Source organism: Coprobacillus cateniformis (genome assembly GCF_009767585.1).
GTDB classification, from domain to species: Bacteria; Bacillota_I; Bacilli_A; order Erysipelotrichales; family Coprobacillaceae; genus Coprobacillus; species Coprobacillus cateniformis.
Genome location: NZ_WSNW01000001.1, coordinates 1,931,845 through 2,047,187, shown reverse-complemented (window position 1 = coordinate 2,047,187; position 115,343 = coordinate 1,931,845). Strand labels below are relative to the sequence as shown.

113 protein-coding genes, 1 pseudogene and 1 riboswitch (2 of these 115 only partly in view) are annotated in these 115,343 nt (G+C 30.6%); of the genes and pseudogenes, 36 read left to right on the top strand and 78 right to left on the bottom strand.

The features are described 5' to 3' along the window. Nucleotides 1–887, bottom strand: partial view of a helix-turn-helix domain-containing protein gene (locus tag GQF29_RS10215; RefSeq protein ID WP_008787216.1) — the 5' portion only. Its footprint begins 22 nt before the window's first position; 887 of the gene's 909 nt are visible here — the first part of the coding sequence; it begins with the start codon at nt 885–887; its stop codon lies off the left edge, out of view. Between the two features lie 175 nt (nt 888–1,062). Here GQF29_RS10215 and GQF29_RS10210 point away from each other — a divergent pair, with 175 nt between their 5' ends. The 4 genes from GQF29_RS10210 to GQF29_RS10195 all read left to right on the top strand — a co-directional run bounded on the left by GQF29_RS10210 (nt 1,063) and on the right by GQF29_RS10195 (nt 4,825). Further along, complete coding sequence (locus GQF29_RS10210) at nt 1,063–2,820, top strand: aminopeptidase P family protein (RefSeq protein ID WP_017143947.1); 1,758 nt, start codon at nt 1,063–1,065, stop codon at nt 2,818–2,820. A 115-nt stretch (nt 2,821–2,935) separates the two neighbouring features. Continuing rightward, nucleotides 2,936–3,394, top strand: coding sequence for a helix-turn-helix domain-containing protein (locus GQF29_RS10205; RefSeq protein ID WP_017143948.1), 459 nt, complete (start codon nt 2,936–2,938; stop codon nt 3,392–3,394). Further along, entirely contained in the window at nt 3,363–4,094 is a 732-nt protein-coding gene (locus GQF29_RS10200) for an ABC transporter ATP-binding protein (RefSeq protein ID WP_008787213.1), read from the top strand. Before GQF29_RS10205 ends, GQF29_RS10200 begins: the two co-directional genes overlap by 32 nt. Beyond that, entirely contained in the window at nt 4,091–4,825 is a 735-nt protein-coding gene (locus GQF29_RS10195) for an ABC transporter permease (protein WP_008787212.1), read from the top strand. The genes GQF29_RS10200 and GQF29_RS10195 overlap by 4 nt, the downstream gene beginning before the upstream one ends. Nucleotides 4,826–4,853: 28 nt before the next feature. On the opposite strand, the gene GQF29_RS10190 is transcribed toward GQF29_RS10195, so the two are convergent. Next, on the bottom strand, nt 4,854–5,906 hold the full coding sequence (locus tag GQF29_RS10190; protein ID WP_008787211.1) for an FUSC family protein: 1,053 nt from the start codon (nt 5,904–5,906) through the stop codon (nt 4,854–4,856). 147 nt (nt 5,907–6,053) lie between these two features. Here GQF29_RS10190 and GQF29_RS10185 point away from each other — a divergent pair, with 147 nt between their 5' ends. After that, nucleotides 6,054–6,488, top strand: coding sequence for a MarR family winged helix-turn-helix transcriptional regulator (locus GQF29_RS10185; protein WP_008787210.1), 435 nt, complete (start codon nt 6,054–6,056; stop codon nt 6,486–6,488). 40 nt (nt 6,489–6,528) lie between these two features. Here the strand turns inward: GQF29_RS10185 and GQF29_RS10180 are convergent, their stop codons facing one another. The 9 genes from GQF29_RS10180 to GQF29_RS10140 form a co-directional block, all read right to left on the bottom strand. Then, nucleotides 6,529–6,966, bottom strand: a complete 438-nt coding sequence (locus GQF29_RS10180; RefSeq protein ID WP_008787209.1) for a DUF3284 domain-containing protein — start codon at nt 6,964–6,966, stop codon at nt 6,529–6,531. A 185-nt stretch (nt 6,967–7,151) separates the two neighbouring features. Further along, a complete protein-coding gene (locus tag GQF29_RS10175; RefSeq protein ID WP_008787208.1) occupies nt 7,152–8,156 on the bottom strand; it encodes a LacI family DNA-binding transcriptional regulator in 1,005 nt (334 codons plus the stop codon). An 80-nt stretch (nt 8,157–8,236) separates the two neighbouring features. Beyond that, the gene (locus tag GQF29_RS10170; RefSeq protein ID WP_008787207.1) at nt 8,237–9,016 is read right to left on the bottom strand and encodes a hypothetical protein; all 780 of its coding nucleotides are present in this window, start codon (nt 9,014–9,016) and stop codon (nt 8,237–8,239) included. A 31-nt stretch (nt 9,017–9,047) separates the two neighbouring features. Continuing rightward, nucleotides 9,048–10,817 (bottom strand): glycoside hydrolase family 35 protein, encoded by a 1,770-nt coding sequence (locus tag GQF29_RS10165; RefSeq protein ID WP_008787206.1) that lies wholly within the window; start codon nt 10,815–10,817, stop codon nt 9,048–9,050. 8 nt (nt 10,818–10,825) lie between these two features. After that, on the bottom strand, nt 10,826–11,986 hold the full coding sequence (locus GQF29_RS10160; RefSeq protein ID WP_008787205.1) for a glycoside hydrolase family 88 protein: 1,161 nt from the start codon (nt 11,984–11,986) through the stop codon (nt 10,826–10,828). A gap of 50 nt (nt 11,987–12,036) precedes the next feature. Beyond that, complete coding sequence (locus GQF29_RS10155) at nt 12,037–12,513, bottom strand: PTS sugar transporter subunit IIB (RefSeq protein WP_008787204.1); 477 nt, start codon at nt 12,511–12,513, stop codon at nt 12,037–12,039. A gap of 16 nt (nt 12,514–12,529) precedes the next feature. Beyond that, a complete protein-coding gene (locus tag GQF29_RS10150) occupies nt 12,530–13,324 on the bottom strand; it encodes a PTS system mannose/fructose/sorbose family transporter subunit IID (RefSeq protein ID WP_017143949.1) in 795 nt (264 codons plus the stop codon). Continuing rightward, the gene (locus GQF29_RS10145) at nt 13,317–14,096 is read right to left on the bottom strand and encodes a PTS mannose/fructose/sorbose/N-acetylgalactosamine transporter subunit IIC (protein WP_008787202.1); all 780 of its coding nucleotides are present in this window, start codon (nt 14,094–14,096) and stop codon (nt 13,317–13,319) included. The genes GQF29_RS10150 and GQF29_RS10145 overlap by 8 nt, the downstream gene beginning before the upstream one ends. Nucleotides 14,097–14,110: 14 nt before the next feature. Continuing rightward, nucleotides 14,111–14,533, bottom strand: coding sequence for a PTS sugar transporter subunit IIA (locus GQF29_RS10140; RefSeq protein ID WP_008787201.1), 423 nt, complete (start codon nt 14,531–14,533; stop codon nt 14,111–14,113). Nucleotides 14,534–14,854: 321 nt separating this feature from the next. Between GQF29_RS10140 and GQF29_RS10135 the strand changes: the two genes are divergently transcribed. From GQF29_RS10135 to GQF29_RS10120, 4 genes are all read left to right on the top strand, one after another. Further along, nucleotides 14,855–15,664 (top strand): gluconate 5-dehydrogenase, encoded by an 810-nt coding sequence (locus tag GQF29_RS10135; protein WP_008787200.1) that lies wholly within the window; start codon nt 14,855–14,857, stop codon nt 15,662–15,664. Nucleotides 15,665–15,680: 16 nt separating this feature from the next. Continuing rightward, nucleotides 15,681–16,316, top strand: coding sequence for an RpiB/LacA/LacB family sugar-phosphate isomerase (locus tag GQF29_RS10130; RefSeq protein WP_008787199.1), 636 nt, complete (start codon nt 15,681–15,683; stop codon nt 16,314–16,316). Nucleotides 16,317–16,443: 127 nt separating this feature from the next. Next, nucleotides 16,444–17,445, top strand: coding sequence for a sugar kinase (locus tag GQF29_RS10125; protein ID WP_008787198.1), 1,002 nt, complete (start codon nt 16,444–16,446; stop codon nt 17,443–17,445). Nucleotides 17,446–17,458: 13 nt separating this feature from the next. Next, the gene (locus GQF29_RS10120; protein WP_008787197.1) at nt 17,459–18,100 is read left to right on the top strand and encodes a bifunctional 2-keto-4-hydroxyglutarate aldolase/2-keto-3-deoxy-6-phosphogluconate aldolase; all 642 of its coding nucleotides are present in this window, start codon (nt 17,459–17,461) and stop codon (nt 18,098–18,100) included. On the opposite strand, the gene GQF29_RS10115 is transcribed toward GQF29_RS10120, so the two are convergent. From GQF29_RS10115 to GQF29_RS10050, 14 genes are all read right to left on the bottom strand, one after another. Further along, nucleotides 18,094–19,239: an AI-2E family transporter gene (locus GQF29_RS10115; RefSeq protein ID WP_008787196.1), complete on the bottom strand. Its 1,146-nt coding sequence runs from the start codon at nt 19,237–19,239 to the stop codon at nt 18,094–18,096. The two genes, GQF29_RS10120 and GQF29_RS10115, sit on opposite strands and share 7 nt — an antisense overlap. 77 nt (nt 19,240–19,316) lie before the next feature. Further along, nucleotides 19,317–19,793, bottom strand: a complete 477-nt coding sequence (locus tag GQF29_RS10110; RefSeq protein ID WP_008787195.1) for a QueT transporter family protein — start codon at nt 19,791–19,793, stop codon at nt 19,317–19,319. Between the two features lie 72 nt (nt 19,794–19,865). Then, a riboswitch (PreQ1 riboswitch) is annotated at nt 19,866–19,912 on the bottom strand. Nucleotides 19,913–19,944: 32 nt separating this feature from the next. Next, nucleotides 19,945–20,691: an SDR family oxidoreductase gene (locus GQF29_RS10105; protein WP_008787194.1), complete on the bottom strand. Its 747-nt coding sequence runs from the start codon at nt 20,689–20,691 to the stop codon at nt 19,945–19,947. 619 nt (nt 20,692–21,310) lie between these two features. Beyond that, complete coding sequence (locus tag GQF29_RS10100) at nt 21,311–22,168, bottom strand: DUF2262 domain-containing protein (RefSeq protein ID WP_008787193.1); 858 nt, start codon at nt 22,166–22,168, stop codon at nt 21,311–21,313. 101 nt (nt 22,169–22,269) lie between these two features. Then, the gene (locus GQF29_RS10095) at nt 22,270–23,718 is read right to left on the bottom strand and encodes a glycoside hydrolase family 1 protein (protein WP_008787192.1); all 1,449 of its coding nucleotides are present in this window, start codon (nt 23,716–23,718) and stop codon (nt 22,270–22,272) included. Nucleotides 23,719–23,735: 17 nt separating this feature from the next. Further along, nucleotides 23,736–24,635 carry an alpha/beta hydrolase gene (locus GQF29_RS10090; protein ID WP_008787191.1) on the bottom strand — a complete coding sequence of 300 codons (900 nt, stop codon included), beginning with the start codon at nt 24,633–24,635 and terminating at the stop codon, nt 23,736–23,738. After that, nucleotides 24,632–25,849 (bottom strand): hypothetical protein, encoded by a 1,218-nt coding sequence (locus GQF29_RS10085; RefSeq protein ID WP_008787190.1) that lies wholly within the window; start codon nt 25,847–25,849, stop codon nt 24,632–24,634. Before GQF29_RS10085 ends, GQF29_RS10090 begins: the two co-directional genes overlap by 4 nt. An 11-nt stretch (nt 25,850–25,860) precedes the next feature. Then, nucleotides 25,861–26,106 (bottom strand): hypothetical protein, encoded by a 246-nt coding sequence (locus GQF29_RS10080; RefSeq protein WP_008787189.1) that lies wholly within the window; start codon nt 26,104–26,106, stop codon nt 25,861–25,863. A 290-nt stretch (nt 26,107–26,396) separates the two neighbouring features. Beyond that, nucleotides 26,397–26,762 carry an ACT domain-containing protein gene (locus GQF29_RS10075; RefSeq protein ID WP_008787188.1) on the bottom strand — a complete coding sequence of 122 codons (366 nt, stop codon included), beginning with the start codon at nt 26,760–26,762 and terminating at the stop codon, nt 26,397–26,399. Nucleotides 26,763–26,819: 57 nt separating this feature from the next. Next, on the bottom strand, nt 26,820–27,578 hold the full coding sequence (locus tag GQF29_RS10070; protein WP_008787187.1) for a histidinol-phosphatase: 759 nt from the start codon (nt 27,576–27,578) through the stop codon (nt 26,820–26,822). Between the two features lie 106 nt (nt 27,579–27,684). Further along, nucleotides 27,685–30,408: a mannosylglycerate hydrolase gene (gene mngB / locus GQF29_RS10065; RefSeq protein WP_008787186.1), complete on the bottom strand. Its 2,724-nt coding sequence runs from the start codon at nt 30,406–30,408 to the stop codon at nt 27,685–27,687. A 49-nt stretch (nt 30,409–30,457) separates the two neighbouring features. After that, nucleotides 30,458–31,558, bottom strand: coding sequence for a PTS fructose transporter subunit IIC (locus tag GQF29_RS10060; RefSeq protein WP_008787185.1), 1,101 nt, complete (start codon nt 31,556–31,558; stop codon nt 30,458–30,460). A 96-nt stretch (nt 31,559–31,654) separates the two neighbouring features. Then, nucleotides 31,655–31,972, bottom strand: coding sequence for a PTS fructose transporter subunit IIB (locus GQF29_RS10055; protein WP_008787184.1), 318 nt, complete (start codon nt 31,970–31,972; stop codon nt 31,655–31,657). Between the two features lie 2 nt (nt 31,973–31,974). Continuing rightward, the gene (locus tag GQF29_RS10050) at nt 31,975–32,421 is read right to left on the bottom strand and encodes a PTS sugar transporter subunit IIA (RefSeq protein WP_008787183.1); all 447 of its coding nucleotides are present in this window, start codon (nt 32,419–32,421) and stop codon (nt 31,975–31,977) included. A gap of 218 nt (nt 32,422–32,639) precedes the next feature. Here GQF29_RS10050 and GQF29_RS10045 point away from each other — a divergent pair, with 218 nt between their 5' ends. Next, nucleotides 32,640–34,571: a BglG family transcription antiterminator gene (locus tag GQF29_RS10045; protein ID WP_008787181.1), complete on the top strand. Its 1,932-nt coding sequence runs from the start codon at nt 32,640–32,642 to the stop codon at nt 34,569–34,571. A gap of 665 nt (nt 34,572–35,236) precedes the next feature. Here GQF29_RS10045 and GQF29_RS18850 read toward each other — a convergent pair. From GQF29_RS18850 to GQF29_RS10030, 4 genes are all read right to left on the bottom strand, one after another. Beyond that, a complete protein-coding gene (locus GQF29_RS18850; RefSeq protein ID WP_017143952.1) occupies nt 35,237–35,368 on the bottom strand; it encodes a hypothetical protein in 132 nt (43 codons plus the stop codon). Between the two features lie 181 nt (nt 35,369–35,549). Continuing rightward, nucleotides 35,550–36,440, bottom strand: a complete 891-nt coding sequence (thrB, locus tag GQF29_RS10040; RefSeq protein WP_008787180.1) for a homoserine kinase — start codon at nt 36,438–36,440, stop codon at nt 35,550–35,552. A gap of 2 nt (nt 36,441–36,442) precedes the next feature. Then, nucleotides 36,443–37,927 carry a threonine synthase gene (gene thrC / locus GQF29_RS10035; protein WP_008787179.1) on the bottom strand — a complete coding sequence of 495 codons (1,485 nt, stop codon included), beginning with the start codon at nt 37,925–37,927 and terminating at the stop codon, nt 36,443–36,445. 164 nt (nt 37,928–38,091) lie between these two features. After that, nucleotides 38,092–38,409, bottom strand: coding sequence for a hypothetical protein (locus tag GQF29_RS10030; protein ID WP_008787178.1), 318 nt, complete (start codon nt 38,407–38,409; stop codon nt 38,092–38,094). 134 nt (nt 38,410–38,543) lie between these two features. On the opposite strand from GQF29_RS10030, the gene asnA reads away from it, so the two are divergent. The 7 genes from asnA (at nt 38,544) to GQF29_RS10000 (ending at nt 43,190) form a co-directional block, all read left to right on the top strand. Continuing rightward, on the top strand, nt 38,544–39,560 hold the full coding sequence (gene asnA, locus GQF29_RS10025; protein WP_008787177.1) for an aspartate--ammonia ligase: 1,017 nt from the start codon (nt 38,544–38,546) through the stop codon (nt 39,558–39,560). Nucleotides 39,561–39,721: 161 nt separating this feature from the next. After that, nucleotides 39,722–39,943 (top strand): hypothetical protein, encoded by a 222-nt coding sequence (locus GQF29_RS18635; RefSeq protein ID WP_236916416.1) that lies wholly within the window; start codon nt 39,722–39,724, stop codon nt 39,941–39,943. Next, the gene (locus tag GQF29_RS10020; protein ID WP_236916415.1) at nt 39,930–40,343 is read left to right on the top strand and encodes a Crp/Fnr family transcriptional regulator; all 414 of its coding nucleotides are present in this window, start codon (nt 39,930–39,932) and stop codon (nt 40,341–40,343) included. The genes GQF29_RS18635 and GQF29_RS10020 overlap by 14 nt, the downstream gene beginning before the upstream one ends. Nucleotides 40,344–40,497: 154 nt before the next feature. Next, complete coding sequence (locus tag GQF29_RS10015; protein WP_008787175.1) at nt 40,498–41,319, top strand: aminoglycoside 6-adenylyltransferase; 822 nt, start codon at nt 40,498–40,500, stop codon at nt 41,317–41,319. After that, nucleotides 41,312–42,238: a hypothetical protein gene (locus tag GQF29_RS10010; RefSeq protein WP_008787174.1), complete on the top strand. Its 927-nt coding sequence runs from the start codon at nt 41,312–41,314 to the stop codon at nt 42,236–42,238. The genes GQF29_RS10015 and GQF29_RS10010 overlap by 8 nt, the downstream gene beginning before the upstream one ends. A 57-nt stretch (nt 42,239–42,295) precedes the next feature. Next, nucleotides 42,296–42,715, top strand: coding sequence for an ATP-binding protein (locus GQF29_RS10005; protein ID WP_017143954.1), 420 nt, complete (start codon nt 42,296–42,298; stop codon nt 42,713–42,715). A 91-nt stretch (nt 42,716–42,806) separates the two neighbouring features. Continuing rightward, nucleotides 42,807–43,190 (top strand): hypothetical protein, encoded by a 384-nt coding sequence (locus tag GQF29_RS10000; protein ID WP_008787172.1) that lies wholly within the window; start codon nt 42,807–42,809, stop codon nt 43,188–43,190. A 401-nt stretch (nt 43,191–43,591) separates the two neighbouring features. On the opposite strand, the gene GQF29_RS09995 is transcribed toward GQF29_RS10000, so the two are convergent. The 3 genes from GQF29_RS09995 to GQF29_RS09985 all read right to left on the bottom strand — a co-directional run bounded on the left by GQF29_RS09995 (nt 43,592) and on the right by GQF29_RS09985 (nt 51,929). Next, complete coding sequence (locus tag GQF29_RS09995; protein ID WP_008787171.1) at nt 43,592–47,203, bottom strand: UvrD-helicase domain-containing protein; 3,612 nt, start codon at nt 47,201–47,203, stop codon at nt 43,592–43,594. Then, nucleotides 47,193–49,880: a PD-(D/E)XK nuclease family protein gene (locus GQF29_RS09990; RefSeq protein WP_008787170.1), complete on the bottom strand. Its 2,688-nt coding sequence runs from the start codon at nt 49,878–49,880 to the stop codon at nt 47,193–47,195. Before GQF29_RS09990 ends, GQF29_RS09995 begins: the two co-directional genes overlap by 11 nt. A gap of 141 nt (nt 49,881–50,021) precedes the next feature. Further along, on the bottom strand, nt 50,022–51,929 hold the full coding sequence (locus GQF29_RS09985; protein ID WP_160340800.1) for an NAD(+) synthase: 1,908 nt from the start codon (nt 51,927–51,929) through the stop codon (nt 50,022–50,024). 158 nt (nt 51,930–52,087) lie between these two features. On the opposite strand from GQF29_RS09985, the gene GQF29_RS09980 reads away from it, so the two are divergent. The 3 genes from GQF29_RS09980 to GQF29_RS09970 are packed head-to-tail and all read left to right on the top strand — an operon-like array spanning nt 52,088 to nt 53,918. Continuing rightward, the gene (locus GQF29_RS09980) at nt 52,088–52,441 is read left to right on the top strand and encodes a GntR family transcriptional regulator (protein ID WP_017143955.1); all 354 of its coding nucleotides are present in this window, start codon (nt 52,088–52,090) and stop codon (nt 52,439–52,441) included. 2 nt (nt 52,442–52,443) lie between these two features. Beyond that, nucleotides 52,444–53,142 (top strand): ABC transporter ATP-binding protein, encoded by a 699-nt coding sequence (locus tag GQF29_RS09975; RefSeq protein ID WP_008787167.1) that lies wholly within the window; start codon nt 52,444–52,446, stop codon nt 53,140–53,142. Beyond that, nucleotides 53,136–53,918 (top strand): hypothetical protein, encoded by a 783-nt coding sequence (locus GQF29_RS09970; RefSeq protein ID WP_008787166.1) that lies wholly within the window; start codon nt 53,136–53,138, stop codon nt 53,916–53,918. Before GQF29_RS09975 ends, GQF29_RS09970 begins: the two co-directional genes overlap by 7 nt. A gap of 28 nt (nt 53,919–53,946) precedes the next feature. On the opposite strand, the gene GQF29_RS09965 is transcribed toward GQF29_RS09970, so the two are convergent. From GQF29_RS09965 to ybaK, 5 genes are all read right to left on the bottom strand, one after another. Then, nucleotides 53,947–54,279: a hypothetical protein gene (locus GQF29_RS09965; RefSeq protein ID WP_008787165.1), complete on the bottom strand. Its 333-nt coding sequence runs from the start codon at nt 54,277–54,279 to the stop codon at nt 53,947–53,949. Nucleotides 54,280–54,283: 4 nt separating this feature from the next. Continuing rightward, entirely contained in the window at nt 54,284–56,056 is a 1,773-nt protein-coding gene (locus GQF29_RS09960) for a sensor histidine kinase (protein WP_017143956.1), read from the bottom strand. Continuing rightward, nucleotides 56,046–56,723 (bottom strand): response regulator transcription factor, encoded by a 678-nt coding sequence (locus GQF29_RS09955; RefSeq protein ID WP_017143957.1) that lies wholly within the window; start codon nt 56,721–56,723, stop codon nt 56,046–56,048. Before GQF29_RS09955 ends, GQF29_RS09960 begins: the two co-directional genes overlap by 11 nt. Nucleotides 56,724–56,801: 78 nt before the next feature. Then, nucleotides 56,802–58,496, bottom strand: coding sequence for a phospho-sugar mutase (locus GQF29_RS09950; RefSeq protein WP_008787162.1), 1,695 nt, complete (start codon nt 58,494–58,496; stop codon nt 56,802–56,804). 173 nt (nt 58,497–58,669) lie between these two features. Then, a complete protein-coding gene (gene ybaK / locus GQF29_RS09945) occupies nt 58,670–59,152 on the bottom strand; it encodes a Cys-tRNA(Pro) deacylase (RefSeq protein WP_008787161.1) in 483 nt (160 codons plus the stop codon). Between the two features lie 85 nt (nt 59,153–59,237). Between ybaK and GQF29_RS09940 the strand changes: the two genes are divergently transcribed. The 6 genes from GQF29_RS09940 (at nt 59,238) to GQF29_RS09915 (ending at nt 65,456) form a co-directional block, all read left to right on the top strand. Further along, entirely contained in the window at nt 59,238–59,894 is a 657-nt protein-coding gene (locus GQF29_RS09940) for a YczE/YyaS/YitT family protein (RefSeq protein WP_008787160.1), read from the top strand. 49 nt (nt 59,895–59,943) lie between these two features. Continuing rightward, entirely contained in the window at nt 59,944–60,525 is a 582-nt protein-coding gene (locus GQF29_RS09935; RefSeq protein ID WP_008787159.1) for an HD domain-containing protein, read from the top strand. 212 nt (nt 60,526–60,737) lie between these two features. After that, on the top strand, nt 60,738–61,673 hold the full coding sequence (locus tag GQF29_RS09930) for an Rpn family recombination-promoting nuclease/putative transposase (protein WP_008787158.1): 936 nt from the start codon (nt 60,738–60,740) through the stop codon (nt 61,671–61,673). 178 nt (nt 61,674–61,851) lie between these two features. Further along, on the top strand, nt 61,852–62,541 hold the full coding sequence (locus GQF29_RS09925) for a TVP38/TMEM64 family protein (protein WP_008787157.1): 690 nt from the start codon (nt 61,852–61,854) through the stop codon (nt 62,539–62,541). A gap of 77 nt (nt 62,542–62,618) precedes the next feature. Beyond that, nucleotides 62,619–63,314 carry a response regulator transcription factor gene (locus tag GQF29_RS09920; protein WP_008787156.1) on the top strand — a complete coding sequence of 232 codons (696 nt, stop codon included), beginning with the start codon at nt 62,619–62,621 and terminating at the stop codon, nt 63,312–63,314. A 12-nt stretch (nt 63,315–63,326) separates the two neighbouring features. After that, nucleotides 63,327–65,456, top strand: a complete 2,130-nt coding sequence (locus GQF29_RS09915; RefSeq protein ID WP_008787155.1) for a sensor histidine kinase — start codon at nt 63,327–63,329, stop codon at nt 65,454–65,456. 36 nt (nt 65,457–65,492) lie between these two features. On the opposite strand, the gene GQF29_RS09910 is transcribed toward GQF29_RS09915, so the two are convergent. Both GQF29_RS09910 and GQF29_RS09905 read right to left on the bottom strand, forming a co-directional pair. Then, complete coding sequence (locus tag GQF29_RS09910; protein ID WP_373115780.1) at nt 65,493–66,911, bottom strand: winged helix-turn-helix domain-containing protein; 1,419 nt, start codon at nt 66,909–66,911, stop codon at nt 65,493–65,495. A 71-nt stretch (nt 66,912–66,982) separates the two neighbouring features. After that, on the bottom strand, nt 66,983–67,990 hold the full coding sequence (locus tag GQF29_RS09905; protein ID WP_008787153.1) for a YeiH family protein: 1,008 nt from the start codon (nt 67,988–67,990) through the stop codon (nt 66,983–66,985). A 124-nt stretch (nt 67,991–68,114) separates the two neighbouring features. On the opposite strand from GQF29_RS09905, the gene GQF29_RS09900 reads away from it, so the two are divergent. Then, nucleotides 68,115–68,990, top strand: coding sequence for a LysR family transcriptional regulator (locus tag GQF29_RS09900; protein WP_008787152.1), 876 nt, complete (start codon nt 68,115–68,117; stop codon nt 68,988–68,990). A gap of 11 nt (nt 68,991–69,001) precedes the next feature. On the opposite strand, the gene GQF29_RS09895 is transcribed toward GQF29_RS09900, so the two are convergent. From GQF29_RS09895 to GQF29_RS09860, 8 genes are all read right to left on the bottom strand, one after another. Next, entirely contained in the window at nt 69,002–69,661 is a 660-nt protein-coding gene (locus GQF29_RS09895; RefSeq protein WP_008787151.1) for an MBL fold metallo-hydrolase, read from the bottom strand. A gap of 184 nt (nt 69,662–69,845) precedes the next feature. Then, complete coding sequence (locus tag GQF29_RS09890) at nt 69,846–71,444, bottom strand: hypothetical protein (protein WP_008787150.1); 1,599 nt, start codon at nt 71,442–71,444, stop codon at nt 69,846–69,848. Continuing rightward, nucleotides 71,437–72,150, bottom strand: coding sequence for an ABC transporter ATP-binding protein (locus GQF29_RS09885; protein WP_008787149.1), 714 nt, complete (start codon nt 72,148–72,150; stop codon nt 71,437–71,439). Before GQF29_RS09885 ends, GQF29_RS09890 begins: the two co-directional genes overlap by 8 nt. A 73-nt stretch (nt 72,151–72,223) precedes the next feature. After that, a complete protein-coding gene (locus GQF29_RS09880; protein WP_008787148.1) occupies nt 72,224–72,859 on the bottom strand; it encodes an SdpI family protein in 636 nt (211 codons plus the stop codon). After that, on the bottom strand, nt 72,856–73,128 hold the full coding sequence (locus GQF29_RS09875; RefSeq protein ID WP_008787147.1) for an autorepressor SdpR family transcription factor: 273 nt from the start codon (nt 73,126–73,128) through the stop codon (nt 72,856–72,858). The genes GQF29_RS09880 and GQF29_RS09875 overlap by 4 nt, the downstream gene beginning before the upstream one ends. A gap of 155 nt (nt 73,129–73,283) precedes the next feature. Then, complete coding sequence (locus GQF29_RS09870) at nt 73,284–73,553, bottom strand: phosphocarrier protein HPr (protein WP_008787146.1); 270 nt, start codon at nt 73,551–73,553, stop codon at nt 73,284–73,286. Between the two features lie 191 nt (nt 73,554–73,744). Next, nucleotides 73,745–74,791, bottom strand: coding sequence for a class I SAM-dependent methyltransferase (locus GQF29_RS09865; RefSeq protein WP_044927313.1), 1,047 nt, complete (start codon nt 74,789–74,791; stop codon nt 73,745–73,747). Nucleotides 74,792–74,801: 10 nt separating this feature from the next. After that, entirely contained in the window at nt 74,802–76,319 is a 1,518-nt protein-coding gene (locus GQF29_RS09860; RefSeq protein WP_008787144.1) for a WG repeat-containing protein, read from the bottom strand. 104 nt (nt 76,320–76,423) lie between these two features. Between GQF29_RS09860 and GQF29_RS09855 the strand changes: the two genes are divergently transcribed. The 4 genes from GQF29_RS09855 to GQF29_RS18845 all read left to right on the top strand — a co-directional run bounded on the left by GQF29_RS09855 (nt 76,424) and on the right by GQF29_RS18845 (nt 78,153). After that, nucleotides 76,424–76,963 (top strand): nitroreductase family protein, encoded by a 540-nt coding sequence (locus GQF29_RS09855; protein ID WP_008787143.1) that lies wholly within the window; start codon nt 76,424–76,426, stop codon nt 76,961–76,963. A 93-nt stretch (nt 76,964–77,056) separates the two neighbouring features. Further along, nucleotides 77,057–77,479 carry a LytTR family DNA-binding domain-containing protein gene (locus GQF29_RS09850; RefSeq protein WP_008787142.1) on the top strand — a complete coding sequence of 141 codons (423 nt, stop codon included), beginning with the start codon at nt 77,057–77,059 and terminating at the stop codon, nt 77,477–77,479. A 1-nt stretch (nt 77,480) separates the two neighbouring features. Continuing rightward, nucleotides 77,481–77,963: a hypothetical protein gene (locus tag GQF29_RS09845; RefSeq protein WP_008787141.1), complete on the top strand. Its 483-nt coding sequence runs from the start codon at nt 77,481–77,483 to the stop codon at nt 77,961–77,963. 55 nt (nt 77,964–78,018) lie between these two features. Further along, the gene (locus tag GQF29_RS18845) at nt 78,019–78,153 is read left to right on the top strand and encodes a hypothetical protein (RefSeq protein WP_017143961.1); all 135 of its coding nucleotides are present in this window, start codon (nt 78,019–78,021) and stop codon (nt 78,151–78,153) included. Nucleotides 78,154–79,030: 877 nt separating this feature from the next. Here the strand turns inward: GQF29_RS18845 and bglX are convergent. The 14 genes and pseudogenes from bglX to bsh all read right to left on the bottom strand — a co-directional run bounded on the left by bglX (nt 79,031) and on the right by bsh (nt 95,089). After that, nucleotides 79,031–81,235 (bottom strand): beta-glucosidase BglX, encoded by a 2,205-nt coding sequence (gene bglX, locus GQF29_RS09835; protein ID WP_008787139.1) that lies wholly within the window; start codon nt 81,233–81,235, stop codon nt 79,031–79,033. Nucleotides 81,236–81,248: 13 nt separating this feature from the next. Further along, entirely contained in the window at nt 81,249–82,514 is a 1,266-nt protein-coding gene (locus GQF29_RS09830) for a PTS sugar transporter subunit IIC (RefSeq protein WP_008787138.1), read from the bottom strand. Between the two features lie 168 nt (nt 82,515–82,682). Continuing rightward, nucleotides 82,683–83,510 carry an alpha/beta hydrolase gene (locus GQF29_RS09825; RefSeq protein ID WP_008787137.1) on the bottom strand — a complete coding sequence of 276 codons (828 nt, stop codon included), beginning with the start codon at nt 83,508–83,510 and terminating at the stop codon, nt 82,683–82,685. Between the two features lie 17 nt (nt 83,511–83,527). Further along, a complete protein-coding gene (locus GQF29_RS09820) occupies nt 83,528–84,376 on the bottom strand; it encodes an AraC family transcriptional regulator (RefSeq protein ID WP_008787136.1) in 849 nt (282 codons plus the stop codon). Between the two features lie 19 nt (nt 84,377–84,395). Continuing rightward, nucleotides 84,396–84,770: a hypothetical protein gene (locus tag GQF29_RS09815; protein WP_008787135.1), complete on the bottom strand. Its 375-nt coding sequence runs from the start codon at nt 84,768–84,770 to the stop codon at nt 84,396–84,398. Between the two features lie 28 nt (nt 84,771–84,798). Beyond that, entirely contained in the window at nt 84,799–85,914 is a 1,116-nt protein-coding gene (locus tag GQF29_RS09810; RefSeq protein ID WP_008787134.1) for a C39 family peptidase, read from the bottom strand. 213 nt (nt 85,915–86,127) lie between these two features. Continuing rightward, nucleotides 86,128–87,759, bottom strand: coding sequence for a transposase (locus tag GQF29_RS09805; RefSeq protein WP_008787133.1), 1,632 nt, complete (start codon nt 87,757–87,759; stop codon nt 86,128–86,130). An 89-nt stretch (nt 87,760–87,848) separates the two neighbouring features. After that, nucleotides 87,849–88,607, bottom strand: a complete 759-nt coding sequence (locus GQF29_RS09800; protein WP_008787132.1) for a ChbG/HpnK family deacetylase — start codon at nt 88,605–88,607, stop codon at nt 87,849–87,851. Beyond that, nucleotides 88,604–89,512 (bottom strand): ROK family protein, encoded by a 909-nt coding sequence (locus GQF29_RS09795; RefSeq protein ID WP_008787131.1) that lies wholly within the window; start codon nt 89,510–89,512, stop codon nt 88,604–88,606. Before GQF29_RS09795 ends, GQF29_RS09800 begins: the two co-directional genes overlap by 4 nt. Before the next feature lie 52 nt (nt 89,513–89,564). Then, a complete protein-coding gene (locus GQF29_RS09790) occupies nt 89,565–90,407 on the bottom strand; it encodes a helix-turn-helix transcriptional regulator (RefSeq protein ID WP_236916414.1) in 843 nt (280 codons plus the stop codon). Nucleotides 90,408–90,449: 42 nt separating this feature from the next. After that, nucleotides 90,450–91,916, bottom strand: a complete 1,467-nt coding sequence (locus GQF29_RS09785; RefSeq protein WP_008790866.1) for a family 1 glycosylhydrolase — start codon at nt 91,914–91,916, stop codon at nt 90,450–90,452. A gap of 11 nt (nt 91,917–91,927) precedes the next feature. Next, nucleotides 91,928–92,662 carry an alpha/beta hydrolase gene (locus tag GQF29_RS09780; RefSeq protein ID WP_017143965.1) on the bottom strand — a complete coding sequence of 245 codons (735 nt, stop codon included), beginning with the start codon at nt 92,660–92,662 and terminating at the stop codon, nt 91,928–91,930. Between the two features lie 43 nt (nt 92,663–92,705). Further along, nucleotides 92,706–93,995 (bottom strand): PTS sugar transporter subunit IIC, encoded by a 1,290-nt coding sequence (locus GQF29_RS09775; protein ID WP_008790864.1) that lies wholly within the window; start codon nt 93,993–93,995, stop codon nt 92,706–92,708. Nucleotides 93,996–94,139: 144 nt separating this feature from the next. After that, nucleotides 94,140–95,089, bottom strand: a pseudogene (gene bsh / locus GQF29_RS09770) (choloylglycine hydrolase). A 153-nt stretch (nt 95,090–95,242) separates the two neighbouring features. Here bsh and GQF29_RS09760 point away from each other — a divergent pair. The 3 genes from GQF29_RS09760 (at nt 95,243) to GQF29_RS09750 (ending at nt 97,887) form a co-directional block, all read left to right on the top strand. Continuing rightward, entirely contained in the window at nt 95,243–95,782 is a 540-nt protein-coding gene (locus GQF29_RS09760; RefSeq protein WP_008790861.1) for a transposase, read from the top strand. Nucleotides 95,783–96,056: 274 nt separating this feature from the next. Next, the gene (locus tag GQF29_RS09755; protein WP_008790859.1) at nt 96,057–96,827 is read left to right on the top strand and encodes a transposase; all 771 of its coding nucleotides are present in this window, start codon (nt 96,057–96,059) and stop codon (nt 96,825–96,827) included. A 274-nt stretch (nt 96,828–97,101) separates the two neighbouring features. Next, the gene (locus tag GQF29_RS09750) at nt 97,102–97,887 is read left to right on the top strand and encodes a MurR/RpiR family transcriptional regulator (protein WP_008790858.1); all 786 of its coding nucleotides are present in this window, start codon (nt 97,102–97,104) and stop codon (nt 97,885–97,887) included. A gap of 10 nt (nt 97,888–97,897) precedes the next feature. Here the strand turns inward: GQF29_RS09750 and GQF29_RS09745 are convergent, their stop codons facing one another. Beyond that, on the bottom strand, nt 97,898–99,217 hold the full coding sequence (locus GQF29_RS09745; protein WP_008790857.1) for a PTS sugar transporter subunit IIC: 1,320 nt from the start codon (nt 99,215–99,217) through the stop codon (nt 97,898–97,900). A 224-nt stretch (nt 99,218–99,441) separates the two neighbouring features. Here GQF29_RS09745 and GQF29_RS09740 point away from each other — a divergent pair, with 224 nt between their 5' ends. Continuing rightward, the gene (locus GQF29_RS09740) at nt 99,442–100,254 is read left to right on the top strand and encodes an MBL fold metallo-hydrolase (RefSeq protein WP_008790856.1); all 813 of its coding nucleotides are present in this window, start codon (nt 99,442–99,444) and stop codon (nt 100,252–100,254) included. A 30-nt stretch (nt 100,255–100,284) separates the two neighbouring features. On the opposite strand, the gene GQF29_RS09735 is transcribed toward GQF29_RS09740, so the two are convergent. The 7 genes from GQF29_RS09735 to GQF29_RS09705 form a co-directional block, all read right to left on the bottom strand. After that, nucleotides 100,285–100,875 carry a uracil-DNA glycosylase family protein gene (locus GQF29_RS09735; RefSeq protein WP_008790855.1) on the bottom strand — a complete coding sequence of 197 codons (591 nt, stop codon included), beginning with the start codon at nt 100,873–100,875 and terminating at the stop codon, nt 100,285–100,287. Nucleotides 100,876–100,916: 41 nt separating this feature from the next. Beyond that, nucleotides 100,917–101,729, bottom strand: a complete 813-nt coding sequence (locus GQF29_RS09730; protein WP_008790854.1) for a Cof-type HAD-IIB family hydrolase — start codon at nt 101,727–101,729, stop codon at nt 100,917–100,919. Between the two features lie 3 nt (nt 101,730–101,732). After that, a complete protein-coding gene (locus GQF29_RS09725; protein ID WP_008790853.1) occupies nt 101,733–102,524 on the bottom strand; it encodes a Cof-type HAD-IIB family hydrolase in 792 nt (263 codons plus the stop codon). An 82-nt stretch (nt 102,525–102,606) separates the two neighbouring features. Next, nucleotides 102,607–103,059, bottom strand: coding sequence for a thioredoxin-dependent thiol peroxidase (bcp, locus tag GQF29_RS09720; protein ID WP_008790852.1), 453 nt, complete (start codon nt 103,057–103,059; stop codon nt 102,607–102,609). A 136-nt stretch (nt 103,060–103,195) separates the two neighbouring features. After that, the gene (locus GQF29_RS09715) at nt 103,196–104,179 is read right to left on the bottom strand and encodes a serine hydrolase domain-containing protein (RefSeq protein WP_008790851.1); all 984 of its coding nucleotides are present in this window, start codon (nt 104,177–104,179) and stop codon (nt 103,196–103,198) included. Nucleotides 104,180–104,229: 50 nt separating this feature from the next. Then, nucleotides 104,230–105,060 carry a MerR family transcriptional regulator gene (locus GQF29_RS09710; protein ID WP_008790850.1) on the bottom strand — a complete coding sequence of 277 codons (831 nt, stop codon included), beginning with the start codon at nt 105,058–105,060 and terminating at the stop codon, nt 104,230–104,232. 115 nt (nt 105,061–105,175) lie between these two features. Continuing rightward, the gene (locus GQF29_RS09705) at nt 105,176–106,153 is read right to left on the bottom strand and encodes an NADH:flavin oxidoreductase (RefSeq protein WP_017143967.1); all 978 of its coding nucleotides are present in this window, start codon (nt 106,151–106,153) and stop codon (nt 105,176–105,178) included. Between the two features lie 110 nt (nt 106,154–106,263). Between GQF29_RS09705 and GQF29_RS09700 the strand changes: the two genes are divergently transcribed. Then, nucleotides 106,264–106,584, top strand: a complete 321-nt coding sequence (locus GQF29_RS09700) for a winged helix-turn-helix transcriptional regulator (RefSeq protein ID WP_008790848.1) — start codon at nt 106,264–106,266, stop codon at nt 106,582–106,584. Nucleotides 106,585–106,640: 56 nt separating this feature from the next. Here the strand turns inward: GQF29_RS09700 and GQF29_RS09695 are convergent, their stop codons facing one another. The 9 genes from GQF29_RS09695 to GQF29_RS09655 all read right to left on the bottom strand — a co-directional run. After that, nucleotides 106,641–106,943: a hypothetical protein gene (locus tag GQF29_RS09695; protein WP_008790847.1), complete on the bottom strand. Its 303-nt coding sequence runs from the start codon at nt 106,941–106,943 to the stop codon at nt 106,641–106,643. 26 nt (nt 106,944–106,969) lie between these two features. Further along, complete coding sequence (locus tag GQF29_RS09690) at nt 106,970–107,545, bottom strand: SOS response-associated peptidase (protein WP_008790846.1); 576 nt, start codon at nt 107,543–107,545, stop codon at nt 106,970–106,972. A 47-nt stretch (nt 107,546–107,592) separates the two neighbouring features. Continuing rightward, nucleotides 107,593–108,006, bottom strand: a complete 414-nt coding sequence (locus GQF29_RS09685) for a peptide deformylase (RefSeq protein ID WP_008790845.1) — start codon at nt 108,004–108,006, stop codon at nt 107,593–107,595. Between the two features lie 101 nt (nt 108,007–108,107). Then, nucleotides 108,108–109,100, bottom strand: a complete 993-nt coding sequence (locus tag GQF29_RS09680; RefSeq protein WP_008790844.1) for a LacI family DNA-binding transcriptional regulator — start codon at nt 109,098–109,100, stop codon at nt 108,108–108,110. A 71-nt stretch (nt 109,101–109,171) separates the two neighbouring features. Continuing rightward, nucleotides 109,172–110,581, bottom strand: a complete 1,410-nt coding sequence (locus tag GQF29_RS09675) for a glycoside hydrolase family 32 protein (protein WP_008790843.1) — start codon at nt 110,579–110,581, stop codon at nt 109,172–109,174. Nucleotides 110,582–110,589: 8 nt separating this feature from the next. Then, the gene (locus GQF29_RS09670) at nt 110,590–112,029 is read right to left on the bottom strand and encodes a glycoside hydrolase family 32 protein (RefSeq protein WP_008790842.1); all 1,440 of its coding nucleotides are present in this window, start codon (nt 112,027–112,029) and stop codon (nt 110,590–110,592) included. 11 nt (nt 112,030–112,040) lie between these two features. After that, nucleotides 112,041–113,954 carry a PTS sucrose transporter subunit IIABC gene (locus tag GQF29_RS09665; RefSeq protein ID WP_008790841.1) on the bottom strand — a complete coding sequence of 638 codons (1,914 nt, stop codon included), beginning with the start codon at nt 113,952–113,954 and terminating at the stop codon, nt 112,041–112,043. Nucleotides 113,955–114,143: 189 nt separating this feature from the next. Next, nucleotides 114,144–114,362, bottom strand: coding sequence for a DUF6465 family protein (locus GQF29_RS09660; RefSeq protein WP_008790840.1), 219 nt, complete (start codon nt 114,360–114,362; stop codon nt 114,144–114,146). A 215-nt stretch (nt 114,363–114,577) separates the two neighbouring features. Next, on the bottom strand, nt 114,578–115,343 hold the 3' portion of the coding sequence (locus tag GQF29_RS09655) for a hypothetical protein (RefSeq protein ID WP_008790839.1). 140 nt of this gene lie beyond the right edge of the window; the window shows 766 of its 906 coding nt (coding positions 141–906); its start codon lies beyond the right edge, outside the window; its stop codon occupies nt 114,578–114,580.

The window sequence follows — 115,343 nt, the reverse complement described above, 5'->3', positions numbered from 1 at the left end:
TCTATTCCTGCAGTAATGATTGCTACAACTGGGAAGATAATCCACCCTGGATGCCACCATCCTTGAGTAAATCCCATGACCAAATAAATCATTGCTGCTAAAGGCATTGTCATAGCATATAGACTCTTTTCCTCTTTCTTTTGTTCTGTTATATATTTCCTGTTTTGAACAAGAAAACGATACATTCCATCTTTAATACCTTGATAGATAAATATAAAAACAGATATCGCAACACAAACAAATAAGATCATACCAGATAGATATTCATTCTTTACATATTCTTCAACAAACACTGTCATAGCAACTGCAAATATAATAAAGAAAACACCAAATGCTATAGACATCCCAAATTTTGATTTAAAATTCATGTACTGATTTTGTATATCCTGCAAATCATTAAAACTCATATTAATTTCTTTTTTCTCAAGCTCTGAATACCCTTCACATGACATACCCGTTATGATTAAAACCCCAACTGCCAATGCAACAATCAACAGCATAATCATTGTCCCTATCATTTCATACTGCTTATCACTCATAAGAATTGGAAAAATAACAGAAAGAATAATCGCTGATACTGCTCCCCCAATACGTAATCCAAAATGTCTCTTGAAATTCATATACTCTTTTATTTTTTGACTATTCATAAAATATTTTGATTCCGCTCTTTGATCATCTGGAACAGATTCATGACTATCTTTAATTAAATAATCAATAGTCACACCAAACAAGTCACTAATTAAAATGAGTTTATCCATTTCTGGATACCCTGCACCTGATTCCCACTTACTGACTGCCTGTCTAGAAACATGAAGTTTTTCTGCCAATGCTTCTTGTGACAATCCTTTTTCTTTTCTTAAACTTTGTAATTTCATTCCGAAATCCATATATCCTCACCTCACATATATCTTATAAAATATCGTTTGTATTCTCTACCAACATCAACTTGCTTTTTGTCAACGTTAGGTTGCAAATGCTATTTTTTAAGCTAGCAACCTTATTTTAACATATTTTATTATTAAAAATATGAAAAATGTGTTAAAGTATTAATTGGTGATAAAAATGATAAAGGAATTTCAAAAATTATTAAAAGAAAAGAATTTAAGCTATTATATTGTCCCTACTGATGATGATCATCAATCAGAAACAGTTGGAGACCATTTCCAATCACGTGCCTATTTAAGTGGCTTTACAGGGAGTGCTGGTATTTTGTTAGTGAAACAAGATGCTGCTTACTTATGGACAGATGGAAGATACTTCATTCAAGCTGCAAAACAACTTGAAGAGGGAATTACACTTATGAAGATGTCACAAAAAGGTGTCCCAACTCTGTTAGAGTTTTTAAGTCAGGATGTGCAACCTCATGACATCATTGCATTTGATGGTCAAACAATGAATGCACAATTTGTTTTAGATTTAGAAGAAGTGTTAGAAGATGTTGAACATGATATCGAATGTATAGATCTTTTAGATGAATTCTGGACTCAGCGTCCTGCTATGTCTTGTCAAAAAGCATACATCTATGATTTGAAGTACAATGGTTTATCTGCTCATGAGAAAATTGAAATTATTCAAGAGTACATGAAAGAAAACAATTGCACATCTCATATTGTCACTCCATTGGATGATATTGCTTGGATATTTAATCTTCGTGGTGGGGACATTCCTTGTTCTCCAACCGCCCTTGCTTTTGCATTAATTACACTTGATCAATCTTATCTTTATTTACAAAAAGAAGCATATGATCAATCTATGGTTGATGCTTACTTACAAGAACAGGTTATTATTAAGGATTATTATCAAATCTATCAAGATGTTATGAAATTAGAAGGTTCTGTATTATTAAATACTCAGCAGATCAATTACGAATTATTTAATTTGATTTCATGTGATATTGTTAATGGTATGAATCCTTCACAAGCTTTTAAAGCTATTAAAAATGATGTAGAGATTGAGAATACAAAAAATGCCCATATTAAAGATGGTGTTGCTATGACGAAATTCATGTATTGGTTAAAAAAGAATTATGGTAAAATTCCAATGGATGAAATCAGTATTTCAGATAAAGTGGCAGAATTGAGACAACAACAGGATTTATTTGTAGATTTGAGTTTTACAACAATTTGTGCATTTAATAAAAATGCAGCATTAATGCATTACCACGCTACACAAGAAGATCATTCAAAAGTTGAAGGTAATGGTTTCTTACTTATTGATAGTGGTGGGCAATATTTAGATGGGACAACTGATATTACAAGAACTTATGCATTAGGTCATATTTCTCCAATTCAAAAGAAACATTTTACAATGGTCTTGCAAGGCATGTTAGCATTACAGAATGCTCATTTCCTTTATGGAGCAACTGGCATTAGTTTAGATATTCTAGCAAGAACACCTATGTGGGAAGAAGATATTGATTATCAATGTGGTACTGGACATGGGGTTGGACATTTCTTAAATGTTCATGAAGGACCTCAGGGTATTCGTCCTCGCCCTCGCTTACAAGGCGAAGAATGTAAACTAGAAGCAGGTATGATTGTGACTGATGAACCTGGTATTTATTTAGAAGGACAATATGGTATCCGTATTGAAAATGAGTTGTTATGCGTTGATGGAGTAGAAAATGAATATGGTCAATTCATGCATTTTGATGTTTTGACTGTTGCTCCTATTGATTTAGATGCTATTGATGTTGAGATATTAACATATAAAGAAAAGAAATGGTTAAATGACTATCATCAACAAGTTTACAACAAAGTCTCTCCTTTCTTAAGTGAAGAAGAGAAAATATGGTTAAAAGAGTATACAAAAGAAATTTAGCAGATAAAAATCTGCTTTTTTCATGCAACCAAATATAACATAACTTGTTAATGGTGATTGGTGGATAAACATGAAAAGAAGAGTATACTTAAAACTATAGGGAGGTATGAAAAATATGATAAGTAAGAATTTAATGTTTCTAAGAAATGCACATCATTTTACACTAGAATATGTCGCAGAAAAAATAGGTGTTTCTAGACAAGCTGTTGCAAAGTGGGAAAATGGGGAGTCTATACCAGACTTAATGAATTCTATGGCACTTGCCAATCTTTATGGTGTCACTATTGATGATTTGGTACACCACGATCATGATAAAAAGGGATATGCTGTTCCACCTGTTGGCAAACATATCTTTGGAAATGTCACTGTTGGGGAACGTGGTCAAATTGTTATTCCTAAAAAAGCAAGAGATATCTTTGATTTTCAACCAGGTGAGAACTTAATTATTTTAGGTGATGAAGAACAAGGTGGTCTAGCTCTTGTGAAAAGTAGTACATTTATGAAGATGGCTGAAGATATTCTTGCTATGGGAGGTATCCAAAATGATAGCAATCAAGACAAATCATCTTTGTAAAAGTTATAAAAATTGTGATGCTGTTAAAAATTTGAATTTAGAAATTCAAGATGGTGAACTTTATTCCTTATTAGGTGTCAATGGTGCAGGAAAAACAACAACAATTAAAATGTTATCATGTTTGACTCAGCCAACGCAAGGATGTGCAACTATCTATGGATTTGACTTAATCAAAGATGCCCAAAATATTAAACAAATCATTAATGTTTCACCCCAAGAAACAGCTATTGCACCTATGTTAAGTGTTAAAGAAAATCTTGAGTTTATTTGTGAAATCTATGGTTTTTGTCAAAATCAAGCACAACAAAAAACTGTAGAAATTATGAAAGATTTACAATTATCACAAATAGCTAATCAAAGAGCTGGAACATTGTCAGGTGGATGGCAAAGACGCTTATCTATTGCAATGGCTTTGATTAGTGAACCTAAAATTCTCTTTTTAGATGAACCCACATTAGGTCTTGATGTGATTGCAAGAAGAGAGTTATGGGATTTTATCAAAAAACTAAAACAAAAGATGACGATTATTTTAACGACTCATTATTTAGAAGAAGCTGAAAACTTGAGTGATCATATTGGAATTATGAACCAAGGACAATTCATTATATCAGGAAGCGTAAAAGAATTATTGAAACAGGCAAATACTGATAATTTTGAGGATGCATTTATTCAATTGAGCCATCAGGAGGCACTATTATGAAAACTCTTATTTTTGCTAAACGTAATATGAAAGAAATTTCTCGGGATTTATTAAGTTTGTTTTTTGGAGTCGCTTTCCCAATTTTATTATTGTTATTATTAACACTTATTCAATCAAATATCCCTGGAGATGCTGGTCCATTTGCTATTGAGAAGTTAGCTCCTGGTATTGCTATCTTTAGTCTTTCCTTTGTATCACTTTTTTCTGGTTTATTAATTTCTAAAGATCGCTACAGTTCTTTTATGTTAAGATTAAAAAGTTCACCAATGAAAGCAAGTGATTTTATTTTTGGTTATATCTTGCCATTAATTCCTATGGCAATCATCCAAACAACTGTTTGCTTTCTATGTGCACTATGTTTAGGTTTAAAGGCTGATATATCAATTATTTATGCAATACTTGCATCACTTCCTGCTGCTCTTCTTTTTATAGGAATGGGGATTTTATGTGGCTCACTATTTAATGAAAAACAAGTTGGTGGTGCTTGTGGAGCTTTATTAACAAATATAAGTGCTTGGCTATCAGGAATATGGTTTGATGTTGCACTTGTTGGGGGATGGTTTGAAACAATAGCAAATGCTTTACCTTTTGTACATGCTGTCAATGTTGGAAGATTTATTATTGCTCATGATTATACACAGGTTTTCCCTGAACTCTTATGGGTAATAGGTTATACAATTGTTATTATTGGAGTATCAATATATATCTTTATGAAGAAAGTGAATCATTAAAGTAAAAAGTATGATCATGAGTTGTTTCTTAATGAAACATATTCATATCATACTTTTTTGTTTCTAACTGATTGAAAAAATCATCTGCCCATTTCTTCATCATTTCTGATGATTTCAAATGCAAGCTTCTTATGAACTTTGTTATAAAATAAATACCTAAAACAATCATTATTCCTGCGACTAAACATAACAGCCTATTTTCAATTGCTGTTAAAGTATCTAATATAACCAATGATGCATTTAAAGCACTGACTGCATTTATAATCTGTTTAAATTTATATTCTGGTAAAAAGAATCCCATGTACCCTAAAAACATAACGACAAAACCAGCATATTGCTGAGGAATTAAATATTGAAAGAAAATAAAAAAGATTATAATTCCAACTAAAGTTCCTACAAATCGATGTTTTATTCTTGTTAATGTTTCAGTAAATTCTAATTGCGTTAATGACATAACTACAATACTTATCCACAATGGCTTACTTATCTCAAATAAGCTTCCAATTAACATAGCTAGAGAGACTCCGAATGACATTCTTAAAAGATAACTTCGATTGACCTGACAGCGTAATATTTGCTGTCTCACCCTTATTTTACCACCATAACCATGACGATACCAATTCAAAACAACACAGCCACCAACAAATATTCCTCCAACAATACCAGCTGTAGCTCGCATTGGAAATTGACTCCAAGAAACAACAGTTGATTGACTAAAAACAAAACAAAGCAAAAAAGTAATATTGGTTTGATATTCAAGTGGTTCATTAGCCAAAAGTATAATTAAAGATAAAAAGATAAAATTACATCCAAAGGCTAACCACGGATTGACAGCACTTAACTGAGCTACAAACGTGCTTCCACCATACAATATGACAATAATCCAAAACATTGTCCATGGCTTTATATCAAGATTACACATTGGCAGCATCGTAAAACCAACACTAATAGCAACACCAAGCAGTGTATTTTCAACACCAAATAAAGTCTGAAATACGATAATAAAAGCTAAACTAATGAGAAAGCGAAAAGCATTATGAATAATCTTCCATAGAAGACTTTCTTTATTAATGAAACTCATTTTTATCATCCTTTCTATAATACTTGATTTTCAAAGTCTAATCTATTATGATAATAATATAGTAAATTATTATAGATAGTAAACTTTTATTTACTATTATATTCAAGTTATTCAGAATGTCAATAGGCATTCATATGGGAGGACACTATGAATAATACACTACATAAAAACATTATCCACATCTTACCACATTGGCATTATAAAGTAGAAAGAAGCATTAAACAAAATCAAAAACATAAAAATATGAGTTATGAAACTTATTTTTGTTTACTTATTTTAGAAAAAGATGGTCTTATGAAGATGAGTGAAATCGCTAAAAGATTACGCTTAAGCAAACAACATGCCACACAAATGATAGATAAACTTTATCAATATGAGCTCATTGAAAGACAAGATGATCCTAATGATCGTCGCAGTATTCTTATATGTATTAATAAAAATGGTCAACAATTTCTTAAAGAAAACCCTCTAGATACAACACCTTTACAAGAACAAATTCAACAACATCTTACCCCTCAAGAACAAGAAGAGTTTAATCAATCGATTGCAACCTTATTAAGATTACTTAAAAAATGGGATTAAAAAATTCAAGATTACTAATGTATTCTTGAATCAATCTTGTTTATTCTTCCTTATTTTTCTTTTCATTCATATATTTTTGAATATAGTCAAGAGTCCTATTTATTCTCTTCTTCACAGAACGTTCATGCATAAAATGAACTAATTTTCCTTTTGATGCACCTTTTGCAACATATTCTTCTTTATAAACAACTGTGAAATTTTCATCATCTTCTTGACGAATCTTATATGAAATAGTTGTTACACCATTATCACTTGTCACTTTCAGGCAATATTCATTTGGAACATCATATTTTACAATTTTAGCCTTAGCAATTGTTTCTTTTTTATTCATGATTTTCTTTTTATAAGAATATCCTTCTTTTAATTTTTCTTCTGCTATAGTTTTACCAGTTGAAGATAATATATCTTCTTTAATCCCCTCTATTAGAACATCAAAAAATTCTTTACATTTTCCATACATTTGTCTTTCTATTTGCATAATTTATACCTCATCTTTCCCTCATTAAATTCAAACTTTCTCATAAATTATTTCATTTTCCTTATTTATAATAATACGCTATTTTTATAAATAATCAATGTTAAGTACCCTAGCAAAATAGTTAACTGATTGAATAAAAGAAACCTCGATGACTTCCTTTTAAATTTGCAATATTCGAATTTTATCTAAAATGTCGATTCATTCCAATTTACATAACAATCCAACACTTGTTGCCCAATCACTTCATTTTTTCCTTCAATCTGATCAATTACAATCCTAGCAGCTTCAAGCCCTTCTTCAAAAGCTGGCTGAACAATAGTTGTAATACTAGGTGATGAGAAATTCACCCATTCCATATTATCAAAACCCATGAGTCCAAGTTGTGGCATATGTTTACGATGATATTTTAAAGCAATAAATACTGTTGGTAAAGCCCAGCAATTAGGCACAAACACTAATGTTTTTTTGTTTAAATCTAGCCGCTCATCAATAAAGTCAGCAATGACTTCTGGTTTCACCTGATCATTTTCAATAATCAATGTCTCATAATCTTTTTCATGGTCTGCTAAAGCATCTACAAAACCACTTGTTCTTTCTAATCTTGTACTAATTAATTGAGGATCAGCAGTAATCATATAGTATTTTTCATAACCTTTCTCAATACATCTGACTGTTGCATCATAAGTTGCTTCATAGTTATTTGTTTTGACCCACTTTGTTTTCATATCATACAATTTACTATCAAAGAAAACCATAGGTTTCCCTAAACTCTCTAATCTCTTTGATATCTTTCTAAATTGAGCAGTTGGTTGAATAATAAAGCCATCCACTCCCATTGATAACATTCTTTCTACATAGTTTTCTTCTCTTTGATGATTATAATCACTATTCCCTACAATAATCTGATATCCATTACGACTTGCTTCAGACTCTATACCTTTGACAATCTGATTAGAAAACGAATTTGTAATATCACCAATTAATATTCCTATTAATTTACTATTCTTAGAATTTAAACTTCTGGCGACAATACTTGGACAATAATTTGTTTCTCTTATTACCTGTTCAATTCTTTGTTTTGTTTCTTCAGACATTTTTTCTGTTTTTCCATTCAAATAGAAAGAAACAGTTGTTTTTGACGTTCCAGCCATTTCAGCAATATCTTTAATTGTGATTTTGCTTTTTTTCATCTCAATTACCTCTCTTTGAAGTTCATGTTATTATTTTAACACAACCAATCTATTTAGTAAACGTGTTTACTAAAGGGTTTTCATTGATTATAGCCATAAACTTCTATTTGTGTTATAGCAGCAAATACGGCCTTCTCATCAGCCTTTTTAAATTGATAAAATCTTATCCATTCGACATCTTCTTCATCAACAGAAAATGTTTGCACATGGGATACTTTTTGTAATGAAAAATGAGAACAATGATGATTTGAATATTCTAAACTGATATTTTGGAAATAACTATCATGAGGGAAATCCGCTCTTAAATAAATATGAATATCCTGAACATTCACCTTTCTTCCAAAATGAATTGTCAATGTTGCTTGAGGATTCTGCTGATAACTCCATGATGTAAAAGGCCAACGTCCATGTTCTGTATTAAAGGTTAGTCCATCAATAACATTTTTAGGCTGAAATACTGGTGATAATGAACAATCTTCTGAAGAAGTCGCATGTGGATAAACATTTAGTAAGTAAACTTGATCACTGGTATTTAGTGCTAAGTTCTGATAGGCATTGATTTGCTGATAACTTGCCTTTGATACTCTGATAAGATGTTTCTTGTTATAAAAAGCTTTGTAACTATAAGATTTTCTTTCATTTCCACAAGGAATAAAATATTGGAATATTCCTTCTTTGATATAAATCATAGATGATATTATTGCATCATCTACCTGTACATTTAAATAAACTGGGACTTGATCAGGATAAATACATATATGATCTCCTTCTACATATTCATTATTATAAAATAATATCAATTCATTTTCTCCATTTAATAACGCTTTCACTTGATCTTGATTTTTAATTTCTATCTTCATTCAATCTCTCCTTTATAGAAAAAGAAAGACATTAGTCTTTCTTATAAACTGGGTAATCAACAAAAGTTATATTATTCATTGCAACACCCTCTGTTTCAAATACAATAATTTGATTCATTCCTTTTTTTAATAATGGTCCTGGCAAGTATAGATATTCAATAGGTCCTCTTGACCAATATCTTCCTAAATGGAATCCATTGATAAAGATACATCCTTTACCTAATTGATGACAATCAATAAATGTATCTTGACATTCATCAACATTGAAAACAAATTCATAGAATGAAGGTGTATTTTCTTGCCAACCTTTATCAAAGTTAATATTTTCAATATTATTTAATGGTAAAGGATATTGTTGCCAATCTGTTTCAAAATGGATATCAACCATCACTCCAGAACGAATTCCTTTCTTTTGAGTTGGTGATAACAATTTATAACCATAGTTCACTCTACCCATATTCTCTACTAAAATAGAAAGTTCATTTGATTCAGCAAAATAGACTGGGAATTCTTTACCAATTTCTTCTTGATTTTGTGTGATAATATGTTCTCCATCCTTATAAACTTGAATACGATCACTTGCTTCTATGACTTTAACTTTTTCTTCTTGATGAAATCCTTTGACTTGTGTCTTATACAACACATATCCATATCCTTCCCCTAATTGTTCTAAAGTTTGAGGAAAAACACTTCTTTGACATTCTGATATATCTTCTAATGTTTCAAATAATGATACTTTTCTATTGAGTGGAATAGTTCCATAAGATTTTTTCTCTCGCATACGTGGTTCCATTTGCTGAATATCGGGAAACAATTCTTTCATTACTTTTTTAACACATTGATATTTTTCAGTTATGTCTCCTGCTTCAGTTAATAAAGCATCATAGTCATAAGATGTTACTTGTGGTAAATCTTTTTGTCCACGAGCTGAACATCCATTCATAAAACCAAAGTTTGTACCACCATGAAACATATAAAGATTGATACTCCCACGTGTTAGTAATTCCTTAACACAATTTGCCAAGTCTTGTGCATCTCTTGTGATAATTTCTTCACCCCAGCGATTGAACCAACCATCCCAAAATTCCATTGACATGAGTGGCCATTTCTTTTGATGATTTGCCATAAATTGTTCAAGGACATCTAGATTTTCATGAGAATGTGAACCAAAGTTTGCAGTGACAAGTACATCATCATCAATAAGACTTCCTGATTCTAATGCTTGTTGCCATGAGCCATCCGATGTAAACAATGGAACTTCTACACCTAAATCTAACATGATTTTCTTTAACTTTTTTAAATAAGTTTTATTATTAGAAAAAGATCCAAATTCATTTTCTACCTGCATCATAATAATAGGTCCACCCTGTGTTGATTGTAAAGATGTTAACATTGGTAAAAGAACTTCATAATAGTTTTTAACTTTTTCTAAATATCGAGGACAATCACTTCTTAAATGAAGATTATCATACGTTAATAACCAAGCAGGTAATCCCCCAAACTCCCACTCAGCACAAATATATGGAGATGGTCTCACAATCACCATCAATTCCATTTCTTGTGCTTTTTTAATAAATGAGACAACATCTTTAATACCCTGAAAATCAAATTCTCCCTCTTTAGGTTCATGTAAGTTCCAAGGTATATATGTTTCTACAGTATTAAAGCCTAGAGCTTTTAAATTATATAAACTATCTTCCCAATGTTTGGGAACAATTCTAAAATAATGAATCGCACCAGACAATATTTTTATGGGTTTCCCATCAACAATAAATTCATCCTTAATTTCAAATGTTTTCATATTCTCTCCTACCAGCATGTTTCCCACTCTGGATTTAATAAACGATAGATGGCTTCCATATAGAAGTAATCACCCCATAGGTTTTCTTCATCAACACCTTTATTTTCTGCATAAGCATAGACTCCATGTTTCAATAAACCTTCATAATCTTCATCACTTTGTGAAGTATAATTTGTTGACAAAGCATACAACATCCCTTCAGCAATCATTTTCGCATCACTACGATATCCTATTTTTTCTACTTCTAATAAACCACATGCTGCAATGGCAAGTGCTGAACTGTCTTTTGGTTCATGACTGGTATCATCAAAACATAAATCCCAATAAGGAACTAAGTCTTGAGGAATTTTATCAATAAAATATTCAAAAACAAATTCCCACTTCTTTTGATCATGGCTTCCCTGTATGATTCTTTCATGTAATGGGATTCCCAAAATAGCCCAAGCCTGTCCTCTTGCCCAACATGATTGATCGCTAAATCCCTGATGTGTTGCTCCATGATCAGGCTTTCCTGTTTCAGCATCAAAATAGAATGTATGATATGTTGATGCATCTTGACGAATAATATTGTTGATAACCTGCTGATAATGAGCATCAGCTTTTTGAGCATATTTCATATTTCCTGTAATTTTGCTAGCTTCATAAAGTAATGGTAAATTCATTAATGAATCTATAATCAAACGATATTCTTTGGGATCACCCAATTGTCCCCATGCTTGAATAAATTGTCCTTTTTCCTGAAATCTATCCAATAGTTTATTAGCAGCTATAATAATCGGTTTCTCAAGACTCTGATCATGAGTATCACGATAAATCATAACAAGTGATGGACTATAGAGAAAACCAATATCATGATGATCTAAGACAAAATGATTATTTAATCTTTGTTCAAAACTTTTGATATTTTCTTGAATAATGGCATAAAATTTCTCATTTTTTGTATATTGGTATGCCATCCATAACATACCTGTCCAAAAACCATTGGTCCAATCATCATTTGCCTTGAGACGATACTGATGATTGGTTGTACATGCTGATGGAAATTGATGTTGAAAACGTTCAATATTCTTTAATAGTTTCTCACAAATCCAATTCATTTCTTTTTGTAAAAATTTGCTATCTACATGCTGACTATATTGTTTATATTCCTGTATTATTTTCTCGTTCATTTGATCTCCTTTTGAAAAAGGCAATCATTTACATGTTTGCCTTTCATTGTTTAAAAGAAATTTTCAATACTGACATCTGGTTCATCTGGAACCATTTGAGCAGTCACTTTAATTCCTGATTGAAGTAATTTTTCAACAGCTGCTTTTTCATCTTCTGTCATACTAATTGACTTTTTATATTGAGTTGTTCCAGGGCGATTTGACATATTTCCAATATTCACTGGTAATAAATTAATCCCTGCTTCCATCATTTTCACTAAAATAACTGGTGATTTTACAACTAACATCACTCTTTGTCCAGCGTAATTCCCATTTTTAATGTTTGCAAGTGCTTTTTCAAATTGTAAAATTGAAGTATTTACTCCAGCAGGTGCAGCCATTCTTAATATTGATTTTTCTGTTTCATTCACAGCAACAGCGTCATCAATAATCATAATACGATTGACTTTTAATCCTGTTGCCCAACGTGTTGCCACTTGACCATGAATTAAGCGATCATCTACTCTAATGTGTACAAATCCTTCCATTTTCTCTTTCCTCCTGTTATGCAAAGATCATTAAGTTAAAGGCTAAGATTCCAAGAACAACCAGTAAAAGTGTCACTCTTGTTGAGTTCATTTTCTTTCTTCCTAATAACCAGTATGTTAATAATACCACCAAACATGGAGCAAGTGAAGGCATAATCTTATCAGCTAATTCCTGTACAGCAATAGATACTTCACCTTGTGTAAATGTATATGCAAATTTCGCATTGACAACCGAAGGAATTAAAGCCCCAATAACTGTTATACCTAAAACATTCGCTGCTTTTGTGATTTTCTTTAATTTGTTTCCTAATTCTCCAACAACTTTTGCACCTTCACGATATCTCATCTTAAAGAAAGATCTCATAAATCCCAAACGTAAGAATCCAAATGCAATCCATAAAATCAATGCCATTGGATTTCCTTCTAAAGCCATATAAGAAGCTAATGACCCAATGATAGTAGAAGGAATGACATGGAATAAAGTATCACCAATTCCTGCTAATGGACCCATCATACCTGTTTTTAATGAAGCTAAAGTTTCTACTGATTCAATACCTTTTTCTTCCTGTAATGCACAATCCAATCCTAAAACAATAGGAGCCATTGTATTGTTTGTATTAAAGAATTGCATTTCAACTTGTGCTGCTTTCTTTAAATCATCATCCTTTTTATATATTTTTTTAATCAATGGTAAAGTAGAGAAATAATATCCCAAACCTTGCATTTTTTCATAGTTCCATCCTGCGCCACCTAGAAAGTACCATCTCCAAAAGACTTTATTTGTTTCTTTGCTTAATTGCATTTTACTCATCACCCATACCTCCAGCATCTGTATTATTCACTGTAACTTGTTCACCATCTTCTGATTGGAAAATATATATAGCCATGGCTAAACCAACTAATGCCACACCAAATACTGGTACATTTAAATAAGCTGCTAATACAAATCCAATAATTAAGAATGTGATATTTTTTGCAACTGGTAAATATCTTAATAAAATCGCAATACCTAATGCTGGTAAAATACCACCTGCTGTTTTTAATCCACTCATTAACCATACAGGCATATAATCAACAACACCTTGTACGAATACTGATCCAAAGACAAGCGCTAAAAATACTGGCAACATTCTTGATAATGATTGCGGGATTAATCCAAGTAAGTTCATAAGTCCCGCCTTATCAAACTGTCCTTTTTCAACATAAGCTTCTGCCCTATGTTGAAAGTAAGTATTTGAGAATCTTGCCAAAACATCTAATTGAATCATTAATAATCCAATTGGGATCGCAAGTGTAACACCAAACTCTGCACCTTTTCCACTTTCAATTGCAAATGCAGTTCCTAATAATGCCCCTGTCATATAATCAGGAATAGAAGCCCCACCAAAGTTTCCTACCCCTAATACTAATAAGTTTAAAGTTCCTCCAACAATTAATCCTGTTTGAATATCTCCTAAAATTAAACCTGCAAAGAACCCAGCCATTGTTGGTTTCACAGTTCCAAACGTTGTATTGTTTCCATCATAAAATGAAAATCCAGCATAAATTGTTAATAAAGCAATTTGCCACCATTCTATTGTCATTTGTTAAATCCTCCCTATTCATCTTCATTTTCATTATTTTGGTTATATAAATCCATACAATCAATATTAAGTCTACTTGATTCCACAAAATCTTTTAATTCATTCTGATTGTTGATATCCAATTTCTTGAACAGTAGTTCTAAGACCAATGGAAGATTAACACCCACAATCACCTTTGCATGATCTTTTAATCCTAATCTTGATAAAATCAATTCTGCCTGATTAAAAGGTGTTCCTCCTTTTAAATCAGCTAAAACAATGCCTGTATCCTTTGATAACCATTCTTTTAAATAGTTTTCAAGTTCATCCGCAAAAACATCAACCCCTGCTTCAGTCAATTCAATCGTATGAATTTGACTGATATCTCCTACAATCATTTGAGCAGCGCTTGCTATTCCACTTGCAACACCCTGATGAGATACAATGAGTATATTCATAATTCCCTCCTTAGAATTTTTTGTTTACCGGTTTACTTACACATTCATTTTATAATCAAAAGAAAGCGTTGTCAATCATTTTTTAAAGAAATTAATTATCATGTTTTTGCAAAACAAAGACATATATAAGGATAGTATTTACGATTTTCACATTTGTTCATTCGTATTTTCTGTATTAATTCCATATTTCTTCTTGACAAAACCGGTTTACTAATTTATTATGGGATTGTACTGGTTTTGACTTACTGGTTCACCTCAATGAAGAAGTCCGGTTTACTTTTTATTCATTGAGGTATGACTTCAAAAAGAGGAGATGAAAATATGTCTAATTTTAATTTAAATCAATTTTCATTAACGGGTAAAGTGGCATTAGTCACTGGGGCGAGTTATGGGATTGGTTTTGCGATAGCTTCTGCTTATGCTAATGCAGGAGCAACCATTGTTTTTAATGATATCAATCATGAATTGGTTGATAAAGGATTAAAAGCTTATCAAGAAAATGGAATACAAGCACATGGATATGTGTGTGATGTCACTGATGAAGAAGCAGTGAATCATATGATTCATAAAATAGAAAATGACGTTGGTGTCATTGATATTCTTGTCAACAATGCAGGAATTATTAAGCGAATTCCAATGTGTGATATGAGTGCAGATGATTTTAGAAAGGTGATTGATGTTGATTTAAACGCTCCTTTTATTTTATCAAAAGCTGTCATTCCTTCGATGATTAAAAAAGGGCATGGAAAGATTATTAATATCTGTTCTATGATGAGTGAACTTGGTCGTGAGACAGTGAGTGCCTATGCGGCAGCTAAAGGTGGATTAAAGATGTTAACTCGTAATATTGCATCTGAATATGGAGAATTCAATATTCAATGTAATGGTATTGGTCCAGGTTATATTGCAACACCTCAAACAGCACCTTTAAGAGAATTACAGGAAGATGGCAGTAGACATCCATTTGATCAATTCATTATTTCTAAAACACCTGCTGCACGTTGGGGTAATCCAGAAGATTTAATGGGACCTGCAATTTTTTTAGCAAGTGATGCAAGTGATTTTGTAAATGGTCATGTTTTATATGTAGATGGTGGTATTTTGGCCTATATTGGTAAACAGCCACAATAAGAAAGGACAAGAGAATATGAGAATTGCTTTAATTAATGAAAATAGTCAAGCAGCAAAGAATGCTATTATTTATGAGAGTTTAAAGAGTGTAGCTGATGAAAAAGGATATGAGGTTTTTAATTATGGAATGTATGGAAAAGATGGAGAGAGTCAATTAACATATGTTCAAAATGGTTTACTAGCCGCTATTTTATTAAATGCTAAGGCTGTAGATTTTGTTGTAACTGGTTGTGGAACTGGTGAAGGGGCTATGGTTGCTTTAAATAGTTTTCCAGGTGTTGTTTGTGGTTTAGCAGTTGAACCTACAGATGCTTATTTATTTTCACAAATCAATGGTGGAAATGCCTTATCTATTCCTTATGCGAAAGGTTTTGGGTGGGGTGCTGAATTAAATTTAAGATTAATGTTTGAAAGACTATTTGCTGAAGAGATGGGTGGTGGATATCCGAAAGAAAGAGTTATCCCAGAACAAAGAAATGCTCGTATCTTAAATGATATTAAAAAAATTACACATACTGATATGTTAACAATCTTAAAAGAAATTGATCAGGATTTCTTAAAAGAAACGATTGCTGGAGAAAAATTTAAAGATTATTTCTTTGCCAATTGTCAAGATCAAGAGATTGCTGATTATATTCAATCAGTATTATAAGATGTTATTACGTGATTTAGGCGTCCGTCATCTTGATTTCCTCTCACTTTTAAAAAACAAAGCCGATCACTGTAATAGAAATAACTGTCATCAATTTGGTGGCAGTTTTTTGAAAGGAATATGAAATATGAAGAAAATATTATTTTTTGGTGAACCACTTATCAGAATTACACCTTCTTTCTATGAGAAGTTAAATGACAAAACGAATTGTACACTTTATTATGGCGGTTCTGAAATCAATATTGCTAGAAATATGAGTGCTTTTGGTATAGATACTGCAATATTCACTGGATTACCAGAGCATGAAGTTGGGAATTCATTTATTGATTTCTTAAAACAATCACAAATTGATTCAAATAATATTCAAAGATGTGGAGAGCGTATTGGTCTTTATTATTTAATCAATGGTTACGGTGTCAGAAATAGCGAAGTTTATTACGATCGACAACATACCAGTATTAATGATATTGATATACAAAATATTGATATGAATCAATTATTCAATGGCATTACGCATTTTCATTTTAGCGGCATAACGATTGCTATTTCTCAGCATGTTAGAGATATTTTACAAGTTTTATTAGAAGAAGCAAAGAAAAGAGAAATCATTATTTCAATCGATTTAAACTTACGTACAAAGATGATTTCTATTGAAGATGCAAAAAAAGAGTTTAGTCACTTTGCCAAATATGCAGATTATTGTTTTGGAATTGATCCATTAATGAAAGATGAAAACGATCTTACAATGTTTGATCGTCAACATGCTACAGAAAAAACAATTGAAAAACGTATGCAGGAATTACAAGCGGCATATCAGTTTAAGGCTATTTTTCATACCATTAGAAATGTTGATGAGAACATGATTAACTCGTATGAAGCATATGCTTATGACCATCACCTTTATCATTCAGTAATCTTAAAAACAGCATTATTGGAACGTGTGGGTAGTGGTGATGCTTTTGTAGCAGGACTTTTATACCAAATCATGAATCAAGAAAATTTACAAGAAACAATTGACTTTGCAGTCGCATCAGGAACTTACAAATGTGTAGTCATTGGTGATAACATGTATGAAAATAGTCAAACAATTTATCGTTTATTAGAAAATCATTCAGAAATTTCAAGATAAGGAGAAAAGAATTATGACAAAATCAGAAATTATTCTTGAATTAAAAAAGCAAGGTGTTGTCGCAGTGATAAGAGGATATAGCTTTGAAGAAGGATATCAGGCATCAAAAGCTTGCATTCAAGGAGAATTAAAAGCTATTGAAGTCGCTTATACAAATAATAGTGCCAATGAAATTATTAAACAATTAAATAAAGATTATATAAACAAGAACCATATTCTGATTGGTGCTGGTTCTGTACTAGATGCTGAAACAGCGAGACTTGCAATAATTTCAGGTGCTAAATACATTGTTTCCCCTTCCTTTAATAAGGAGACCGCAACAATGTGTAATCGTTATGGTGTTCCCTATATTCCAGGGTGTATGACAATTCGAGAAATTGTTGAAGCAATGGAAGCAGGTAGTGAGATTATTAAATTATTTCCAGGAAGTACTTTTGGTCCACAATATATCAAAGCGATTAAAAGTCCATTACCCCAAGTTTCATTAATGGTAACAGGTGGTGTCAATCTTAAAAATGCACATGAATGGTTTGAAGCTGGTGTTGATGCAATTGGTATTGGTGGAGAATTGAATCAGCTTGCCAGTCACAGTCAATATGAACAAATCACAAAGATTGCAAATGAATACACAAAAATAAAAGGAACCTCTTATTGAGATTCCAATGCAGCTTTTGATAGCTGCTTTTTTTGATTTAAACGATGATTTGTCCATCTTCTTAAGAGCTCATATATAACAGAGAATGTTGGTAATCCAAAGATCATCCCTGGTATTCCAAACAAACCGCCACCAGCACTTACTGCAAACAGAACCCATAAGGCAGATAGTCCAACAGAATTTCCCACAACATGTGGATAAATTAAATTAGATTCAAATTGTTGTAATAAAGTGCTAAATATTAAGAAAATAACTGCTTTCATTGGTGAAACAAAGACAATTAAAACTGATGAAATGAATGCTCCAATGATTGGACCAAAGTATGGAATAATATTGGTAAAACCAATAACAACAGCTGCGATTGATGCATATGGAATATCTAATAATATACAACCAATATAACATAAAACTCCAATAATCACTGACTCTGTTAATTGTCCAGCCAAGAAATTCTCAAATGTAGATGAAGTTAATTGAGCTACATCTGTTGCATGATAAAACTGTTTTTCTGTTAAAAATGCTTTTCCCACTCTTTTGACTTGTCGCATTAATTTATCTTTAGAAAAAAGCATGTATATTGCCATAACAAATCCCATAAAAATATTAATAACACCAGTTGTAAAATGTGATACGCCTAAAGCTATCCCTGGTACCCAAGTTGATAACTTAGATAAGATAGTTTGACCCAATGTTTGTTGGAACTCTTCAACTTTTGTCATAATATCAGGAGATATTTTGACTTCTTTTAAGAAATAATTTAACCATTCTTCAATTTGTTTAAAAATTTCTGGTAAATTATCAATAAGAGTTCTAACATTTTCTATAACTTGTGGTAAAACAACCATAATGACAATTGCAATAACCAACATAACTAATAATACTGACAATATTGCAGATATTAGTTTTCTTGTTTTATCATTCTCAATAGGCAATTTCTTAATAAAATATTTCATTGGAATATTAAAGATAAAAGCTAAAATAAAACCTATAATAAACGGCTTTATAATACTTATTAATGTTCCTATAAAACTCATAATTGTTCCAAAATTCATTAAACATAAGATTAATATAGCAATATAGGTAACAAGTATTATCATATTCTTTAATGTTAAATCTCGCATCTTGTCTGTTGTTCTCATTGTACCACCTCTTTTTATTAGTATAGTCAAATATTATGTCTTTTATATGAAGAAATGGCTATTATTAACAATAGCCATTATTCTAAAATAAACTTTTTCATGAAGACTTCTTTTTTCTCTAATGTTCGAAATAAATACGCTCCAATCATTAAGACTGCAAATTCTCCAATAAATACATAAAATGCATTGATGACAAATGGTAAATTAAGAACAAAGTACAATTCAGCACCAACAATCAATCCATTCACAATTGCACCAAATAATCCTGCAATGTAAATATTTTTAATTTTATATACACCTAAACATGTAATTGCAGTAGCTAATGTTCCAAAACACATATCTGCCAATCCTAATGGTGACGGTAAATTAGCTAAAAAACAACCAATAATTAAACCTGGTATATATTTCTTGTTATAGAATGCTAGAAATATTAATATTTCAGAAATTCTAAATTGAATTCCTCCATAAGCAATACTTGAACATGCAATTGTTAGTGCTGCATAAACACAAGCAATCATAGCATTGATTGCAACTTCTTTAACTCCATTATTCATTTAAGTTCCTCCTCTTCTAAAATACAGTTAGAAGTCAGACATGAAAAAAGATGGCAGAGCCACCATTCTTTCATGTCCTTAGTTTTTTATACTGGGTTTGGCTCTCGAACCAGTGCAATCATTCTAGCATATCAAAATGATGTTTGCAACCTTAGATATGATATTCCCATCCATGATCACCATGATAAATCATACGTTTGCTCATACCTCCATCTACAACAAATGTTTCACCTGTGATAAACCCTGCATCTTCACTACATAAAAACATTACCATTCTAGCAATATCTATTGGCTTTCCTACTCTTCCTACTGGAATTGCAGTTTCATCTTCTTTAGAAAAACTTTCTGTATCATTGACATCAATCCATCCTGGAGCAATACAGTTTACTCGTACTTGCCCTGACAAAGAAATCGCCAAAGCATGTGTTAATGCAACAATACCACCTTTGGCACTTGTATATGATTCTGTATTTGGTTCGGATTGAAAAGCACGTGATGAAGCAATATTAATAATAGAACCCTTGTTTTTCTTTAATTCATCTTGACATTGCAAACTCAAATAATAAGGTGCTGTTACTCCAATAGATAATGATTTTTGAAATTCCTGGTAATTACATTGATTTAATATTCCTTGGTGTGACACACAAGCATTATTCACAAGAACATCTATTCTTTCTAATTTCTCTTTACAAAAACAAATAAATTGATTTAAATCATCTTCTAAAGAAACATCACCATGAAAAAAGAAAACAGATTCACTTACCAATGACTTTCCATAATCTGCATTGATATCAATAAAACAGACCTTTGCTCCTTCTCTCACAAACTCTTCAATAATAGCTTTTCCAATACCATGACCTCCTCCAGTCACAACAACACCATAATTTTTATATTTCATTAAATCACCATCCTTTCCAATATTTTATCATAGATAAGGGATAAAACAATTAATAGCTTTTAGCAAATAATTATAGATGAAATATTTGCTTTATGCTATAATAGTCACATGGAATAATCATAACGGTAGGTGGTTATGCTTTGGTCAATAGATAGAGATTGGAAACTCTGTTGATATAGATATCTCATTAGAGAAATTTGAAACAACGGAGGTGGTAAAACATGAGCGATTATGAAATGTTATCTTTAATGATGGCTATTATCGCAGTCATTGTCAAACTACTCCTTGAAATTATAAAAGGAAACAAAAAATAACTACCATGGTCCTAGGAAAACTTTGGTAGTTATTTTAACCATCAAATCCAAGGCATAACCGTCTACTGATTATTCCTTTCATTTATATTATAACCAATTTTTAATAAATATCAACCATTTTATGCAATAAGCAAATATATAATTTACATATTGATTCTAATTTTCAAAAATTATACAAGATATAACACTCTAACAAAGTAAATAAAAAACGTTTTTGCAACAAGAATTTATTTTTTATGATATTGTCTATTAATAGGCAACATTATGAATATAATGAATGTTATAACATCCTTTTGCTCTGATATTTATCCTGCTATATAAGCATCTTTAAATCCTTCGTGAATATTTCCACTCACAATAATGACATGTCCATAAAACATATCATCATCGTTATAGAACAATTCAAAGTCACCTTCTAGTGATACACACACTTCACTAATGACCATCCGTTTTGCAAAATCTTCATGAGTGATTTCTAAATCATTTTCCTCTGCCCATTCATTCGCTAACTCAGTTAATTCATCAGCTGCATATTCTCTTGCCTTTTGATCCCATACTTCACCGTTCGCCATTAATTCTTGGAAAGTTTTTAAAGTCTCATCAGCTGTTTCAATTCCTTCACCATCAGTATCTAAATGAATATAACATTCTTCATGATTCCAATTTCCTTCACCACTAAATATTCCTAATGATTTATCTAATATTAATTTTTGACAACCTTGAGGATGAATAGAAACTTCTTTTTGATATTCCTTTAAAACATCTTCTAATTGTGCATTATGACAATTCCTTTTTTTCACATCAACAAGCATAAGCCAATGACCTTTTTCAAAAGTATCATGTGTATATTCATTTTCATAGGGTAAAGATTCTCGAACTATAAGTTGATAGATTTTTTGACCTTTAAGATTATAAATCTTTTTACTACTGCGACATTCTTTATCATTGACTAACCATTCTATACCTCTTTTCCCCTCAAACAATTCTCCACTTCTTACATCAATATACGCTAAAATAGTTATAGATGCAGTCCAATATTCATCTTGCCCTGATCTTCCTGCTGACATTTCTCCTTCTGTAACAACAATCATTTCTTTTATTTCTTTATCAAATCTCTCCTCAAATTTTTTAATTTCTGAAGATTGTTTCTTAAATAAACTCATTCTAACATTCTCCTTATGCCCCATTATTAGATATATTATAACATAGATTAATCTGTTGTTTATATAGAGAACAAAAGAAAAGGTATAGACTAGCTATACCTTTATAATTCTTCACCATTTGTTTCAATGACTTTTTGATACCAATAATAAGAATCTTTTGGAATTCTATTTAATGTTCCATAGTTTTCATCTTCTTCTCTATCAACATAAACAAATCCATATCTCTTTTGATATCCATTAAGCCAGCTTAATAAATCAGTATAAGACCAAGTACAATATGCTAAGACTTGACACCCATCATCACAAGCTTTCTTTAACTCTTCAATATGTGCTTTTAAATAAGCAATACGATAAGGATCATGAACTTGTCCATCTTCAACTTTATCAAATGCACCTAAACCATTTTCAGAAATGACTATTGGTAAATCATAACGTGATGTAATATCACGACAGCACATTCTTAGTCCCATTGGATCAATTGTCCAATCCCAATCTGTTGTTGGTAAGAAGTCATTGGCTGGATTTTTATATAATCCAGGAACACCTTGGACTTGAGCTGTTCCTTTCTTTCCAGTTGTATTCATAGCATTACTCATACCGACACCATCAATTGGATTGTATTCAGCTACACAAGTTTGATAATAATTCACACCCATAAAATTAACCAAAGCTGCTGCTTTACGCAATGTTTCCATATCACCATCTTGAATATCTGGTGTCACGCCCATAGTTTCTAAATATGCCCACGCACTTCTTGGATAACGTCCATAAGCATAAATATCCATCCACCAATAATTTTGTAAATCATCATAATCTGCTTTTGCCATTGCATTTTCAGGTTTTCTATCAAATGCATAACAAGGACTATACGCAAAACTTGCACCAACTTTTGCATCAGGATAAAGTTCTTTTAATGCAAGTACAGCACCTGCATGTGCCATATTGGCATGATGATTCACTTGATAGAATGTTTTCATATCATTTTCTTTTCCTGGTGGATGCATTCCTTTTAACCAACCAAATGATGTGAAAATATTTTGTTCATTCATTGTAATCCAATATTTAACACGATCTCCATATCTTTTAAATAATGTTGTTGCATAGTTCACATAATCATCAACAATACGACGATTTTCCCAACCATGATATTCTTCTTCTAATGCTTGTGGCATATCCCAATGATAAACAGTCACCATTGGTTCAATTCCATATTTAATTAATTCATTAATGAGATCATCATAGAATGACAAACCTGCTTCATTTATCTCACCATTACCATTTGGATAAATTCTCGCCCATGCAATTGAAAAACGATAAGTCTTAAGACCCATATCAGCCATTAACTTGACATCCTCTTTAAAACGATGATAATGATCAACGGCCTTATCTCCAGTTGTTGCCTTAAATGTCTTACCTGGAATTCTCACAAACTTATCCCAGTTAGTAACACCTTTACCATCTGCATCCCAACCACCTTCTACTTGATAAGCAGCAGATGCACTTCCCCATAGAAAGTCTTTAGGGAATCCTTTTGTTTCTTTAAAATACATAGATTTCCTCCTTTGCTTTATATATTTTCATTCATAAACTCAATGAGAGATAATGAATAAGAATCTTCTTTATCTTTTAAATCATATAAATGTTCTTCTTTAATTGGAAATAACAACTTGTTTGATGCATCATGGTTATATAATGGGAAAACCATTTGAAAAGGAACGTCCTTATCATTTTTAGAATGGACATAAACAGTTGGTATAACATTTTTCTTTACCATATCAACCGTATTCATCTTCTTAATATCACTCTTCAATTCATCTTTAATCACTTTACGAATAATTGGTCCAGCTACAAATTTAGTAACCTTCATTTCCTTTTGACAACGCATTGCTAAATAATTATAAACTGTATCATAAGCACCTTCACTGATAATTAAATCCACATTTTTTAACTTTCCTAAACCAGAAGTATTTAAAATTGTGTTGGCACCCATTCCCTGACCATACATAATGATACGATGATCTTGCCCATACTTTTGGAGAACATAAGTATTAAAATACATCAAATCAAAAACATCACGATATCCAAACCCTCGAATATACCCATCACTTAATCCATGAGCATTCGCATCTATCATCAAAATATTTTCATCTGGAAATACTGATTGAAAATAATCAACGACAGCCTGCAAAGAATGTGCAGAATTTAATAGAGCATGCAAACAAATAATTGTTCTTTTTGCTTGTGGTTTCTCAATTAAATAAGCTTGCAAGAACATTCCTTTATGATTCTTAATCTTAACTTTACTTGCACCAATATCTTCATACCAATTACCTTGATCATCTTTACTTAAATGTTCACGATAAAGCATCTTTTTAGCAAATTGATTTGCTAATGCCAGCCCAGCAGTAAGGGTTGATGCAGTAAGAGTTGATGCAACAGCACTTCCAACAACGAATTTCTTTTTCATTTATACCACTCCTTAAAATTATCCATCAGGATTCTATTTATATTCATAACTTGTTCAAAGGAACTTAAACGATAATTATCACTACCCATTCTTGCAGCAAAATATTGAATAGCTGTAACTAATTCCTCTCTTACCTTTGGTCTTATTTCCAAAGGAAAAGACTCAATTGGGAAACATGTAAAGATAAATGTATTATAATCTTCATGGAATAAATCAAGTAAAACTTGATACCCTTCAGATTGCACTAAGGAATTCCCTAAAGCTAAGTCAAGATCGTGATTTGCAAATGTTAACATATTATTAATCACATCTCTTAATACTTTTAAAACAACAGCATAATATTGTTCAAAATCATTATGAAAAATATAATAGATATAAGAGAAGACTAAATTAACATTTTCCCTTTCTTCATCCTTATCATTCAAGACTAACTCTTCTTTTAAAGCCTTTATCATTGCACTTGTTACTCTATATTGAGATAAAATCATTGATCCAAAATCTGTCATAATTGCAAATGAAAATCTTGAATTTAAACAAAGTGTATGAACTGCTTCAAATAATTCTTTAGGTACATTTTTATAGAATTTATCTAAATTTTCATAAACAATACGAACAATCTCTCGGATATAATATAAATGATACTGATATTCTGTATCTAAATATTTTGAATTTGTTCCATCCCATTCATATTGATAAAGAACACTCTTTAATAATAAGTTTACTGAATCAATAAATTGTTTATAATTCTTATTATCTAAATGAATCTTTAAACAGGGAATAAATATTTTATAATATTCATCCATTGTTTTTTGATTACTTCCTTGATGATATTTCATATAATTTAAAATATCACAAAAATCAATTGGTTCTAACACCGTTAACTGTGTAGATATTGTTTTGATATAATTTTCATACAAGGAATAATGCAAAGTACTTTTATAATCAAATTTTTTAATAATGCGATTAACAGCATCTTTTACAATATAAAGTTTTTCTTGTTCATGCAGATCTTCAGAAAAAGTATAAGTCAAATGATCTTTACATTGAATCTCTACATAAATATCAATTTGTCTAAAGTTTTGATCAAGCATATAATAATGATTCTTAAATTTATATTCTTCAGCTCGATACCCACTATGAAAACGATACTTTCCAACATAATGAGACTCATTTTCATCTAAAAAATCTTGCATTATTTTTGTATCAAAAACCATATGTCACTCTCCTATTCTCTATGAGCAGACTGGAAACGAGGCAGGAAATTATTCCTTACATATTGAACTGCAATCGCTCTAATATTCTCTTTTGAATAATCTCCACCCATCATTAATGATGTATCCATGATTTCCTCTGTTAAAGTTGTTAATTCGTGATCTGATAAAACTATATTTTCTAAAGCAATTGTTGTTTTTACTATTTCTTTACAATCATCTATGTATTCTTTTTTATTAATATCTGTTACATGTTCCATGATTATCACTCCTTGTTTATTATTATACCATGATTATATGTCTTTTTTGTAAATTTATAAAAAATTTTTAAATATTAAAAACGATGACTTTAGACAGTCAACATTCTTACAACAAAAAAGAATCTTTTCACTGTCATCAATAAATGCCATCGCTCACTACCATTTCATCATGTTTAATATTTATTATATTTCAATTAGTTATGAAAATCATATACACAAATAAAACTGACTTATCTTAATTCTTCATGAACTCAACACTTTTATACTTCCAATAAACATTAAAATAATAGTTATTCAACTATATAATCATTTTCCTTAAGTAAAGTTAATGCTTTCTCAAATTGACTTGTCTTCATAAACACATAATCTGTATTATAAGTTGATACTGCAAAAATACTAATATTATGTTCAGCTAATATAGTCGCTATTTTTGCAAGAACTCCTACTAAAGAAAAATCTAATATTCCTTGTAGTCTCAAAGCTTTCCATCCATCCTCTCTTTCTATCGTGAAAGATGGCACATTCTCTGTCATACAAACAAGAGAGCATTCTTCATCAGTCTTTCCAATAAAACAATATTTATCTGTTAAATTAATACCCTGATAATCATTAACTTTACATACTGAAAATTCTTCTTTAATAACTTCAATTTTCATAAGTTCCTCCATCCTAAATATTTATTCTCTATATAATCTTTCTTTAATCATTTATAGTTAAATAAGAAATTTGATATCCTCAGTTAATTCTAAACCTAATCGTTCTAACCACTGTTTTCCTAATTGATATGTATTCATATCCAATAGTGCTGAACTTTCATGTGCATCCGTTCCAATAATAACCTTGTTTCCTACCTTTTTTGCAATGTTAAAAAATGTTTCATTTGGATATTGACGATGCGTTGCATATCCTAATAAATTAAATTCTAAAGGCATTTGATATTCTTTAGCAGCTTGGCATAATCTTGTCATTTCTTGTGTATAGAAAGGATCATCTGTATCATAAAAAGCCAGGTCAGGATGAGCCACATAACTGTACAAACCTGTTTTTATTCCAGCAATACAACTCTCAACATATTTTGTTAATTGTTGTTTATTTAAAGGCCTACCAAAATAAATACCTGTTTCATCTGTTTCATCAAAATGATTTCCTAAAATAATATAATCAATTGGATAGTCCTTAAGAATTTGTTTTAACCAATTCATATATTTTGGAAAGTATTCACACTCTAATCCTATTTTTATAGAAATTTGATCTTGATATTTTTCTCTAAGATTCAATAATGTTTGAACATATCCCACTAATTTATCTTCTTCCATACGCATTGTTGAATGATAGGAAGTCTCATAATGCCAAGGTGTATGATCACTAAACCCTAATTCTGTATAACCTGATTGTATAGCTGCTTTGACATATTCTTCTTCATTATCTATCGCATGATAGCATCGTTTTGTATGTGTGTGATAATTCTTCATAATATCCCTCCATATCTCTATTGATATTCTATACCTATTTTATAGTTTTACACAATATTTTTATATTATGAAACAAGAAAAAGGAAGAAAATATTCTTCCCTCATTTTATCTCACATAAATTGTTATAAACTGACAATGATTTAATGGCTTTAAAGTTAATGTGTTATTTTTAATTTGAATCTCTTCATTTTTTTGTTCTTTTAAATCAGTATAGTAAGCTTCTTGGATATCAAAATGGAAAGTTAATGTTTCTTGTACACTTTGATGATATTTTCCATTATAAAGACGTATAATATATCCTTCTTGATCTTCAGCCTTTTTAATGGTACTGACTACCAATTGTTGATTGGTTTCAAACATTGAATAATGTTTTGGTAACTGCCCTTTCACTTCTTCTTGGGAGAAAATAAGACGTCCATTTAGAAAAGGTGCATAACCATAAACCTCTATATTTGTATTATATTGCTTTGCGAATAAATCAACTTGAGAGTGATTGATATCACCACAATATGTCATCATTCCAAAATCAAAATCCATTTCTTTTAAAAGTTGAGCATCTGGTGTTTCAATAATTCTTTCACCTGATGCACGACCAGGACGATAAACCAAGTTTTCTTTTCCCATAAATCCATAAGTTCTAAACAATGTTAAACAAATTTGATTTCCATGTTCACCAATAATTTCATATTCCCTTACACCTTGAGGGAGAACAGCCATTCCCTTTTTACCATCTGTTAATGTGACATAACTTTGTGTTGGCTCAATCGAAATTGGTGGCTCCTGCCAAGATGATTGATCATTTGCCCAATTGGCAAGTTCAATGACACCTTTTGTTTGGACTTCTTTTTGTTGACCTAAACCTTCTAAATAAAGTTCCATTTCTTTTTGATAAATATTGGGACGACGAATTGACCCAAATTGTTGATCAGCATAGTTAAATTGAGTTGCTATATGTGCATCAAAAAGAACACATAAACGATGTGATAAGCCATGATTATCAACATGAACTGTAAAATCAATAATCGGAGAACCTTTCTTTAACCTGACTTTCATATTGACAGGCATATGAGTGCTCACTTGCTGATTTGCTCTTTCTTCTAAATGAGCTGGCACAATCATATCAAAATGAATAGTCGCTTCTTGATATAATGATGAACCAGTGATTTCATATGTTGATTTTGATTGAGTTGAATAAACTTTTAAATCATGACGTGGTGGAGAGTAATTAAAACTATCACCATCATCGCCATTTTCAACAAGGATAGCCTGATTTTCATAAGTCAATTGGTTTTTCTTATCATAGATTGTAAGAGAGCCATCATCTTCAACTTGAATATGATAATATTCATTTCCTAAACAATCTTTTTGTTCTTTTGTCATATCTGAAGAGTGAGATGTGTCAACTCTATATTGAACATAACCTAATGCTGGTATATCTTTCACTTCAATCGCAATTGTTGCTTCATAAACAACTTGAGGAACTTCAAATTCATAACTTGGATTTAATCGTATTGTTTGACTTAAAACATACTCAGTAAGATCTCTTTTTTCAATCATTGTATAATAAACATCATTTCCAAACTCATCAATAATCGCAAAATGATTTCCTGGTACATATGTCTTCACAATCACAATATCACTTCTTTGTTGTGGTAGTGTATTCATTAAAGTCAATGTCATATGATTTCCAGTTTGTTGAATATGTGTAGAAATAAGACGGCAATGTAATTCCACCAAATTCACTGCAATATCACGAGCTTGTTTATATCTCATATAAACATCTTCATTGGCTGTATCGCTAATACATGAACCAATTGAATCATGAGCAGCATTCTCAAATAAAAGTTTCCATAACTCCTCTAATGCGCCATGAGGATAATCATTTCCTAAATGGTGTGATAATGTTAATAATGGTTCTAAAACATTTGTTACATAATTTTGAACCTGTGTATTCATGACTTTTAAATCCGAACGTGAAGAAAATATTGATTTATGAATACGCATGTGTTTCGCAATCACTAATTCACCATTCACTTCTGCAAGATTTGGCTTTTCACTTTTGACATCTTTGATATAATCTTCAATACAGCTTATCACATATTCATTTTCTGTATCGACTTGATTTCTTTGCTTGATTATTTCTGGTAAGTTTGTACGAATAGGAGCTTGATCAAAACCATTTGGAAAATAAATATGACGTGTTGCTGAACGTGCTCCGGCTTTTTCAAAACATTCCTTTTGCCAAAATTCTTCACTCTGAGCATTATCTTCAGGAATATTTCCGCCAATATAATAGCCAAATGGAATTTGAGTTGCAAAAACAACACTTCCATCATCACCTCGCCAATGATAGTCTGTATGTTTGACCATATCATCACTGACACCACGCCAGAAAAGAGTATCTTCAATGCCAAATTGACGATAAATCTGTGGCATATTCCCTGATTGTCCAAAAGAGTCAGGAACATAACCAATGTTCATATATCCACCATACTCTTCACAGCATTTCATTCCATAATACATATTTCTAACAATGCTTTCTCCTGATATAACCAACTGATCACTTTGCGTATACCAAGGTCCGATTATGAGTCTTTTCTCTTTGACTAGTTTTTTAATACGTTCTTTGTCTGCTGGCATCCATTTGATATAGTCATCTAATAAAGAGCCTTGTGCATCTAGCATAAAATAACGAAATTCTTTTTTTGTTTCTAATGTATCTAAAACATCTTTGAAATCTTTCATTAAATAAACTTTAGATCGAGATGTTGTAAAATACCATTCTCTATCCCAATGTGTATGTGGGACAACGTGTACTTTTCTTTTCATATACCCTCCAAAAATGATAGGAAGATATTTTTATCTTCCTATTTTTGTTTTATATTTGAATTTCTATTTCAATATCATCTTCACTAATTTCTTCACTGATTTGAGTATCCTCATTGAAATCAACAACCATTGGTGCAACAATTGCAATAAACAGTGCTCCAACAATGATTCCAATTAAATATGCCCAGCCATTGCCAACAGAAACAAAACCATACATTCCACCAACAGGAGGAATTGTTGCAGTTGCTCCTAAAAGACAACAAAGTCCTGCTCCAATCGCACCACCAATCATATTAATAGGAACCAGACGACTCGCTTTAACAAGAGTAAAAGGAATAGCCCCTTCAGTAATACCAATGAATCCCATAACCCAGTTCCCTTTTCCTGCTTCTTGGAAAGCAGGTGAGAAACGATGCTTTTTAATAATTGTTGCAATAGCATAAGCAAGTGGTGGTATACAAATTGCACAGTTAATATAAACATTAGGTTGATAGATTCCTTCTGTCATTAAAACATTTCCGGCCATCCAAGCTGATTTATTAATTGGTCCACCCATATCAGATGCAATCATTGCCCCCAATGTAATAGATAATAACAGCTGGCTTGTTCCATTATTACATAAATCTCTTAACCAAGATACCAAACCATCATTAATTGCTGCCAATGGCTGTGCCAAAACAACTCCCATTATAATCGCAACTGCTCCTGTTGCTAAGAAAGGTGTAATAACAAGTGGCATCATTTGTTGCATAGAATCTGGTAAATGAATATGTTCTTTACACCATTTGACAACATATCCAGCAATGAACGCTGCCACAACAGCACCTAAGAATCCAGCTTTTGTATTTGATGCTAAAGCACCACCAATTAAACCTGCCCCAATGGCTGGTTTATCAGCAATCGAATAGGCAATAAATCCACCCAATACTGTATTGACTAAACCAATTCCTGTCCATCCAACTTGTTCTAACAAGTAAAGAATGTGTAAGAATCCTTCTTTTTCTGCATAAATATCTAAACTATTAATCCCCATAGCAACACCAATTAATTTTGGAATCGCAACAACTAATGATGCTCCAATAATTAATGGAAGCATATAACCAATACCAGTCATCAAATGACCTTTTGCTTCTTTAAAAAACTTTTTCATCTTTTCCTATCCTCTCTTTATTTGATTTGTGTTATAATGAGAGTGCACATTTCTCATTATGTGTCTAAGCAATTTAACTCCGTACAGTTAGATTGCTTATTTTTTGCTTTCAACAGCTTTTACACACTTTTTAATCACTGCTTCTGGAGCCTTGATACAAGTTGTAATATCAACACGAATCACTGGCTTTCCATCAAATCTTTCCATACCCGATATTTTTTGATCTGATGCTATAATTACAAAATCAGCAGCTTTGGCTTCCTCCTCTGTAATTGTGTTGACTTGCCCCATGCTTCCCTGTTGTTCCATCTTAATATCATACCCAAGACTTGCCCCAGCTTTTTCTAAAGCTTTTGCTGCCATTGGTGTATGAGCTAAGCCTGCTGGACAAGCAGAAATACCAACAATTTTCATGACTATCCCTCCATTTTCTCTTGTATATATTTTTTTAACTCTGCCCTATCACATGATGATTTGACTTTCTCTTTAAAATCATCTTCTAATAGACAAGTAGCTAACGTTGAAATCATTTGTAAATGAATATTTCCTTCATAATTTGCTGGAACCAATAATGCAAACATATAATTGACTTTTTTGTCATCTAACGTTCCCCATTCAATTCCTTGCTTTGTTCTTAAATACATAATTGCAATTTTCTTGACACGCTCTGTTCTAGCATGTGGAATTGCAAAACCGTCCTGCAACCCAGTTGGAAATTCTGCCTCACGATTCATAAAATCAATATATAAATCTTCTTCTTGATCTGTAATATGAAATTGCTTAGCTTTTTCACAGATAAAGCGAAGAACATTTTCTTTTGTACTTTCTTCAACATCTAAGAAAATATAATCTTCATTCAACATTCATTACACCTCCCTTTCGACAATTTCAGTTTACGCCTTTTCATCAAGCATAACAACCAAACCAATTTCCACATGATTTGGAAATTGACAAATACTATCTTCCAGACATTTCCATTTAAAAGTGGAAATCAGATGTTTGTTATTTCGATTGCTTTTCAAAACAATTGTGTCTACAATAAAAAATGAATTTATCATCAATATAATTAAGGAGTGAGAAGATGTTCCCTTATAAACGGCTTCATGAGATTTTTGATTATATATCTAATCATCACTATATCTCTGCTACAAAATTATCAACATTACTACACATTACCGAAAGAACAATTAGAAGTGATATATTGGCTATCAATGATATATTAAAAAGTTACGGGGCTTCTATTCTTCTCAAAAGAAAAGCTGGATATTACTTAGCGATTCATAATCAACAGCTTTATCAAACTTTCTTAAATAATCTCAATCAATCACAAAAAGAGACTTTAGAACTTGATTCTAGTGAAGACCGAATGAAATATATTTTAAATACATTACTTTACAGTCATGACTATATCCTTCTTGATGATTTAGCAGATAGTGTTTTTATTAGTAAAAATACACTCCAAAATTATCTCAAAACAATCAAAGCAATCTTACCTCAATATGCCTTAGAATATATTACCAAAACAAATCATGGTGTTAAGATTATAGGAAATGAAGATAATAAAAGAAAATGTTTAATTAACAACGTCTTATCTCATGATTTCCAAAACTATATTACAGGTTTTACAAAAGAGGAATATACTCTTTTTGATGGTATTCAACTTGACTATATAAAAGGTATTGTCATGAAATATTTAAAGAAATATGAGATTAAAACAGATGATTTTAATTTAAAAAATTTGATTATTCATTTTGCATTAATGATTTCTCGTATCCAAAATGATGACTATATCAATATTGATAATTCTATTATCATTTCTGAAGATATGAATGATTTTATTTACTATTTGTGTTTAGAATTATCTGAACATTTTCATATCACTATAAGTGAGGGAGAGAAAAAATATATTTATTTACATTTGGTTGCTAATACACATATTCATTCTCATGATATAAATAATGAATATATCCAAGAGACAATTATTCATTTATTGGATATGATTTATTGTGATTATCATTTTGATTTAAGAAAAGATGAAATTCTACTCAAAGATTTATTCAATCATTTTAAATCTATTCTCACAACCAAAGCTTATAGCATTAACAAACGAAATCCTCTGTTAAATACAATTAAAACAAACTTCCCCTTAGCCTATGAAATCACCTATACCTCTGCTTCACAAATCTTTAATCAAGAACCCTATATTCTTACTGAAGATGAAATAGGCTATGTTTCTTTGCATATTGGTGCAGCTATTGAAAGATGTTTCTCTGGAATGATACAAAGGAAAAATGCAATTTTAATTTGTGGTTCTGGCCAAGCAACAACGCGAATGTTAGAAGCAAGATTAAATGGCTTCTTTCAAGATAAAATTAAAATTGTCAATAAGGTTTCATATAATGAATTTACTTCTTATACTCCCGCTCACTTAAAATATGTTGACTTCGCAATTTCTACAATTCCATTAAAAAGTGATATTATTCCAACCATTACTGTTGATTTTTCCTTAAATAATCAAGATATAGAAGCTATTACAAAATTTATCTCTCATATTTCTTCTGATAAGATGCAAAAGACAGAGAAATTCTTTGAAAATGATTTATTTTTAAGATTGGATCATATTAACAATAAAGAATCCTTACTACAACAGATGTGTCAATTATTAATGAATAAACAATTCGTTGATAAAGATTTTTATGAGGGTGTCATGAAAAGAGAAAGTCTTGCGAATACCAATATGAATGAAACATTTGCAATTCCACACCCAATTGAAAACTGGTCAACAGAAACTAAAGTCGTTGTTGCAATTATGGATAAACCACTTCTTTGGAATAAAAAAGATTCAGTTCAAATTGTTTTCTTGCTTGCTATTAAACAAGGTGACCAATTAGATATTGAACATTTATATGATTTATTTATTGAAATTGTTAATAATACGAAATTACAACAGAGCATTATACATTCATACTCATTTGATGATTTCATGAAGAATTTATATCAGTATTTCCAATAAATATTTGCTTTTAGTTATAATTGTTGTTTACTTTTCTTGAAAAGCAGCTATAATAAAGATGAAAGGAATAATCGATTAGCGGTTATGCCCTGGATTTGGTGTTATATTAACTACCCAAACTTTTCCTAGGAGCTGGGGTAGTTATTTTTTTGCGTTCTTTTCAATAATGACAAGAAGCAATTTCACAATCATTCCTATCATTGGTACAAACAATCCCAAAAGAGATATCATGACCATTAACATCTGATATTCATTCATGTGCATCACCTCCATTCTCATATTTCTTCTACAGAAGATATCTATGTTAACAAGGTGAACGACCCTCAATCCATCGACCAAGGCATAACTACCAACCGTTTGATTATTCCATGTGTAGATTATAGCACAGAGCAAATTTTATCACTATATAAATTTGCAAAAAGAAAATATATATTTTTTTCTTATTCCGAATTACATGTATATCTTATTCAAGTTTTTGAACTCATCAATCTTTTCATAAATCATTAAGTGCCTTCTAATATTTTTAAATTTATTATCAACAAATATTTGCTTTTAGTTATAATTGTTGTTTACTTTTCTTGAAAAATAGTTATAATAAAGATGAAAGGAATAATCGATTAGCGGTTATGCCCTGGATTTCTGAGTTTTAACTACCCATACTTTTCCTACGAGTCGGGGTAGTTATTTTTTGCGTTCTTTTCAATAATGACAAGAAGCAATTTCACAATCATTCCTACCATTGGTACAAACAATCCCAGAAGGGATATCATAACCATTAAAATCTGATATTCATTCATGTGCATCACCTCCATTCTCACATTTCTTCTACAGAAGATATCTATGTTAACAAGGTGAACGACCCTCGATCCATCGACCAGGGCATAACTACCAACCGTTTGATTATTCCATGTCCTCATTATAGCATAGAGCAAACTTTATCGATATAAAAATTTGCAAAAAGAAAACAGGGATTTCTCCCTATTCATAATCACATGTATATCCACGCATATCTAATTCAAGTTTTTCAACTTGCCAGTCTTTTAACAAATCACCAAGTTCTTCCTTGATTCTAACTACACCCTTTGTATCGGTTGCATCAATAACAGCCATAATTGTTGGTCCTGCACCAGATAAATAAGCACCTAGGACTCTCTCATCATTTTCTAAAATTGTCATAATTTCATCAAATCCTTCAATTAAAGGACCACGGTAAGGTTGATGAAGACGATCTTTAAATCCCAATTTTAATCCATCATCATATCCATTGATTAACGAAGCAACCATTAATGCCAAATGGGAAACATTTGCAATCGCATCAGATCTTGATAAAACTTGAGGTAAAACTGAACGAGATTTTTCTGTTGATAAAGTAAATGGTGGAATCATGGCAACAAAACGATAATCATGTTTTACGGGAATATTGAGTGTTGTCACACCATCGCTCATCACTGATACAGTTAAACCGCCAAAGATGGCTGGTGCCACATTGTCTGGATGACCTTCAATTTTGGTTGCCAATTCAAGAATTTCCTGACGTTCATCATAGCGATCAACAAAAGCATAGGCTCCAACAATACCAGCAACAATGCATGTTGAAGAACTACCTAAACCTCTTGTATAAGGAACATCACCACTACATTCAATACGCAAACCCTTAAACAACAAACCACAAGTTTTGGCTCCCTCTACAAATGCTTGATATGTCATATTCTCAGCATTGCAGAATTGTTCAGGGCAACCTGTAATTTCTAAACCATCATCTAAAAGTTCAAAAGTAAATGTATTATATAATGTGACTGCGAGTCCTGCCACATCAAATCCAGGACCTAAGTTTGCACTTGTCGCAGGAACTTTGACTTTCACTTTCATAATTATAACTCCTTAATTTGATCACCAATAAAGTCAATGATTGTTTCTTTATCAATAACCTTTTTGTGTAGTACTTCTCTATCTTTAATACCTTGTAAAGGTGTAGGAATAGCAACTTTTGTTTTTTCATTTAATGCATCAATAGCTTCATATTCATCCAAGATTCCTCCTGTAACCGCCTGGTATACAGAACTAGGGAACTTATATGGTGAAGCTGTAGATAAGAGAATTGTTTTTGTTTGATCATTTGTTTGTTTTTGATATTCTTTATATACACCATAACCCACTGCTGTATGTGTATCTAATAAATAACCTGTCTCTTTATAACAACTTCCAATCGTATCTAATACATTAGTTTCATTTAACCAACCAGCAGCAAAGTTTTCTTGAACCTTTGCAAAGATATCATTATCCACTTTATAAACACCTGTTTCATTTAATTGTTGCATATATGAATTTACCTTAGATGCATCTTGACATAAAAAGTAAACCAATCTTTCTAGATTGCTTGAAACTAAGATATCCATAGCAGGGGCATTTGTTTTATAGAATTCTCTATTGGCATCATATTGTCCAGTTTGAAAGAAATCAGTTAGAATATTATTTTTATTAGAAGCAATAATAAATTTTTGAATTGGCAATCCCATATTTTTAGCAATATAACCTGCTAAACAATTACCAAAGTTACCACTAGGAATCGTAAAATTAATTTCATCTCCTAATTTAATTTCTTTTTGATTAACTAAAGTTAAATATGAATAGAAATAATAAACAATTTGTGGAATTAATCTTCCAATATTAATTGAGTTTGCAGATGAAAGGAAAACATTATGCTGATGACATAAGTCTTTTAATTCTTGAGAGTTAAAAGCTTTTTTAACGGCAGTTTGGGCATCATCAAAATTCCCTCTAATTCCAATAACATCGACATTATCTCCAGTTTGTGTAATCATTTGTTGTTTTTGGATAGGTGAAACACCATCAATTGGATAAAAAACTTTGATACAAGTTCCTTTCACATCCTTAAACCCTTCTAAAGCAGCCTTCCCAGTATCACCAGAAGTTGCTGCTAAAATCATCACTTCCCTATTTTCACCTTTTTGTTTTAAAGAGAAAGTCATAAAATGTGGCAATAATGACAATGCCATATCTTTAAATGCCGCTGTTGGGCCTTGGAATAATTCAGCAACATAAACATCGCCTGCTTTTTCAACAGGAACAACATCTTTTGGAAACAATCCATCACCATAAGCCTTCTGACAAAGTTTACGAATATCTTCCTTCACATCATCTGGTGTAAAAGTTGAAATAATCTCAGTTGCCATATCTACATAGTTCATATGAAGCAATGCTTTTAAATCTTTTTGATCTACGTCAAATTCAGGAACAAGCAGTCCCCCATCACTTCCAATTCCTTGTAAAATAGCTTCATAAAAATTTAATGGCTTTTGATCTCCTCTTGTACTTAAATACATTTTCTCTTTCATTTTAACTCCCCCAATCAATTATTTGTCTAATTGTATACAATTTTATTTTGTAAGTCAATATTATTAGAAAAAATCTACATTATATCTTTATTATTTATGAATTATACCAATTTGATTCCTATCAAAGAATGTATATTCCTATATAGTTTATACGTTTTAACATATCAATCTTTCATATAATGTTTATTGTTTTTAATTCTCAAAAGCAATAAAATAAACATACCTAAAAAACTCAAAACAATTAAATAATTTTCAGGAACATGATTCGTGAGTGCTATATAAATAGTCATAAGTAATGAAAGACATCCCCACCCCATAAATATAAGTCCTTCTCTTAAACAAAAGTCCTTAATATTTGCTTCATCAATACTTATTTTCTTTGCATAAGGTATTTTATGTGCGCAAAGTATATAAATACCATATATAAATGCAATATCACCTAAATATAATGCTGCAGAAACTATGATTTTCAATCGGTCCATGTTCATCATCCCTTCCATTGAAATTATAGCATGAATTCATTTCCATTCAAAAATATTCTTATCATTCATGATTATTTTGACTAACGCTCCTGAATAGACTATAATAGGTAAAAATATCTAAGGGGGAGAATTCTATGAGCAAGATGATTATACCAGAAGACTATAAACCTCATTTGAACTTAATCGAAACAGAAGTTGCTATTAAAATGATTAAGGATACTTTTGAGAGAAGACTTGCAGAACAATTACGTTTAACACGTGTATCAGCACCATTATTTTTATTAAAAAATACAGGTTTAAATGATAATTTAAATGGGATAGAGAAACCTGTATCTTTTACATCATTTGAATTAAATCATGATGATGAGATAGAAATTATTCATTCATTAGCAAAATGGAAAAGAGATGCGTTACACCGTTATGGTTTTGAAAAACATACTGGTTTATATACTGATATGAATGCAATTAGAAAAGATGAAGAATTAGATAACATTCATTCTATGTATGTAGATCAATGGGATTGGGAATATGTCATTTCTGAAGTTGATAGAACTTTAGATTATTTTAAAGCAATTGTATCAAAGATTTACAATGCTTTATTAGATGTAGAATTCTTAATGATTAGACACTATCCACAATTAGGAGAATCTATTTTGCCTGATGAAATCTTCTTTATAACTTCTCAGGAATTAGAAGATAAATATCCAGATTTAACGCCTAAGCAAAGAGAAAGAATGATTACGAAAGAACATAAAGCTGTTTGTATACTTCAAATTGGTGATATCCTTAAATCTGGTCATAAACATGATGGACGTGCACCTGATTATGATGACTGGTCATTAAATGGAGATATTCTTGTCTACAATACACAGTTAGATGATGCATTAGAAATCTCAAGTATGGGTATTCGTGTTGATGATAAAGCATTAAAAGAGCAATTAACAAAAGCTCATGCAAATGATCGTTTAGAATTACCTTACCATCAAAATATTATCAATCATGTTTTACCACTCAGTATTGGTGGTGGGATTGGTCAAAGTCGTTTATGTATGTTCTTTTTAAGAAAGGCTCATATTGGCGAAGTTCAAGCTTCTTTATGGGACGAAGATACAATGAAACAATGCGCTGATCATGATATCCATTTATTATAACGATATTCCTAAGAATATCGTTTTTTCACACAATTTACATACATTCATATTATAGTAAAACTAAACTGTAATCACCCACAGATAACTAGGTCAGTAGAAAGGAGAAGGTGTACTATAAGTGACTAATGAAATGAGTCATTTATAATATACCAGAGATGAATATGCATTTAATTGATTTTATGAATGAAGATATTAAAAAGAAGCTTATTAAAAAAACGTATAAAAAGAAAGAGACTATTCTTTTTGCTGAGCAAGAAAATGAATATGTAATTCTTATGATTGACGGTATTGCAGAAGCATTCATCTTAAATGTGAAAGGAAACATCTCAACTATTCATCTTTATAGAAGTGGTAGTTTTTTTTGGAGAAATGGAACAATTTAATGATGGGAAAAAACCCGTTGAAATTGTCGCTTTCACAGATTGTAATGTATATAAACTTCATAGAGATGATTTTTTAAACTGGTTAAGGGGAGATTTTGAAGCTACAAAATTTCTGATTCGAGAAATATCTAGTAAATTAGTTTTAAATGCTGAATTAATTGAAGAATTATCATCTTTAAGTGTGAAAGAACGACTTCTGAGGTGTATATCTTTACACTATTATAGAAGTGAATTAAATCTGCTTACCAAAAAACAGCTTGCTAGCGAAGTAAACGCTCCAATTAGAAGCATTAATCGTGCTATAAATGAATGTGTACAAGAACATCTCATTGCTTATGAAAACAAAAGATTTAGTGTAATTAATCAGCAAGAGGTATTAAAGAATCTTCCTACAACATAAGTATAATTTCAAAAAAGTATTGGATAATAATTATTCAATATTTTTTTATTTCGGGTCAAGTGACCTATTTTTTTTATTTCTTCATTATATAATATTCCTATGCATAATTATGTTGGATTGATAGTTAATAAAAGAAAGTGAGAGGTGTTATATTATGACTAAAACACAACAGGAAATGATACAAAAGGTATTAGAATTTTCAAAAAGAGATAGTAGAATAATAGGACTTGCAATTAGTGGTTCTTATATCACAAAATCGCTAGATGAGTATTCTGATTTGGATTTTCTAATTGTAGTAGATGATAAATCCTATGAAGAAGTTATCGAAGAGAGATTACTTATTGTCGAACAGTTTGGAACATTAGTTTCTGCTTTTACTGGCGAACATGTTGGAGAACCTCGATTGATAATTTCCCTCTATGATTCCCCTATTCTTCATGTTGATTTTAAGTTTACAACCTTAGATGGTTTACTAGATAGGGTTGAAGATTCAGCTATTCTCTATGAAGAAAACAACTGCATAACAAAAATTTATTCTAAAAAAGAAGCACACTTCCCAACTCCAGACTTACAGTGGATTGAAGATAGATTTTGGATTTGGGTTCATTACGCTTGTACGAAGATTGGACGTAGAGAACTATTTGAAACAATTGATTTTTTATCTTTTTTAAGACAATCAGTACTTGCCCCATTAATACAGCTTCTCTTAGGTAAATTACCTCGTGGAGTTAGAAAAATTGAATTAGACGCACCCCAATATATTGAAGCATTAGAAAGGACGGTTGCTACTCATGAATATGAAAGCTGCGTTAATGCATTGCAGGCTACTATCAATCTGTATCTTGAGTTAAGAGAAGAATTATCACAAAGTCCTATTGTCAAAAAGGTTGAAGCTGAAAGAGTTGCATTACAGTATTTTCAAGATTTACTCAAAAATTATTTTGAAAGTAACAGTATGGAGGATAACTATGAGTGATATTTTAAGTAGAATTACAAATAAAATTGGGGATAAGAATATAGTTGATAAGTTATCAGCTCTATCAAAATCAGATTTGAACTCACTTCTCTTAGAAGTGTTTGATAGACAAGCAAATACTTTAACTGCAACTGATATTCTAAAGTCATACCAACTAAATAGATTTACTTTCCCTAGCAGTATGGATCCAGAAGAAATTCATACTTTGGAATCAAAATTATTGAGAAAAGCACGCAATATGGATATCAAGACGATTATGCTTTCTCCCTCTGCTCCATTAGGTAGCTGTAGCGTTTTTGGCTCTGTAGATCAATATAACGTAGTAAGTGCTCTACGAGGGACAGAAACACTTTCAGACCCCTCAAATATGTTAGCAATAATTATTGCTGATAAGTTAAAAAGAAAAGAAGAAAATAATACAATACCTATCCACATGGCTACTACTGCTAGGGTAATAAGAGCACAAAATTTTGAGGGTAAAGGTTTATATTCACATTTTGGCTTATATTGTATGGTTTCATCTGGTATAGATACAGGGTCTTACACTTGTGAAAAAATGTTGTTAGAAAAGCACTTAAACTATTATAAAGATATATTAAGTGAAATAGAAAATGTTCATTTATCTATTACTCTACGCAAAAGAAACGGATACAAAGATAATGACAGATTTTTCGACAGAATGGTTGAAACTATCAAACTTATTTTTCCTAATATAGAGTTATCAATTGATAATGAAGATGTTGATAATAATTATTATAAAGGTATCAATTTCAAATTATCAGTCAAACAAGGAAATGAAACCGTTGAAGTGGCTGACGGTGGATTTGTTGACTGGACTTATCAAATGCTTGGAAATAAAAAAGAACGCTGTTTGATAAGTGGTATTGGCTTAGAAAGATTTCTTGTAGCTGTTTCATAAAAAGAGAAGAAAAATGCAACTTATAGAGTGGAATTACCGATTTAGTTGAGTTTGCGAATGATAAAGAAATTGCAAAGAATCTTTGTGACAACTTCCCCCACCCTTATAGGGAGCAAAACGCTAGAGATTTTATTAGTTTTTGTTTGGCAACTTTTTGTCAAGATTTTTATAGTTGTACGTATGCAAATGGTTATTAAGAATTTCTTGAGCAATGCTATTAAGCATACACCAAAAAATAAACATATTTATATTGTATATAATGAGAATATTATATCTATTGAAAATGAAGGAGAATTCATTTCAGTAGATCAAATGAATAGAATATGGGATACATATGTCTCAAGTGATCGTGAAGGGACAGGTCTAGGACTAGCTATTTGCAAAACAATTTTAGATCTTCATCATTATGGATATTATGTAGAAAATACATCAAGAGGTGTAAAGTTTACAATCACTATAAACAAAAAGTCCTGTTAAGGGACTTTTATTGTTATGTCAAATCTTAGCGTTTTTTCTTGCATGATAGAGATAACTCCACTATAATTAAATATCATGGAGGTGTTTTGTGATGAATAAAATTGTAGGTATTCTTTTACCATATTTGATAATTATTTTTATAAGTATTATGCAATTTGTAACAATACCACAAAAGCTTGTGTTTGAAGCACTCGTTATAGGAATTACCATTGGTTTATGGTTTTTATGTTTACAAAAATCGGAAGGGACTGTTATGATGAAATTAGGCATGATTTTAAGCCTTGTTATTTTTGCTGTAGCTACAATTCTAGGTATTTCAAATCTTCATTTAGATATTCTCACAGATTTTACACCTATCCTTGCACTCATATCAGGATGTGAATGTATAGGATTATATATAGTTTCTCAAAATAAAACGACATTATCTATGTCATATAAATATTCCTATAAAAACAAGAGAAGAAGATATTTTTAAAGATACAATCTGTATCTTTTTTATTTATAAATTGAAAGCTAGGAATTAGCTTGCGACAAGTAATAGCTATTTCTAAGATACAATAATGATGTTGCTGGAACTCCACAATAGAGGAGATCATAGACATGTTAATTGAAGTGATTATATCTTCACTCATAACTATTGTAACATCTGTAATTACGGGTATATTGGTAGATTGCATATGTAAGCGGCTGAATAGGAAGTGAGTATAATAACCAGGAATAAGCACAAAAAAACCAGAAGTAACCACTTCTGTTTTTTCCTTTGCCATGTTATCCATGACTATATCTTCATCACTAGGATAATACTATAATTCTAGTGATAATTCAAGTATGCCATTATCTATTCCCTTTCATTCATTACTGATAAAAAGAAGTTAATTAAAATTCTACCCCTTTTGAAATATGTAAATAATAAACAATAGCTTTAATATCTTGCTTATACATATCTTTAAGGACTCTTTGATAGTAATTTAATTGAACTTTATGTTTTTCAATTAATGCATCTTCACTATTATTTTTAGAAATACGATCTGTTTTATAATCAAGGACATAGAGTTGATCTTTATAGACAAAAACTAAGTCAAAAATACCATGTATAACTTGATCAAGATTTTTATCATAATATGAAAATGGTTTCTCTTTATAAATATAAGATGCTTCTTTAATCATTTGATAATAATCACTATGGATAAAACCATATATTTGGTCTTGATAGGCAAGTAAAACTTGTCTACCATCTTCATTATATAAATGGTTTTCATATAACTGATTAATCAGTTGTTCAATATGATCTTCCTGGAAAGACAAATGACTTAATAAAAGATGGACAAGTGTTCCTTTGTCAGTAGCTGTCATTAATGCTGTTTCTTCATCCTTAGCCAATGATAAATAATGATCATCAGCAATCGCTTGAAGTTGAGTAACAGACATTGTTTTTGGTTTTTCTAAATCAAATGGATATTTGAAAGAACGATAGTGTTCTTGTATAGTTCCATTCATTGTTAAACTTTCTTTTTGGCGTTTTGGAATAGACTGTTCTATTGTTTGATCATCGGTTAGGAATAAACAAAACATAGCATGCTCAGTTGAATCAAGTGTCATTTGTTTTTCAAAATGATACTTTTTTAATAATTGTGCTCTTTGTTTGAGTTGTTCAATTTGTAGACATTGTTCAATAATCTGAGGATGACGTAGAATTGATGAGAGTGTCCATGATAAGTAGTTATTTGTTTTACGTAAACGGTCATATAATAAGATGGTACCAGCATTTTCACGATGATAGATATCGGGACTTTCATTAACCAATAGTTTTTCTTGCAAGGCTGCAATCTCATCAATACTTTTAAGCACACCTGTCAGGATTAATTTATGAGAAGCACGAGTTAATGCAACATAAAAAATACGCATTTCTTCATTAATAGATTCATCTAACTGACGTCTCGCTATCATATTTCTATAACAATTCTCATATTCAATAATCAAATTATTAAGATTCTCTGTGTTTTTTCTCATACGAGGCTTTAATGCGATCCCCAAACGCTTATCTATCATCATTCTTTCTTTACTATCTTGAGTGTTAAATTGTTTATGCATATTACATACAAAAACAATTGGAAATTCTAAACCTTTAGATTTATGAATTGTCATGAACTCAACAACATTATCACTTTCCGAAGATGACTGTGCAGGTGCAAAGTCTGATGAATTTTTTAATGTTTCAATTAACTCAGCAAGATAAGGATTCTGTTCTTGAGTCTGAAGAACAATCTCTAAAAATAAATCAAGATTTGATTTACGTTGTGAACCATTAATAAGCTTTGAAACAAAGAGTGGGTAATCAGTTAAACGATAAATTTCTTTTAAAACCTCATAAGGTGAATGAGTATAACTATATAATCTCAGTTCATTAAATATATCTAAGAAGTCAATAACACGTTTATCAGAAGATAAACTTAAACATTCATAAAGAGATATCTCTTTATGATCAGTTCTCAGTTTTGCAATTGTTTCCATATCAATATTGCTCATTGTATATGGCTGTCTTAAAATACTTAACAAAGCAATATCATCATATGGATGAGCCAATCCCTGTAAAAAAGTCATCATATTTTCTATCTCATTAGAATTCATAAGACCTTGTGATAAAACAATATGATTTGGAATTTGATATAAATCAAAAACCTTTTTAAAGGTTAAGAAGGAAACTGTTGAACGCATTAAAACAACCATATCCTTAAAATCAACAGGTTTATTTTGAATTTTCATTTCTTGCTTAAGTTTTAGTATTTTTTGAGCAACCATATGTGCCTCATATTGTTCTTTATCTAAAGAAGAAGCTGGATTATAGATATCAATAAGGATTTCAGTAGCAAGATGTTTTTCAGAGAAAAATCGGGTTCTTGCGCTTTCCTTTTGATTGTTTTCTTTCCCTACATAATCATAATTAAGTCTTGCACTATCATCTAGATAATACTCTAAACCACCAATATCTTTATCCATAATTTGATTAAAAATATAATTAATAGAATCTAAAACAATCTTAGAAGATCTATAATTAAACACCAAATCAATTCTTCTCGTATGAGTCTTTTGACAGTCTTCATCAGACAATGAGAATGTGTCATATTTATCAGAGAAGATTTGTGGATCAGCCTGTCTAAATCGATAAATTGATTGCTTCATGTCTCCAACCATAAACAAAGGAATAGCTGGTTGCTGATATTCAGATATCTTTAATAATAATGATTCTTGGATTTGGTTAGTATCTTGATATTCATCTACCATAATTTCTTTTAAACGATGATACAACACATCAACGATACCATATTGAGGTTCTAATAATTGATGAGCATATCTTTCTAAATCAGAGAAATCTAATTGGTTTAATTGTTTCTTTCTTTCTTGATAAGCATTCTGAAATTGATTGAGTAAATGACCTTCACTGATTAATATATCAATAGCTTGATAACTTATTTGGAGTTTTCTTACAAAATCATCTGGATCCTCTTCTAAATATGTCTTCACAGATTTATTATAAGACAAAAGAATATCTGTTTTCATTTTTGTAAATGTTTTTTTTGTATCTGGATCAATTTCTTTCCAGTTCATATTATAAGCTTTAGGTACTGATGAAGAAGCCATGCTTACCAATGTATCATATGTAATGGGTTGTGAAAAAACTTTGATTCTTTCATCCAAATAATCATAATATGCTTCAAAGGGAATTGGTAATTCTTGATTCTTTTCAGTTTGTTCGTCAGGTCTTTCATAAAAATCTGTGAGATTATGATTTTCAGCATAATATTTAAGTTCAATTAATTTATTTAAAGCCAAAACACTTTCATTATAAAAGATCTGTTTGAGATATGGAAATAATGGCCATTCTTCTAAAGCCGATGAGAGAGTATCATAATTCTGTTTCTTCATATGGTCAACAAAACCATAAAAATCATCAATAGAATGTGAAAGTTCATCAATGGACAATAATAAAGAAGAAAAAGCATCAAGAGAATAACCAGGAAAATATAATGATAAAAATTCTTTTATATGCTCTTCAAGAATCCATTTCTCTAAACATTCTTGAAGAACTGCTTTTTTAATCATTGATGGATCACTATTAATTTCAAAGCCAGGCATGACATTAACAAGATAACCATATTTCATTAATAACAAATTACAAAACCCATGAAAGTTAGTCATATAAGCATGAGGAAGATTAAGAATTTGTTTTTCTAAATGTTCTTTTAAAGTTAAATCTATATCAGTCGAAACAAGTTGATGAAGTTCTTCTGATAACCTTTGTTTCATCTCATTACCAGCAGCCTGAGTGAAAGTTAAAACAAGGAAATCAAAAATTTCATAACCTTCTTTTAAAAGTTCAACAATTCGACTCACTAAGATTTTTGTTTTTCCACTACCAGCAGGAGCACTGACAAGAATAGATGCATCTCTTTGCTGGATAGCTTTTAATTGTCCTTCATTAAACGGCATCTTCTTCCCCTCCTAATATTGATTGAATATCTAAAAACTTAACCATATCATAATCATTATAAAAGACATCAAAACCGCAGACACTATGATATGGGCAATAACGACATGGATTGACTATCGCATGAGTTGCACTCTGATCACTTCCTTTAGGAGTGATCGTTATACATCCCTCTAACATTTTTTGATAAAGTGTATAAATATGTTTCTCAATTTCTTCTAATAATCGCTTAAGTTGTTTTGGTGTCAAAATTTGTCCTTTATATTCATTTCTAGATTTTACATAAGTGACGTTAATAATATCTGATTTTTTATCAAAATTTGGATCCATTGCTGAAATAACAGTATGACTTTCATCATCAACAACATAACCACCAAAACGATATTGTTTATAAAACTCATTTTCATCAACTGGTTCACTCATATTCTGATTCACAGAAAGTATCCTTTTTTTGGTGTTGAAATATAAAACAGCACCTGGATCTTTTTGATAAAGTTCAGTGACCATTTTTAAGTATAATAACATTTGAATATGAAATCCCTGAATCGCAAGATTAATATCAATATCTTTGGCACTTGATTTATAATCAATAATAGAAACATAGTTTTGATATTGATCAATTCTATCAACGAATCCTTTAAAATGCATCCCCTGTATATCATGTTGAACTTTCTTTTCTTTATCATGGAGTTGAAATTGTGAAATCTTTAATTGTCTTTTTAAGACTGTTAAAGTCATTTCTAAATCTTTCTTAAGTTGTTCAATAAAATATTGATTAATATGAGAATTGGAAATCTTTGTTTGGAGATTTTCATCTTGTAAAATATAATTATCAACTATAGTTCCTATATCAACTTGTTGATCTATATTAATAGAAAGAACATAGTGAACAAGACTACCCAATTCATTAGGCAGCAATTGTGACTCTTTTGTAGGATATATACCTAATCCATATTGAACAAAATACTGAAAAGGACATTTATTGTAAGTTTCAATTTGACTAACAGACAGAGTAGGACTATAAAGTTTTTCTACAGTTTCTCTAGATAATTGTACAGGCTGATTATGTGAATGTATATAATCTTGAATATTTTTGTTAAGCAATTCTTTTTCAGTAATAAGCCCACCTGAAAGATAATAATCATCCAAAGGTAAATAGTTGAGTTCAAAAGCGGGATGTAATGTCAATAGATTTTCCAATTCTTTATATAGTGATGATTGTAATAGTGTTTCTCCTGAGAGTGTTTGTTTACAATATGAAAAAGTCATACTTATAGCAGGCTGGAGTAAAGCTTTTAAGATATCATTATGATGAGCTCCTAGTTGTTCAGTTGTATTGAGAGGCGTCGTGATTTGGAACTTTCTCAATAATTGAATATCTTCATCTAACAATAAACCAGTATCTTTAATAAGTGCAGGGAAAATTGTTTCATTTAAACCTAAGAAAAAGATATGTTTTGGTTGTGCTGTTTTGACCTTATCGATTGTACATATTTTTATTTGGTCTAATGTATTAGACTTTTCCTGATGGTTATGAATATAAGTCGCTGTAAAGAATTCTTTAAATTCTTGAGCTGTTATTATATCAAAATAATCAAAAAGACTTTCTAAATATTCATAATAATCTTTTTCTAATTCTTCTTGATGAAGCTGATGAGCAATATCGCTTATTGAAGAATCTGGGATACAATCAAGAGCTGATATTATTTTTTGATAACTTTTATCATATACACATGAAGATGTCATAGATAATGAATGGGGGATGTTGAGAACTGTTAGAGTATCTACTAATAAATGAATATAAGATGAATTAGGATAAACAATCATAAAATCCTGGTAGTGTAGCCCTTCATCAACAATTTTTTGTTGAATTGAATATATGACTCTTTTCACTTCTTGATGTGGAGTTGGTGCAATAAATGTAAAATAATGTTCATTTGTAGAAGAGACTGTATTTTTTTGAGTAAAAAGATATTCAGATATATGAGTTGGTTCATTGAGTGTTAATGCTTCTTTGCATAATTCATGAAAAGGAAGATTCATAAGACGCTGGTCAGGTTGATGTGTGTAAAGTAGAGTTATATCATTTTGTATTGCAAGCTGATGGATAAGGGTTTGTTTTACTGCTTCAATATGATGATCTGCTTCTATGTAGATATGCTGATAAGATGAATACAAATCTTGTTGATTTAAGAAACCTTCAGCTGTTATATGAGTGAATTCATCACAGTGTTCTTTGAGGGCTTTATATAAATGAATAAAATCTTTGAGTTTAAGATTTTTAATAATGTCTTGTGAATAATCAGTTTGATTCAGATCATAGGCTTTTATTAAAGGAATAAACTTATCAATTAATGGATATGGCTGATCGTTGCTAAAACAATGGAATTTATCAGTATTTAAGATATCACGAAGATAATAAACCCATTCAGTATGTGTCAAAACATGATGTTTTGTTAAATGATTTTCAACAATCAACTGTTGAATAAATTTTGACCAAGACATAATCTCAATGTTAACGAGATAATGAGTATGTTGAAAAAATAACTGTTCAACAATATCTGGATCCTCAGCAATAAAAAGATATATTTCAAAGGGATGTTGCATCGCTTTTTCATAACATTCTTTAACCATTTCTTTTAATTTATAAGAATAATTTAAACCATTAATGACACGCATATGACTCACCTCCTGTTTATTATACATGAAAATGGGCAGAAAGAAAAAGGAAGTTTATAAATAAAGTGAATAAGAAAATGACCTGAGGTTGTTCAATTCTAGATAAAGAAAAACCAAGTTTTTTTCCTTGGCTTTTCAGGTTTATAATTTTTCACATTCTTCTAACCAGGCGTTGACATTGACATCGCTTGGCATTCTTAGATCTCCTCTTGGACTTAAAGCAACACTACCAACTTTCGGTCCATCAGGAATACAAGAGCGTTTAAATTGCTGTGTAAAGAAACGACGATAGAATAATGTTAGCCATTTTTTGATTGTTTCCTGATCATATTTTTCTTGATATGCCAAACAGGCAATACGATAAAGTTTACGAGGCTCATAATGAAATCTGACATGATGATATAAGAAGAAATCATGAAGTTCATATGGACCTACAATATCTTCTGTCTTTTGTACGATTTCGTTATCTTTGGCAAATAATAATTCGGGTGAAACAGGTGTATCTAAAATATCTTGTAAAACAGATTCTAGTGGCTGACCTTTATAGAGTGTTGAAACATAGTCAACCAAATACCTAACTAATGTTTTTGGAACTGAGACATTGACTGCATACATACTCATATGATCACCATTATATGTTGACCAACCTAAAGCAACTTCAGATAAATCTCCAGTCCCAATAACAATACCACCTTCTTGATTAGCAATATCCATAAGAACTTGAGTTCTTTCTCTTGCTTGTGAATTTTCATAAGTCACATCATGGACATTTTCATCATGATGAATATCTTTAAAATGTTGTTTAACAGCTGCAGTAATATCAACAGTTAATGAAGTAACTTTTAATTCTTCCATCATTTTTAAGGCATTGTTTTTAGTTCTTGAGGTTGTACCAAAACAAGGCATTGTAACAGCGATGATATCCTGTGATGGATAACCTAATTTCTTGTAAGCCATACTTGCAACAAGGAGAGCAAGTGTTGAATCTAGTCCTCCTGATATACCAATCACAACTTTTTGAATATGAGCAGCTTTTAATCTTTGAATTAATCCATGCATTTGAATATCAAAGACTTCTTTACAGCGCATTGCACGTTGCTCAGTATCACTAGGCACAAATGGATAAGGATTGTAATAACGTTCTAATTCTAAATCCTCTGTATCTATTTCAAAGGGAATGAAATGATAATGATCATTTCGTGTCTCATAAGTAGACATTTCAATACGTTCACTTACTAATTTATCAAGATCGATGTCTGAATAAATGAGCCCAGTTTCATATTGCACGGATTCTTCTAATAAAGTACCATTCTCAGCAATAATATGATGATTACTGAAAACTACATCAGTTGTTGATTCGCCTAATCCCGCATTACAATAAGCATAGCCACAAATTAACCTTGCGCTATGAGAAGAAACCAAGAGACGACGATAGTCTGACTTAGATGTTAGATCATTGCTTGCTGAAGGATTTAAGATTAAGGTAGCTCCATTTAAGCAATGTTTTGTACTAGGTGGTAAAGGAGCCCACAAGTCTTCACAAATCTCTACTGCAATTTTTAAATGTTCATGATGAAAAGATTCAAAAATAATATCAGTACCAAAAGATATATAGTCTCCATTAATCATAATTTCAGTACATTCTTGAGGTGCACTTGCAAAATGACGTCCCTCATAAAATTCATGATATGTAGGAATATAAGTTTTAGGAATAACACCTAAAATTTCTCCTCCACATAGTGCAATTGCACAATTATATAATTTATTCATATGTATGAAAGGTGCACCAATAACCATAAATAAATCTAATTCATATGTTGCATCCAATATATGTTCGAGTTGTTGAGTGACTTCATTAAGAACACGTTTTTGATAAAATAAATCTTCAATTGTATACCCTGTTAAACAAAGTTCAGGAAAAAGCAGAATCTTTATATGTTCTTCGCTTGCCTTGTGTGCATATTTAATAATTTGATCAGCGTTTGCTTTAACATTTCCTAGTTTCATATCAAAACTTGCACAACCCACTCTCACAAATCCGTCTTTCATAATATCTCCTCCAATTGCATTTATTATAGCATATATTATTAGTATAAACAAAAATAATGTTTGTAGTAATAATGTAGATAATATTTATATATTTTGTTGACAAATATAAACCTCTGTGTTACTGTATTAGTGTATTAATACAGTAAGGAGTGATGGATATGGGTGATTTTCAAGCCAATGTTCCTATCTACTTACAGGTTGTCAATAAATTAAAGTTTAAGATTATGAACGGGACTTTGCAACCTGGTGATAAAATAGCCTCTGTAAGAGAACTAGCTTTAGAGTTAGGAGTCAATCCTAATACAGTACAAAGAGCTTTTGCAGAACTAGAAAGAGAAGGCTTTATTCGTACTGAAAGAGCTGTAGGAAGATATGTGGCAGATAATCAGAAGTTGATTGATGATTGTAAGAATCAGTTAGTTAAAGAAGATGTTCATCAATTTGTTGAACGTATGAAAATGTTAGGGATTAGTAAAGCAGATATCATAAGATATCTTGATGAGGAGGAATAAGTATGGCAGAATTAATTGAGATTCATAATTTAAGTAAGTCATATGGTAAAAAAGAAGTTTTGAAAAATGTTGATTTAAATTTATCAGGAGGGAAAATCATTGGTTTACTTGGACCAAATGGAAGTGGAAAAACAACATTAATTAAGATTTTAAATGGTTTATTAAAAGATTACACAGGTCATATTACGATTGATGGTCAACCAATTGGAGTTCACTCAAAAGAATTAATTTCTTATTTGCCTGATGAACCATATTTTGAAAATTGGATGACAACAACAGATGCTTTAAATCTTTTTAATGATATGTATAAAGATTTTGATCTTAATAAAGCTCTATCATTAATGGAAAGAATGGATTTAGAAAAAGGTGTTAAAATTAAAGAACTTTCTAAAGGAATGAAAGAAAAGTTTCAATTAACACTTGTGATGTCTCGTAAAGCAAAAATCTATATTTTAGATGAACCAATAGGTGGAGTAGATCCAGCTGCAAGAGATCTGATTTTGGATGTTATTTTAAGCAATTATGCAGAAGATGCAATTGTGTTATTATCAACACATTTAATCTCTGATATTGAAAAGATTTTTGATGAAGTTATCTTTATTAAAAAAGGGTTGGTTGTATTGCATGAAGATAGTGAAAGTTTAAGAGAAAAAAGACAAGCTTCGATTGATGAAATCTTTAGGGAGGAATTTAAATGTTAAAATTAATGAAATATGAATTTATTCATTCAATGCGTACCTTCTTTATTGCTTTTGTTGTATTTTTAGCAGGATGCATTTTATTACCATTTTTTATGGATGGATTTCTCACAAGTCTTCCAATTGTATCAGTTGTCTTTGGGTTAGGGTTCTCGTTTTTAATTATTGGTATTTTGTTTGCACTATTTATTAGTATATTTGTTAATTATGATCGTTCTATGTTTAAAAGACCTGGCTACTTGACATTAACATTGCCTGTATCTACGACAGAACTTATTTTATCTAAAGTGTTAACAACAATGATTTGGCTTATTATTGCAATGTTTGTTATGGTTCTTGGTTTTTCTATGATGGCTGTTGTTGTATCGGTTAGAGAAAATGCATTTAATCTTAGTAGTTTCTTTGAATTCTTTAGAATGTTTTTTGAAAGTTTTGTAGAATATTTAACACATTATCCAATTGAATTCTTAAATAATGTTATTATGGTTTTTGCAGAATTATTAATTCTTGTTGGAGGAATCTTCTTCTCTTTAACAATTGTGCGTACAAAATGGTTTAGAAAACATCAATTGATATTTGGAGTCATTATTTATTTTGCAATTAACTTCTTTATAGGCTGGCTATCAGGAGTGTTATTTGGAGATTCAACTTCAACTTTTATGTCAGCTGGAACAGATATTGTGACATTAATAACTAGTAATTTATATTATATTTTATTTGGGGTTCTCTTTACAATTGGAACAATTTATATAATTGATCATCATATTGAAATTGAATAAAAAATAAAGGTCATCTCGCGATGACCTTTTAACATTTCTTTTGAATAAAATAATAAAGTGTAAAAAACAGCAAGGCTGCAATACCCATCCCTACTGAAAAACTTGATGAAAAAGCATAAGGAGAAGCAGCTTCTATAAATAAACTTATAACAATGATACCAACAGTTATAAATCCAATCCATTTTGCTTGATTATCCTTTACTAAATAAATAGGTGCAAGAATTAAACAGATTGAAATGATAATAGCAGGAATTAAAGTTAAAAAAGGTATTGAATTAAATAAAAGCATAAGTGTGATAGAAAAATAAAAGATTGCTGGTACGAATCCTAAGGCAAAAATGAATGGTTTTAGAATTTTCATATCATCACCTCCTATTTTTAAAATAAAATTCAACTCCTTGTTCTTTATTTTGAACACCATACTCAAAATCATGGAGTTCTAGAATAGAACGACAAATAGCAAGTCCTAAACCACTCCCTTCTTTATCATGAGTTACAAATGTATACCAAATTTGACCAAGTCTATCTTCTAATATCAAGTCTCCATCATTATAAACAGATACTCCATTATCTATATTAATAATAATATTCCCATTTTGATAAGTATGTTTAATAGCATTTGATATAAAATTATGAAGTACTGTTTCAATGAGTTGGCAATCAGCATATATGATTGAATCTTTTTTATGGACAACGACATGTATATTCTTTTTCATAAATAAAATCTCATACTCATCTATAATTTCTGTGACAATGTCCTCTAAATCAAACTTTTGTTTTTTTAATTCTACTTTTCCTGCTTCTAAGCGAGATAAACTTAACATGGATTGAATAAGAGCATTAATTCTTGCTGTTTCTCTATTAATAATATCTAAATACTTTTCTCTTTCTTCATTGTTATCAGTTTCATCAATCAACTCACTATAACCATTAATAATTCCTAATGGCGTTTTCATTTCATGTGTAAACTGATTAATAAAGTCTTTCCTTAATGACTCTAATTCTTTAACTTTATCAATTTCTAAATGTAATTGAACTATATTTTCTTTTAATTGCTTCCTCATGAGATCTATACTATGTGCAAGACTACCAATTTCATCCTTAGATTTTATAACAATAGCATCATCAAATTCTTGATTCGCAATTTTTAAAGCAGCTTGTTCTACTTTTCTAATAGGTTTAGAAATCATATAAGACAATATAAGTGAAATAAATACAGCAATAACAAACGCCATAATATACAACCATATATTTTGATGAAGATACTGTTGAAGAACATAATTATCTAAATTATGAGATACATTAACAATAACACTATGCACACTTGCATCAGATGTATTATTTTTATCCCACCCTAATGCTGAAGCACTTAAAAAGTAATAATTATTCTTAATTTTTTTAATTTCTGTACTATAAATTCCTGTTCCATAGGAAAAATTCATCATTTGTTCTACTTGCGATTTCATTTCATTAACATCTATAATAAACATCTTCTGTGTGACAGGATCTTGTAAAACTCTTTGCCCTTTGATACAAAATTCATTTATATAAGTCTTCTGGTCACTTTGAGAAGCAATTCCAAATGAACTTTTATCCCACTTCAAATAAACAATTTGATTATTTTCTATTCTATAATCTACAGTTATATCTTCATCGCTATTTAAGTGTAGGATCAAATAATCCAATAAACTAAACTTTTGAGATGTAGATAATTGTTCAATTGAAACATATATCCATCCTCCATTTACATTATCTATAATCTGAATATAATTATCCTTATAAGGTGATCCCAATGAATAATCTATGATTTTATGAGGATTATATTGCGAATCTTTAAATGTATGACTTACAATAAAAATACTTGATTGATAAAATTCATAAGTTTTTAGTCTTTCCTTAAATTTTTGAGAATTCACTTTATCTAATATGTCTTGATAACTTAACACGGGGGTGTTTTGCGAAATATCATAAACACGCTTAATGTCGTCCATTTTTTTATTAATATCCTGTGATGTAGATACATTATTTAAATATAACTGTGTTTGTGCATCAATATTTAATTTCATTGAAATTGCTAATATCAATATAAATCCAATCATCATAATAATAAAAATTTTTACACTTATTTTATGTTTCACAATCCTCACCTCCTTTAAATACATATCCAACTTTAAAAACTGTTTGGATATATCCTTGATATTTACCTAGTTTTTTCCTCACTTTTTTAATGTAAGTATCAACTGCTCTCGCATCTCCATAATAATCATAACCCCATAAAGCGTCTAAAATCTGTTCACGAGATAAGAGTTGATAAGCATTCTTAGTTAAATATTCTAATAAAAGATATTCTTTATGTGTTAAAGATAATTCCTCATTCTCTAGCCAAACTTGATGATTCAAATAATCGATATTTAATTTTCCAAAATTCTTTGTTTCACTTTGTGTATTTTGCTGTCTTTTACATATTGCTAAACACTTTGCATAAAGAACTGAAGGTAAAAATGGTTTAGATATGTAATCATCTCCCCCATATTGAAAAGCTTTTAATTGATTTTCTTCTTCACTTAATGCACTCATAAAAACAATAGGACATTGAGAACTTTGTCTAATTTGATAACATACTTCATAGCCATCAATACCAGGCATCATAATATCTAATAAAATAAGATCAGTAGAATTATTTAGCTTTGATAATCCATCAAATCCATCTATTGCTTCAATGATCACTATATCCCTCTTTTTAAAATATGTTTTGATTATAGAACGAATATCAATATCATCTTCTATTAATAAAATAGTATACATCATCCCTACCTCCTATCTTTATTGTATAGTTGACCTGTGTAAAATTTGTGTAAAAGAAAAAGGTTGGAATCCAACCCTTTACTCACCAATCATTTCTAACACGGCCTTATGGAAAACCTCAGTTTTACTTGCAGCATCTTCTGCATTATGACCTTTAATAGAGAAATAGAATTTACATTTTGGTTCTGTTCCACTTGGTCTAGCAGCAATCCAAGAACCATCTTCCAGATAATATTTTAACACATTAGATTTTGGTAAATCAATTGTCACTTCATTTCCATCTTCATAGCGAATACTTGCTTGATAATCTTCACTAGCAACCACTTTGACATTGGCAATTGTAGTTGGAGCTTCTTTTCTTAGATTATCCATAATCTCTTTAATACGAGCAGCTCCTGCAGCTCCTGCTTTAGATAAAGCAATTTGCGTTTCTTTGAATGTTCCATGTTTTTCATAGAGTTCATTTAAGACATCAACTAAATCTTTACCTTGTTTCTTATAATAATTACCAGCTTCAGCAGCAGTTAAAACCGCCTGAACAGCATCTTTATCTCTTACAAAATCTTTGATCACACAACCATAAGACTCTTCATATCCAAAGACAAATTGTTTTTCACCAGTCTTTTCATATTTTCTAATCTTATCCCCAATAAATTTAAATCCAGTTAATGTTTTTTCCACATCAACACCATAACTTCTTGCTACCAATTCACCTAAATCAGAAGTGACAATTGTATTATACATCACTGCATTATCAGGCAACGTTCCTTTTTCTTTCATTTGACTTAAAATATACTCCAAATAAACAGCAGCAGATTGATTACCACTCATTAAAACATACTTGCCATCATGTTTTGCAACAACACCCAATCTATCTCCATCAGGATCACAAATAACTACAACATCCGCTCCAACTTCTTTAGCCTTGATAATAGCCAGTTCATAAGCCATATCGACTTCAGGGTTAGGAGATTTTGTATTTGTATAATCTGGGTCAGGAGCACATTGTGCCAATACAGGCACTACATCGTATCCTAAACGTCCTAAACATTCTCTAACAGGAATATTACTTGTTCCATGTTGTGGTGAGAAAACAATCTTAAACCCACTCTTATCCATACCTGGATTAATCTCAATACCCATAACTTCTTTATAATAAGCTTCATCAACTTCTTCACCAATCCAAGTCATATATGGATAAGCTTCTTCATTACTACAAACTTCTACACCCAATTCATCTTCAACTTCATTAACGTACTTAACAACAATATCTCCCCATTCTGGAATCAATTGACAACCTGTATCATCATAAACCTTATACCCATTATACTCTTTAGGATTATGTGATGCTGTAATCATAATACCTCCTGCGCATTTTAAAAACCTAACTGCATAAGATAATTCTGGTGTTGGTCTTAAACTTTCAAAGATATATGATTTGATTCCAAACGTTGCTAAAACTTTTGCACTTTCAACTGCAAATCGATATGACATGTGTCTATTATCATAACCAATAGCTACGCCTCTCTCCTTACCGTTTTCTAAACCTAAAATATACTTAGCAAATCCAACATTTGCTTTTCTTATTGTGTAAATATTCATACGGTTCGTTCCTGCTCCAAGTATTCCTCTCATCCCAGCAGTTCCAAATTCTAAATCAGTGTAGAAAGCATCTTCTTTTTCTTTTTCATTCATTGCAATTAACTCTGCTTTTAATGATGGATCTAATGTTTCACAATTGAACCATCTTTCATAATTTGTATTGTAATCCATATCTATTCACCTCTTAGTTTAATTATATCAAAGCTTATAATTGAAAGCCATAAAAATAACATGATAAATAAAAACATTTTTCTTAAACCTCCATTTATACATTTCTATCAATATATATTTGTAACTCCATCACTTCGTTCGTGTCTAAGACCTAATTAACAGTTTAAGAACCTTTATTTTCCTCTTCTCATCACATCTGCATATTCCCCATTCACACATTTCCTTAATTCTTCTGGAGCTATTATCACTTGCAACCCACGTTTTCCAGCACTAACTGCAACTTTGTTCATATGGCTCATGTCTTCTTGAAAATATGTTTTAAATGTCCTTTTCATTCCAATAGGCGAACACCCACCACGGATATATCCTGTTACATTGAATAAATCTTTTTGATGGATCATTGATACACTCTTATGCCCACTAACCTTCGCAAGTTTTTTTAAATCAATCTCTTCTAATATCGGAATACAACAAACAAGATACCCATTATGACAACTTAAAACTAAGGTCTTATAAATTTCATCTGCCTGTAAATCAACTTGTGAAACTATATACTGCCCGCTTAGATGTTCATCATCATAATCATATTCTCTTGTTTCATAATCAATATGTTTTTGCTCAAGTATTCTTAATACATTTGTTTTGACTTTCTTCATTATTTACACCTACTTATCTTGCTTTTTACATTACCTTCATTATAATATTGATAAGATAAAAACGAAAGCATTAGGGAGAAAAAATATGTATTCAAAGAGATTTATAAGATTATTGATATCTATGCCTGTTTTTGCATTTGGAGCAACATTAAGTATCCAATCAGGAATTGGTGTTAATGCATGGGATACATTTGCATTAGGTATAACAAATGTATTACCTATTCAATATGGTACCGTTGTATTATTAACTGGTATATTTGTATTGTTCATTGATATTATTCTTAAACAACCCATTGGATTTGGCACATTGTTGGATATTATGATTATTGGTAAAACAACAGATTTATTTTTATCTTTTGAATTTATTCCACAAATAACATCGTTACCGCTTGCAATTATATTACTTATTACTAGTTTATTTATTCAATCTTTTGGTGTCTATTTATATACCAGTGCTGGTTTAAGTGTAGGTCCTCGTGATGCGATGTTAATCGCAATTGCTAAAAAATCAAATCATATGTCTATAGGTACAATTAAAGCCATTATTGAAATAAGTGTTTTTATTATTGGATTTATGCTGGGTGCTCCAGTAGGAATAGGGACTCTTATTTGTGTTTTTGGTATTGGGTTCATTCTACAATTCACATTAAAGATATTCCATTTAGACCTTAGAAAGGTCAAACAAGAAAGTCTATTAGAAACAACAGTGCAAATTTTCTCTAAACAAAAGGTATATGAATAGATGTACTTTTTGTTTAAATTTGTTATAATTTGAAAAAGGATGTGAGGTCATGAATAATAAGGAAAGATTTATTGAAGTTTATAAGAAATATATTCATCGAGAAGGTAGTGATAAATTATTAGAATATTTAATGTCACATAGTTCTGATTTTTTTGATGCACCAGCTAGTGCTAGATATCATGGAAATTACGATGGTGGATTAGTTGAACATAGTTTAAATGTTTATGATTGTCTCAAAGACTATTTAGAAAGAACAAGGGTTAAAACAACTTATGGTTTAAATTATAATGATGAGAGTATTGCTATTGTGGCTTTGTTGCACGATTTGTGCAAGATTAATTGTTATAAAAAAGGAACAAGAAATGTTAAAGAAAATGGTCAATGGAAACAGGTTCCAACATTTGAATACAATGATACTCTACCATATGGACATGGTGAGAAAAGTGTCTATATGATTAGCGGCTATATGCGTTTAACAAGGGAAGAAGCTTTTGCAATTCGCTACCATATGGGCTTTTCAGGTAGTGAAGATGCTCGTAATGTTGGTGCTGCATTTGAGATGTTCCCATTAGCCTTTGCTTTATCAACTGCTGATATGGAAGCCACATATTTTATTGAAGGTAAAAACTAATTTTTCTTATATGTTATAATGGTTCAAACTGTAAAAGGATTGACCATTTTTTATTTTTAACTTTTTACAGAATAAAAAAGAAAAATACAAAAAAAATATGAATATATATAGTAAGAGGCATGATTTTCTTTTCTATATATATTTTCTTTTAGCAATCTTTGTGTTATGATATATCTAGAATATGCCTCTTTCATTTTATTAAGGAGGTATTTATGTATACTGTGACTCATCATAATGTTCTATCAGACACGACACCTGATCCAACTCTTAAGGACTTCTTTAAACGAAAAGATCGTTTTGCTGATCTTATCAACTGTCTTCTCTTTCACGGACAAACTATATTGTACAATGAAAACCTATCTCTCTATGACTCTAATAGTTCTACTGTTTTTCATCATAAAGCTATGAATATCAGTGTCAGCAAAGCCAGAGATATTATAATGAGAGTCAATCATACCGATGCTCCTATATTGATTGGACTTGAAAATCAGCAGACAATTGATTATACCATGCCCTTTCGGATATTAGTTTATGATACGATTACATACAATCAGCAATTTCATATGGTAAACATTACTTCTAGAAAATCATTCTATCCAATACCTGTTGTGACCTGTGTTCTTTACTATGGTGATAAGAAATGGAGACAGCCTTATTCCTTAACAGAAAGAATGGTCATTCCATACATATATAAGTATTTAATAAACGATTGGTATGGACATATCTATGATATTAAGGATATTGATGTCAGTCAGTTAAATCATCCAGATAATATCATGATGATAGAGGCAGTACAAAAGTTCTATCAATGGGATAGGAATTTAGAAAGTCTAAGAGATATGATATTAACAAAGGAAGTCGTAGTTGTTGTAGCAACAGTTATAGGAAACAAGAAATTTGGTATCAAGATACAAAAAGAAGAAAGTGAGGAAATAAATATGTGTGCTGTATTTGATGAATATGTCAAAGAAAGAGAAATGAAGGGAAAAGTTTCACTATTACTTACACTCCTAAAAAGCAAATTTGGAGTCATATCAGATGAATTGATTATGAAATTAGAGAACAGTACAACTGATGAACTTAATCAGGTAACACTTACTATACTGAATGCAAGAACTGAAGAAGATATCATGAATATCTTCAATTAAATAAATAGAATTAAGATCTTATGCTATTCTCATAGGCTGGCATAAGATTTTTTATTTTCAAAATACAATTGTGATAACCGCTTTCTTTATTTTTTCTTAAGAATTTCTTTTCAAAATTAGCCAGTTGAACTTTCAAAAGAATGTGCATAATAACATTGTCAGTAAGGAGTGATGTACAATGCAATATTTAAAGCAAAAGAAAAAAGAATTGAGTTTTATATTCATATGTTTTTTAGTTATGGGTCTCGCATGTTTATTATTATATCAACCACTAATGGATATTCTTAAAGACCCACAAGTTTTACGTACACAGTTACAAAGTTATGGAATTGGTGGACAATTGTTACTTATAGGTATTATGACCTTACAAGTTGTATTTGTTTTTCTACCTGGTGAAATCATTGAAATTATGGCTGGTTTTATCTATGGTCCAATAGTCGGGATGATTATATGTATGATTGGTAGTGCAGTTGGTTCATCAATAATTTATTTATTTGTTAAAAAATGTGGTATACGTTTTATTGATAAACTTATAGGATTAGATAAAGTCAATGAAGTTGAATTTTTAAAAAATAAAGAAAAAAGAAATATATTATGTTTCATTATTTTCTTTATACCTGGTACACCAAAAGATATAATGACTTATTTCATACCGCTCACAGATATGAAATTATCTACATTTTTATTTATTACAACCATAGCAAGAATTCCATCCATTATTACAAGTACAATTGGAGGTCATGCTATTGGTGTAGAAAATTATATATTTTCTATTATAGTCTTTGTAATCACAGCAATAGTTTCATTAATTGGAATTTATATTTATAGAAAAATAACTACAAAGAAAGAGATTGGTTATAATCTTTAGAAATTCTTTCGTTTTAGCCTCTACATTTCTTCTCAGAAATTCAGTATAATAAGGAAGAAAAGTGAGGGATTATGATTATGGAATATAATGTTTTGGTTGTTGAAGATGAAATTGAGATTTGTGATGCAATAGAAATCTATTTAAAAACACAAGGATATCATGTGTATAAAGCAAATAATGGACAAGAGGGATTAAATATTATTTCAAATCAAACAATTCATTTAGCAATTGTTGATATTATGATGCCTATAATGGATGGTATACAAATGACTATGAAAGTTAGGGAAAACTATGACTTCCCTATTATCATGCTTTCAGCCAAATCAGAAGATATAGATAAAATTACTGGCTTAAATATTGGTGCAGACGATTATGTTACAAAACCATTTGTTCCAATGGAATTATTGGCGAGAGTTTCCTCTCAATTGCGACGTTATTCTCGTTATTTAAACGTTATTTTAGATCAGCAGCATGAAAACAGTTATGTTGTTGGTGGCTTAGAACTTAATTTAGATACAAAACAGGTGACTGTTGAAGGAAAAATCATAAAAGTCACTCCTATAGAATTTAAGATCTTACAATTACTCATGGAATATCCTGGTAAGGTTTTTTCAGCTGATAACATTTATGAAAGTGTATGGCAAGAAGATGCTATTAGTACAGATACTGTTATGGTCCATGTTCGTAATCTAAGAGAAAAAATTGAAATTGACCCAAAGAATCCTCGCTACCTTAAAGTTGTTTGGGGCGTAGGATATAAAATTGAAAAATAAGGCAGGAAAACTATGAAAAAGAAAAAATATATTGTTCATGTGATTATGATCTTGATCCTTTTTGCAACAAGTATTGGAACATATATGTGTTATCCAATGATACAAGAAGCAATTAACAAGGATAATCGAGATGCTAATACTATAACCTCTTACGTTGTAGATCTGATATCAGAATATAATTATCCAATTGATTATCAACTTAAAACACAAAAGAATAAAGATTTTAATACTTCAGAGTATTTGCAAATTATTGGTAAAGACAATACTCAAGATGTTATGGATGCTAAAGAGAACTTTCAGTATCAAATCAAGCAAAGCATACGTCAATTAGAGAAGCAAACAGATCTTTATTATCAAGCTGTTGATAATGAATCACAAATTCACTCTGCAAATACTAATGATGATTTAAGTTCAATTATGAGCAACAAAGAACTACAAGAGAAATACCAATGGTATATTCAGATTCAATTTGATAAAGATGGTTCTCTATTTGTTAATTTTACAAAAGATGGGATAGAAATACCTTATGAGAAGAGATTGAATTATCAATCACATTCAGGTAATGAAGAAAATTTTTATTCAGATGATAATGAAATTATTTCAACAATTAAATATAATAATCCTAAAAATTTAACAATAACCTATGCAGTTCCAAAAACACTGCAATCTGGGAGTCAATTATCTTTATATATAAATAATCCTGGTAATACTGATTATTTTAGATTTTCATTACCATATTTATTAACTTGTCTATTTATTGTGATGTGTATGATTTTTATAATACCAATGCATTATCTTAATGAAAATAAATTTCTGCAATTTATTTCTCGTATTAAATTTATTATATTGGCATTTATTTGGTGTACGGTAACATCAACGCTTTACATTATATCTCCTTATTTGGTTATAGCAACTACACAAAATCTTATGGGCGAGTTCTTTTCTCGCTTTGGTATTCAAAATCTCTCTGATATATTAACACCTATTTTCAATATCGGACTTTGGTTTATCTTCTATCTCATGTTTATGATTTTGGCTTATATGATTAAATATCTTTATTGCAAAGGTTTTAAAAGATATTTCATGGAAAATACGTGTACAGGATGGTTGATAAAAAACAGTAAAAAGATTATTGACAAAGTTATAGATTTTGATTTAAGTGATGAAGTGAATAAGTCAGTATTAAAAATTGTTTTATTTAATTTTATTATTATTACTGGTATTAGTATATTCTTTGTTTTTGGAATATTCTTTGCATGTATTTATTCTGTTATCATCTTTGTTATTCTGCAAAAGAAATTTAATCAAATCAAAGAACAATATCAAGTATTATTAAATGCAACACAACAGTTATCTAATGGTAATTTTAATGTGGAAATTAATGAAGATGTTGGAATCTTTAATCCTTTAAAAGATGAGTTTTCACATATTAGAGATGGTTTTGAAAAAGCTGTGCAAGAGGAAGTGAAGTCGCAAAAAACAAAAACTGAACTTATTTCTAACGTTTCACATGATTTAAAAACACCTCTCACATCTATCATTACTTATGTTGATTTATTAAAAAATCCTCATTTAACTGATGATGATCATGAGCATTATTTACAGATTCTTGAGAGAAATTCATTAAGATTAAAGAATCTCATTGAAGACCTATTTGAAGTTAGTAAAGCAAATAGTGGAGATATTAGACTAGATTATGTAGATGTTGATATCGTTGCTTTAATTAAACAGGCACAATTAGAGTGTGAAGATAAATTATCTGAGAAAAATTTAGATTTAAGAACGACTTTTACAGAAGAAAAGATGATTTGTCATCTAGATAGTTCAAAAACATATAGAATATTTGAAAATCTATTTATCAATATTAGTAAATATGCCTTAGAGCATACAAGGGTTTACATTGATGTGATAGAAAATGATGATTCTGTAACAATTATTTTTAAAAACATTTCAGCTGAAGAAATGAGATTTAATGAAAATGAAATAGTTGAAAGATTTGTTCAAGGTGATCAATCGCGTAATACAAGTGGTTCTGGACTTGGTCTTGCTATTGTGAAGAGCTTTACAGAATTACAAGGTGGACGTTTTACTGTTGAGTTAGATGGAGACCTTTTCAAATCAATTATTACTTTTTATAAATAGTAAAACAATAAGCAGGTATCACTGAATGATACCTGCTTATTTCATATGTAACTGTAAAGTTTTTAATGATGATCGAAAAATAGAATCGACAATTTGACATAATCGATAAGTATCTCTTGATAGAATAGCATTAAAATATTCATTATGATGTTCTTTTAAATCATAAGCTGAATAATGAACAACACGACCTACAAATATATTCCATCCCATTGGTTTCTTGAGTTCTTCAAAAATAGTTTTAAGACAAGGATTACAATGGGCAGCAACATAATCATAAAGAGGTTCTAAGGTTAATAATGAATCAGCTTCTGTTTTATCTTTGATACTTACCAAATCTTGATAAGAAGCACTCTCTAAAACCTTCATCATCATTATTGGTAATATTAATGAAATAAGCTCTAATGACTCAGAGAAGACTTTCATATTTTCCTGAAAAGAAGGGCTATTGAACAGTACTGATTTATCATAATGATTATCAACAATAACTATAGACCCAACCCCATTAATTGTCTCAATAACACAATACTCCCTTAAAACATCTAAAGCTTTCCTTACTGTTTTTTCACTAACATCATATTGTTTAGATAGTTTTGCAATCGAAGGTAATGAGATTCCTTTTACATAAGTTTGATGTTGAATAGCACTTAGTATTTTTAATACAACTTGCACATAGAGATAATCCTGATTGCGATAACCTACCCATACAAACTGCTTCTCATTTTGTACATCCATATCTTCACATAATTCATCAATATATTTAAGGGCAATTTTTGCATTTGATTTACACATAATGGCAATTATATGTTTCACCATAAAGTCATTTTGTCTATTTGCAAATTTTAATAAGAACTTTAATGTTCTTTGGATAAGTTTAATATTTCTTTTTAATTCACTATGAGCATCTTCTGTATCAACCAATGGTTGATAAATTGAAGACATAAATGTAATGAATAAGTCATTTAAAAGACTGTTATCTAAGATTGAAAAAGCATATAAATAAATATTATATAGTTCCTGAATCATCTCTTTTTCACTTTTAATGCAATCTATAGAAAATTGATTCACTTTATTTTCAAGTTCAAAAAACTGTTCAGGTGTCATGCGATGCAAACAAACCACACTAATATTAGGTAAAAGATATTCCATTGTTTCAAAAATATCTATTATCATCTGTCTCGAATCTTGGATAGCTTGTTTATACTGCCTTTGATTTTCAAAACTATCTAGTTGAAAACAAACGGTTGCCTGAACTCCTTTTTGCATAATGACATAGCCATCATTTTGTAATTGTATCAAAGCACTACGCACTGTATTACGTCCCACACTATATATTTTGCATAGTTCTAATAATGTAGGTAGTTTATCCTGAAATTGATATTTCCCATTATATATATCACTTAATACCATACGATAAACATACATATACAACATATGTTCCTTTTCCAACCAAATCACCACCTATACCCTTTATAGTATATACTGTTTAGTAAATAAAATAAAGAAAAGTATTCAAAAGGTGAATACTTTTAGTGGAATAATAATGCTATTAAAATAAAGGCAATAACAACTTGAGAACCACCTGTTAAACAGCCATATAACATAGCTTTTGGTCCCTCTTTAATAAGATCTTTAAATTTGACACGCATTCCTATAGCTGCTAATGCAATAATCTCAAATTGGCTGCTTATCATTTTGGCAGTTGTTGAAATAACTGTTGGAATAATACCAGTACTAACAATTAAACTTAAAATAAAGAATCCAATAACAAACCATGGAACTTTTGCTTTTACCTTTGCTGATATACCTTCTTTTTTAGCAAATAGTGATTGATGTTCTTCTAAATTTATTCTTGAATATGATATAGCAACAAAAACAACAAAAATAATACGTACAATTTTAAAGATTGTTGCAAACTCAACAACATCTCCATTAACCATGACTGCTGAAGCAATCACTTGACCAATAGATTGAAGTGTTCCACCAATCATAGCTGATGTCCTTAATGTTTCATGATTATATAACAAAGCTGTTAAAAAGGGGAGAACAACCATAAGAATTGTTCCTGTTACATTAACAATTGTAATAGAAATGCCTTTATCTTTACTATCAGCATCTACAATCGGTGCAACTGTTCCAATAGCAGATGAACCACAAACAGCATTTCCTGCGCACATAAGAAGTGAAAACTTTTTTGAGAAACCTAATTTCTTACCAATAAAATAACATATACAAATTGTTAATGTCATTTGAATAGCAATAAATCCAACACCCTCAAATCCAATTCCCATAATATCAGCTAAATGCAATGTTAATCCAGTTAAGACAATTGAATATTCTAATAATCTACTTTCAGAAAACTTTGTTCCTATATTAAATATATCATTATTTAAAAATGTATTACCTGCTAACATCCCAATTCCAATAGCAAACAGTGCTGCTCCTATACTAGGAAAAAACTGAGCAATTTGTTGTGCCAATAACCCTATAACTAAACATACTAAAAAACCTGGCAATATTTCTTTTAATTTTTTCATTCTATTCCCATCTCCATAAATCCTTCTTTCTTCAGATGCATTCTACCATAATTTAACTATAAATAAAAATTATAATATTTTATTTATAATAAATTTATATTATAATCTAAACGAGGTGATTATAATGATAGATATAAAATTGAAAACATTCATAGAAGTTGTAGATTGCAAAAGTTTTACGCGAGCAGCTGAACATCTTCATTTAACACAACCAGCAGTTACACAGCATATCAAACAATTAGAAAACTATTATCAATACAAACTTATTCAAAATCCCCATAAAGAGTTTCAATTAACTGAGGCTGGACTACGTTTGTATGAATACGCTAAAATTCAAGTTCAAAATGAAGAAATTTTTGAATCTCAATTGTATAAAGTTGCCATACCTCTAACAATTGGATCCACATTATCTATTGCTGATTATTATCTTCCTGAAATTCTTGGACAATATCTAACTTCATCTTCACAACGATGCCAGATTTATGTAAATAATACACAAACATTAGTTCAAAAAATGATAGATGGAGAAGTTGACTGTGCCTTTGTTGAAGGACAATTTGATCCACAACTCTTTACCTATCATCTTTTTAAAAATGAGAAATTTATTCTTGTCGCTCATAAAGATCATCCTCTTGCTAAGCAGAAAATTACATTTGATGAATTGCTTACTTTCCCACTTTTTATTCGTGAAGAAGGTTCAGGAACAAGAGCTATTTTAGAAAACTATCTACTCCAAGAGATTTACACACTTTCATCATTTCAAAAAGTCATTGAAGTCCAGAGTCTAACAATGATTAAGAAAATGCTAGCATGTACACAGGGAATTAGTTTTTTGTATGAAGGGGTTGTCCATCATGAACTTCTAACTGGTGAATTAACACAGATCCATTTGGAGAATTTTGAACTTATAAGACCAATGCATTTTATTTACTTAAGGAATAATATTAATAAACAAAAATACAGTGCCTTCTTTAAAAATATTTATAGAGAAAAACTGTAACAGAGTTACAGTTAAGCATAAAATGAAATATATTTTCCCTTATATTCTTTACAAGGGAGTCTTGGATGGAGAGTTCCTTGTAACTCTCCATTTTTTAATGCTATTGCATCTTCTATACAATACTCAATATATTCATGACTCAATGGATACTCATGATGACTAGGCAAAATAACATCTATATCATCTTTTTCTTTCCATAACTTCTTAAGACTTCGTATATACATATTTAAATCTCTACGATCTCCAAACATATAAATAGGTCCTTTTTGGATTGTATCACCGCTGATTAGCAATTTGTGACGCCTATCTAACAAAGCAATACTACCAGGTGTATGTCCAGGAATTTCAATGACTTCAAAACAATATTTCCCTGCTCTAATATATTCACCCTGTCTAATATTATAAGTTTGTACATCACTTGGAATTAAATTCTTGTCTCTTTCATGAACATAACATTCTTCAAAATCACATAAGCCTCCTCGATGATCTCCATCTCCATGGGTCAGTAAAACTGTAATCGGTAATGATGTAATTCTCCTTACAACATCAATAATATGAGTTCCTGGAAATCCAGTATCGATCAATAAAGCCGTGGTCCGACTTAAAAAAAGAAATTCCCTCACTTCCCCATCGTCCAATATAAATATATCATTATAAAGCGATACTTGCATCCTTATCAGCTCCTTATCATAATTGTAACACAAGAAAGAGATTGATTGAAAATAATTTCTATATGTTTCATCTATTATACGTTATCATTTGATGACCATCTAGGTTTAATATATCAATAAAATAATACTTGTATTTCATAATATTTTAACATAATGAATGAAAAAGAGAGAAACATTATTCTCTCTATAATTCATCAAATCTGCGAAGTCCCCAAGTCATTAAAACATAATATAATGCTATACTTAATGTAATAAAGATAGCAATCATAAGATACATATAGCTATTTAAATCAAAGATATTAGCAAACAATCCCAGATACCCACCAACTATTACAAATACCAAGCCCATAGATATAAACATTGTCATCATAACTGGCATACTTTGTTTAACACACACTGTCTCATTCACCCAATCAAATTTTGGCTTCCATAAGTTAAGAAGTAAACCTAACACTGCAATAAAGAATGTAAACAGAACAGGTACAAAAACAACAATAATAGCATCTAATATACTTAGCTGAAATAAAATAACTTCAACGATTGAAAAGAATATCCCAGCTGGAATACATAATACAAGATGCATTCCTAATTTTACAAGTAAAATATCTTGAGTAGCAATTGGTAAAGATTTAATGATCCATAAACGATCTCCTTCTAATGAAACTGAGGAAGCACTAATAATATTCATTGATCCAATTCCTATTCCCATCACACATAGAATTGGTGTTAGCATAGATTCAATACCAGGTAATTCTCTTAATAACATATCTATTGTATCCTTATACATAATCAATGCTATACCACCAATGATTGTAAAGATGATACCAATTGCTCCATTCAACATAACCATTGCATTAGAAGTAAAATGTCTAACTTCTCTAATTAATAATGCTTTAAACATAGAATTTTCTTTCATAGGTTTTTCGACATATTTAATTTTCTTTGTTTTTGGTTGACTTGTTGCTAATTTAACAAAACTTATTGACAAAAGATAGATAACCAATACAAATGGTATCAAAACACAAAGAAGGTAAATCAACAAACTTATAAAGTTTCCTTCATTTAATGCTATTGCAAGATGATAAATTGGAAAAACACCTTGTTCTATCGCCTGTGCAATACTCTTTCCATTCGTAATTAATAAACCTATATATTCTTGAATAGAGGATACTGCATACAAGTAAATACCAAAGAATCCAAGTGATAGAACTAATGTCACAATATTCTTTCTTCTTACATGTCTCATAATATTTGCCATTAACCACCCAAATACACATGAAAGTGCCAATACAAAAAGTGGTAAAGTTAAAAAGACAATAACAAACATAAGGATTTGTACAGCATCCATACCAACAGATGTCAAATAAACATAAAGTGCTGGTCCAGCAACTAATATTTCATAAATATAATTTAAAATTAAAATAACAAAAACACGACTTAATAAAATATCTCTGTTTGAGATAGGCATAGATAACAATAAATCATTATCTTTAGCCTGATATATTTCATGTTGTGTCAAAAAGACACTCCCAACAAAACATAACATAATAATCATTAAACTCATTAAAGCAAAATATAGCCAATCAATCCCCATTAAATGTAGTGGTTCAATTAATGAAGAAAATAACATTCCAAACATACCACAGAAGACAACACCCACATAAGCAAAAAGAAGTCCCATCAAGACAATCTTTCCAATTGAATTACCTTGATTTTTCTTACTGCTCTTTGTTTGCCTTAATAAGATCCCTTGTAATCTTATCTTAATTAAAGTCTTAAGCATTGTCGTTCTCCAACTCTAAGAAGACATCTTCAAGAGAATCATTACCTATAACATCTTGAGTACGACCACTAATGACTAATTTACCCTGTTTAATAATTGCTATTCTATCACACAATTTCTCTGCAACCTCTAAAACATGCGTTGAAAAGAAAATAGCACCACCTTGATCACAATGTTCTCTCATCAATTGTTTTAAAAGATGAGATGCCTTAGGGTCAAGACCTACAAAAGGTTCATCCATAATAATTAATTTTGGATTATGAATAAATGCTGAAATGACTGCAAGTTTTTGTTTCATCCCATGTGAATAAGCACTAATTGGTTGTGCGAGATCAGAAGTTAATTCTAACATATCAGCATATTTCTTTATACGTGCTTCTCTATCAGTTTTTGAAACCTGATAAACATCAGCAATAAAATTTAGATACTGAATACCAGTTAGATATTCATATAAATCTGGATTATCTGGTATATATGCCATAATTTTTTTACATGCCATAGCATTTGTTTTCATTGACTGATTATCAATAAAAATCTCACCTTCATCAAATGGTAAAATACCTACAACAGATTTTAATGTCGTTGTCTTTCCAGCCCCATTATGACCTATAAATCCATATATATGCCCATCTTCAATTTCTAAAGACAAATCATCAACAGCTTTATATTGATCATATTTTTTTGTTAAATGTTCTATTCTTAACATAATATCCCTCTTTTCTTATAAATAATTATTAAAATTATTTATATTATCATTATATATTTAAGTTATTCATAAATCAATCTTTTTCAGTTTCAATTCTCTTAAAAACTATATAAGAATAAATAAAACTAAACACTGCATCAATAAGCAATCCAACGATAACAACTATAAAACTATAAGGCAATTCCAACAATCCATACACTGCAATAATAATACCTACAATCACAAAAGAATATCCACCTATTTTATGCGTCTTCTGCCATACATATTCATTTGATAATGTCCATGGTGTCTTAATTCCTAAAAAATAATTCTGTGGCAAACGTGGCATATAATTTCCCATTCCTATAATTAATATTCCTAATAACAATAACATAATCTTTTCTCCATTGGCTTTAGGAAAAAAAGTCATATAATAGAAAAAACAACATAGAAGAATAAAAAAGAATGACAAACCATATCGAAACAGATCATATGTTTTTTCCCGCGATTGAAAATTATGTCTTTTAGGGTCCACCTTCTTTGCCAAAAGCATTCCATAATACAAAAGAATAGGAATTATAGCAAGAATAATCAGTGTATAACGACTTCCATATCTATCTATTTCCCAATTTCCATTCCAATGGACTGGAACTGATTCTGGCAATAAGAAAATTGCACCTATAAAAAGACCTGTTACACACCATATAAAAATATCATATGCTTTTTTCATTTCTCATTTTCCCCCATACTTGTAAAGTTCATAAACCACTTCATCATATCCTGAAAAACTGACATATCTAAGCTATAAACAATATTTTGGCCATGACGTTCATCAACTATCAATCCACTATTCTTGAGTATAGTTAAATGATGAGAAATAGAAGGCTTTGTTATATGAAAGTAATCTGCTATTTCTCCTGCATTCAAAGATTTCTCTTGTAAAAGTTCTAATATCTTTCTTCTTGTAGGATCACTCAATGCTTTAAAGGCATCTCCCATTTTCTCACCCCTTTAATATTTAGACAATTGTCTAAATATCTAAACAAATCATATCACTACTTATATTTAAAGTAAAGAAAAATCATACCTATTGGTATGATAATATAATAGGACCACATTTCTGTGGTCCTAAGTATATTTTGTGTTGCTAGTTATTATTCAGCAACTTTTTGTTCTTTGATAACTTTTGCGATTGAAGCAATTACATCTTTTTCGTCTTCACCTTCAGCAATAATTTCTACTGTAGCTTTAGTAGGAACACCTAAAGACATAACACCCATAATAGATTTTAAGTTAACTTCTTTACCGTTATAACTTAATTTAATATTACTAGTGAATTTGCTAGCTTGGTTTACTAAGATAGTTGCAGGTCTAGCGTGTAATCCAACTGGATCTGAAACTACAAAAGATAATTTTTCTGCCATTTATAGACTCCTCCTTAATAATTTATAGTCTTATTATAACACAATTAATTTACATTTCCATATATTTTGCAAAGAATTTATGCGCTTTCACAATATTTTTTTGTCAAGATTATTTATGGTATTTTCGCACGACATCTTCTTAGGAATAGCGACAGCAATAAGTGCTGATATCAAGCAGAAAAAGCGTATCTCTAGGCTTTTTGAGCAACAACTAAAAATCTGTGTGTTGTCATTTCATAAAAACTTTTTTCTTTAATTTCTTTTAATGCTTTTAAGTAAAAAATTTGATATTTATTGATATCAGCAATATCTGGTGAATATTTTTTGAAATAACTATGAATTGCTTGAATACTATGAAAACGCAATGTTCCATAGTCATCTATCTTCTCAACAATTCTCATACCAATGCTTTCTAAAGTTCCTGCACATGCATATGCATCCCAAGAGCCTTTCATACGAAATGGCATATAAATATGTAAAAATTCTTTGAGATTCGCAGTTCCATTTTGATTAACAACAAAATAACCACCCGGCTTTAAAACTCGCTGTATCTCAAGTTTGTCATAATTTGAATATTGACACATCACAACATCCATCTTTTCATCTTTAAATGGCATCTGCCCAGATGGTGTATACTTTAAAACTTTAACAGGCATATCAGCAAATTTATTTTGAACACTTGTTATATCTGAATAAGGCTCAATAATAAATGTTGCTTCAGGAAGAGGCTTAAAATTTTTAGCCAGTTCCCCTTGATCTACTGATAAGAAAGAGACATGATCTGTTGGTTGAACATATTTTGATAGGATGATTTCTTCATCGTATTGTCTTGGTGATTCTATCCATGATTCATCCATTGTCATTGTTTCTGCAATTTCTAACAATTCATTTTTTAAAAGAGTTGCATTTTCAATGTCTTTTTGACATCTTTTTTTACTATAAACAAGAATTAAATATTGTACAATAGCATCAGAGACAATTCCCATTGCTAAAAATAATACAAAATAAATAATCCAAGACATACTGAATATAGGTTCTGGACTTGATATTAAATAACAAATAAAGCAAATAAAGAACATATATCCAACACGATGATAATTAAATGGTTTCTTTAATGACAAAAACCAATTCATATTATTCTCTTTTGACATCTTGTTTCTTGTTATCTCAAAGAAAACCAATTGCATCAAGAATAAAACTCCTATAAATGAAGCCAATAAAATAAATAAGTATTCCATAAAATCTCCTTTATTTAATTTCTTCTCCTTCAAAAGTAAAATATTGATTATCAACTTTAAAGTATCCCTTTTCGCTTAAAGTTACACTACCTTCATGAGAAAAAATTTCTTTCATTTCATCTTCAATATCATAAACAAACGATCTTCCATTCTTACCTAATATCAAATAATCATGACTATCATAATTGACAATAGCTTCAGTTGGCAAACTTGTATATTCCATCGGGAAAATCTCTCCAGCATCTTTATCTAAGATACCAAATGTTCCATTTTCATTATAGACTGCATAATATGAACTGCCTATGTACTTGATTTGATTATAAACATCTTTTGTTAAAACTTTACCAGTTTCATCAATTAATGAATACCCCTCTTCTTTACTTTTCACAATAGCACGCCCATTCGCATCAAATGGTTCAGCCGCCAAAAAAGTCTTATCAATAACTTTTTTGTTATCAAAGTTATAATACTGATATCCTTTATCTCTTATATAGACAGGGAAAATCTCATAATATACATGATATGCTACAGGATATAACTGGCAATTTTCAAAATCACCTGTTGATTTTCCATCTTTGAATATATGATGAGGTCCATAGATATCTGTCGAACGTGCAACATATGTATAAGCTGACATATAATAACTTGTCATCAATACTGGAGCTTTTCCAACTTCATAAACAAAAGTTTTATTATCATTTGTTAAAACAATATTTCCTGTTGAATCAAATGATGCTTCCTTAATAGCAATTGTATTTTGATAATATTTTTTATGTTCAAAATCTATATAAATCATACTTTTGGTTGCCTCATCATTTAAAACAACACCTTTATCATTTTGAGCCAAAAATTGAAATGTTCCTTTTTCATTAATTGTTAATTCAATATTATTCTTTTCATCTTGTTTATCAAAATAATAATAATTCTCATTTTTTTCTAAACCAAGAATAACACTTGTACTATTCTTATATTGATTTGCATATCTAACAATTTGAATATCATTGTATAATATTTCACCATTATGATAGAGAACGATATAAGTATTGTCTTTGAGGATAATTGGTAATCCGCTTTTCATAATTCCTGTTTTTTCATCAGCAGAATAAAGAACCTCTCCTTTATTATTAAGAACATAAAGATTATTCTTTATGAATGTTTGAGTTGGTGTAGTTTGTTTCTCTTCCTTTTTATCTTTATCATCTTTTTTTTCTTTTTTGACTTCAACCTTTTTTGTGGCATATAACATTTCATCTACAGCTTCTAAAGTTTCATATGTTCCAGGTTTAATAATTTCATCACCTTTATCAGAAATAACCCCTTTTTGATCATTTGCATCAGTCACAATATATCCAATTCCACTCACTTCTTCAAATGTTTTATAACTATACTCTGTGAGTCTTTCTCCATTTTGATTATATAAAGCATACAACGTATTATCACGTGTAACCATAAATGTTGTATCTTTCTTTTGTTGTGAGCATCCTACTAATAACATCATAGCAAGTACCAATACAAGTAGTTTCTTCATAAACAACCTCCTTAATATCGACAATAGTATAACATAAATATTTGGTATTATCATTGTTTTTTAACATAAGAGGGCTATAATATTATACAGAGGAGGTATTTCAAATGAATGAAACATTAAATACAATAATGACAAGAAGAAGTTGTCGTCAATATCAAAATGAGTGTATCAAAGAAGATGAACTTATAACAATTCTTGAGGCTGGTATTCAAGCCCCAAGTGCCATGAATCAACAATTATGTGAAGCTTTTGCTATTATAAATAAGGATTTAATTGATGAACTTGCAAAGGCAATTAAAGATGTTTTTGATGAACGTGGAGATAAAAAACCTGAAACCTATCATTGTGCATATCATGCACCTGTCTTGGTTATTGTTAGTGGTCCTGAATACGATAGTCGCCGTGTTGAAGATGGAAGCTGTATGTTGGAAAATATGTTTTTAGCAGCAACAAGTTTGAATATTGGTTCATGCTGGATTAATCAATTAAGAGATACACAGAATGTAGATGAAGTCAGAAATATCTTAACACGGATTGGTATTCCAGCAAATCATCAGGTTGTAGGTTGTGCAGCTTTAGGCTATATATCATCACAATCAACAATTAAAGAAAAGAAAAAAGAAAGAATACACATTGTCAAATAAAATGTAACTCAGTGACTTTTCTAAGTAACTGGGTTTTCTTTTATAGATAATTATACAGAATACATATATAATACGCCTAGGGAGTGATTTGATATGAAGATTAAAAATGATACGAAATCATTATCAATTGGTATTGAATTTGATTCTTTTGATGAAAAAGATAAAGTTCTTGCTTCTATCCAAAATATGAATACAAAAATACCCTGTTACAAAAGAGAGAAAAAGTATTTATTAAATATAGATTCTATTTACTATATTGACTTAATAGATAAAAATACATTTATTTTTACAAAAGACGACTGTTTTGAATCTCCACTTTGGTTATATCAAATAGAAGAACTATTAAATGAAGATTTCATAAGAGCAAGTAAATCGACACTCTTTAATATGCAGCATATTAAAAGTTTAAAAGCTGATATTGGTTCAAGAGTTATTGTTTATTTAGATAATGGTGATCAAATACTTGTATCTAGAAAATATGCAAAAGAATTTAAAAAAAGATTAGGAGGTGTTTAATATGGATTCGATTTTTGATTTCATTCTCAATATTTTGAAAAAAACTGTTATGCCTTTTACAGTTTCTATAATATTTTTAACCATTTTTGGATATTTTTTTGGAGATGATATGGCTCAGATTTCACCACTATCTACAGGAAGTGCAATTTCATATATAACTATTTTTCAATTACTTTCTTTAAGCATTTTTATTGGTTTTATAAATACTTTATTTGATTCAACTTATTTTCTAAGAAAAATACTTTTTCTATATAAAAATATTTTAAGAATTATTATTATTGTATTTATCACTATTATATATATTGTTTTATTTGATTGGTTTCCATTAAATAATATTCTAGCATGGATTGGATTTATTATTGCTTTTGGAATATGTTTAATCCTATCTTTATCAATTAGTTTGTATATTACACATAAACAAGACCAAGAATATCAAGTTCTTCTCAAACATTATCAAAAAAAGAAAACACAAAAACGTAATTAATATTCTGTATATTTTTTTAAGATAATCACATAATGATTGTAGGAGTGATAAAAAAATGATTGATAAAAGAAAAAATGTTAAAAAAGAAGCCCCTGCTAAAAAGACGGCTTACAACAATCAATGGACGAATAATTCATTGAAGTATTACCCTGATGAGCGACCACGACAAGATGGCCCAGGCGGCAATTAATATATTTTTCATTTCGATGCGAGCACTATAACACAGGCTGATCCCCTGTGTTTTTATATATTTAAAAAAGTAGACTTCTCAACAAAAAATATAAACATATGTCTTACTTGTGTCCTTAAACAATTCATTTTCAATATCATTTCTATCTTTTTGTGAAACTGCATTTAACGACTCATCCATCAAATATATCTCTTTATTTGATAATGTATTGATATAAGTCGATCCGCCTTAGGATTTTGTATCATGATAATTATATAAGTCATTATTGATTAAAGCATTTCTTATTTTATATGCTTTTTTATGAATAACTATATTTCGAATATTACAATATATAAATCCTAACAGATAGATAATAAGAAGTATAAAACTTATTATTAAAATCAACATAACTAAAGAATTAATAGTAAAATCTTGTTCTAATCCAGAATCAAAAATATATTGAAAACAAAATGACTTTATTATATTTTCAGCTATAAAAAAAGGAAAATTCAAGACTATACCAATTATATATATCATATTTATTGACCTGCCTTTCTAAACCATCTCGTTTTACCTACACTATTGCGTATATTTCATTTCACTTAATATCACTTATAACTTTTTATTTGAATGATAAATGATATTTTCGACATCTTCATTTTAAATCAAATATACTGGTTGTGACAACATATTCTGGTTTGCAAAGTAGCAACCATGAGTTGTACCAGTGATTCTCCAAATTTCACTTACATAACAGAAACTTTTTGTACTATTACTGACTTGACTAGCTTTTCCTAGAACTGTCATTTTATTGTAAATGTTCTGTCTTTAATAATTAGGGATACTTATAGGAGAATAATAGCACCAAATATTATGTTGATTACAGCAAAAAAGAGTCCTAAGACTCTAGTGTAAAGATTTGCTTATTTTGAGTATTGCTGTCATGACCAATGAAGATGTGGAATTCTCCTGGTTCACTTGCAAAACTCATATCCTTAGTTATAAATCTTAGCATCTCTTCTTTGATTTCAAAAGTTACTGTTTGAGATGTATGAGGTGCTAAATATACTTTTTGCACTCCTTTGAGTTCTTTGACTGGTCTCACTACCGAACCAGCAATATCTCTTATATAAAGTTGAACAACTTCTTCTCCTGATATATCTGAAGTGTTGCTCACAGTCACACTGGCAGTGATTGTAGAATCATTTGTCAGAGTTGTCTTGTCTAAAGTGATGTCACTATATTCGAATTCACTATATGATAACCCATAACCAAAACAGTAATAAGGATCATTTGGTATATCAATATATCGTGATGTAAAACGTTTGCTGTGTGTACTTTCTAAAGCAGGTCTACCTGTACTCATATGATTATAGTAAATTGGGCATTGTCCTACTGAATATGGAAATGTCATAGACAATCTTGCACTTGGATTGACTTTTCCATAGACGAGATCAGCAATACCATCACCACCTTCAGTACCAGGAAACCAGCATTGTAAAATTGCATCACTATTTTCTGCAACATCTTTTAATGCTAATGGTCTACCACTAAAAACAAGAGTCACAACTGGTTTTCCTAATTTCTTTATGGCTTTTAAAAGTTCTAGTTGAACTTTTGGAATTGTAATATCTCCTCTTGCACCACCTTCACCACTTTGATGTGAATGTTCACCAATAGCAACGATAACCACATCAGATTCTTTAGCAATATCTATAGCCTCTTGAATTTTTTCATCTTTATTTCCAGTTAAGTTTGTTTCTTTTTTGCCATATCCAAAGCTTTCAAATAGACTATCATCATCCATCATAGGATAACCTTCAGCACATTTGACATGTTTTCCTTGTTTTTTTAGGCCATCATAGATTGTCACAACCTTGTCTGGATCCACATTAATCGACCACATTCCACTTAAATTCTTATTAGAAGCATAAGGTCCAACAACTGCGACTCTTTGATTCTGATTGATAGGGAGGACAGAATCATTTTTGAGGAGGACGCATGTTTTGCTGACAACTTCTCGTGCGACTTTTCTAAATTCATCACACATGACATATTGTTGTTCTTCTAATTCATTGGCTCCACGATATGGATTTTCAAAAAGCCCTAAATCATTCTTAAGTTTTAATACTCTTTTCACTGATTCATTAATAAGCTGAATATCAATTTGACCAGATTCTACTAAATCTTTTAAGTGATTTGAATAGGTTGCCGTCATCATATCAATGTCACAACCAGCTTCGATTGCTAATTTGGCAGCTTCTTCATAATGAGCAGCAATACCATGAGGAACTAATTCTTTAACTGCTGAGTGATCTGAAATAACAACTTCATCGAATCCCCATTCATCTCTTAGGACATCTTTAAGAATCCATTTATTAGCAGTCACAGGGATCCCATCAATTGTATTAAATGATGTCATAACCAAATGACATCCTGCATCAATAGCAGCCTTATAAGCTGGTAAATAGGCTTCTCTTAAAGAACGTTCCCCTAATTCCACAGTGTTATATTCTTTACCTGCAAGTGGTGCACCGTATCCAGCAAAATGTTTAACACAAGACGCAATTGTTGAGTGAGGATCATTATTTCCTTGATATCCTTCAACCATAGCTTTGGCATATTCACAGTTGAGAAAGTTATCTTCACCATAACTTTCCATAACACGTCCCCACCTTGCATCTCTAACCATATCTACCATTGGTGAAAAGGTAATATGAATCCCAGAGACTGCTGCTTCTTTCGCTGCTATTTGAGCAGTTTTCTTAACTAATTCAGCATCAAATGAACACCCTAATCCTAATGGAATAGGAAAGATTGTCTTAAATCCATTAATAATATCTGCCATAAATAACATTGGAATCTTCTTTTCACTTTTTTCTAAATAAGCATTTTGAAGCGTTTTTAATTCTTTTGCTCCTAAAGTATTTAAGATAGAACCTGTTAAATGAATTTTATCTTTATCAATACCAATTTTTTGCACTGGTCCAGTTGCAACCTTTTCATTACTATCAAAGAAATTTCCATTTAATTGTACCAATTGACCAATCTTCTCATCTAATGTTAAACTTTCTAATAATTCATCTAATTGTTCTTGTTTCATAGAATACCTCCTTCTACTTTGCAGCTTCTTGTTCTAATTTATATGCATCATTATCAGCTTTTCTAAAGAATGGATACCATACCAATCCAAGAATCACCATAACAACAATTTGTAAAACAACTGCTTGCCAACTGCCTTGAATAGCAGCATGGAATCCAATTGGTAAGCCAAAAATTGTTGATGCTCCCATTAATGTAGGAACTAATCCAGAGGCAATGGCTGCATATGAAATTAATATAGCAATCACATTCCCAAATACAAACGGTATAAAGAATGTAAAGTTTAAGACCAACGGTGTCCCAAAAATAACTGGTTCAGTAATTCCAAATAATGCTGGAACTAAAGATAAACGACCTAAACTCTTATATTGCGATGACTTTGCAAAGAAAGCCATTAAAATAACAAAACCTAAGACACATCCCCCAAAAGTAAATGTTTCAAAAAATGCCTTTCCAATAATATTTGTGCCTGCTCCAATTCCATTTTGAGCAACAGATGCTTGATTTGCTAAATCCAATGTTAACCAAATTGGTGTATAAATAGGTGCAATAACATTTGTTCCATGAATCCCAAAGAACCATAACAATTGAGCAGCAATTGTAAAAATACACATAGCCCATAAATTTCCACCTAAACCTTGTAAAGGTATTTGAATAATTGAATAAACAAATTGATGCATACAACCATAACTTGTTTTTGCAAAAAGACCACTTATAACAATAAATAAAACAGCAACAATCATTCCTGGTACCAATCCTTCAAAAGTTCTTGAGACCATTGGTGGAACACTATCAGGCATTTTAATTGTCCACCCTTTTGCTTTCACAAAGACAAAGATTTTTGCAGTAATAATTGAAATAATCATAGCTGAGAAAACACCAGCAGCCCCTAACCAAGTTGTTGGAATAGCACTGATTTTATCAGCAGTAGCACCTATTGGTGTCACAATTAAAAAAGACATTAATCCAACGACTGCAGCTGCAATTCCATCTTCTTGTGAATTATATGATTTTACTAATGCATTAGTCACCATAACAACAATATACAAAGCAAGACATCCAATTGTAAAACTATTCACATTTAATAATATTGATGTTATTCCTAAAGCTTCAACCGCATTTCTGACTGCCTCTACTGGAAATACAACCAATAATAAACATAAAGAACCAACCAAAGTCACAACAATAGATCCCATCATCCCCGAAGATATTCCTTTTAATGTTGGATTGTTTGCTAATCTTGTCATATAAGGATTTAACTTCTCAAATATTTTTTCCATCTTTTCTTTTCCTCCAATTTATGTTAGCGCTTAACATTACATTCCTATTATAATTGATTTTCAATAGTAGGTGCTACGCTATTTTTGCATAAAAAGAGGTCAATAATTAACTCCTTATAATCTCTGCAGTCAATTATTAACCTTAATATCGTCATTTTTTAATATTCTTTAAACACCAACATTACCACTACTTATTCCTTCTTCTTTATCATTCAAAGGTAACCACTCTAATACTCTATAAATATATCTATCCCAGAAATCCCATTCATGTTTTCCTTCACCTTCTTCATACAAAACATCAACTTGATGATTCTTTAAATAATCTCTAAAATCTCTATTCACTTGAAGAAGACGATCATCTTTTCCACAAGCCATGTAAATTTTTGGCATTTCTTTTTGATTAACTTTCAATAATAGTGCTTCATAATCTTTATCACTACCTTTAACTTGATCTAAATCACCAAAAACACTTTCTAAATAACTGCGTTTATTCAGATAAGGGATATCATCCCCATCTTTAGCATTGGGTAAACTATCAATTAATAAAGCTGATGATAATGCTGCAATACATCCAAATGTTTTATAATATTTCAAACCATTTGTAATTGCTCCATATCCTCCCATAGATAGACCAGCAATAAATGTATCTTCTTTTTGTTTGGAAAGAGGAAACAATCTTCTTGTTACATCAACTAACTCTTCACCTATAAACTTTGAATAATATTCATGTGACTTTTCATTATCAACATAAAACTTATTCTCTCCTGAAGGCATAATGACTGCTAAATCATGATCTTGAGCCCATCTTTGAATTCTTGTTCCACAAATCCAATCTGTATAATTACCAAAGATTCCATGTAATAGATACAATGTTTTATATTGTTTTCTTTTGAATTCTTGTTCTTCCTCTATAACTTTATCTACTGGAATGAGTGCATTTATTGTCACTGTTCTCATCAATGACTGTGAAAAAAAATCAACTTTTATTAATGCCATATTCAACATCTCCTTCTTTAATTGTCATTTTTAATACTCTTTCGATATGCACTTGGTGTGAGTCCATATGTTTCTTTAAATAATTTATTTAATGATTTTACATTAGCAAAACCATTATTTTCAGCAATTGTTATTATGGAAAGGTCAGTACTCATAACTTGTTTAAACGCTGAGTTTAAACGAATACTATTCAAATATGTTAAAAAAGTACTTCCTGTATACATTTGAAACATTCTTGATAGATATTGTGGAGAATATCCAAATTCAGATGCAACTTCATTGAGTGTTAAATTATATTGATAGTGTTCTTTTATATATTCACAGATTTCTGATAAACGATCTAAATATTTTTGACTTTTAATATCTATATTTTCTTCTTTAACCCTAAAATTTTTAACAAGTAAATATCCTAATTCAAATAAAAGTGAATAAACTTTTAAATAATATGCATCATCTTTTCTTTCACTATAAAGATACATTTGATACAGCAATTCTCTCATTGCTGAAAAAATTTTATTATCTTTTAATTCCAAAGTATTACAATGTATATATAATGATTCATTATTAGAAAATGTTTTTAAAAAATCGCCTGGTATTTGTAAGACTATGACTTCATTATCTTCAGGACTCTGTGTTGAATGAACTTCTTTAGAATTAATATAAATAAAATCGTTTCTATTCAATTCATATTTCCTTTTATTCATCCAAATATTTAATTTTCCTCTTCTTACATAAAGTATTTCTGCTGAACGATGCCAGTGTGATGGTATAATGCGTAAATCATTATGAGCAGAAAAACTAAAGATTTTCACAGGAATACTATCGTTAGGCATAATGAGTTCGTGTTTATATTCTGTTTGATTCATTACTCATAATTTCCTTTCTTTATTGAATAGGTTTGCCTATTCTTTTTTCTTTTCGCCATTGTGGAACATCACCGTCTTCACCCCAATATTCATCAAGCGATGTAATTTTATTATCTACTATCTCAAAAAATGAAACAACGTGAAATGAGGCATCACTTGAATAAACATGCGTGACTGTAACAACAGTATGATTCAAACACTCAATACGTTCAACTTTTCCACACCAATTGCCAGGATAATCACAATTTGCTCTTATAAACTCGTTAACATTAAATTGTTCATTAGAATCATGCCAACGAATATAAGCATTTTCATAAAAATATCTTTTTAATGCTTCTTCTTTTTGTTTTGCAACATCTTCCCAATACTGAATTATAAATAATTGAATATCCATCTTTACTCTCCTTTATTATATATTGATTCTATTCAACACATATAGCAAACTTCATAGCATTATATGCCAAAGCAAAATCTTGAAAAGAAACTTCTTTTAATTCTCTATTCATTGGGTCTTGAATATAAAAAATTTCTTTATTCATATCATAGCCATTCACCAGAACAATATGGAGATTCTTGACAGCCTGTCCGAAATAGTAAGTCTTCAATTGTGGTTCATAAAGATTACCTGTAACCCAAGCAACAACAGGATGATCATTAGTCAATTCGTCTCTTATATCAGCTAAGTCAGAACCAGATATATCACGAAGACCCCCATAATCTTTAGCATATTGAATAAGTGGCGTAGGAAAAATAGTATAGTAATCATCTGCTTGACTTGGCAGTCCAAAAGGATCTCCAGAAAAACCAAAGTATGGTGATTGACTGCTAGGTTGCCGCCTAATAAAATCAACTAATTCTATATTGACTTTTCGCTTATACTTTAATGCCATATAGAGTGCAGTTGTCTCACAACCATTTGGTGCATTGACATCCATTTGATTATAGTATGGAACATCTATGAAAACAGTTTTTTTATTTATAGAATGAACTTTTTTCTGAACATGAACAGTAATATTTCTTTGAGAAGACAATTGATTATCTTTTGTCATTGCTTTTATTATTAGTGAATATGTTCCTACTTTATGAATATCAATATTTGATGAATCAAATTTAGTTTCTTTTAATTCACTATAACAAATCATACGATATTTCTCTTGAAAATCATATTGTTGTCCCTGTTGAAGATAAAGAGTATTTGGACCTAAAATAACAGGCGCTCTTGTTTGTATAACTTCAATTGGAAATTCAAGAACTTCACCTTGATATTTTATTTGAGCCTGATAAATTCCAACATCTTCATATGAATGAGATTGATTTGATTTTTGTAATGACATAATACTATTTCTTTCAATGTCTTGAGTTTGTTTGGCTGTTAACCCATCAAAATTCAAATACAGTTTTGCCTCTAAAGGAATTTTATTTCCTAATTCTATTTGAAATGTTTCTTGTTTTGGTTTTAATATTTTATCTTTTTGACAACCTGTTAAACCAAACAAGCTGATACCTATACATAAACATATTTTAATCCATGCTTTCATTTTCTCACATCACTTTCACGAGTTCTTATTTATTTTATCACTTCCAAAAGAAAAAGGGGCTGTAACGAAAATAACTTTTTAAAGAGTTGATTTCTTTCAGCTCTTTTCTTTTTATGTTTTTGATGTAAAAAACATCTTCTTTCATTTTGAAGATGAATATTGTCGTTTTTATATCATTTTCAGCTGTTTTTGGGCGCAATATCCCTATATCACTCAAATCTCATTTTTTATGTACATAACTTTAAAGTTGAGAAGTTCTTTTTGCCTTTTTTTCTCTATTTTTAGTCGATACCTATGATATTTAATTAGATTGTATCCTAAGTATACTATGAGAAATTCCATTTTTGCATTTTTTACTCCTCCTCTTGTCAATCTTGTAAATTTCATGTCCTGCTTTATCACTCCAAATGCTCCTTCTACCTGTATGCTTCTTTGTTTCCTTAGCTCTTTTCCAAATTCAATAAATAGATTTTTATCAACAACTGCATAGAATTCATCCAGTACTGTATCTCTTATCAGTACCTTCCTATGATTTTTCCTTTTGCAGCATTCTTCCTTATAGGGACATCCCTCGCAGCTTTCTTGGCTTGTCATTTTTTGCTTTATTTTCAGATATTCTCCACTTTCATCATATATGTCTCCAATATGACAATCAAAAACTAGCCCTCCTGGACATACTTTATACCCATTATTATTCTTTTCCCAGTTATATGGATTGAACTTCTTTTTTATGAATCCTGATTCATTCTTCTTTGCATACATTCCATATTTCATATATAGATCCATTCCATGGGTTAGGCAGTACATATAGTTATCTTCACTTCCATATCTGGCATCTGCCATTGGATATATTGGATATCCTCCTGTGAATTTCCTATATCGTTCCGTGAATGGTATAAATGTCTTTGCATCTGCTGGTCGCTGAAACAAATCTGCATTGACTATGATGCCATCACTTACTGCTATCTGTGCATTATAACATGGTCTACTCAACCCGGTATTGCAGTAATAATCCATCTTTGTTGCACACATTGTGGCATCATGATCAGTCTTTGAACAGCTGTTTCTATCTTTTCCTATGACAGACAGCCAATATTCATATTCATCAAGCTTCATATAATATTCAAGAAACAGGTCATACCATCTTTGAATATCATTTTTTCTTCTTCCTCTTCCATAGACTGGTTCAATGTATTCACTAACCATCAGTTCCATGAGATACTGCACAATATATCCTATTTCCTGTGCACAGTAAAAATGATGATATGGAAAGTCAAAACCACTTTCCATGTTTACCTCAATGATTGCATGCGTTATTTTAGAAAACAATCTCATTCTGGCATTGAGTATTCTTGCCTTATATACAAAGGGATATTTGTTAGCATTGGCTTCTATCTTTGTACCATCAATAAATTGAACTGTTTTATCAACATCCATGAGATGACAAATGTTGCCAACGACGTCAAAAAAGATATGTTCAATATCATCAATCAGATAATCATTCATGAGACGTTCAAACGTCATGAAGCTTGGTGTTTCCTCATTCATGATATACATGAATCTGATATCGTACCTACATAAGGATTGCAGATCCCTAAGATGGCATTGTCCAATCATTCTCGCAAAGAGGACAGCCTTCAAAAGCAAAACGTTATCATATCCCTTTCTACCTCGACGCTCATCTTTTTTTAAATACTTCTTAAGATTCACTCCTTCTAGCGCCTTTAAGAAAGAAACAACCTCATCATCAGGATTAATTTTTATACCTAAATCTAGTGGCAAAGATAACTGAAATGCGTTATAATTATCAGTGTAATTAGATTGTGTAAATGTGATGGTTTCCATAATCTAATTATACCAAAAAGGACAATGAGAATCATCAATTGATTTCAGTGTCCTTTTTGGTTGAGCTCATTTATGAAATATTTATTTCGTTACAGCCCCTTTTGATAATCACGAAAATTAACAACCTGAATATGATATTTTTCCAACCAATCTTTTAACCATTGACTACATAAAAACTCACATTCCATGGGTCTAATCAAGGTATAAGAAGAACGCTCTAAAATATATTGATCTAAAAAACCAGGATGAAATACAACAATACTACATTCATTCTTTTGAATATTCGCTAGTTGACTTTCAAAATATGTGTATGGATCATAAAGACCTTTTTCATCAAACGAAAAGAAATCTAAAGAATAAATATGATGCTGCTTTTGCCAGTTTGGATCCATAGGATTATCATAAAAAAGATGATGTCTTTTCGCAACATTTTCTAAGGCCTGTAAATAGTTTTTAGAAAAAACAGCATGTCCTTCAAAATATTCTGGTTTCTTTCCAGTTATCTCTATAAATCTTTTGAGTTGGGCTTCAATCTCTAATTCACATTCCAAAATATCAATTATATCCTCTTGTCGATGATTGATATCATGACTCGAATAAAATTCACCATTATCATTAACCAAAGATGGAATGAGGGCAGGATTACTGATTGGTTTTCCTAAACAGATATTTGTATGTTGTCCCAGGCAAATATCAATATCCTTTATCAATTGATAACCATGTCTGGCACTTTCCATATTAGGCATTATTCCTACACAGCTCAATGCTCCATCCTGAATAGATTTTAATAGACCATAATTTACTCCCTCACTTATACCTAAATCATCACCACGAAAAATCATTTTCATAGTTTTTCACCACCTTTTTGAAATAATTGACAATATGTATAATAAGCTCCAATTAAATTAGAATCATTATGATATTGACAAGTTTTCACTTGAGGCTTTCTAAACAGATAAGCCTTTGTAAAGATTTCATCAATCTTTTCCTGAATTTTTTCTACAAACAATGGGTCTTGGCTGATTCCTCCTCCAATACAAAAACATTCAGGATTCATGATACAATCAATGTTATAACAAAATTTTGCTATAGCATCAAACCAATCCTCTAACACAACAACAACTTCTTCATCCTGCTGACGATAAAGCTGCATCATTTGTTCACCATCAATATTTTCATCTTCTTTCATGTTTTGTATCTTTTTTACAACTGCTAAAGTTGAATACTCACCAGCAAAGCTTTGATAATTTCCTTGATGCAAATCTACAAAAACAGGACTAAATTCACCGGCAATCAAATCCAATCCACGTAAAACCTGATGGTTCATAACGATACCACCCCCAACTCCTGAGCCAAAAATAAAAACGACACAACTTTGACAATCTTTAGCTTGTCCAACCCATGATTCACACAAAGCCGCTGCTTTGCCATCATTTTCAACCGATACAGGTAAATGATCACATAATGCTGAAAGTTTTTCAGCAAGTTCTAAACCTTCCAAATAAACAAGTGCTCCACTTGTTAACATCACACCTTTTTCAATATCTATTTTTCCAGGTACACTCATCGCAATTCCCTGGATATTTTCATTTCTATATGATAAATAAATATTTTGTAATGTCTTAAAAAAATGTTCTTGAGATTCATAAGGTGTTTTGATTTTAGATGTCTTTGTTAACTGACATTCTTCATCAATCAAACCATATTTGATAAAAGTTCCACCTACATCAATCACTAGTACTTTCTTTTCCATTTTGTCCTCCTTATAAAATAAGGACTTTTTCTAAAGAAAAGCCCTTGCTTTTTTATGAATGTTGCTGTTTACGATATTGTGAGGGCGTCATTGCATACCATTTTTTAAAATGATTAATCAAAGCATGTTCACTAGAAAAACCACATTCAAAAGCTATATCAATAATACGTTTTGATGATGTCATTAATAAAAACTTTGCTCTATCTAAACGAAGCTTTGTTAAATAGGTATAATAGTTTGTATTTGAATAACGCTTAAACATCAATGAAATATGCTGAGTTGTATAACCAAAATGATTCGATAAATACTGTAAAGATATATCTTCACGATAATGAGTACTGACAAAGAAAAGAATTCTTGAAAAAATATCATTATTTTCATGATGATAGGATGTAGGATCATAATGACTTTCCTGAAGACAATGAGCCAACAAGGAAAGAAGGGACGCTTTATATTCTAATTGGGAGATAATATCATCATGATTCATTTTAGCAATAACTTGTGAAAACAAGTCTATAAAACCATTATAATCTTTAATCATAAATACTTTATCAAGCAATAATGTAGAAGGCATGTGCTGTATAATAAAACCATTATTAATATGCAAACATTGGAGACGAAAATGACCTGCATTTCCAATCATTTTATGAAGTGACTGCATACCAATGACAATCACATCACCTGGTCCAACCTCAAATGAACCAGATGGTGTAATAGTTGTCATATGTCCATCAATAATGTGAACAATTTCCAGCCATTCATGCCAATGAACTTCTATAGTGGAAGGTGCTTCATTACTTCCTGCTGAATCTATAAACAAACAATATTTATTATCATCATAATCTCTAATACTACTATCAACATCTTCATATTCTTCATCGAAAATCAATCTCATTTCTATCACCAGCAACATTCTAACACATTTTACTATCTTACATCAATCAAGATCTTCTCCATTGGTTTCTATCACTTTTTTATACCAGCTAAAAGATTTTTTGCGTATTCTTTTAAGTGTACCTTCTCCAAAATCATCCATATCCACATAGACAAATCCATAACGCTTTTTCATCTCACCTGTTCCTGCAGAGACAAGATCAATACATCCCCATGGTGTATATCCTATAACGTCTACACCATCATATTCTATTGCTTTTTGAATTTGTTGAATATGTTTTCTTAAATAATCAATGCGGTAATCATCTTGAATACTACCATCTTCTTCAATTGTATCTAAAGCTCCTAAACCATTTTCAACAATCATAAGTGGAAGTTGATATTTATCGTATAAACGATTTAAAACAAGTCTTAAACCTTGTGGATCGATAGGCCATCCCCATTCACTTTCTTCAAGATATGGGTTTTTAACGCCACCTAACTGATTACCACCTGATTTTTCATTATTTCCATGTGTTGAAATAACAGACGAATTATAATAACTAAATGATATAAAATCTACTGTCCCTAAAAGAAGAATTTGTTCATCACCATCTTCTTTTTGTAAAATGATATTCTGTCTTTCTAATTCCTTTAATTTATAGGCTGGATAATAACCACGACATTGAACATCATAGTAGAAATCTTTAAAATCTCTCGCCATTTCCATTTCAGCAATAGCATCATCGGGATGACATGTTTCCGGATAGAATAAAATATTAGCAATCATTAAACCAATCTGAAAATCCGGATTGATTTGATGTCCTAAATAAACTGCTTTTGCACTAGCAAGTAACAAATGATAAATGGCCTGTTGCTGTTTTTGAGGATTGGATGCTTCTGTAATACCTAAAGTAGAATAATCTCTTAAAAAATTAATTTCATTAAAAGTTAACCAGTATTTAACTTTATTTTGATAACGCGTAAAAATAGTACGACAGTAGTTCATAAAGAAATCTATTGTTCTACGATCTAACCATCCTTCATATTGGTAAGACAAATGGAGCGGCAAATCAAAATGATTAATTGTCACAAGTGGTTCAATTCCATATTTATGACATTCATCAAAAACATCATCATAGAATTTTAAACCTTCTTCATTAGGTTGATCATCATCACCATGAGGAAAAATACGTGACCAGTTAATAGACATTCTAAACGTTTTATATCCCATTTCACCCATTAAAGCAATATCTTCTTTATAGTGATGATAAAAATCAGTTGCCACATGACTTGGATAATAAACATCTTCATCAACAATAGCTTTTGCACCTTTTGGCACATCTTCAAAACGATTTATTTCTTTTTTTGTTCCATCCTCAAGTTCAATCATAATACGTCGAGGATGTTTTTGATCACCATTTGTAATGGTATCAGCAGTCGCCAAGCCTTTACCACCACTCAAATAACCACCTTCGTATTGATTGGCTGCTGTAGCACCACCCCATAAAAAGTCTTTAGGAAATCCCATATTTTACCTCCTTAAATTTTTCTTTTTGCATTTGCATAAGCATCACTTCGCTGAATCCAATCTAAAAATTCTTCAATACACTTGTCCCAGAAACGCCATTCATGCTCATAGCCTGGTACACTCAACCATGTTAATGACATCTTTTTTTCTTTTAAACTTTTAACGAATTGAACATTCGTATCATAAAGAAAATCCTTATCACCACAAGCCATATAAATAGGAATCTCATGTTGACATTGATCCAAAACTTCATAAAGATCAATTGGATTTCCCTGCATTTCAATACCTGGTGAAAATGCACCAATTGCACTATATTTTTCAGGATGACTCAATCCATGATAAAGAGCACCAAATCCACCCATAGAAAGTCCTGCAATATAAGTATCTTCTTTTCTTGTAGAAACAGGGAAAACCTGAGTAATAAATTCTGGTAATTCATTTTCTATAAAATCTGCGAATAAATCCTCATCTTGATCAATATATTTTTTATTTTCACCTGAAATCATAACAACAGCAATCTGTCTTTCTTCAGCATATAATTCAACATTTGTATAGCCACACCATTGTGCATGATTATTTCCAAATCCATGTAAAAGATAGAGTACTGGAAATTTCTTATGATAATCATGATGAATTTTTCCCTTATTAATCATACTTTCAGGAATCGTAACTGTTGGTAAAATCACATCAATATCAACAGTTCTCATTAATGTATATGAAATGACATTACATTGTATTTTTGCCATAATGTTTTCTCCTTTCCAAAAAGAAGTTTGTCTAAACAAACTTCTATTTCGCTTTTAATTCTTGTTCTTGTTTTAAAGCATTGTTGTCATCAATTAAGAAGAATGGTAAATACATGACAAAATGAATAGCCAAGCTTATTAACCATAATAACAACATGAAGACTCCACCTTGGAAGAACACAGTAATGAATCCAGGTGTTACCCAAGGCATAGAAATTGTTGGATTAAAAGATATTGGTAAAATACCAATTAAAGCCCAAGCAACTAATCCTGAAGCTGCAGGTGAAAAGACCATTGGAATCACATATAAAGGATTTAACATAATTGGGAAACCAAAAATGATTGGTTCATTAATATTGAAAATATTAGCTGGGATAACAAGTTTACGCATTGCTTTATACTTTTCAGATTTTGCAAATAGGGTTGCAATACATAATCCTAATGTATTTCCTGCACCACCAATTTGAACACAAGCCCCTAAAATTCCAAAAATAAGATAAGGCATTGTTTCTCCGGCTAGAAAAGCTTCAGTGTTAGCCATAGAAGCCATCATTAAAACAGGCATATATGGCATTAAAATAGCATTTGGATGAATACCAAAGAACCAGATTAAATTCATTAATGAAAAGACAATAATTAATGATATTGGTGAAGCTCCAAAATATGAAATTGGCTGACCAATAAATGTTGAAACAACATTGAATACATTTCCATTTGGTGTAAATGTACATGCCCATTTTAAGGCCAAAACTAATGTAAAGATAATCATAGCCACAAATGTAGGTGCTAATGACATACTTACCATTGGTGGTACTGAATCTGGTAATTTCAATTTCAAGTTTTTACTCATTAAAAAACAGTATAATCTTGGAATTAATAAACCTAAAATTAATGCCAAGAAAATTCCGTCACTCCCCATATAATTGGTAGCTAAAGCTGAAACTGAACTTCCAGCTTCATTAGTAAATGTTTGAATTGGCATTAAAATAATAAACGCTGCTGTAGACATGACAGCTCCAATAATTCCTTGCTCACCTTCATTTCTAGTAAAACAATATCCAATTGCTCCTACAACATAAATAGCAAGTAAAGATAATGTTAAAGATATAACCTCTTGCCCTACTGTATATAATCCTGTACTGTTTAAAAAATCAACCCATGGATCAATAGGCAAATTAGACAAAACGGCAATAACTGCTACCCCTAATGTAATTGGCATTGTATACATAAAACCTTCTGTTAATGCTTTAATGTATTTACTATTGGCGACCATTGTTGCAAATGGACCAACAACTTTTTCTAAGACAGTCTGTAGCTTATTAAAAAAATTCATATTTTTCCTCCTAATATTATGAAATTCGTAGCGCTAAATCCCTTTCATTTTCTAAACAAAGTATAACCTACTTTTTCTATATAAAATGTTTTATTTTTAATATTTTTATGAACGATAATAAACAAAAAAACTGCCTAAGCAGTTTTATTGATATTGAATATTTTGTTGTCTATTTAATGGGTAGATAGATAATTGTGAAGCAGAAACTTTATTTTTCATTTGAATACAATGAATTTGATTATTTTCATATGTCTTGTAATAATAAGCTCCATCATTCATGCTCATACAACAAGAATAAACCGTATAATCTTCTTGATTTTGCATTGTTTTTACTGAACCTTTGACCATTGCGACAGCATCTAAAATATGAAAAATCTGACTGACATTCTCTTCTTCTTTTTCATTTATCATAACATTTTCCTTTAACCACAATGTCTTCACAAAACGTGAAGCAGGTGAAAAATCACCAGGAATACCAATTGTCCCAAATCCATTTCCATAAGGCTTCAATGATTGACTAGTTAAATGATCTTGAGGATAAGACGATGTCAAATGCATATAGTTATGAACATTCCATTGATGATAAGGATATGGTGGATTGTTGGTTAAAATATGAAAAGCATCTTGATAAACCTGCAATCCTGACTGCGTTGATTGTAGAATCAGACTTTCTTTTTGATCAGCAATGATCCAATGTAAAGGTGTTAAAGGAATTTTTGCATTGAAAGAAATATCTAAAAGAGAAATTTGTTCAATGACTGTTTTCATTTCCTGTACACTTTCATATTGTCCTAATAGATAGGGAATCAGCTCATAAGGTGTTATGTTCGTTTTATTTGCCTGTTCAGGAAAATAACGAGCATTTTCTGGAAAATATAAGCCAGCCATGCATAATCCCTTTTCATTCATAGCTTCAGCATATAATGGATAATTTTCCATGCCATACCAATCATTGCATATTGATTTTTAAACAATGTTCCATTTTTTAATGGAAAAGAATAATGTCTTGGTGTCAATACAACTTGTTCACCAAATGTTGTTTCCAAATCTAAATTTCTACCAAAATATCCATTGAATTGAAATGCTGTACACATATCAAAATCACCTCATTACCATTATAGACCAATTTCTATAAAATAACAAAAAAGAGGCTGTAACGCATTAAAATAAATGTATATGATAGTAAATGAAAAATAGCACGTAGATTCTGGAATGAATTTATGTGCTGTTTTTAGTATAATTAGATTATGAATACGATTGAAATATTAGAATCTAATTATCCCATAAGCAATGGTAATTATAACGCATTTCAATGCAAACTTCCACTAGATTTTTTTACATTCGTTCCTGCAGATGATCCTGTGGCATCATTCGTAGAAATCATGAAAGGAATTGATACTTCTAAATATTTTAATTGCTCTCATAGAGGCAATAAGGGCTACGACCCTAATATGATGTTGCAAGTTACATTGTTTGCATTCATGAATGGCGAAGGTGAATTAAGAAAAATGGAGGAGTTGTGTAAATACGATATTCGATATATGTGGTTATCTAATGAACAGACTCCATCATTTATGGCTTTTCAAAGATTTATATCAGATAAATTATCGATGTCTATTGAAGATATTTTTTATGATATTGTCAAAAGAATTATTGAATTAGATGATGTTGATGCTTCTAAATTGTATATTGATGGAACTAAAATAGAAGCTAATGCAAAAAAGAACAGTTTTGTATGGAAAAAGCGATACTTGGATATCAGGAAAAACATTTTCAAAAGCAACTGATTTCATTTCAAAGTTAAATGAGCATTTTCATTTAAGATATGAAACAAAGTCAAAATATTCTTCCAATGATATAGGATTCATTGTAGAGCAGTTAATGAATATGATGGTTGAAAATAATACTGAAATTGTATATGGAAAAGGTCGAAATCGATCTATATTACAGAAATATTATGATGAATTTCTTGATATTTATATGAGATTGGATTGATATGAAAAATCTTTAGAAATTTGCGGTGATAGAAACAGTTATTCAAAAACTGATCATGATGCAACTATGATGAATATGAAATATGACTATTATAATCAGACGGGTGTTTTTAAGCCAGGGTATAACTTGCAGATTGGTGTATGTGACGAATACATTATGCATATGGAAATATTTTCAAATCCTACTGATACCAGAACATATATCCCATTTATGAAAAAGTATAAAGATATCTACGACAGGTATCCAAGATGGCCTATAGCTGATGCAGGTTATGGGAGTTATGACAATTTATTATTCAATGTTATTAATGGAATGGAACTTGGATTAAAATATAATTATTATGCAAAAAAGAATTCATCAGATTTTAAAAAACAGATCTATAATCCAATGAATTGGCAATATGATGAACAAGGATTTAAAGTTTGTCCACAAGGACATCCATTTCATATTGAAAAGGATGAACGATGGAATACCAAAGGAGAATATTTACAAATAAGTCGAGTATTTGAATGCGGTCAATGTCATACTTGCCTAGTCAAGGATAAATGTACGAAAGCAAAAGAACAACGAAAAATACAAATCAATTATGCTTTAAATGAATTACTGAATAGAGTTGATGAAAACTTAGGTAATGATGAAGGGAAAGAAATGAAGAAGCAACGATGTATTCAAGTTGAAGGAGCATTTGGTGTCATTAAACAGGACATGAATTACGCTCGATTAAGAAGAAGAGGAAGACTCAATGTAAAGACTGAATTATTATTAATAGGGATTGCCTATAATATATGTAAATACCACAATAAAAAGTCTCGAAAGAGATCACAAATAATTTCGTAAAATTCAAAATGAAAAAGTGCAAAAAATGCATGTTATTTTTATGGTACTCAAAAAGTTATCCCCACCCGGATAACTTTGTTTTTTTCTAAATCATAACAATAAAGTAAAAAAAGGCGTAACACCTAAAGATTAAAAATCTTTATTCGTTACAGCCTCTTAATATTGAACATTCTTTTATCTTTACTTTCATTATTAAACAAAATAACATAAAGTGTAATATAATTGAAATATATTTCATATTTGTTATAATAATTGATATAGAGAGGTGTCTTATATGGATCCAATGCAAAAAGTATCTATTCATTATTGTAACTTAACAAAAAAAGAAAGAGCAACTTGTGATTTAATTATGGAAAACCCTGAGGTGGTCATTCATAATCCCATTGCGGAAGCGGCTGAAATTTATCAAGTTTCACCATCTTCTATCTTACGTTTATCTAAGAAAATTGGTTATAAAGGTTATAGTGAATTTCGTTATGCTTTAGAAGGTTATTATAATCATCGTTCAAGAAATCAAAAGCAAACAATTCTTTCTGATGAAATTATTGATATTTATCAAAGTTCCTTTAATGAGTTGAGAAACAGTATAGATGAAAGTAAGATTATTGAACTTGTTCATATTCTACAAACAAAAAATTTTAAAACTGTTGGGATTGGTAATTCTTCTCTAGCAGCGAAACAGTTAATATATTCTTTATATGTAGAAGACTACTGGGGAGAATGTGTTAATGATAGTGTTAAAGTGAGTTTTCTTGACAAGACACTGACACCAAATGATGCGATTATTGTGTTCTCTGTCTCTGGTAATCATGATCTTTACTATAAAGAGATGAAAAAATGGAAAGAATCAGGTGCAACAATTGTCTTAGTCACAACCAATCCTGAATCTCAATTATGTAAACTATGTCAACTCTCAATTACTCTTCCTTCCTTACCGCTCACACTTTTCCAATCTCCTAAACAAGTTCACTATCTTGAAAATCGTACTATTTTTTATGTCTTCATAGATATTCTGCTGGCTTACTTTGTTACAACAAAGACCACTAATCAAACTGACTAGTGGTCTTTTTCTATGCTTCATTCTTGGCTTCTTCAGCAAGCAAAGTTTTATCATAGTTTTTAATAAACGGCATAATGATGAGAACATCTAAGGCACACAATAGTATCCATAAAACAGGTGCTTTCCAATCCATTGTCGATAAGAAAGCGGCTAATGGTGCAGGTGTTGTCCAAGGTAATACCAGATATGTTTTTCCAATAATATCAAAATATGTACAGGCATAAGCAATACAAATATTTAAAATAGTACAAAGTAAAGTTGGAATAAGTGTGAAGACATTCAAGACTGTAGGCACTCCAAATACAAGGGGTTCATTAATATTAAAGGCTGTAGATAATGGTGCAAGTTTACAAAGAGCTCTCATTTGTTTAGATTTTGTGACTAAAATCATAGCAATCAAAAGTGCTATATATGTACACCATCCACCCCAGACACCATTAAATTGACCAGCAAAAATATGTGTCATTTCTTGATGTGCTTGATATGCTTCAAGATTAAGTGCAATATTCATAGTAATGATAGGTGTTACAACTGCTCCTACCATATTATCTCCATGAATTCCAAAGAACCAGAACATCTGTGATAACAATAGCAATAATAAGATAGAAGGTAAAGATTCACTAGCACTTAATAACGGCTGTAATACATGAGAAAGTAAATCACATAATCCTCCTCCTGTCATTTGCGTACATACAACATTTAACAAGATAAATCCAATAACATTCATAGCCATTGGTATTAAAACTTTAAATGGTGAGGCTACATTGGGAGGAACTGAGGCAGGCATTTTAATTGTCACATTGTGTTTAACACAGAAATTTGTAATTTCTACTACAATAATTGCAACCAAAATAGCAGTAAACATTCCTCCTGCCCCAATGTTCGCAGTTGGCATAAATGAGCCAGTCTCCAATGTTTGTGGCGCAGCCGCAATACACAAGAAAGTTAAAAGAGCAGTAAAGCAGCTTTCTAGTTTTGGAATGCCATATCGTTCTGCTAAACGATAAGCAACGGCACCAACAACATATAAAGAGATAGCTCCTAATGTTAAGTTATAAGGTATAAATAATATATTTGAGTTTGCACTCGCCCAATCATACCAAGTTAATAGAAATTGATAGAAAAAGTTTGATCCAGTCATAGTTGTTGGATCAACTGGTGGTTGTGCTAATAATATCGCAAACCCTCCAATAATTGTTAGTGGAATCAAAATTCCCATAGCATCTCGAACTGCAGCCAGATGCCTTTGTTCACCTAATTTTTCAGAAATAGGTAATAATATCTTTTCAAGTTTTTCTTGAAATTTTCCAATAAACCCATTTGTTTGCATTTTTCTTCTCCTTTGTAGATATTTGTCGAGTCATGTAAGTGTTTACAATTTGAGTATATCATATATGAAATATATTTCAATATTTATTTTATATTTAATATATTTTTCATTTATATCTTTACAAAATGTTTTCAATTTGTATAATGAAAGTAAGTTATGTATGTGTTTGTCTAAGAAACAGTCTAATTAAGAATGAAATATATTTCATATAAGGGAGGAATATAATGAAATATTTTAAATCAGAAATTTTAAGTGAAAGAGTGATTAGAATAATTGAGCTTGGTGGTGTATGCTGCTACTTAGTTATAGGAGATAAAAAAGCCTGTCTACTAGATACAGGTTCAGGATACGGGAATATTAAGGAATACGTAGACACATTAACTGACAAGCCCGTCTTTGTTATTTTATCACATGCTCATTATGATCATATGGGTGGAGCTGCACTTTTTGAAGATGTCTACATCAATTTAGAGGATCTTCCCGTTTTTCGTAAACATGGGGATATGACAACACGCTATGAGGAAGCGCAAAGAATTCCAGAAACCAAAACAATTCCCTACTCAGATATGATTCCTACACGAATGAAACCAATGAAAGGCATTAAGAATGGCGATATCTTTGATTTAGGAAATGTTCATATACAAATGATATCTGTATCAGGACATACTCCAGGTATGATGTGTCCTTTGATTCAAGAAGAAAGAACAATTATTTTTGGTGATGCCTGTGGGGTTTCTGTATTGTTATTTGATGAATATTCATCTTGTGTTTCTGAATACTTGAAAAGTCTTGAAGTTTTAAAAACATATGAGAATGATTATGATACTATCTATCGTAACCATGGTACCTTTTTTTCAGAAAAATCATTATTGGATAATGTTATTGAATGTTGTCACCTGATTCTTACAAACCAAGATGATCATATTCCTGTTGAGTTCCATCATTATCATCTCTATGCTGCAAAAGAAACCAACGAGTTTCATCGTATAGATGGCAAAGAAGGTAATATTCTTTATTCACTTGATAAAGCAAAATAAAAAGGAGTGATTGTCTAGATTTCTAGATAATCATTCCTTTTCTATATATTTGTGTATAATTGTTCTTATTTGAGGCATTCTATCTTGCTCAAATTGAGGATGATCTTTTAACCATTTTCTATTCAATGGTGAGGGATGTGGCAATACATACAAAGGTCTTCCTTGAAAGATATGATCATTAAAAATTAATGATTCTAAAGTTTCATTGGGAAAAAGATACTTTGCAGCATAACTTCCAATAATAATATAAATTTGTGGTTCAATAATGTTAAGTTCTTTCTTCAAAAAATAATCCGCGCAATGTGTTGGTGGAGGAATATCACCTGTTGTTTTAGCTTTACCAGGATAACATCGTCCAACTGATGTTATGTAAAAATATTGAGGATTATCAAATTCTTCTCTCGTAATTTGATACCAATCCTTTAACAACTTGCGACCACTTGCATCATTAAAAGGTTTACCAGTTTCCATGACTTTTTGAGATGGTGCTTGACTAATTTGCATAATTACAGAATCTCTATTTCCTTGAAACACTGGTCTTGGATCATTTTCAAAAATATCTTTACATTTTTGACATGATAATAATTCTTCTTTTAATTTATTAAATGCATCAATACTCATTATTCATCACACCTTCTTTATGAACAGTATACCCTTATACACTACATATTTATTAAATATTTTGCAATGCCATTATTTTCACAGTCATCACAAATATCATCAGCAGCACTTTTAACACTTTCAAAAGAATTACCCATAGCAACTCCAATTCCTGCTGTTTTTAACATATCAATATCATTTTCACCATTTCCAAAAGCAATCATTTGATTTAATGGAATGTTTTTGATTCCAGACAATACTTTTAAAGCATGTCCTTTACTTAATCCTAATGGATTAATTTCAACCCAGGCGTCTTCAACCATACATAATTCATATTTATTTTCAACTTCATTCTGTAAATCTTTAATGATTTGACTCATTGTACCAGCTGTCTGAATAAATGCAATTTTTTTAAGACAATCAAAATAAGACATAGGTATCTCAGATATATCATGTATCTCATTTTTAACAGAAGTCATAAAATGATCATTAATAATACCTGTGTTTCCATATTCTAAAATATATAAACAATCTTTGAAAAAGAAAATCATATCTATATGATACTTTTTAGCTAGATCAGCAAGTTGGACTCCATCTTCATACTTTAATTTTTCTTCTTTATGTAATAATCGATTTTCCATATCATAGATTTCTAAACCATTTAAACAAATGTAAGTATTTTGTAAATAATCAGACATATTTAATTTCTTACCAATTTTTTGAATACTGTCAATATCTCTTCCACTGGCTAAAACAAGTGAGATACCTTTTTCCTGATATTTCATCAATACATCTTTTGTATAAGGTAAAATATTTTGATTTTTCGTTAACAATGTTCCATCTAAATCCATAACAATCATTTTTATATCATTCATATCTTATTCCTCATTCAATATCTCTTTTATTTTTTGAATAACACCTTGTTCATCATTAGAAGCAATGACTTCATAGGCTATATCTTTTATGGGTTGAACTGCATTGTCCATTGCATATCCATACTTAACTTGTTGAAGCAATTCATAGTCGTTCATTTGATCTCCAAAAGCGACACATTCATCTGGCTCAATATCATATATAGCTTGTAAGAATTGCATTCCTAATCCTTTATGTGCTTCTTTATTCTGGATATCCATCCATTCATTACCTGATGTCACAACCTTAACTTTAGAAGGCAATTGACTTTGAATATCATTTATAATATTTTGAATATGATGTTGAGTATCATAGATAGCAATTTTCATAATATCATCATCAATATAATCAAACGAATCAATAAATGTATATGCACAATAATACTTTTTAACTTCATCCTGATACTGTAAATCCCTTTTTAATATATAAGCACCCTTTCGTCCACATAAAATCATAAATAAACTAGGAATTTGTGAAATCAAATGTTTAACTTTTTCAACATGTTCTTTGAAAATAATATTGCAATAGAGTTCAGTTGCACCTTCAGCAATATAACTTCCATTTTCTGCAATAAAATACATATGTTCGCTAAATGGTAGGAATTTCTGATACAAACGATAATATTGATTACCACTTGCAGCAACAAATTTAATATTTTTTTCTTTTAATTTATAAAATAAACTTAAGAATTCAGGGTCAAATTTTTTCTGTGAGTCTAAAAAAGTTCCATCCATATCAGTTGCTATTAACTTAATCATGTTCAACCTCCTATCAATGGAAGTAGTATAACATATATTACCCTTATAATTCAAAAAAAAAGAAATCCACAAATATGAATTTCTAAATTTCTCCTAACATTTGATTCGCATTTTCAGCTGCTTTCACTTTCCCAAAGACTTTTTCAATATAACCTTCTTCATTAATTAAATAAGTAGTCCTCACAACACCCATAACTTTTTTACCATACATGTTTTTTTCTTGCCAAACATCATATGCTTTAATAGCTACTAACTCTGGATCAGAAATTAACACAAATGGCAACTGATACTTTTCTTCAAATTTCTTATGAGAAGCAACAGTGTCCTTGCTCACACCTAGAATGACAGCTCCTTTGTCTATAAATTGTGGATAGTTTTCTGCAAAACCACAAGCTTGCTTAGTACATCCAGGTGTATTATCTTTTGGATAAAAATAGAGAATAACTTTTTGACCTCTATAATCACTTAATGAGATATTATCTCCATTTTGATTTAATAATGTAAAATCTGGTGCTTTTATACCTACTTCTAACATATACTCACTCTCCTTGTTTCTATCATAAGAAAACTGAAATAAAAAAGCAAATATAATGCTTAATTATTCGCTTATCTTTAAGTTAGACAATATAACAAGAATAATGATTATCAAAGTTACTTTTCTAACTCAATTTTTATAACATAATAAATGGTTCAATATAATCTTGTAAAAAGTCAATGCGATCAAAAATTGTCGGTTTAAAATATGATGTCACAGTAATCACTATATTGCATGTTGGATTTACATATATAACATTCCCACTATTTCCAATAGCTGAATATATTTGCTTCTTTTCATCTATAATCCACCAAAGATATCCATAAGACATATTTCTAAATTCTTCTCCACATTTATAATTTGGTTTTGTCATTTCTTCAATCCATTGAGAGGATATAATTTGTTTTCCATTATAAACGCCTTTATCTAAACAAAGCTGTCCGATTTTTGCCATGTCTATTGCAGAGAAACATAAACCATAGCCTGCAGCCCCTACTCCTTTAGGATCACAGAACCATACATTTGTTTTTGGATCTTTACACATAGTAAAGTGTTTATGTTCTTCAGCAGTTTCTGCCAAATAATTCATATGCTTTTCTATTCCAATAGGTTCAAATAAATATTTATTTGCAAAATCAACAACTTTTAAACCACTTGTTTTAGATATAATACCTGTTAATATATGTATACCTAAAGTTGAATATTGAAATTCACCAGTTAATCCCTTTCTTCCACCAAGAAAATCTAAAGCTGAAATCGTCCAATCATCACTTGAACAAATTTTAGTCCAAGGTTCATATTTATACTTATAAGGTGCCATCATAGTTAATAAATGTTTAATTGTGACTTTTTGAATTGTTTTTTCTCCTCTTTTTATTTTATAATCAGGAAAGAAATCCAATACAGGTTGTTCTATACTTTTTATATAGCCTTTATCAATTGCTATCCCTACAAGTAATGCGACTATACTTTTTGTTGCAGACATAACATGACATGCATCTGTTTTCTTATAATTATTCCATTCATCTGAATAGACTTCTTTACCATCTTTATAACAAGATATCTGACAAATATTAGGTTGTTGTTCCTTAATCAAATCATGTAATTGTTTTTTGTTCATATTTCCCTCCATTTTTATTTATATAAATTTTATCCTTAAGTTTGTTATCTCTATCTTTTTTCTTTCTTTTTTACTGGATAATAAACTTCCGTAATAAGATCATTCTCAGTTTTAACCTGTTCTGGATCATTGACATAAACTTCAAACAAAGCATCATTATTTTCATAACCATTCTTTTCAGCCCATTCAATCTGTTTTGTATAAACTGAAGAAAGTTGTGAATAAGATCCACGAATAACTGTTTTCAAACATAAATGGGGATGAAATTCCCGTGAACCAGTCACTTGTTCTTTAATGGGTAAAGCAAATTCATAATCCAATCCCAGTTCTCCAAATTCTTCACTATGGAAAAGAGACATCGGAGGAGCAGTAATCGTAAGTTGATTATCTATAACTCTTCTGACTAATTGGTTGAAACAACGGACTGCTTCATCTTCACATTCATATTCATGCACTCTTTTACGAATATATAAGATATTCATTTTTGGTACTTCTACCAATTGAACATCAATATTTTCTAAATAGGACATCATTGCGTTCCCTTGTTTCACATTCAATATATCATCATTTAATTGATTGAGTATTTGATTATATTCTTGGACCTGTCTTTCCATTTCTTTTTTCTTTTTCATAAGTGATATATAGAGTTTTTTATCTTGTAATTTATTTGATTCTAAAATTGTTTTGATTTCATCTAAAGAGAAATTATAAGATTTTAATCTATTAATAAATAACATTCTTTCTAATTGATCAATAGAATAATATCTATAACCATTTTCAGGATTAATTTCATCTGGTATAATAAGTCCTATTTCTGCATAATAACGGAGTGTTTTTGTAGATACACTACAGATCTTTGAAAATTCTCCAATCGATAACATCACTAATCCTCCTTTGTATGTCTTTCAAACATCTTATATTATCATACACCTTTCCCTAAGGGAAAAGTCAACCAAAAAATCCCTTCTTTTTTAAGAAGGGATATAAGAATAATCTTTATATCTGAGTTTGTAGTCTTTTAATAAATGTAGCATCTTTGATAAATGGTCTTGAGAACCCAAAAAAATGAACATGGCTTGTTTCATAAATGGGTTGAATATCTTTTAACTCTCTTAATCCTCCAGTTAAAATAACAGGTGTAGAAATGACTTGTGATAATCGAACTGCTGCATCTTTATAATAAGCACGTTCTTGAGCTTTATGTTTTTTCAATTGATTTCCACTCACTTCAATGGCATTCATTCCAGCATTTGAAAGTTTAGTTGCTATGTTTATAAACTCTTCTACACTCAAGCCACCCTCTTGTTCATCAGATGAATTGATTTTTATCCATATAGGATAATCTTCACCAACCTCTTCACGTATAGCTTGATAAACCTCTAGAACAATACGTGAACGATTTTCAGTATTTCCACCATATTGATCATGTCTGTGATTGAAGAGTGGAGATATAAACTGTGATAACAAATACCCATGGGCACAATGTATTTGAACACCATCAAACCCAGCAGATTTCGCTCTTTTAGCAGCAAGTGCAAAATAATGAACAACATTCTTAATATCTTCCTTTGTCATTTCCTGAGGTGTGATTTGTGATGTTGGATGAGTTATTGCTGATGGTCCTAAAACCGTAGCTGTTTCAATATACCCTTGTCCAATTGAACTGCCATGAACAATCTGCATAATAATCTTAGTTCCATATGCATGAACAGCATCTACAATCTTAGCATAGTCAGGAATAAGACTATCATCATAGATACCTAATTGATTTTTAGTTGGTTGTTCATAAGGTGTGATATATGCATAACTTGTAATAATCGTACCAACATCCCCCTTAGCGAGTTCTACATATTGATGTTTAATTTCATCAGTTGGTCTTCCATCTTCAGTCGCTTTGCCTTCATAAGTCGCAGAACGTATAAAATGATTTTTTACAGTTAAGTTGCCTATTTTTGTTTCTTTAAATAATGTCATATGATTTCTCCTTATTTTTATATTCATTGCAATTCTATTATATTTTATATATACTCTTTTGTATAGAACGCACTTTTTATATAGATACTATCACAAAGGAGAGTGAATATATGGAATTATCTTATGAAGACATTAATATTAAACCTTTTGCTTACGCGTTTTCATTAATAGAAGGAAAATGGAAAATGCATATTTTATTTTGGTTATGGAAAACAGAAGTCATGCGTTATAGTGAATTAAAAAGAGCACTTCAAGGAGTGACTCATAAAATGCTTTCAAATAAACTTAAAGAATTAGAGGTAGATGGATTGATTGTTCGTCATGAATATCCCCAAATACCACCAAAAGTTGAATATTCTTTATCTGACAAAGGCAAATCATTTATGCCTATTTTACAGGAAATGTGTAAATGGGGTTCTAAAAATATATAAATATAATAGAAAACACAATCAGATGAAAAATTCTTTTTGTGTTTTATTATCTTTAACTATTTATTTTTTAACTTTTCAATCTCTTCTTTAATCTTATCAATACTTTTTTCTAATAAATCATAATCACTGTCACTTTGGTCTTTATCTTGATTTTCATCTTTGTTATCCTGATTCAAAAGTTGATTTTGCCCTTGAATATATAACAGATAAACGCTGTTTAAAGAAACTACACTGCCAAGTGTTGCTAAAAAAGTTCCTACTACAGCCTGTTCATCAGCTGAAAAGGATTCCATGAAAGCGGCACTTATTAAGACAATAATTTCATCTAGCACCAAAGGATGGACATTAGGTAAAGACATAGACATCACCAATATAATATATGCAATTAATCAAATAATGATTGTTGAATCTGACCAGAAATAATATTTAATTCATCAGGAACCAAACTCAAAAAAGATTCCAAATATTGATTATCATATAACCACTTATGAAGATCACTTTGTGGAATGACTAAAGGCATTCTTGAATGGATACCCTGCATTGTCTGATTAGCCTTAGTTGTAATGATTGTAACCTCATTTTGAGTTTCACGATATATTCCAGCCATTAATAAGATAGCATGTTGCTTTGGCTCAAATGAGATTTTATTCTTATGTGAATCCCACTCATAAAAGCCTTTTGCTGGAACAATACATCTATGTGTTTTCGCATCTGCAGCAAACATTCTTTTTTCTAATAATGTTTCACATCTTGCATTGATAACTAATGATGAATTTTGTTTCATTGTATAACCCCACTTTAATGGAACCAATGTTAAATGTTCATTCTTTACAATGATGACTGGTATATCCTGACTTGGAAAGAAATCTCTTTCACCCTCATCATACTCATATTGATTATCTTGAACAATAGACTTTATTAGAGTATATGTTTCACCATCAAAATAATATCTTCCACACATAACTTCATCTCCTCCCTTAAATTATTGCCAATAATTTCTTAATGATTCTAAATTAAAATCCCTTGACAATGATCTATTTCATGTTGGATAATTTGTGCAACATATCCTTCAAATGTTTTAATCTTTACTTTAAAATGAATATCTTTGTATTCTACCTTTATTTTTTCATATCTTTTCACAGCTTTTTCTCCAATATGTGAAAGGCATCCTTCATGGGTATCGTAATATCTTCCAGATGTCTTTAAAATAATCGGATTTATCATAACAAGATGATCATTATTATTTTTCACAATAATGATACGTTTATGATACCCAATCATATTGGCAGCCATACCTACACAATGATCCTCATGAGCAACAAGTGTATCTCGTAAATCTTGTACTATTGCCATATCATCTAGAGTCGCTTCTACTGATTTTTGACTTAATATAAACTGATCAGTCACTATATCTCTTATCATTTCTCATTTTCCTCTCATTCATATTTAAGAAAAGACAAACTTATGGCTTGTCTTCATTTCCATTTCTACTATTATAAATCTTTTCTCAAACTCATCATAACTTATAATTTTTTTACAGATTCACCTTTTATCAATTGATAACCAATTAGCTGAGTATGTGCAACCAGTTCTTCCTGAATTAATTGAATTATAGTTTTTCCAGCCATTTGTCCAGCAAGTTCATTATCATAGCGAATTGTGCATAAACTTGGTGTCACAAGTGCTGAAATTTCATAACCTCCAAACCCAATCAATGAAATATCATCAGGAATTTTTAATCCCATTTCATGAATTTCTTTATAACATGCCAAAGCAATATTATCTGTTGCACAAATAATCATAGTTGGTCGATGATTTGTTAAATATTCTTTAATAACTTTGCGTGATTCTTGGAAAGAAAAGTTTGTTTCTTTTACAACAATATTTTCTATATTGTAATCTTTCAAAGCATCTAGAACACCTTTTTTTCTTTGAACACCAACTGCTTCATCTTTACGATCCACACCCATATATAAAATTTGCTTATGATTCATTTGAGCAGCATATGTTCCAACATCATAACCAGCATGATAATCATCATAAATAATTGAGATTCCACCCTTAAATAACTGAGCAACCACCAATATTGGAATATCTAATTTGGCTGCAAGTTGCTGATGAGTCATAGTTAATGCAGTTGCTAATAAAATAATACCATCAACATTCATTCGCCATAAGTGTTCTATTGATGCGAGTTCTCTAATCTCATTATGATTTGTATTTATAATAATTGTTGAATACCCATTATTCTTTAAATATTCATCTATTGCCATGAGCATTCGTGATGAGGTAATAGAGTCTAGACATGGTGCAATAATCCCTATTGTATGTGAGTGCTTTGCTTTTAAACTTTGGGCAACTGCATTAGGTTCATAATTATACTCATCAACAATCTTCTTCAGTTTAATTCTTGTTTCTTCCTTTACATAGCCACCATTAAAATAACGAGAAACAGTGCTCTTGGCAACGCCTGCTATTTTGGCTATATCATTCATTGTTAATTTCTTTTTATCCATAATATTTTCCTCATCCTTTATTATAAGTGAAAGGTTCTTTGAAAACAAGAAAATCCTTGCTAGCAAGGATTTTACCATTCTATTTGGTATGGCAATAATTCATAAAAATCAGCTTGTGCATTGACTTTATTGATGATGATATCATCACAGTTTCCAAAAATACGTGTAGACATTGTATAATATCCATCATTTATAAATATCTCAAGTGAACTTATATCACTAAAGATTTGTAACTTATATAAGTCCTGAATAATAACTGATCTTTTTTCTCTACCATCACCACATTGATACATTGTTAATGTTAGGAGACTTTCTTGACAATTATATGAAATATAGCAATCTTCCCTTAAATGCATATGGAAATCAGTAGATGTTAAAAAGTGAATTATCATTTCAAAACACAAACTGTTTTTATGGAATTTTTGTTGAAGGTTGAACTGTTCATGGTGATGACGTAATGATTTCAACTGTGGAATTGGTATTTGATAAATATGATGATCTTTATATTTAAGAAGACGTGGTAAAGCAAGAGCTTGTTCCCAGCCATCTTGTGCGGTTTGATTCTTTGTATAACTTGCTTCAGACATACCCAACCATGCAAAAAGAATACGCTCACCATTTTGATTTATAAATGTACGTGCTGAATAAAAATCAAATCCATAATCAAATTGTTGAAATTCTCCTAAAGTTCCATTTTTACGAAAATCACCATGAACTTCAAAATAACCACATTGATGACTATTTTGATATTTATATTCAACGCCTTCAACACCTTGGGGACAAGCAATAAGAAATCTATGTTTGCCCAGTATAATGATATCAGGACATTCCCACATGTAACCAAATGTATTTGAGGTAGTTAGTTCATTTAAGTAAGTCCAATGTGTCATATCCTGACTTTCATATATCAGAACAAGCCCTTTATTCTCAAGATGACGTGCCCCAAGCACCATATAATATTGATTATCTTCTTTAAAAATCTGAGGATCCCTAACATGTTTTGTCATGGTATGAGGGAAATCCTTATTTGTCATTAACAATTGCTTATGATTGAAATGAATTCCATCTAAAGAGGAAACAGATAACACATTTTGTTCACGTCCAGATGTTACATAATCGTAATCTCCAGTATATCTCACATTTCCTGTATAGAAAACATGTAAAACACCAGATTCTAAAAGACTGCTACCACTATAGACACCATCTTTATCATATTGACTATCTGGATAAATAGCAATCTTCTCCCTTTTAAAGTGCACAAAATCCTGAGTACTGTAATGCCCCCAAACACAGGCTGTTCTCTCATCTGTTATACATGCAAGTGGATTATAAATATAGTATATATGATATGTGTCACCTATTTGACACATTCCATTAGGGTCTGCAAGTGATCCAACAGGTGGCATTAAATGATAATGAAGACGATAGGTTTCTTGATTCACCTGATTGAAAGCTTGTTCTGCTTCATGTATGTTTGACATTATCATATCTACTTTTCTATATGATATCCTGACAATTCATAAAAATGAACCTGCCCATTATTATGAGAATTGATATGAACTTTCTGTTGGAGTGTTTGACTATAAACACGTGTTGTAAAAACTTCTTTTCCACCATTAACAAATATTTCTATACTAGATGTATCACTATAGATTGTAAAATCAGTGATTTCATTTAATTGCACACTCCTATTTGTACGCCCACAACCACTCTCACCTAATGAAAGAGTTAAAACATTATTTTGATAGATAAACTGAACATCATCTCTTATATTAATATTAAATTCTTGATCATTATCAAATTCCACTTTCATTTCATAACAAATACAAGTTGGACAGTGTTGATTGAAATCCTGAAGAGAAGTCGTTAATGAAGATTTTCTCAGTTGTTTTAATTCTTCAAGGGGTTGTTGAACTATTTGATTATCTTGATAACTTAAAACTCTTGGCATTGTTAATGCATGTTGCCAATCATGTGAGATAGTGGGCTGGTTATGATATGATGCATCAGGTATCCCCATCCAACTCAACTGAATTCTTCTTCCCTTTTCATCAATGAAACTTTGTGGAGCATAAATATCAAAACCGCGATCTAATTCTTTGAACTCTCCCAATTGATAAGTGTTATTGTCAAAATCAAAATTGATTGGATAATAGCCTGTTTGATATACATTTGCATAATCATATGCAATTTGTTCAACACCTTGAGGACATACCATAAGTATTAACTGTCCATCTAACTCAAATAAATCAGGACATTCCCACATATATCCAAACTTATCTGGTGTTTCAATACGATTGTAATAATCAAAATGGATAAAATCATGACTCCTGTACATTAAAACACAACCCTTATTATTCTGGCTCCTTGCTCCTAAAACCATATAATAATCATTACCCTTTTGAAATATTTTTGGATCTCGCACATGAGCAGACATATCTGCAGGATAATCATGATTTGTTAAAACAACTTCTTTCTTTGAAAGACTGTAACCATCCTGACTCGTTATATGAATAGTATTTTGTTCACGTCCATTTTGAATATAATCATAATCATCACGATCCATTAATTTCACATTTCCTGTATAAAAATAGTGAATTGTATTATTTTCAATAAATGCCGATCCACTATATACACCATCCCTATCAGCTTGCTGATCTGGAAATAAAAATGGCTCTTCTTGTTTAAATGTAATCATATCTTGAGTTGTATAATGACCCCATAATTTTGTTCCCCAGCCACAATCAAATGGTGTGTACTGGAAATAGATATGATAAGTTCCATGATTCTGACATAATCCATTGGGATCATTAAGAAACCCAGTTGGTGGCATGAGGTGATAGTGCAAACGATATGGATCTTTAGCAACATTATCACGCATACTCTGATAATTCTTATATTGTTTTAAATAATCTTCTTTTGTCATCATAATGAATTCCTCTACTTTAAAACTGCTATAACATCTTGACCATTTGTTTGTCCAGTAAATTTCATTTCAAGAGTACGTCCTTCTTTCACTTCAAAAGCCATCATAGTTTCAGAAGAATAACCTTTTTCTTTCACTAAAGTAATATCAAATGTTAATAATGGGTCACCCATTTTTACAGTTTGACCAACAGTTACAAATGTTTCAAATCCTTCTCCATTCATATTCACTGTATCAATTCCACAATGAATCAAAACACTTGAACCATCTTTCATCGTTATTCCAATAGCATGTTTGCTTGGAAATACAAATGTTACTGTTCCATCACAAGGAGAAAGCACTTGTCCATCTTCAACATCAACCACAATGCCATCTCCCATTGATTTTGAAGCAAATGTTGCATCACTTGATTGGCTAATATTTTTAACAACTCCAATAACTGGAGAAACAACTTGAATTTCACCAGTAAACTCATTTTGATCTTCCATTTCATAAACCACTTCTTCTACATTGTCAGCTGATTTTTTCTTAGACAGCTTGCCAAAGATAACTGTTAATACACAGCCAATAATCAAAGCAATAACATGTGCAATAATATAATTGATATAACCATTATGACTAGGATCACAAATAGCAATTCCTGGAACAGCAGTTGTTCCAAAACCGAATGCAGCCAAATCAGTAATATAAACATAAGCTCCAGCCACTGCTGCACCTAAACATCCTGCAACTAATGGATACTTATAACGCAAGTTGATTCCAAAAATAGCAGGTTCACTAATTCCAAAGAGAGTTGATGCAAAAGAAGGAATACATAATTCTCTTGCCTTTAGATTTTTCCAATTCATTGCAAGATACCCCAAGACTGCTCCACCTTGACCAATCAGTGCTACTGACATTAATGGATTCAAGAAATTTCTTCCTGTGTCTGCAATAAGCTGAGCTTCAATTGCACCCAAAATATGATGTAATCCTGTAATGACAATGATCTGTTGTACACCTGCAAAAATCATATATCCAACAGCCCCTAAATTTTGTGTTACCCAGATCAAAATACCTGTAATCCCATTCGATAATTCACGTCCAACTGGCCCAATAATTGTAAATAGTAAGACTGTTGAAATAAAGACAGTACACAATGGCGAAAACAATAGTTTTACAACATCAGGTATCTTTTTATCAAAGAAAATATCTAACTTAGCAACAATAAATCCCATCATCAAAGCAATGATAATTCCCCCTTGAAATCCAACAAGTTCAATTGGCAATCCAAGAATTCTAATCACTTCCGCAGTCGCACTTCCGGAACCAACAGAGTAAGCATTTGCTAAAGAAGCATCTAACATAATAGCACCAACTATCATTCCTAAGATAGGTTTTCCACCATATCGTTTAGTAGCACTATAACAAACTGCCATTGGTAAAATAGCAAAGATACCATTTGAAGCCAAACTTGCTAATTTATTAATAGCATATAGAGTTTCATTATTAGCAACAACATCCCACTTACTTAAAACTCCTGTAATTCCCATTAATAATGCTGCCGCAAGAATTCCTGGCATAATATCAATAAAAACATCTGATAAGGATTTAATAATGGCTTGTAATGGATTTTGTTTTTTAGCACTTTGCTGTTTAATATCTCCTAGTGACATATTTTCAGTATGAGTATATTGGCTAAAAACGTTATAAACATCATTCACGAGACCCGCTCCAAAAATTAACTGTAACTGATCCCCAGCAATAAATACACCTTTTACCAAATCAATTTCTTCTAACTTTTCTATATTAGCTAATGCATTGTCATTTAAAACAATACGTAGTCTTGTTGCACAATGCGCAACACCTTGAATATTATCCAAACCTCCTACATTCTCAACAAGTTCCTTAGAAATACGCAAGTACTTTTCTTGTTTATTCTCGCTCATTTTCATTCTCCTCCCACCGTATAGAACCGGTTCCACAATTGCATTATAAAACGCTTTCATGATTTAGTCAATATTTTTTTATAAAAATATTTATTTTTTATGGAACCAGTTCCCTAAACAAAGAAATAAAGGAACCATGATTGGTTCCTTTATCATTTTGGGTATATTTTATTGAAGTAATACTAAGAACTAGCTGATGTAAAGTGGTTGATCATTACCAACAACTTCACCAGTTTTTGTTGTAGCAACATAATATACTGAAGAATCTTCTGGTTTATAGTAAACCTCTAATGTGTCCACAGTTGTCATTTTAACACCTTGTGCCTTAACATCCTCTTTAACTAGTTTTTCGATATTTGTTGTTTCAACATTTTTATTATTAAATTGTACTTGTAATTTTAGTTTCACTATCCATCCTCCTTACTTGTTATTATAAATGAAAGCGATTACTTTTTCAAGAGAATACCCTCATTTATTAATGATAATATATCACTTTTTTCTTCTTTATACAAACTTTATTCCATTTTTTGTAATATTCCCATATATTTCTTTGCAATCGTACATATTTATTGTCATATTTACAAAACTTATGTCATTATATGTAGAAAGGTAGAGATTTCTCACTACCCTAAACGTTCTACAACACCATCCGTGCTAACTGTTCTATTAATATTTTTAATATATGAGAAGCTTGCTGCCGCCATAAATACATATCCAAATAATAAATCCTTAACAATTGGCCCCATTATTTCAGGTTCTTCTAAAAAAGCAGGAATAGCTCTAAATGCATCAGCCATACTTATTCCATACATCTCTCCAAAGACATCATAAATTTCTAAACCAACTGATATGAGCTCAGCAGCACCTAGCATAACAATCGCTATAGCAACAGCAATCCAAACACCTTTTTTATCAATTCTACCACCAAGCATTTCATATCCTTTAAAACAGCATACTGACATAATAAAACCAGTAATACCAGCAACAAATCCCATTTTATAAATAATTACCCAAACTAAAACGCCAATCAGTGATCCAGCCAACGCTCCCACAATTCCAAGTGGTAGATTAACTTCTTTCAATTTTGGCTGATTTTCAGCAAGCTGCCCTAAACAGTTAGGACATGATAAATCATTATAACCATTTATACTACATACATCTATTGGTGTTTCTTGTCCACAATGACGACAACATTGGACATAACCATTTTGAGATGCAAAGCCTGCAATTTCTTTCATAATTTTATCTAAATCCCACACAGTAAGATTTTTATCATTTTTTAAGTTAACTATAACTGCATGATCTTTATAATGAGTCCAATTGATAAACTGACCTTTATCCATAGTTTCTAAATATTGTGATAAGACTCCCGTTTCATTATCATTTTTC

What these genes read in the sequence shown, in the direction of transcription:
- GQF29_RS10210 (WP_017143947.1), top strand. Translation starts at nt 1,063, where the DNA reads ATGATAAAGGAATTTCAAAAATTATTAAAAGAAAAGAATTTAAGCTAT.
- GQF29_RS10205 (WP_017143948.1), top strand. Translation starts at nt 2,936, where the DNA reads ATGATAAGTAAGAATTTAATGTTTCTAAGAAATGCACATCATTTTACA.
- GQF29_RS10200 (WP_008787213.1), top strand. Translation starts at nt 3,363, where the DNA reads ATGATAGCAATCAAGACAAATCATCTTTGTAAAAGTTATAAAAATTGT.
- GQF29_RS10195 (WP_008787212.1), top strand. Translation starts at nt 4,091, where the DNA reads ATGAAAACTCTTATTTTTGCTAAACGTAATATGAAAGAAATTTCTCGG.
- GQF29_RS10190 (WP_008787211.1), bottom strand. Translation starts at nt 5,906, where the DNA reads ATGAGTTTCATTAATAAAGAAAGTCTTCTATGGAAGATTATTCATAAT.
- GQF29_RS10185 (WP_008787210.1), top strand. Translation starts at nt 6,054, where the DNA reads ATGAATAATACACTACATAAAAACATTATCCACATCTTACCACATTGG.
- GQF29_RS10180 (WP_008787209.1), bottom strand. Translation starts at nt 6,966, where the DNA reads ATGCAAATAGAAAGACAAATGTATGGAAAATGTAAAGAATTTTTTGAT.
- GQF29_RS10175 (WP_008787208.1), bottom strand. Translation starts at nt 8,156, where the DNA reads ATGAAAAAAAGCAAAATCACAATTAAAGATATTGCTGAAATGGCTGGA.
- GQF29_RS10170 (WP_008787207.1), bottom strand. Translation starts at nt 9,016, where the DNA reads ATGAAGATAGAAATTAAAAATCAAGATCAAGTGAAAGCGTTATTAAAT.
- GQF29_RS10165 (WP_008787206.1), bottom strand. Translation starts at nt 10,817, where the DNA reads ATGAAAACATTTGAAATTAAGGATGAATTTATTGTTGATGGGAAACCC.
- GQF29_RS10160 (WP_008787205.1), bottom strand. Translation starts at nt 11,986, where the DNA reads ATGAACGAGAAAATAATACAGGAATATAAACAATATAGTCAGCATGTA.
- GQF29_RS10155 (WP_008787204.1), bottom strand. Translation starts at nt 12,513, where the DNA reads ATGGAAGGATTTGTACACATTAGAGTAGATGATCGCTTAATTCATGGT.
- GQF29_RS10150 (WP_017143949.1), bottom strand. Translation starts at nt 13,324, where the DNA reads ATGAGTAAAATGCAATTAAGCAAAGAAACAAATAAAGTCTTTTGGAGA.
- GQF29_RS10145 (WP_008787202.1), bottom strand. Translation starts at nt 14,096, where the DNA reads ATGACAATAGAATGGTGGCAAATTGCTTTATTAACAATTTATGCTGGA.
- GQF29_RS10140 (WP_008787201.1), bottom strand. Translation starts at nt 14,533, where the DNA reads ATGAATATACTCATTGTATCTCATCAGGGTGTTGCAAGTGGAATAGCA.
- GQF29_RS10135 (WP_008787200.1), top strand. Translation starts at nt 14,855, where the DNA reads ATGTCTAATTTTAATTTAAATCAATTTTCATTAACGGGTAAAGTGGCA.
- GQF29_RS10130 (WP_008787199.1), top strand. Translation starts at nt 15,681, where the DNA reads ATGAGAATTGCTTTAATTAATGAAAATAGTCAAGCAGCAAAGAATGCT.
- GQF29_RS10125 (WP_008787198.1), top strand. Translation starts at nt 16,444, where the DNA reads ATGAAGAAAATATTATTTTTTGGTGAACCACTTATCAGAATTACACCT.
- GQF29_RS10120 (WP_008787197.1), top strand. Translation starts at nt 17,459, where the DNA reads ATGACAAAATCAGAAATTATTCTTGAATTAAAAAAGCAAGGTGTTGTC.
- GQF29_RS10115 (WP_008787196.1), bottom strand. Translation starts at nt 19,239, where the DNA reads ATGAGAACAACAGACAAGATGCGAGATTTAACATTAAAGAATATGATA.
- GQF29_RS10110 (WP_008787195.1), bottom strand. Translation starts at nt 19,793, where the DNA reads ATGAATAATGGAGTTAAAGAAGTTGCAATCAATGCTATGATTGCTTGT.
- GQF29_RS10105 (WP_008787194.1), bottom strand. Translation starts at nt 20,691, where the DNA reads ATGAAATATAAAAATTATGGTGTTGTTGTGACTGGAGGAGGTCATGGT.
- GQF29_RS10100 (WP_008787193.1), bottom strand. Translation starts at nt 22,168, where the DNA reads ATGAGTTTATTTAAGAAACAATCTTCAGAAATTAAAAAATTTGAGGAG.
- GQF29_RS10095 (WP_008787192.1), bottom strand. Translation starts at nt 23,718, where the DNA reads ATGTATTTTAAAGAAACAAAAGGATTCCCTAAAGACTTTCTATGGGGA.
- GQF29_RS10090 (WP_008787191.1), bottom strand. Translation starts at nt 24,635, where the DNA reads ATGAAAAAGAAATTCGTTGTTGGAAGTGCTGTTGCATCAACTCTTACT.
- GQF29_RS10085 (WP_008787190.1), bottom strand. Translation starts at nt 25,849, where the DNA reads ATGGTTTTTGATACAAAAATAATGCAAGATTTTTTAGATGAAAATGAG.
- GQF29_RS10080 (WP_008787189.1), bottom strand. Translation starts at nt 26,106, where the DNA reads ATGGAACATGTAACAGATATTAATAAAAAAGAATACATAGATGATTGT.
- GQF29_RS10075 (WP_008787188.1), bottom strand. Translation starts at nt 26,762, where the DNA reads ATGAAAATTGAAGTTATTAAAGAAGAATTTTCAGTATGTAAAGTTAAT.
- GQF29_RS10070 (WP_008787187.1), bottom strand. Translation starts at nt 27,578, where the DNA reads ATGAAGAATTATCACACACATACAAAACGATGCTATCATGCGATAGAT.
- mngB (WP_008787186.1), bottom strand. Translation starts at nt 30,408, where the DNA reads ATGAAAAGAAAAGTACACGTTGTCCCACATACACATTGGGATAGAGAA.
- GQF29_RS10060 (WP_008787185.1), bottom strand. Translation starts at nt 31,558, where the DNA reads ATGAAAAAGTTTTTTAAAGAAGCAAAAGGTCATTTGATGACTGGTATT.
- GQF29_RS10055 (WP_008787184.1), bottom strand. Translation starts at nt 31,972, where the DNA reads ATGAAAATTGTTGGTATTTCTGCTTGTCCAGCAGGCTTAGCTCATACA.
- GQF29_RS10050 (WP_008787183.1), bottom strand. Translation starts at nt 32,421, where the DNA reads ATGTTGAATGAAGATTATATTTTCTTAGATGTTGAAGAAAGTACAAAA.
- GQF29_RS10045 (WP_008787181.1), top strand. Translation starts at nt 32,640, where the DNA reads ATGTTCCCTTATAAACGGCTTCATGAGATTTTTGATTATATATCTAAT.
- GQF29_RS18850 (WP_017143952.1), bottom strand. Translation starts at nt 35,368, where the DNA reads ATGAATGAATATCAGATTTTAATGGTTATGATATCCCTTCTGGGATTG.
- thrB (WP_008787180.1), bottom strand. Translation starts at nt 36,440, where the DNA reads ATGAAAGTGAAAGTCAAAGTTCCTGCGACAAGTGCAAACTTAGGTCCT.
- thrC (WP_008787179.1), bottom strand. Translation starts at nt 37,927, where the DNA reads ATGAAAGAGAAAATGTATTTAAGTACAAGAGGAGATCAAAAGCCATTA.
- GQF29_RS10030 (WP_008787178.1), bottom strand. Translation starts at nt 38,409, where the DNA reads ATGGACCGATTGAAAATCATAGTTTCTGCAGCATTATATTTAGGTGAT.
- asnA (WP_008787177.1), top strand. Translation starts at nt 38,544, where the DNA reads ATGAGCAAGATGATTATACCAGAAGACTATAAACCTCATTTGAACTTA.
- GQF29_RS18635 (WP_236916416.1), top strand. Translation starts at nt 39,722, where the DNA reads ATGCATTTAATTGATTTTATGAATGAAGATATTAAAAAGAAGCTTATT.
- GQF29_RS10020 (WP_236916415.1), top strand. Translation starts at nt 39,930, where the DNA reads ATGGAACAATTTAATGATGGGAAAAAACCCGTTGAAATTGTCGCTTTC.
- GQF29_RS10015 (WP_008787175.1), top strand. Translation starts at nt 40,498, where the DNA reads ATGACTAAAACACAACAGGAAATGATACAAAAGGTATTAGAATTTTCA.
- GQF29_RS10010 (WP_008787174.1), top strand. Translation starts at nt 41,312, where the DNA reads ATGAGTGATATTTTAAGTAGAATTACAAATAAAATTGGGGATAAGAAT.
- GQF29_RS10005 (WP_017143954.1), top strand. Translation starts at nt 42,296, where the DNA reads ATGATAAAGAAATTGCAAAGAATCTTTGTGACAACTTCCCCCACCCTT.
- GQF29_RS10000 (WP_008787172.1), top strand. Translation starts at nt 42,807, where the DNA reads ATGAATAAAATTGTAGGTATTCTTTTACCATATTTGATAATTATTTTT.
- GQF29_RS09995 (WP_008787171.1), bottom strand. Translation starts at nt 47,203, where the DNA reads ATGCCGTTTAATGAAGGACAATTAAAAGCTATCCAGCAAAGAGATGCA.
- GQF29_RS09990 (WP_008787170.1), bottom strand. Translation starts at nt 49,880, where the DNA reads ATGCGTGTCATTAATGGTTTAAATTATTCTTATAAATTAAAAGAAATG.
- GQF29_RS09985 (WP_160340800.1), bottom strand. Translation starts at nt 51,929, where the DNA reads ATGAAAGACGGATTTGTGAGAGTGGGTTGTGCAAGTTTTGATATGAAA.
- GQF29_RS09980 (WP_017143955.1), top strand. Translation starts at nt 52,088, where the DNA reads ATGGGTGATTTTCAAGCCAATGTTCCTATCTACTTACAGGTTGTCAAT.
- GQF29_RS09975 (WP_008787167.1), top strand. Translation starts at nt 52,444, where the DNA reads ATGGCAGAATTAATTGAGATTCATAATTTAAGTAAGTCATATGGTAAA.
- GQF29_RS09970 (WP_008787166.1), top strand. Translation starts at nt 53,136, where the DNA reads ATGTTAAAATTAATGAAATATGAATTTATTCATTCAATGCGTACCTTC.
- GQF29_RS09965 (WP_008787165.1), bottom strand. Translation starts at nt 54,279, where the DNA reads ATGAAAATTCTAAAACCATTCATTTTTGCCTTAGGATTCGTACCAGCA.
- GQF29_RS09955 (WP_017143957.1), bottom strand. Translation starts at nt 56,723, where the DNA reads ATGTATACTATTTTATTAATAGAAGATGATATTGATATTCGTTCTATA.
- GQF29_RS09950 (WP_008787162.1), bottom strand. Translation starts at nt 58,496, where the DNA reads ATGGATTACAATACAAATTATGAAAGATGGTTCAATTGTGAAACATTA.
- ybaK (WP_008787161.1), bottom strand. Translation starts at nt 59,152, where the DNA reads ATGAAGAAAGTCAAAACAAATGTATTAAGAATACTTGAGCAAAAACAT.
- GQF29_RS09940 (WP_008787160.1), top strand. Translation starts at nt 59,238, where the DNA reads ATGTATTCAAAGAGATTTATAAGATTATTGATATCTATGCCTGTTTTT.
- GQF29_RS09935 (WP_008787159.1), top strand. Translation starts at nt 59,944, where the DNA reads ATGAATAATAAGGAAAGATTTATTGAAGTTTATAAGAAATATATTCAT.
- GQF29_RS09930 (WP_008787158.1), top strand. Translation starts at nt 60,738, where the DNA reads ATGTATACTGTGACTCATCATAATGTTCTATCAGACACGACACCTGAT.
- GQF29_RS09925 (WP_008787157.1), top strand. Translation starts at nt 61,852, where the DNA reads ATGCAATATTTAAAGCAAAAGAAAAAAGAATTGAGTTTTATATTCATA.
- GQF29_RS09920 (WP_008787156.1), top strand. Translation starts at nt 62,619, where the DNA reads ATGGAATATAATGTTTTGGTTGTTGAAGATGAAATTGAGATTTGTGAT.
- GQF29_RS09915 (WP_008787155.1), top strand. Translation starts at nt 63,327, where the DNA reads ATGAAAAAGAAAAAATATATTGTTCATGTGATTATGATCTTGATCCTT.
- GQF29_RS09905 (WP_008787153.1), bottom strand. Translation starts at nt 67,990, where the DNA reads ATGAAAAAATTAAAAGAAATATTGCCAGGTTTTTTAGTATGTTTAGTT.
- GQF29_RS09900 (WP_008787152.1), top strand. Translation starts at nt 68,115, where the DNA reads ATGATAGATATAAAATTGAAAACATTCATAGAAGTTGTAGATTGCAAA.
- GQF29_RS09895 (WP_008787151.1), bottom strand. Translation starts at nt 69,661, where the DNA reads ATGCAAGTATCGCTTTATAATGATATATTTATATTGGACGATGGGGAA.
- GQF29_RS09890 (WP_008787150.1), bottom strand. Translation starts at nt 71,444, where the DNA reads ATGCTTAAGACTTTAATTAAGATAAGATTACAAGGGATCTTATTAAGG.
- GQF29_RS09885 (WP_008787149.1), bottom strand. Translation starts at nt 72,150, where the DNA reads ATGTTAAGAATAGAACATTTAACAAAAAAATATGATCAATATAAAGCT.
- GQF29_RS09880 (WP_008787148.1), bottom strand. Translation starts at nt 72,859, where the DNA reads ATGAAAAAAGCATATGATATTTTTATATGGTGTGTAACAGGTCTTTTT.
- GQF29_RS09875 (WP_008787147.1), bottom strand. Translation starts at nt 73,128, where the DNA reads ATGGGAGATGCCTTTAAAGCATTGAGTGATCCTACAAGAAGAAAGATA.
- GQF29_RS09870 (WP_008787146.1), bottom strand. Translation starts at nt 73,553, where the DNA reads ATGGCAGAAAAATTATCTTTTGTAGTTTCAGATCCAGTTGGATTACAC.
- GQF29_RS09865 (WP_044927313.1), bottom strand. Translation starts at nt 74,791, where the DNA reads ATGGAATACTTATTTATTTTATTGGCTTCATTTATAGGAGTTTTATTC.
- GQF29_RS09860 (WP_008787144.1), bottom strand. Translation starts at nt 76,319, where the DNA reads ATGAAGAAACTACTTGTATTGGTACTTGCTATGATGTTATTAGTAGGA.
- GQF29_RS09855 (WP_008787143.1), top strand. Translation starts at nt 76,424, where the DNA reads ATGAATGAAACATTAAATACAATAATGACAAGAAGAAGTTGTCGTCAA.
- GQF29_RS09850 (WP_008787142.1), top strand. Translation starts at nt 77,057, where the DNA reads ATGAAGATTAAAAATGATACGAAATCATTATCAATTGGTATTGAATTT.
- GQF29_RS09845 (WP_008787141.1), top strand. Translation starts at nt 77,481, where the DNA reads ATGGATTCGATTTTTGATTTCATTCTCAATATTTTGAAAAAAACTGTT.
- GQF29_RS18845 (WP_017143961.1), top strand. Translation starts at nt 78,019, where the DNA reads ATGATTGATAAAAGAAAAAATGTTAAAAAAGAAGCCCCTGCTAAAAAG.
- bglX (WP_008787139.1), bottom strand. Translation starts at nt 81,235, where the DNA reads ATGAAACAAGAACAATTAGATGAATTATTAGAAAGTTTAACATTAGAT.
- GQF29_RS09830 (WP_008787138.1), bottom strand. Translation starts at nt 82,514, where the DNA reads ATGGAAAAAATATTTGAGAAGTTAAATCCTTATATGACAAGATTAGCA.
- GQF29_RS09825 (WP_008787137.1), bottom strand. Translation starts at nt 83,510, where the DNA reads ATGGCATTAATAAAAGTTGATTTTTTTTCACAGTCATTGATGAGAACA.
- GQF29_RS09820 (WP_008787136.1), bottom strand. Translation starts at nt 84,376, where the DNA reads ATGAATCAAACAGAATATAAACACGAACTCATTATGCCTAACGATAGT.
- GQF29_RS09815 (WP_008787135.1), bottom strand. Translation starts at nt 84,770, where the DNA reads ATGGATATTCAATTATTTATAATTCAGTATTGGGAAGATGTTGCAAAA.
- GQF29_RS09810 (WP_008787134.1), bottom strand. Translation starts at nt 85,914, where the DNA reads ATGAAAGCATGGATTAAAATATGTTTATGTATAGGTATCAGCTTGTTT.
- GQF29_RS09805 (WP_008787133.1), bottom strand. Translation starts at nt 87,759, where the DNA reads ATGGAAACCATCACATTTACACAATCTAATTACACTGATAATTATAAC.
- GQF29_RS09800 (WP_008787132.1), bottom strand. Translation starts at nt 88,607, where the DNA reads ATGAAAATGATTTTTCGTGGTGATGATTTAGGTATAAGTGAGGGAGTA.
- GQF29_RS09795 (WP_008787131.1), bottom strand. Translation starts at nt 89,512, where the DNA reads ATGGAAAAGAAAGTACTAGTGATTGATGTAGGTGGAACTTTTATCAAA.
- GQF29_RS09790 (WP_236916414.1), bottom strand. Translation starts at nt 90,407, where the DNA reads ATGAGATTGATTTTCGATGAAGAATATGAAGATGTTGATAGTAGTATT.
- GQF29_RS09785 (WP_008790866.1), bottom strand. Translation starts at nt 91,916, where the DNA reads ATGGGATTTCCTAAAGACTTTTTATGGGGTGGTGCTACAGCAGCCAAT.
- GQF29_RS09780 (WP_017143965.1), bottom strand. Translation starts at nt 92,662, where the DNA reads ATGGCAAAAATACAATGTAATGTCATTTCATATACATTAATGAGAACT.
- GQF29_RS09775 (WP_008790864.1), bottom strand. Translation starts at nt 93,995, where the DNA reads ATGAATTTTTTTAATAAGCTACAGACTGTCTTAGAAAAAGTTGTTGGT.
- GQF29_RS09760 (WP_008790861.1), top strand. Translation starts at nt 95,243, where the DNA reads ATGAATACGATTGAAATATTAGAATCTAATTATCCCATAAGCAATGGT.
- GQF29_RS09755 (WP_008790859.1), top strand. Translation starts at nt 96,057, where the DNA reads ATGATGAATATGAAATATGACTATTATAATCAGACGGGTGTTTTTAAG.
- GQF29_RS09750 (WP_008790858.1), top strand. Translation starts at nt 97,102, where the DNA reads ATGGATCCAATGCAAAAAGTATCTATTCATTATTGTAACTTAACAAAA.
- GQF29_RS09745 (WP_008790857.1), bottom strand. Translation starts at nt 99,217, where the DNA reads ATGCAAACAAATGGGTTTATTGGAAAATTTCAAGAAAAACTTGAAAAG.
- GQF29_RS09740 (WP_008790856.1), top strand. Translation starts at nt 99,442, where the DNA reads ATGAAATATTTTAAATCAGAAATTTTAAGTGAAAGAGTGATTAGAATA.
- GQF29_RS09735 (WP_008790855.1), bottom strand. Translation starts at nt 100,875, where the DNA reads ATGAGTATTGATGCATTTAATAAATTAAAAGAAGAATTATTATCATGT.
- GQF29_RS09730 (WP_008790854.1), bottom strand. Translation starts at nt 101,729, where the DNA reads ATGAATGATATAAAAATGATTGTTATGGATTTAGATGGAACATTGTTA.
- GQF29_RS09725 (WP_008790853.1), bottom strand. Translation starts at nt 102,524, where the DNA reads ATGATTAAGTTAATAGCAACTGATATGGATGGAACTTTTTTAGACTCA.
- bcp (WP_008790852.1), bottom strand. Translation starts at nt 103,059, where the DNA reads ATGTTAGAAGTAGGTATAAAAGCACCAGATTTTACATTATTAAATCAA.
- GQF29_RS09715 (WP_008790851.1), bottom strand. Translation starts at nt 104,179, where the DNA reads ATGAACAAAAAACAATTACATGATTTGATTAAGGAACAACAACCTAAT.
- GQF29_RS09710 (WP_008790850.1), bottom strand. Translation starts at nt 105,060, where the DNA reads ATGTTATCGATTGGAGAATTTTCAAAGATCTGTAGTGTATCTACAAAA.
- GQF29_RS09705 (WP_017143967.1), bottom strand. Translation starts at nt 106,153, where the DNA reads ATGACATTATTTAAAGAAACAAAAATAGGCAACTTAACTGTAAAAAAT.
- GQF29_RS09700 (WP_008790848.1), top strand. Translation starts at nt 106,264, where the DNA reads ATGGAATTATCTTATGAAGACATTAATATTAAACCTTTTGCTTACGCG.
- GQF29_RS09695 (WP_008790847.1), bottom strand. Translation starts at nt 106,943, where the DNA reads ATGTCTTTACCTAATGTCCATCCTTTGGTGCTAGATGAAATTATTGTC.
- GQF29_RS09690 (WP_008790846.1), bottom strand. Translation starts at nt 107,545, where the DNA reads ATGTGTGGAAGATATTATTTTGATGGTGAAACATATACTCTAATAAAG.
- GQF29_RS09685 (WP_008790845.1), bottom strand. Translation starts at nt 108,006, where the DNA reads ATGATAAGAGATATAGTGACTGATCAGTTTATATTAAGTCAAAAATCA.
- GQF29_RS09680 (WP_008790844.1), bottom strand. Translation starts at nt 109,100, where the DNA reads ATGGATAAAAAGAAATTAACAATGAATGATATAGCCAAAATAGCAGGC.
- GQF29_RS09675 (WP_008790843.1), bottom strand. Translation starts at nt 110,581, where the DNA reads ATGTCAAACATACATGAAGCAGAACAAGCTTTCAATCAGGTGAATCAA.
- GQF29_RS09670 (WP_008790842.1), bottom strand. Translation starts at nt 112,029, where the DNA reads ATGATGACAAAAGAAGATTATTTAAAACAATATAAGAATTATCAGAGT.
- GQF29_RS09665 (WP_008790841.1), bottom strand. Translation starts at nt 113,954, where the DNA reads ATGAGCGAGAATAAACAAGAAAAGTACTTGCGTATTTCTAAGGAACTT.